This window comes from Leptospira sarikeiensis (assembly GCF_004769615.1).
In the GTDB taxonomy this organism is placed as follows: Bacteria; Spirochaetota; Leptospiria; order Leptospirales; family Leptospiraceae; genus Leptospira_B; species Leptospira_B sarikeiensis.
This window is the reverse complement of the sequence record NZ_RQGF01000007.1, coordinates 173,015-284,813: the sequence shown is the minus strand read 5'-3', so window position 1 is coordinate 284,813 and position 111,799 is coordinate 173,015. Positions and strand designations below refer to the sequence as shown.

Here is a 111,799-nt window from a genome sequence, read left to right as displayed (position 1 = left end):
AATGGAAATCCGCGATCTTAATTACTTCCGCATTTCATATGGAAAGATCTCTTTTAGTATTCTCAAATACTGGGATCAAGATCCATCCTTGGCCTACTGACTATAGGTCGAGAGTAAAAATCCTAACAATAGATGATTTTATTCCTTCTTCCCAGTATTTGAGAATACTAAAAGAGATCTTTCCATATGAAATGCGGAAGTAATTAAGATCGCGGATTTCCATTTGTTTTGGCGGAATAATTCTGCCGTTTTTTCCGCATTTTCCTTAGTGTTCCTACTTTCGTTCTCCAAATAGATCGCCTTTGTAGGAACTCCTAAGGACTGAAAGAATTGAGATGCAAAATCGGATTCTTTTCTAGTTTGGAAGAATAGATTTCCAGAGCCTCCGGTGAATACGATCCTAGGAGCTTTTTTCTTTTGGAATAATTGGACGGCATCTGTCATACGCTCTGCAGCAGATGTCAATTGAACCTGACTTTCATAGAGCGCTAAATTATCTACTGCTCCACCGAGTACTAAAATTGCGTCCGCATTCTCCAAGGTTTCCATACGGACAGGCGGATGTTTTTCTTCCAAACCTCTAACGATCCATTGTGAAAAACTGTCGGTAGAGGCAATCCAGATCACCAATGTAGGAACTAAGATCCAGATCCTATGTTTGAACTTAGGGAGTTTAAAACTAAAAATTACAAGAGCAAGCAAGGACGCAGGTAACGGAAATAGGAAGGCTCCGGCAAGTTTGGATGCGGCAAAAAAAATCGTATCCATCTTCTATTCTAGAAGGTTTCCACCTGCAGCCCAATTCTCTCTCGAAACTTCGTCGATCACGATATAGGTGGATGCAGGAGGTTTTCCCGCGACCTTAGTCAAAGTTTCGGTGAATTCTTTTGCGATTTGCTGCTTTTGTTCCTTAGTGAGAGGTCCGGCCACTTTTAGATTGATATAAGGCATATTTCCTCTTTTTGCCTGATTTTATTGCCTCAATAGTTTATTTCGAACGAGGATTACGCAACGGATTTTTTTCGAAAAACGGCAGGTTCGTTCAAGCCTGGATACCGATTTGGTATATACTGTATTTGAAATTGTGAGGAGTTTTATCCATGAAATTCGCTAAGGAAATGGCATTCTATTCAGCGTACCACCAAGAAAAAAGAAACGTGTGGATCCACGTGTTAGGAGTTCCTACCATCACCTTCACCCTGTTTTTAGTACTCAATAGATTAGAGTTAGTCAACGTATTCGGATATACCGTAACGGCAGCTACTGTGTTTGGGATCGCAGTACTTGCATATTATTTCACCTTGGACTTTATTTTTGCCGCTGCAACTACCGTTGTATTTGGTTCTTTAATGTTCTTGGCTCAGTACATTACTCTTTCTCTCACAGCGACTACTGCTTGGACTATTTTTGCGATAGCACAGCTGGTCGGTTGGGGAGCTCAATTCTACGGACATTTTATTTTCGAAAAAAGCCGTCCTGCTTTATTCGATAACCTGTTCCAAGCGGTAGTCTCCGCTCCGATCTTTGTGATCGCGGATGTTTTCTTCGAATTGGGACTTAGAAAGGATGTGCAAGAAGCTGTTAAAAAAGAATTAGCTTCCCAAGGAAAATTGAAAAATTTCAGCACTGCTCATTAACATTCTCTCTATGCTTCGGCAAACGCCTGCGTTTCAGCAGGCGTATTTCTTTCCAAAAATATTCAAAAATCCTTAAACACAAAAATGAACGGTTACGTTCGTGTTCGCTCCCAAAAAACGAGAAGGTTGTACTCCGAACATTCTTTTGAAAGTCCTGCTCAAATGGGCTTGGTCCGCGAAGCCTGCGGCATGAGAAGCTTCCGTCAGATTTCCGCCTTCTCTTAAAAGTTTTGCTGCTTCATGAAGTCTCAACCAGAGTTGGAATTGCCTTACCGGAAGGCCCATCTGCAATTTAAATACATGCATAAACCTTGTTTCGGAGAATCCCGCCTCTTTCGCCAACTCCGGAACAGATATGGATCCAGGAAGAGCGGACTTCATACGATTCGTTGCGGCTAAGATCCTAGGGTCTAAAGAAACTCTTGCAGGTTTTTCTGTACCTACTGCAGCAAGAATATCTTCGAAAAGTTCTTTTGCAGTATGGCAATTTACTTTTTCTTTAAATAGAGACTTACACCTTGAGAGAACCGGTTCTAAACTTTCGAATGGGATCTCTGAGATCCCTTTTCTTCCGAACCTTGCGGAAATGGAAGCGTAGTCTATTCCGTATGGGTCTATCTGTAGAACGATAAGATCAGAATCTTCTGCAGATAGAGTATGATAAGTGTTCGGGGCGAGAACAACCGCTTGGAATTCCAACACGTTGCCTGACTCTTCTATTACTTTAAACTTAGAAGTTAAGGATATAAGAATGGAAACGGCATAGTGAGAATGAGGATCTGTGGTCAGTCCTTTTTGAGCTAAGAATACTCTGGCTCCAAAATAGAATAATGTCCCGGTTTGAGATTCTTCCATTTCCGATTACCGGATTATAATTTTCGAACGATTCTTTCCAGGGTTTTTTCAGGCACTTCGAATGGAAAAAAATGAGATACATCATCCCATAACTCTAAAGTGGAGTTGGAATTCCCACGAATGATCCTTTTGGCGGCTGAAGGGGAGCATACTTCATATTTTTTGGGGATCGTGATGTGGGTCTCCGTTTTTATACGGCCATATTGGATCAGACTTTTGAAACTTACCGAATTAAAAATTTTTGCCTCTAATTCCGGAGGACAACATAATACCCATTGTTCTCCTTCTTTTTTGAAACAGGATCTTAAATAATCTTCAAAAGTTTCCTCAGCCCAATTGGAGAACGTAGGAGTTTTACGATAAGCTTTTCTTACGATATTCAGATCTTTGAATTCTTTTCTTCTTTTGATTGCCCCTTTTGCCAAAGGATTTCCAAATGTTATGGAAAGAAAAAGATACGGAAGATTTAAGATAACCGGATCCATTGCAAAAATTTTCTTAAAAGCTTGAGGACGTGAATAAGAAGCTAAAAGAGTACTCGCTCCTCCTAAAGAATGACCGACTCCTACTATATTTTGCAGACGTTCGGTATCGATGAGCGCAAGTATTTGGTCCCTAAAAAAATACCAATTCTTCCAATCTAAACTTGCTTGAGATTCTCCATGACCACAGAAATCCAAAGCAAGCACTCGGTATTTGTCTGAAAGTTTTCGAACTAAGTAGGAATAACAACCAGCGGAGAAGCCGTTTGCGTGAGCGATCAGGATCGGATCTTTATTCGTATCGCCTGAATCTATATAAGAGAGACGGATCCCTTGGAAGTTAAATGTTTTTCTATCCATTCAAGATTTGACCTTGCTATTTCTTTCCCTTTACTTTGGATGGACAGGAATTCGGAGTTTCGACCGAACCCCAAAAGAGGGATAATACACTCTTCCTACGGGGAGATTACAAGAAAACAATAATCGGACTTTGAGAGAGATAGATGAAAACAACTGTGGTGATCATTTTTGTAGTCGCATTATTCTTTAACGCATTAGCGAATATTTTGATTAAGGCGAGTTCTTTGGGAGATAAGACAAACTCCACACCAGGGATCGAAGGTTTGATCAAAACATTTTTGCATCCGGTGTTTTTTGCAGGACTTGTTTCTTTTGGGATCGCGTTACTCGGATATAGATGGGTATTAGGGAACGGATTGAAATTATCTTTAGCATATCCACTCTTTACTTCTGCAGGATTTATCATCGTGCTTGTTGCGTCCGCGATCTTTTTTAAAGAAGAATTGAATTGGACTCAGTGGACTGGGATTGGGCTTATACTTGCAGGTGTATGGTTGACTTCAGCAGAAATGTTCACCTGATAACATTCTTCTCGTTTTCAATTTTCAAAATTTAAAAATAAAAAACTTTTTATAAAGATACAAATCCTTCCTTACGCCGGAAAACCTCCGGCAAAAAACTTCATTTCAGCCGTCTAAATACATAGAGGATAAGCGAAAAAACTCCGTACCGATCCAAGCTTAAAGTCCTAAAACTTTAAAGGAAGGTGAGAGTTTTATGAGAACCTCCTTATCTTTATTCTGTTTATTTTTATCCTTCGCGTATTGCCAAACATCCGATCAAATTCGTCCTGTGCCAGATACTCCGATCGGATATTATGAAGGAGATCCACTTCCTCCCAAAACAGCATATCTTACTTTCGATGATGGGCCTTCGGATTGGACCTCGGATGTTTTAGATGTTCTGAAAAAAGAGAATGTACGAGCGACTTTCTTTGTTTGTGCAGCATGGCTTCCAAAAACAAACAGAAGGGAAAATAGTTTTAAGAAATATAGAAATACTTTGATCCGAATGAAAGAAGAAGGACATATCATCGGGAATCATACATTCGGCCATAGAAACTTCGAACAAATGTCCAGAGCGAAGATAGAGAACCAATTAGAAGAGAATGAGAAATTATATAAGAAGGAATTAGGAGAATATTCTGGAAATCTAACATGGATCCGTCCCCCTTTCGGTTCTCCTTTTATTAGAACTCGAAGTGAAACTTCCAAGAAAAGAGTAGGGGAAGCGCTTCAGGGAAAAGGTTTGGTATTTATGTGGACGAAGGAATTCGATTCTACGGATTCCAAGGAATGGGTAAGAGGAGAATGGTATGAGAAAGGGCCAAGGATCGATCCGGAAAATCAAAGTTTCAGAAGAAAAATGGATCGGATCTATAACTCCTTGGTCTCGAAAACGGAAGGTCAGGGGATCGTGATATTATTTCATGATACTCATCCTACTACGAAAGAAGTGTTACCATTTATTATAGAAAAATTAAAAGAAGAAGGTTATACTTTCGCTACTGCGGAAGATTATACTAAGTGGCGTTGGGGAAAAACGAGTGAAGAGTTGTTCGAAGAAGGAATCGATTGAACACTGTTTTTCAGATCAAAAAAAACTTTTCTTCTCTGCCTTCGAAACTAAACAGGTCCGAAGTTTATCATTAGGGAAGTTATAAAAATGAACAAAGGTCCACTTGCAGGAGTTAAGGTAGTAGATTTAAGCTTATTACTTCCTGGTCCTTTATGCTCCATGTATTTAGGAGATATGGGCGCAGAGGTGATCAAGATAGAGAACCCGAGAGCAATGGACGCCACAAGGGTGATGTTCAAGAAGGCAAACGGAGCTCCATCTTTGTATCTAATGTTGAACAGAAATAAAAAAGCGATCACACTCAATCTTAAAAGAGAAAAATCAAAAGAGATCTTATTCAAATTATTAGAAGACGCAGACATTTTGTTGGAAGGTTTTCGACCGGACGGGCTTTCCAAAATGGGACTCGGCTATGACGATCTAAAGGAAAAATTCCCGAAACTCATTTACTGTGGTATTTACGGTTATGGTGATTCTGGAGCATATAGAGATTTTGCGGGACATGATCTGAACTATCTATCTCTTTCGGGAGTTCTGGACCAAACTGGAAAAAATCCTCAGGCTCCTGGTTTCCAATTGGCGGACATCGGGGGAGGAACGTTAACCGCTCTTTCTTCTATTTTGGCTGCGTTATATTATCGCGAAAAAACGGGTAAAGGACAAAAGATCGCTATTTCCATGATGGAGGCATCCTTACAATTTATATCTCTTTACGGAGGGATCTATTCTGCGACAGGAAAAAGTCCGGAAGGTGGAAATGAATTATTATCCGGGAAACTTCCGAATTATTCTACATACAAAACCAAAGAAGGACGTTGGGTAGCATTGGGAGCCTTAGAAGAAATGTTTTTTAAAACATTCCTTCGACAATCCGGACTCGATTCTCATTTGGAAAAAGTGCCGATCGCAGAAACTCATTTTGCAGAATGGAAAAAGATCTTAACAGAATACTTTGCATCAAAGACCTATGCAGACTTGGAGCCTATATTTCAAAATCCTGATTCCTGTCTTACACCTGTCAAAACTATGGACGAGGTTTCCAAGGATCCAGTGATGAGAGAGAAGGGGCTGATCCTGGATCGAACTCATAAACAATACGGAGATTATATCCAATTCGGATCCCCTTTTCCATTTTCGGAAAGTAAGGTGACTTATAGAATGGACCCTCCCGATCATGGAGAGCATAATCTGGAGATCTTGAAATCATTGGGCTACTCCGAATCGGAAATAGAAGAGTTAAAAAAAGATAAAGTGATTTAATTCAATTTTTTGGCGGCTCGCAAGACAAGTCTTGCGACCGCGCTGCTACGGGCTACGCTCCGCTTCGGTCTTTCAGACTTCCCCTTCGCATCGCTGCCGCGAGGAAGTTCCTTTCTATTCGAATGACCTACTTCAGGTTGGGGCTTTTTAAGAAGTTCTTTCCATTAATAATCTTTCTTTAATATCCTTATATGCGTCTTTGATCAAAACTTTTAAAGCTGAATCATCGATTGAAATGTCTGGCTTAATTTTTACATGTCTCATATATTTTCCTTTTCCCTCTAAAAGATGTTTTGGATCTTTTAAGGAGGCGCCATGAAAGAATCCGATACTTACATGAGCCTGGAAAATTCCTACATACGCAAACGGCGCATCTTCTATGCAAACTGTTGCAAGTTCATCATGAATGAGTTCTAATACATCCGGACCGGATTTGCGTAGAATAGAAAACCATTCCTGGGCAATATTTCCTAACTCACGAGAAACTTCGGAGAACCATATATCGATCTTAGGTTCGGTTTTAACTGCTCCAGTAAATCTTAATAGAGGATAGGCCATAGTAATTTCGTAGATCTTGATAGAATACTATCTGCTTCTGGCAACTCCTTCCTTCTAACCCGGAACGCAAATTCATTTGTAGGAGCTCCTACAAGAGGATGGCGATGAAAAAGGAATTGAAAAATTTGCGATTTTATTGTATGAGAAAATTTTCCCGCCTCCCACCCCCCACCCTGAAAGGGATCTAGGGTGGGGATCTGCCTTTCTGAAAATTTTTAAATAGGAATGATATGAGTAGTTTTTAAGGACCGACTTGTTTGGCATTCTGCCACCGGTTCGGAATCTCGTTTTCTAGAGGCGCTCGATTGGGTAGGGATCTGCCTTTCGGGATTCGAAGGAATGGAATTTCCGTTTTCAATGATCGAATGAAATACTTTTGTAAGAATGGTTTTCAAAATCATTATTTGACCTAGGAATCCCTACTCGGAGAAAAAAGTTTTGGACCTAATTTAAGGCATGTCGGTCTATTCTCTTGTGAAACCGAAACAATTCTTATACCTTTTTCTTCCTTTCCTTCTCCTTGGGGCTTGTGCCGTAACTTCTAAACGATCTACCCCAATAACACAAGGAAATCCTACCGAATTTGAAACTTTGGATCTTTCCGAGAAAGGGCCGATCCGTTTTCAGAAAATCCTGGCAGCTGATTGGGTTGCAGAACGAAACGGATTGATCCATCTAAAGGACCCGAAAGCAGTAGCTGCGAATTTGGAACCTGGAAAAGAGCCGATCCAAATTTATTTTTATGTGATCGATCATCCAAAATTTGGAAGATATATCATTGATACCGGAATGTCTTCTGGTTTCCGCAAACCTCAAGAAGAATGGCCTGTCCCTGGATTTATTTCTTCTCGAATGAATGGGGATAAGTTGAAAACGAAAATTACGATCCAAGAGTGGCTGGCTAAAGATCCCAAAAAAGTAGAAGGTGCATTTCTTACTCATATGCATATGGATCATATCTTCGGGAGTTTGGACCTTCCTGCAGGAACTCCTCTGATTACTGGCCCGGGAGAATCTGCCGATTCTCGCTTCATTCATCTTTTTGTGCAATCCGCGACAGATCGGATTTTAGGTGAGAACATCTCTTTATCAGAATTAAAATTCGATACCAAAGATGGAAAGACGACTCGCATCTTGGACTACTTTGGAGATAAATCCTTCTATGTAATATATGTGCCTGGGCATACTGCAGGAAGTCTTGCATTCTTGATTAAGTCGACTAATGGATCTCAGTTGGTATTAGGGGATACCTGCCATACGAAATGGGGTTGGGAAAATCAAGTTCCTCCTGGGGAATACACAAAGGATCGAGAAGCAAATATAGAAAGTTTAAATTATCTCAAGCAGATCTCCTTGAAATTTCCTAAGATCCAAGTTCACCCCGGGCACCAAAGTATTGGTGATAAATAAAAAGAATTATAAAAAAGTTATATATTCTTAAATTTGTTCAAGAAGAACGATCTCGGAATACAAATTCATTTGTGGGAATTCCTACATGGATCTAAACGGAAGTTTTCTCTTGAATAAAATCGGAAATTGTGATACGAGATTTTCTGCAAACGAAATGAGTACCACCAACCGGCCGGCCCCCACCCCTGCGCAGCGACCCTTCGAGCGACCCATAGGAACTGAGAAGCCCGAAGGGTTGCTGAATGTAATGAAGCAAAATCTATAATAGACACGATCAGACTAAATGAAACAAAATAGGAAGCGAGCAGGCGACTGCATGGCAAGTCGTTGATCTTTAGATCAGCCGAGTTGGCCAATTGAATTGGCACTCTCTTTTTGATCGAAAATGTGTACCACCACACCGGCCCCCACCCTATGTGGGCGGGGAATATCTTTGCATAAAGCAAAAGTTTCCTAGGGCAACGAGAGCTTTTAATCTTATAGCAAGTTACAGAGAAGAAGATTGAAACTATTTCAATCTCTCGAGCACACCTTTACGTTTAACTATATTTTTATAATCCCATTGGATCTTTTTGGCCTTACTTACCCAGCGTTTTAGATCCTTCTTATTGATTTGATCTGTGCTAGTATAACGAACTTCGGCGGCTTTGAAGGATCCTTCCGGTTCCAATCCTTCTTCATCGAAAGATTGTCCGCTCCAAAATAATAATCGAATGCAAGTTTTAAGTTTGCTATAGCCTACTATTGGATTTCCTTCCAAAAACCATACCGGATGGCCATGCCAGATTTTATTTTCTGCATCCGGGAGATGAGAACTAATTTCCGATGCAAGTACTTCACAGATAAGTTTTTCTTCTTTGGTTTGTGAAGAATTGTATTTCTTAGTATCTTTATTCATAAGGGTGAATGGGCAGTAATGGAACATCTTCTTTTCGAGATGTAAAGAAGTTTTGGAATTTAGATTCCGTTGTAGGAATTCCTACATTGTTAAAAGACAGAAATTGTGCTGGATCAAAAGCTGAAAATATGCTAAGTCGAGTTTTGTGACCGTAAGGTACCGCCCTTTGAGCGACCCATAGGGAGTGAGAAAACGACCAGCCGCGCTGAGTCGCAACAAGGTACCACCGCACCGGCCCCCACCCAAAATTTGTATTTATTAAAGTGCAGCGTGTTAATTCTAAATTTTGCCTTCCTTCGGTCGGCAACCTTTCAGGAATCTCGCTTCCTACGGGTCGCTCGATTGGGCGGGGATTACTCTCCTCAATTTTCCTTTGGAACGGGGAATCCGAATTCCGCAATATAGGACTATACAGAGTCGGCAACCTTTCAGGAATCTTGCTTCCCACAGGTCGTTTGATTGGGTGGGTAGAATTTCGATCTATATAGGAGCTCTCATTGCTTTAGCAAAAGATCTTCTTAATCTTTCGCGCCTTAGCGTGAAAAAACTTTCGGAATAAATTTCGAATCTAGTACCGCGACAGCGATGCGCAGATCTTTAGTCCGGGCAAAGCCCGGATGAGCGATAGCGAAATCGAAGCAGCGCGGTCCGAACGAAGTGAGGAGTCGCCCATATCTTTCTTGTTTCTCCTCCTTTTCGGAAAAATTCGCTTATTCAATTTATTTCTGGAAAGTTTTCTCTAATAGTTAGTAACAGAACGAACGTTCTGTTTTTTATATGCATTTGAATCGCCAAAATGAGCTAAAATAACTAGAATTCCAGGAATTCTGTCCCATTAGGGATAAAATGAACGTTTATTCTTCGATGTTTTTCTTGATGGAATCGACCCTGGCGAAAAATTAGGATTAGAAACTCTCGCAAGAAGGGCAAAAATGTATCAGGAACTGACTGAGCAGCAAATCGAGATTAGGGACACGATTCGTGCTTTCGTTAAGAAAGAAATCACCCATGAAGTTGCTATCCACTGGGACGAAGAAAACAAACATCCAGAAGAACTTATCAATAGAATGAGAACCGAGCTAGGAGTCAATGGACTCACTATCCCCGAAGAATACGGTGGATGGGGACTTGGTTCTGTAGAGCAGTGTTTAGTAACTGAGGAGCTTTCCAGAGGATGCCTCGGGATCAGCCTTTGTTTCGGTTACACCGGTTTAGGGATCCTTCCTATCATGAAAGGTGCGAGCCATGAACAAAAGAAAAAATGGCTTCAACCGGTTATCGACGGAGAATACGGAGTTTCTTTCTGTCTTTCTGAGCCTGGTGCAGGTTCCGACGTTCCTGGTATGAGCACTACTGCAGTTAAAAAAGGCGACAAATGGGTCATCAACGGAACCAAACAATGGATTACCGGTGGTGGTAGCGCAGGAGCTTATACCGTTTTTGCTTACACTGATAAAGGCCGTGGAACTCGTGGAGTTTCCTGCTTCTACGTAAAACGTGATACCCCAGGTTTGATCGTTGGTAAAAAAGAAGATAAACTCGGAATTCGTGCATCTGACACTCGTCAGATCATCTTCGAAGATTGTGCAGTTGAAGAAGCTACTATGATCGGAAAAGAAAACCTCGGATTCATTTACGCTCTTCAAACTCTGAACGCTTCTCGTCCATACGTTGCAGCGATGGGAGTGGGTGTTGCTCAAGCTGCTTTAGATCACGCTTCTAAATATGCTCGCCAAAGAGAGCAGTTCGGATCCAAGATCTCCAGCTTCCAAGCGGTTCAACACATGCTTGCTGATATGTCTATCGGTGTGGAAACAGCTCGTCAGATCTGTTATCTTTCTGCTCGTATGTCCGATGCTGAAGATCCTCGTTTACCTAAATATTCTGCGATCGCTAAAGCTTATTGCTCTGAAACAGCAATGAAAGCTGCTACTGATGCGGTTCAGATCTTCGGTGGATACGGATACACTAAAGAATATCCTGTAGAAAAACTTATGAGAGATGCAAAAATCCTTTGTATCTTCGAAGGAACCACTCAGATCCAAAAGAACGAGATCGCTGCTTACGTTATTCGTGAGGCGGCTTCCGCAAAATAATTTCCTTTTTTCTAAATTAGGAAATTCTACTAAAAGGCGTCGATTCCGGCGCCTTTTTTATTTCTGCTTACTCTTACAATGTTGGAACTCCTACAAAATGATTTGGGCGGCCCCTCGCATTCCTTAGGGATTGCTCGGGTCGGGCTACGCTTCGCTTCGGTTTCTTCGAAACTTCCCCTTCGTATCCCTACCGCAGTACTAGATCGGAGATTTATTATAGAAGACTTTTTCACGCTAAGACGCAAAAGATTAAGAAGGTCTCATTTTTTAAAGTAATGATCTTCTTTTCCTTAGCGGCTTTGCGTGAACTATAATATAGGTAGGAGCCTACTATAAATATTATTTAAAATTGATGTTTGCGAAATTGTGAAGAAGAACCTAACCGTGAAAAGGGCCTTAAAAACTTACAAAAGTTTCTTTCCATATTTATCAAAATAGAACTCCGATTTACAGGCAAGGCAGAAATATTTCCCATACTTTTTAACATTTTTAGGAGTGTTACATGAAGGGCAGATAACGGTCAATGAACTTGAACTAGATTGACGAATTCTTTCTTCGTGCCGATCTAAAAAACCCAATTTTAAGAATATGTATCCGAATAGCATTCCGACCAAAAAGCCTGAGATATGTGCAGTGAAAGCGATTCCCAATCCATTCAGTAAATACAACTCTAGCGCCGACATCATAAGTTGAATACCGAACCAAAGTAGTAAACTAATCGATGCGGGGATCTCTTCAATAGAAGCCCATTTAATGTAAAACGATGTTTTTACATTCGGGAAAAGTACGTAATACATACCTAAAATTCCGGATATAGCTCCTGATGCACCTACGACAGGGTGATCGGAATTTAAATGTATTAACATATAGAGCAGATTAGCTATTACTCCTAAAACAATAAAAATGATGAGATATAATGCATGTCCGGCTACATCTTCAACATTGTCACCGAATATGTATAAGTATAACATGTTCACTATATAATGAACAATACTTGAATGGGTAAAGATACTCGCGATTACACTCAGGCTGATCTCTTGAGATGGGACAAATGCTAGATCAATAACATTTCCGAAACCCAGTATAAGTCCCATCGTTATGATTAATAATACGGTAACGATCGGAAAACGATGTCTGTAATTCGCATTCTCAGTTATGAGCATTCAAGAAATTTCCAATAGTCGGATTTAATCGATACTATCGAGCGATTTGATAAAATCTGCCAACTAAATTTATTCTCTTAGAAAGCATTGTTCGTAGAAAGAGGTGTTTTATGCTACTTCAGCATTGCTGAATACGGATTCCACGTTCCAAAGGAAAATTGAGCAGAGTAGTCCCCGCCATTTTTGGGTGGGGGCCGGTTGGTGGTACCTTCGCAGGGTTCGTTTCGCGTAACACAGATCGGATCTTTAAGCAACTAAAATTTTAGAAAGAGTTTGTAGGAGCTCCTACAAACTTTTATGTTCTATTCTTAGATTGACTAAATTTGAATTTTATGATAGTTCGAAGTCAGCTTTCCCACGGGCCACTCCCCCCAATCCCAATGAAGGGTGGGGGCGGATTTTAATTCACGTAGGAGCTCCAACATAAAAACAAATCTTGTACTAAAACTTCAAAATGCGAATTATCTGTAAGAAGGCAATTTGCCTTTCACTGCCTCTTTTAACTTCTTAGAAGCAACACCATAATAAGAAACTATTAACATATCCTTAAATAAAGAAGGATCTACCTTTTTCATTTCGACGCAGGTCCATCCTTGTTGTCCCCATTTATTATCAATCGGGTAAGCGGAACCTTTGGAAGCTGATGTGAAAAAATCCTGATCATCTTGATTGAATTTCAGAACTACTTTTTTTTCTTCTGCGTCAACCGTCGCAAATATCTTGTTTTTGATCCGAAAGGAAGTTTTTTCGAAATGAGGTTCTTCCTTTGCTTCAGGAAGAGATAAAGCTAGTTTTCTTACCTTCTCAATGGATATCATAAGTTAAGATAGTTTTGTAAAGAAGTTGGGGCAAAGTTCAATTCAAATTTTTTTCTTAGCCCGGATCCTACTTAGGGAAACAGGAGTAATCCCTAAATAAGAAGCGATATGATATTGAGGAACAAGCTCTTCTATATCCGGCCTTGTCTTAAGAAGTAATTCATATCTTTCTTCTGCACTTAAAGCTAAGAGTTCATATTCTCTTTTCGCTTTTTTTAAGAATAAATTCTCAGCGAAAATCCTACCCAATCTTTCCCATGCAATATCTTGAGAAAATAACTCCCTGAATTCGGAGAATTTTGCCACTGCAAGTTCACAGTCTGTGATTGCTCTAATATTACAGGTGGAAGGTTGTTCTGAAAGTAGATCAAAGTAAGATCCAGTAAAGTCTCCTGGAAAATTGAAACTTTTGATGTATTCGTTTCCTTGGTCAGTGAGATAGTATTCTCTCAATACACCGGAAAATACGAATGCAAATTCTGAAGCTTTAGCTCCTTGTTTCACTAAGAAATCTCCATATTCCAATTTACGGAAGGTATATAATTTTTCCGATTTTTCCCAGATTTCCTTTGGTATTGGAGAGATTCGATTCACGGTTTCGTAAATTTTTTTCCAGGTAAGAGTTTTCTGTTCCATGTAGATTTCCGTTTACGAGTTCTCTAAAGAAAGATCGCAGACGGAAATTTTACAAATCTAATTATTCTGAAAAAACTAAAAACGTCCTAGAGTGAATCCAAGAAAGGCAGGGTAACTTTCAGGAATTCCTTAGGATTTTCCGCAAAAGGAACATGGCCCGTTTTTAAAAGACTCAAACGAGAGCCTTGTATTTTTTCATGAAGCCTAGTCGCTAACTTTGGATCGATCACAGGATCGTATTCTCCCCAAATGATCAATGTAGGTGATTTTATTTTGGAGACTTGTTCTCGTAGATCATGTCTTTCATCTAAAAAACTTCTCCAAATGGCTGCATTTACTTCTTTAGCTTCTTCAATATTCTCCCTTTCTCTAATTCTAGAAAGAATGGATTCTGTGTATTTATTACGGATCTTGATGTATTGATTCGGAAAAAAATTCCAGACAAGACTTGTGAACCAAACTTTTCCTTTTAGGCTGGAGAAACTTTTAGTTAGCCAATCCGGATCATTTAAACCACCTGAGTCTACGATCACAAGGCCTTTCACCAATTCCGGTTTTTTAAGTGCCAGATTTAAAGAAGCGAATCCTCCCAATGAATTTCCGATAAATACTGCTCCTTCCGGTGACAACGATTGAACTAGGTCCGGAAGAATTTCCGCATATTCAACTGCGGAAGCGGAAGATGTGGGCTGGGGATTGTCTGAAAGCCCGTGGCCAGGCCAATCGATAGAAATCACTTTATATTTTTCTGATAAAGTTGGGATTATGGATTCATAGTCGTAATGATCATGACCTGCGGAATGGAGTAGGAAGATCGGTTTGCCTTTCCCTTCTACCCAATATGCGATCTTTCCGATTTTAGAAGGAAAAAATCCCGTTGGTTTCTTTAGGGCCGGCGTAGGCGTTTCTAATACTGTTTCCATTTTCTCACTCCCGTTACATTGCAATAGATACAAGCCGAATACAAGGCAGGTAAAATAGTATGCTGTTTTCATGGTTAGATCTTCTTATGAAAAAGAAGATCAGTCAAGAAACGAAGAGTTTAAGAAGCGAGAAAGGGATTATCCTATGTTAATCCGTTTTTATCTTGATTGCCCATTTTACTAATTTAACAACAGGGTTGATCCATTTGGAGAGCCCCTTTTGATAAGTTTGCGGAAAAAGAAGAAATGTTTCTACTGGGAAGATCAATCCTTTGTTTATTAGATCGTCTTTATTCTCGAAACTTTTGAGTTTGTCCGGATTTAATATACTATAGATCCGTGCGATCCGGTCTTCATCGATCAAAAAACTTTGCAGGTATGCAGGCTGATCTTTATGATAACCGATCAATGTTTCACTTCCATTGACCATTCCAAAATAGAAATCCAAACTATATTTGAAGCGATTATTACTGGTCCGATGGAAGAAATGAGAAACCCTTTCTTTTCCTATAATAGGAATTCTTGCTGCGTTTACTTTTCCTCCACCGTCTGACCAAAGTATGATCTCCTCTTTTAAAAAAGGAACTAATAGATCCGGATTTCCTTTGGAAGAAGCTAATAGAAAATCTCTGAAGATCTTTCTTCTCTTTTCGGAAGGGGCTTCATATCTTTTGCGATCGGATTTTAAGGCTTCTTTGGCACGTTTTAGGATTTGTCTGCAATTTTCCTGATTTTTACCTACTACCTTGGAAACGGAATCGTAATCCATCTCGAATGTTTCCCTGAGTAAAAATACGGCTCTTTCAATCGGATTCAGTTTTTCTAATAGATGTAAAAATGCGAGATCCAGTGTTTCTGAGTCGGGCTGCTCGTATACAGGTTCCGGAGCCATAGGCTCCGGTAACCATGGACCTATATAGGTCTCTCTTTTTCTTTTCGCCTTTCTGAGCGAATCTATGGAAAGTCTCGCGGCAACAGTCGATAAAAACGCTTTAGGAGACTTGATCTTTTCTTCTTTGGATCTTTCCCATCTAAGAAAAGTTTCCTGAACGATATCTTCCGCTTCCGTTACGCTTCCGGTCATCTTATAAGCGATCCCGAAGACCAAACCTTTATGTTCTATAAAATGATCTAGTCTTTCTTGGGTGCTCATTTTTCTGCCGTTACTAATCTTTCGTTTTGTTTAACTAAAAGTTTCTCTTTAGGTTGAGGAATCGAATAAAAATCGAAATACTTTTCGGCCTTAAAGGAGAAGACCGTGAATTTGCAGATAAGCTCTTTCACAATTGCTCCCAATCTTCGAGTCCAAAATTTCTCCTTAGGACTATCATCATAGTTTAAGAATTGGAATAGTCCTTCTTTTCTTCCTAAACTTACACAACGTCCTACGTATGCTAATTGGAAAGGTTTTTGTCCTATCGCGGATTTTTTCCCTAATAAGTTGGAGATCCTTTCTCCCAGATAAATTCCCATTGGAAGCGCAGTCGCACAGGCCATTCTTAAATAGGAATATTCTTCTCCGGAAACTTTTATCCCGTCACCGGCACCTATAATATTGGAATATTCAGGAACTTGCATGTATTCATTTAGATATATCTGTCCGATCTTATTGGATCCTAATCCTGAATTTTTTCCCAGATCGGAAGCGACTAAGCCCGCGGAAATGACACAATAATCATGAGGGACTTGAGTTCCGCTAGAAGTTTTGATCTTATCTTCTAACAGAAGTTCGCCTCTCTCTCCTTCGATCAGGTTTACTTTTAGATTTTTCAGCACTTCTTTCATATAAAGAACTGCGTTTGAAGAGAAATTTTTTCCGATCTTATCCGAATCCAAAAGTGTTATTTGTGCAGATGGATAGTTTTCAGCAAGTTCTGTTGCCACTTCTATTCCGGAAAGTCCTCCGCCTAATACGGTAACTTTTGCATCGGGGTGGTTGGCTAATTCCTTTCTTAAACGTTCCGAATCTTGGAAACTCGCGACCGAGAAATAATTGATCCCTTTTGTTCCTGGATCTCCTGCTCTCATTCCTGCAGTATAACCCAGGTAATCGTATTCGAAATATGTTCCATCATTTAAGAGCACTTTATTATCTTGTGGAAATATTTTTTCCACTCTTTGGATGATAAGACTTACCTTTGGATTCAATAAATTTCTGATCTGGAAATTTTTTCCATTGGTCCCTGCAATTACTTGGTGGTTTCTTATCTTTTCTCTAAAGATCGGTTCCGCAGTGATCAGAGTAATTTCTACTTCTGAATTTTTACGGGACAATCTATTTGCAGCCGCGATTCCCGCGTAACCGCCTCCGATAATCAATACTTTCTTCTTTGACATAGTTGCCTCCGGTTCTGAAAACAAGACGAAGTTGCTATCTTGCTTGTGACAAAGTATTGGATTTTCTTTGAGAAACTGTCTCAAGGAGCCTTTGGAAAGATTTTGATTAGGAGATTGACAGAGGTATTATTTCACCTATCCTGGGCACGAAACCTCATGAAGCGTATTTTTTTTCTTCTACTTATGATACTTTCTATCTTAGGATTGATTGTATGTAAGGAAAAGAAGCCGATCCCCGAGTTGGAAAAATTCGTAGTTAAGAACGTAATCCATCCAAGCAATAATCCTTATAATCAAGAGAAAGTAGAGTTAGGTAAAACCTTATACTTCGACTCCAGGCTTTCAATAAACCAAGACGTAAATTGTGCGACTTGTCACAATTCTCCTTCCATCGCAGATGGTTTTCCTAGAACTAAAATCCATAATCCTGCTCCTTCACTCACGAACGTTGCTCTATACAAGGATGTGTTCAAAGATCCGGAGGCGAGTGAACTAGAAGATATAGTGAAAGAAAAAGTACATGCTAAGCTGATGTTCCAACATGAAGCAAAATTAGCTCAGAGATTGGCGGCTATCCAAGGTTACAAAGAACTTTTCGAAAAAGCTTTCGGAACTCCTGAGATCACAGGAGAAAGGATCGTACTCGCTCTATCCACTTTTCAAAGAACGATCGTAAGTAAAAATTCAAATTTCGATCGTTTTGTTATGGGAGAAGAAACCGCTCTAACTCCTGCACAGATCCGTGGTTGGGATGTTTTTCAGAACAAAGCAAAATGTATCCAGTGTCACCAAGGGCCTAATTTTTCGGATTCCGAATTACATACTACGGGACTTGCAGGCATAAAAGATAAGGTCAGAACTCCTACATTAAGAGATGTGACCAAAAAGAAAACATTCATGCATAACGGGATTTTCGGATCTATCGAAGATACAGTGAACCATTTTGCGGAAGGTGGGCATTCAAAAGCGGTGCATGATCCTATGTTAAGACCTGCTGAATTGTCCGAGCAGGATAAGAAAGATTTGATCGAATTTCTGAAAGCGTTAGAAGGGGAACCGATCCAATTGGAAATCCCCTCTATTCCAAAAGCTTAATATTAATTATTTTGTTGGGAAGTTTGTCTGGCTTTTTCTATTTCGTTCTTGATGATGGTGTCCACGATCTGGTCCACATTCACTCCGAACTTTTCGAAGACAGAGTTTCTCGCTAATTCGTAGCGGATGATATCCACATTAAAATTGATCCTTGCTTGAGCGACTTGTAACTCGGCTTGGATCAGACCATCCAAAGCAGATTTTACTAAAACTGCCGTAAATCGTCCCTGGTTAAAACGAGCTTGAACACCTTTATAAAATTTATCAGCTTCTTCTCTGCGAGTACTTGCCGTTTCTAAAAGATCTTTTCCAGCAACGATGGAATAATAGCGATTATCCAATTCTTCCTTGATAAGAGTTCTAAGTTCGGTCTCTTGTTTTGCCAAAAGATCCACTTTAAGTTTTGCATCTCTAATATCCGTTTGGATCCCGCTATCGAATAGAGGATAAGAGAAGGCAAAGTTCAGGGTTTTTTCCGGAAAACGGAAGGATTGCATACCTGTTTCCGGATTCACGTAATTTGTCTGAGGATTTAGGAATGTTTGGCCTCTGGTAGAGTAACTTCCTGTAACCTTTAGAGAAGGTCTATCTTCTGCATTTTTGATCTTTAATTCCAGTTCTGCGATCTGTCTTTGGCGGATCAAATTTTTCAGGTCGATCCTATGATCTAAAGCATATTGATAATCTTTTGTAGGATCTATATCGTTCGGGATGGTTTCCTTAAGATCAGTAATTCCTGAAATTTTAGAACTAGGATCTACATTTAAAACGCGGATTAAATTTCTTTCCGCTTCCGCTCTTGCAAGCCTAGCTCTTTCTAAATTATTTTCAGTTTGAGTAAGAGCACTATTCCACTGATTGACTTCGAAACCTTCTGAAAGTCCTAAGTTCCGTTTTCTAATAGTAAGATCTCGGATATTACGAGTATTCTTCTCTAATTTATCAAAAGTTTCTACCTGGGAATCGTAAACGCTTAGGCTCCAATAATCCACCAGAGTTTTTACAACAAGCTGAGCGAGAATATTGACTAGTTCGTCGCGACGAACAACAGCATTTTGTTTTAAAACCTTCTGCCGGTCCTTCTCAGTTTCTCCGAACGCATACTTTAATAATTCCTGACTTAAGGTAAGGGTCAATGCATCTGTGTATTGAGGAGGGGCAGCAAGATAAGCACCTACGGAACCGAGCCTACTTGCAGCTGCTTGTGTCTCAAATGCATCCGCGTCAAATCGAGTATGGCTGAGTTCTAAACTAAAATAGGTCTGGGTCTCGAATTGTTTTTGGATCCCAACGCTAACTCTATCGTTAGAGATCTTTGTTCCGGAGATAACGTTATTATTATTCAGAGGAAGATTAGTTTTTGTTTTCGAAAAACCGCCGACCAGCGTCCATGCATATTGAGATAGATTTTTTAGCTCGGCCGTATCCGCTTTTACGAATTCCATTCCTGCGTTCCGAACAGTGATATTATTCGCTAGGACATAATTGACCGCTTCTTTCAAACTAAGTTTAAGAATTTTAGGTCGGTTCTGGACGCTTGGGTCAAGTTCTTGTGCGAATAGCAAAGAAGGAAAACCGAAAGCGCCGATGAGCAACAGTCGCAGATAAAATTTCCTTAACGAAGGAATACTTGCAGGCCTAGGCATAATGGCGGTGATCTTCCTACGGAGCATGGTTTTTGGTTCGGAAGAATTTGCCAAATCGAAAAATCTAAAGTAAAAGTCTAATAGAGCGGAAATCGATGAAAACTCCAGATAAAAAATTGAACCGACTAGCGTCCGAAAAAAGTCCGTATCTACTGCAACATTCTGCAAATCCTGTGGATTGGTTTCCCTGGTCTCAGGAAGCCTTTGAGAAGGCAAAATCCGAGAACAAAATGATTTTTTTATCCATAGGATACGCCACTTGTCATTGGTGTCACGTAATGGAGAAGGAATCGTTTGAGAATGAAACCACTGCCGAGGTCTTAAATAGAGATTACGTTTCCATCAAAGTGGACCGAGAAGAGAGGCCGGATGTGGATCGGATCTATATGGATGCGTTACATGCCATGGGACAGCAGGGAGGTTGGCCCTTGAATATGTTCCTAACGCCTGAAGGGAAACCGATTACCGGCGGGACTTATTTTCCTCCGGTCCCTAAATACGGGCGAAAAAGTTTTACGGATGTATTGGGGATCATAAGCGGTTTATGGAAGGAGAAAAAGGAAGAATTACTCGAAGCTTCCGAAGATCTAACCAAACATTTGAAAGAATCCGAGGAAACAAAAGCAAACTCGGCGAACTCCGAAACTTTATTACCTAACTCTGCGGTTTTCGAGAACGGATATCTATTGTACGATCGATTTTACGATCCTGAATATGCAGGTTTTAAATCCAATTCCGTGAATAAGTTCCCGCCTAGTATGGGGCTTAGTTTTTTATTACGTTATTATAAATCTACCGGAGAGCCCAAAGCATTGGAGATGGTAGAAGAAACATTGATCGCCATGAAAAAGGGCGGGATCTACGATCAAGTGGGTGGTGGACTCTGCAGATACTCCACGGATCATCATTGGCTCGTTCCTCATTTCGAAAAAATGTTATACGATAATTCTCTTTTCTTGGAAGCTCTTGTGGAATGTTACCAAGCAGTGGGAGAAGAGAAATACAAGGACGCAGCTTACGATGTGATCGAATATCTTCATAGAGATATGAAATTATCCGGAGGAGGGATCGCAAGTGCGGAAGACGCAGACTCAGAAGGAGTAGAAGGCCTTTTTTATCTTTGGACTAAAGAAGAAATTAGAGAAGTTTGTGGAGCGGATTCTTCCTTATTGGAAGAATTTTGGAATGTCACAGAGCATGGGAACTTCGAAGAAAAAAATATACTTCATGAATCTTTTAGAATGAACTTTTCTAGATTGCACGGTTTAGAAGGCGCCGAGTTAGAAGAGATCATTTCCAGAAATAAGAAAAAACTTTTAGAAAGACGTTCTCACAGGATCAGGCCGCTTCGGGATGACAAGGTTCTATTCTCCTGGAATTGTCTGTATATAAAAGCATTAACCAAGGCAGCAATGGCTTTCGGAGACGGGGAACTTTTAAAAGAAGCAGAGGAAACCTATAAATTTCTGGAAAAAAATCTGATCCGAGAGGACGGAAGGCTTTTGAGAAGATACAGGGAAGGGGAGGCAAGATTCTTAGCGTATAGCACTGATTATGCGGAGTTTGTCCTTGCTTCTTTAAGTCTCTTTCAAGCGGGAAAAGGGTTTAGATATCTTGAAAATGCGATCCGATATACGGAAGAAGCGATCCGACTTTTCAGAAGTAATTCCGGAGCATTTTTTGATTCCGGAACGGATGCAGAAATTTTACTTAGAAAAACAGTAGATGGTTATGATGGAGTGGAGCCTTCCGCAAATAGTTCCTTTGCGACTGCATTTGTGCTGCTTTCTAAATTAGGTGTGGATCCTGAAAAATATCTTCAGTACGCGGATTCCATCTTTTCCTATTTTAAACAGGAATTAGAAACTTATCCAATGAATTATCCATACATGCTTTCCGCATTATGGCTTCGTAAATCTCCGGGAAGAGAACTTGCAGTCGTATATTCTTCTCAAGAAGAATTATTTCCGATTTGGAAAGGAGTTGGTTCCATATTCTTACCTGAGACCGTACTCGTCTGGGCAACAGATAAAGAGGCGGAAGAAAATGGGGAAAAATTTACTCTATTAAAAAATCGTGATTCAGGTGGGGCAGTAAAAGCCTATGTATGTGAAGGATTTCACTGCGAATTGCCTGTGGATAATTGGGAGAATCTCAGGGAAAAATTGGTATAAGATCAGGAAAGTTCTATTCTTTCCGCATCTCTCCAAAGCCTGTCCAGATTATAATACTCCCTTTTTTCAGGGGTCATGATATGGACTATAAATTCGCCGTAGTCAAGTAATGTCCAACCGGAAGAAGCGGAAGTTCCGGTTTTGTCCGTTTCCTTATGAGGTAATTTAAAACTTTTTAATGCTTTTTTGATCTCTCTTGCTACAGCATTTGCTTGGACCGCTGAGTTTACTGTGCAAATCAAAAAGAAACTCAAATAAGAATGTACTGATTCTAAATTCAGGATCGCGATCTCTTCGCATTTTTTATCCTGCATGATCTTATGGACTGTTTTTAGGATTTCCATCGTGTTCTCTGGATTGTTTTTAGGGGAAGGGCTCATATTTATTTTTTTGGCTCGATATCGGAACCGAGTAGAACGGTAGAGTCCAGTCCCAGATCCTTTCTTAATACATGATATACTTTTGTTTTTTCTAAAATAGAAGAAATTTTATCTGCGACCGCAGTATTTCCGGAACGATCTAAGATAATCGTCTTTTTTATATCTTTGGTCCAAGCGTTGTCTACGGAAAGGACTTTGATCCTTTTATCCGCCAGAGTAGTTCTTACGTCTTTTGCAAGACCTGCAACATCAGTTCCATTTAGGACTTCGGTTCTTGCATATTCTCCATCGGTGAAAATTTCAGCGGATACGTCTTTATGAAATTTTCGTAATGCAACTGAGGCTCTTGCCGGATCTGCAGTCAGGAATAATTTTCTTGTTTTAGGATCTAAGGAAGGTTCTCCCGGAAGTTCTGTAATCCCGAATGCGAGTCTATGAGAAGTTGCGAATTTTAATAATGTATAAAAATCTTCTTTGGAAAAATCGGAATCTATGAGTCCGTAAACTACTTCCGACCAAAAAGAATTCAGAAGTTCTTTGTTCTCATATAAAGTTTCGTATATCGATAGAACGGCACTTTCCTGTCTGCTGATCCGATCCAAATAATCCAAAGTTTCCTTCTTATCCATATAAGAAATATAATCGTAAGCATCCTGTCCCGAATAAGAATACATACCCGGCGCTCTTACATAAGAAGGAGAAATTCGATTGGTGCGATTATCGGTATATAAGGTGACTCCACCCAATAGGTCCACGATCCGAATAAAAGAAGAAGCGTTTATCTTTACCGTATAATTTGGCTTAGAACCTAGAATATCCTGAACTGCGTCTTTCACTGCAGAAGTAGCTTTAGATTTGATCTGCTCTAAACTATCTTCAGGATCTTCAAACGTGGTGATTGGATGAAAGAAGAATAACCCGACTCTTTCTTGGGATGGGAAGAGTGTAGCTAAAAATCCGAATTCATACGTATCATCATTGCCTACTGCATGAAATAATATATGGATCGGTTTTCCAGAACTGATCTTTTCGTCCAGACCGGTTCTTCTGAAATTTCGGAATACAAAAAACAATAATGCTAAAAATAGAAAGCCTGCGGCGATCCATAAAGGGAAAAGATTGAAAGGTCGAACCGGTTTGTTAGGACTCAAATCAAAGCCTCGAATCCCATTCAGAGGGAAAAATTAACTCTGTCAATTGGATATTTTCCCTAAGGCGAAATGATACATCGCAATCGTTCTTTTATGGATTTCCTTTTGGTGATCCAAAAGGTCTTGGAGGGTATGTTTTGCTTTGTTCAATACGGCTAAATACAGATTCTCTCTGGCGTTCTTTCTCCACTCTTTGTATTCTGTTTGCCTTTCCGCATATTCAGAACCTAAAAAATCGGAGGCGTACAGAATACATTCCAATAGATTCAGATCTTCCCCGCCAAGAGTATGATGTTTCACTGCACCCAGGACTAGATCGTTTTTAAGATCATACTCTGTTTGCAGATAATATGCTGCGGATCTGGAATGCCAGGCTGCTTCCGGAAGTTTAGAAGACTCGGTATCACCTAGTTTCTCAAAAAGATCCAAATGGAATTCTTTTGTTTTCTGTTTTGTAATATCGTGAACGATCCCGGCCAAATACGCCTCTTCCGTTTGGGAAGGAGAATAGATTCCCGCGAGTTCCTTTGCTATTTCAGCTACTCGAATGCTATGTTCCCAACGGGTCTTGGTGATCTCTTCCGGAACTATTTTATAAAAGTATTGGATCTGTTCTTGTATTTGGTTTGGAATCATCTGAGTATAAATAAATAGCCTTCAAGCGTAGGATCTATTTTTAAGTATGATCTTCCATACTTCTTCGGACAATGCAATCGGTTTCCTTTGATCCGAGATGGATCCTGAAAGTGTTTCTCTCAGATCGGTAGAAGCTGCCTCGACGATCCGATTGTTTAAGAAGAATATTTTGTTCCTATATTCTTTCAGATCCGGATTCTCTGGGATAGAATTGGAGAACCTTTTAAATACTAGAAGAGAATGTATTTTGTTTAAAATATTTTCCCAATTTTTCCATTTATGGAATTCTGAATAATTATCTTCTCCTATGAGTAAGGAAAGTTTTGCATTCGGTGTAGATCGTAAAAGTTCCAAGACGGTTTCTTCCGTATAACTTGGCCTTTCTCTACGGATCTCCCAGTCCCAGATCCTGGTTTTAGGAAATCCTTCGAACTGTACTTTTACTAGAGTTAGGATCTCTTCCGAACTTGTTTTTTTATTTTGTTTCCATGGAGAAACATGATTTGGAACGATCAGAAGTTCATTTGCTTCCGGAAAATTTTCCCAGAAACTTCGAACGATCTCAGCGTGCCCTAAATGAGGAGGATCGAAACTCCCTCCGAAGACTCCGATTATACCGGAAGAATTCATGAAAAGAAGGTCCTTTATCCTCGGACCTGTCCTTCTCCTTCCGCATAAGTTGTAGTAGTGGTAAGATGTACGAGTCCCATAGGTCCTCTTACATGCAGTTTTCCTGTAGAAATTCCCACTTCCGCTCCGAGTCCGAATTCTCCTCCGTCATGAAAACGAGTGGAGATATTTACAAAGATTGCAGCAGAATCCAAGGAGCCTGCAAAATAATTCGCGGCACTCACGTCTTCCGTTACGATTGCTTCCGTATGACCGGAACTTGTGACTTCTATAAACTGGATCGCTTCTTGGATCGTATCAACTGTTTTAACTGAAAATCTTAGATCTAAAAATTCTTCTAGATAATCTTCTTCTTTAACAGGTTGGCCTTTCGGAAAGATCGACAAAGAGCGAGGATCCAAAAGAAGTTGTACACCTTTAGAAGCGAGCCCCTCTAAGAGTTCCTTTGTATAAGGATATTCAGAATGTATAATTAAGTTTTCTGCAGCATTACAAACTCCAGGTCTTTGGACTTTGGAGTTTACTGCGATCGGTAAGACTTTTTTAGGATCTGCTTCTTTATCTATATAAAGATTCACAACTCCCTTATCGTGTTTTACTACAGGGATCAAAGAATTTTCCGAAACAAAACGAATGAGTCCTTCTCCACCTCTTGGAACTACTATGTCGATATAGGAAGTTTGTTTTAAGAAAGGGATCATATATTCTCTTTCCGTTCTATCCACAAAGGTGACCGCATTCGGAGAAAGTCCTTCTTCAACCAAACAGTCTTGAAAAATTTTTGCGAGTATCGTATTGGAATGGATCGCTTCAGATCCTCCGCGCAAGATACATGCATTCCCGGATTTAAAAGAAAGAGCTCCTACATCTATAGTAACATTCGGTCTTGATTCGTAGATTACCATCACTACGCCTAGAGGAACTCTTTTAGTATTTAATCTCACTCCGTTTGGAAGAGTCACACCTCTTACGGTTTCTCCCACAGGATCAGGCAATGCTTTGATCTCCAAAACTGCGTTTGCAAGATTTTGGATCCTTTTATCATCCAAGGTTAATCTATCTAGTAAAGCGGAAGAAAGCCCTTTGGATTTTCCAGCTTCCAGATCTTTCGCATTCTCCTTTAAGATTTCGGATTTTCTGGAAATCAAAGAAGAGGCGAGCTTTTCCAAAACTTTATTCTTTTTGGAAGTATTTATAAATCGGATTTGTCTATAAGCGTCCTTTGCAGATTTACAAAGTTCGTCCACATAAATGGATTCGGCGGATCTTTGGATCATTCCTGGCCTCCGTTACGTTTGGCTCGGAGGATGGCTTTGATCTCTTCCTCCGTAAAATTTTTCTTTTTGCCGTTCGAGACTACTAATGTCCCGAGTGTATTGGTTTCGATAAAACTACGCACGCAATTTTTTACATTCCCGTCGATGATACCGCAAGGAATTCCGGCCTCACTCGAGATAGAAGCAGCCTTCAGTTTGGTATACATTCCACCGGTGCCTGGACCGCTCGGGCCCCCCGCTTGAGAAAGTTCCGAACTTCCTACTTCTTCCAAGAAAGGAATAAGTTTCCCGTCTTTTAGAAAACCGTCCACTCCGGTCAATATGATGAGAAGATCCGCCTCTACGATTAGACTTACGATCGCGGAAAGAACGTCGTTATCCCCAAATTTTACTTCTTCTGTAGCGACAGAGTCATTCTCATTTACGATAGGAAGGATTCCCCAATCCAGTAACTGGCCGAATGTGTTTTTCAGATTTTTGAAACCTTCCGGATTTTCCAGATCCAATACTCCGAAAAGGATCTGAGCGATCGGAAGATTTACTTTAGAAAAGAAACTATCGTATAAGTTCACCAGGCGATTTTGGCCCATGGCAGCCAGAGCTTGCTTTTCCGGAAGAGATTCTCCGGCCTCTGTCGGGCTTGAAAGTGTAGCTAAAAGTTTTCTTCCTCTGGCGATCGCTCCTGAGGAGACTAGGATCACTTGTTTTCCAAGATCCCTGAGATAACGTATGTCCGAAACCAGGCTGAAAAGAAAATCATTCACTTCCTCTTCTGAGCCTGAAAGTCTTGCGGAACCGATCTTAATTACTATTTTATTGGATGTTTTGATTCTCTCGTTCAGATCATTTCTATTCATCTGAATTTTCCCGGTGTTCTTCTTCGTTAAAATGTAATTCTTCCAATTCTTTTTGAAAGAATGTGGAATCCATTACGGAAAGTAATTCTTCTAAGTTAAGTTCTTCCTGGGCTGAAATGGGGATCACTCTTCCCAAAGAAGAAACTGACTTGAGTACTTCTTCCGTAAAACTCTGGTCTTCCCAGATATCTATTTTATTTAAAACGATCAGATGCGGTCGGTTGAGAAGTTCCGGATTATAAGATCTCAATTCTGATTGAAGCATTTTGAAATCCTCCTTAATGTCCAGAGCTGCTGCATCAAAAACGTATAATATACCTTTTACCCTTTCTATATGTCTTAAGAAAGAAAGTCCTAGACCTATTCCTTTGCTCGCGCCTTCTATAATTCCGGGAATATCCGCCATGGTATAACGGTAAATATCACCCTTTCTTTTTACTACGCCAAGGTTCGGAGAAAGAGTAGTGAAAGCGTATCCTGCGATCTTAGGATGTGCTTCCGTAATTTTGGAAAGTAGGGTAGACTTACCTGCGTTAGGAAGTCCTACAATTCCTACATCCGCCAGAAGTTTTAGGCTTAGGCGTAGATGTTTATATTCTCCATCTTCTCCTGGTTGAGAAAATTTAGGGGTTTGGTGAGTAGAAGATTTGAAATGGGTATTCCCTTTTCCTCCTCTTCCTCCTTTTACAACTTGGAATTCACCGTCATCTTTTACGAAATCGTAAAGTAGTTCGCCACTTTCTTCGTCAAAGACTTGGGTTCCGAGAGGAACAAAAAGGATTAGATCTTCTCCCTTTTTGCCGGATCTTTCGTTACCTTCTCCAGGAAATCCATCCTGGGCTCTAAATCTTCTCTTAGTAAGATAACGATCTAGGGTAACCATAGAAAGGTTCGCACGGATAATGATATTGCCGCCGATCCCTCCGTCACCACCATCAGGCCCACCGAATTCCACATACTTCTCTCTTCTGAAATGCATGGATCCGGCTCCACCATGTCCGGCGGTAACTTCGATCAGTACTTCATCTAAAAACTTTTCCATGTTGAATTAGAGCCCTAAAATAAAAAAAGAAAGGCTTAGGGGAAAAAATCCCCGGAAGGCCTTTCTTTTCCACGCACTAAATCTGAGATCTAATGCTTATTTCGGGTAAACGGAAACTTGAACTTTAGTTTTGGAAACTTGTTCAAATTTAACGTGACCTTCAACAAGAGAGTAGAGTGTGTGATCTTTTCCCACACCTACGTTCTTTCCTGGGTTCAATCTAGTTCCTCTTTGACGAACGAGAATATTACCTGCAAGAACGAGTTCTCCACCGAAACGTTTTACACCAAGACGTTTGGATTGGGAATCGCGTCCGTTTTTGGATGAACCGCCACCTTTCTTATGTGCCATGTTTATTCTCCTATGAGTTCAATTTCTGAAGGATATTGTTCCTTCAAGTTTTCCAATCCGTCTCTTATCAGTTTAAAACCGTTCAGGACTTTTGGATCGGTTGTTTTTTCGGAACGGATCTGAAAATCCAGAAGCCCGTCCCCAATCACCGCCTCTTCTGCCAAACCTTCTTTACTTAAATGAAGATAAAGAGTTTGGATAAGTACCCCGACAGCGGCGCAGAGAAGATTTTGCCCTTTGGATCCGTGCATCTTGGAAGCATGCCCGGAAGATTCCAAACCGAGAATTTCTTCTCCTTTTCGGAGTATCTTAATCCGGATCAAACTGCCGAAAGAGAAACTACCTTAACTTTCTGAAGTTTTTGTCTATGTCCCCAGGTTCTCTGAGAGTTTTTACGTTTTTTGTAAACGTATCCTCTTACTTTCTCCCCTTTCACGTCTTCCAATACTTTCAGGGAGACTTTTGCGGATTTTAGTTCTGGAGATCCGATATGTACCTTATTATTTTCGGCAAAAAGAAGAACCTTAGCATCGAAGGTTTCACCGGCATTTTTTCCGGTTTTTTCAGTCAGGAATTCAAGATCCTGAGTGACTTTGAATTGTCGGTTGCCGACAGAGATGATCGCGAACATCGTATTACTGGCCTAGTTTTCTCGAGTTTTGACCAGCTTTGACTGGTCAGGGCGGGTGTCAAGGGTTTTGAGGTGGTTTTGGGCGGGGAAGAGCCTATCCTTTCTTTTGCCATATGGAAAATTGAGCCGGGCCATTTCTCCGGAAAAGTCATTCCAAAGCGATTTTTTTTGAATCAGTTTTTTCAAACCCGGACCCGTGTATGCAGGAGGTTGTCCTTGACCAACCATTATGCTTACCCCTATAATTTTCAAATGCCCCCTGTTACTCTGGAAGTTCATCCCCGTTTCCATCAACTACGGGTGGATCTCGATTCTTACAAGAACCTCGAAGACGATGGTTTTCGTTACGATATGGTAGACGGTGTTCTTTACGTGGCGCCTTCTCCTTTCTATCGGCACAATTCCATCCAAGGTGATTTTATATTCTCTCTTCGGACTTTTCTAAGAAACGATCCTTCTATCCGGATCATTTCCGACGTAGACGTTTTCTTTCCGGACGGAGAAGATGTTTTGAGGCCGGATGTCTCTCTTCTACTTTCTGAAAACCCTGCTAAAACGGAAAAATGGATAGAAGGAATTCCGGATCTGATCGCGGAGATCCATTCTCCTTCCACAAAAAAATCAGATCTGGGAAGAAAGGCAGAACGTTATCTAAGACTCGGTGTAAAAGAATACTGGCTTTTGGATCCCGATCTCTCTACGGTCCAGGTCTGGGAAAACTCGAAGGGCCGGTGGATCAAACATAAAGATGGGAAAAGCCGTTTATTCTTAGGTTTCTCATTTCGATTCGAAAAATAGAACCGAACGATTTTACTTACTTTAGTTTTTCTTAAATTTTGAAGTTTTGGGATCGGAGTATTTTTATTTTTTCGAAATAGAATTTCGTTTTTAAGTCTTGCTCTGATTTCCAGAACTCTGTTCTGTTAGTCTATACTATTATGAGATACCTCATCGCTAAAAAAAAGGATCTGGGAGACGGATTTTCTGTCAGACGGGTCCTTCCACAGATAGAAGCTAGATCGGTTGGGCCATTCGTATTTGTTGATCATATGGGACCTTTCCCGATCAAAACCGGAACAGAACTTGTAGTTCGTCCTCATCCACATATAGGACTTGCGACAGTAACTTATTTATATGATGGAGTCATCACTCATAGGGATAGTATCGGAAAGGTAGAAGATATCCGCCCGTTCGAAGTGAATTGGATGACCGCAGGTTCCGGGATCGTTCATAGCGAAAGATCCAAGTTGGATCCTGAATTTACTTTTTTAGAAGGGATCCAAGTTTGGGTGGCCTTGCCGAAAGAATTCGAAGAAACTTCTCCAGAATTTTTTCATCATGAAAGAGAAGCATTGCCTACAGTAAGCGGAGGCGGATGGGAACTTAGATTAATTGCAGGAAGCTTCATGGGAGAAGTTTCTCCGGTTAAAGTATATTCTCCTTTATTCTATGCTGACTTAGAAGTAGAGGCCGGAGCGGAAGTGGAACTTCCAGTGCCTTCCGAACAAGAAGCGGGCATTTATGTTGCCAGAGGAAAAGCAGACGCAGAAGGTAAAATTATCTCCGTAGGTGATATGGCTATCTATCCTAAAGGTGGTGCTGTCAAATTCAGAGCGGAAGAAACCTCCAGGATCGTTCTCTTGGGAGGAACTCCTTTATCAACTCCAAGGCATATGTATTGGAATTTTGTATCCAGTTCTTTGGAAAGGATAGAGCAGGCAAAGATAGATTGGAAAGAGGATCGTTTTGCACATGTCCCGGGAGAGACAGAGAGGATCCCATTACCTGAACATTAAGATAGCTTAAGATCCAAAAGTTCACATACGTATTGAAAAAACCATGAGAAAGTTACTTTAGGTCATTGAACGTTCTTCGAGCTAAATAAATTCTACTAATTTTTGGGTCGACTTAATGGGAATTTATTAGTGCTTTGAAAGGTCCAATAAGTAGAGCGAGAAGAGGTGTTGTATTCTGGCCCGGAAAGTGACATGATGATACTTATACTTATGTCCAGATTTGGGAATGCTCTTCCCTCCCGTAACGTATCAATCTGTCTCATTGATAAAAAAATACCTTGATTCGGATCTAGATTTATTCGATACTAATCCTGAGGGCCAATTTCGTAAAAAATTTACGAAATAATGAGTCTAATTGACGTATCAAATGATTATTAATTTTACAGTTAAAAATTTTAGGTCCATTAAAAATGAGCAAACTCTCAGCTTATATGAACCTAAAGGGTTGAAAACCGTTGTTCCTACTTCGTACACGGGTGGAGAAATTCCATTACTAAAAACTACACTTATCTTTGGACCAAACGCATCAGGGAAAAGTAATATATTAAAAGCATTGTCTATGCTTTCTTACTTTGTTCGTATTTCCGATCGATTGCAGTTGGACGAAATTATACCTTTATATGAGCCATTCCGTTTAGATATAAAAACAAGAACTGAACCTGTTGAATTCGGAATCGAATTCATAACAGATAATACTAGATACGAATATTACACGCAATTTTACGAAAAAGAAATATTGCGTGAAACATTACACCTTTATTCAGAACATAATAAGCGGGCTCTTTTATTTGATCGAATGAAATCTACCATAAAATATGGAACTTCTTTAAAAGGAGAAAAGAAAGTTATAGAAAATAGTTTATTAAAGAATAATCTATTTCTCTCTAGAGCCGCAAATTCAAATTTTGAACAACTTTTCCCAGTGTATCGATTTTTGACACAACAATTAGGATTTGAAATGGAGATTATGCCGAAGGATGATTTCTATCCAAACAATACAACTAGAGGCTTTAATAAGGGAGATGAGAAGTTTGAAAAAGCTGTGTTAGGATTTCTTAATGCAGCTGATTTAAATATCGAGAGAATTAAAATAGAAATTGATGAATCATTTTTAGAAGAGTTTCAATCTAATAAAAAAATTCCAGACAATATACGATTAAGGCTTATTCATGATATGGCAGGTCGTCCCAAAATAGGGCATCCTATATTATTGGAGAATAAATTTCATGATTTAGTTTATTTCGATTTATTTAAGGATGAATCAAGTGGGACGAAAAAAATGTATGATTTGGCGGGCCGAATATTGCAAACTTTAAAGAAAGGTTCTGTTTTAATACTGGATGAATTTGATGGTGGCTTGCATCATGAATTATCTAGATATATTGTCAGATTATTCAGTGACAAAAAATCTAACCCATTAGGAGCGCAATTAATCGCAGCCACTCATGACACTAAGCTAATGGAAGAGTTAACTCGGCCGCAAATCTGGTTTACTCAAAAAAAATACACAGGCGAATCTGAATTATTTTGTTTAGATGAATTTGATAAAGACAAGATTAGGAAAGATGGGCCTTTTGTGAAATGGTATTTTGAAGGTCGTTTCGATGCTTTGCCAAACATAGATTATAAAAAATTTATCGATACACTAGATTAAACTATGTCGAAGGGTAGGAGAAAGCCAGGTGCCCGACAAGTAAAGAAAAGGGTATTTATTGTATGCGAAGGGTCTAAAGATAAATCGGAGTACGCCTATATTTCAAACTTAATAAAAGAAAGCAAAATGGCAGAACGTTTCGTTGAAATTTCTCTCATAAATACAAAGCAAAATACTGCAAAGGAGCTTGTAAAGAGTGTAAATGACGTAAGGGATTTAAACGGATTACCCGATGATGAAGCTTGGGCCGTCTTCGATAGAGATGGGTATACAAAGCATCCGGAAGCCTTCGATTATGCGAGGCGCATGAATGTTGCAATAGCGTTTTCCTCTATTGCATTTGAAATGTGGATTCTCTTGCACTTTGCAGATCAAGCAATATCGTTTGAGAAGTGTGATGATGTAATTAGATATATAAAAAATAAGCATAAATACGTTTATGACAAAAGCAATGCTCAGACTTTCTATCAATTGCAGAATCAATTGGAAACAGCAATTAAAAATGCCACAAAGCTACATAGAGAAGCTTTAAAAAATTATCCAAAAGGAACACCGTTTTATGAAATGAATCCGTATACGGACTTTCATTTATTAGTTGAAAGGATTTTAAATGGATTTCAAGAAGTTTGACCTATTATTGGAGAAGATTTAATGTTATAAATCGTTTAACTTCTTTAGCTTTAGAAACAATTTTTTAAATTACGTAATATCTGGCATGTCTTTGATCATTAGAAAAGCAACAATTGATTGCCTTTGATATTTTTCTTTGAATCAGATTATTGATTTTTCTTTTTCCATCTGCAACTTTTTCATAATGATAATTTGTCGGACTCTTTCGTATATAAAGCTAACTAAACAAAATAGTCCCTCTAACAATGTGACTCCTATAGTCGTGATGAATAGCTGAAAGATGGGGATTAGGCAGAAAGGTTAAGATCATTATCTTTTTCTTCCTTGAATTCACCTAAACATGCCAGTAATTCTAAATAATTTCAGATTTTTATAGAATGCTTCCTATCGATCTAACTTATCAGCCGTCCATTCCTAAATAATATAAGCGGAAATAATACAAACGCGATATCGTTATTCCTTGTTTGTATGCCAGTTTTTCCTAGGATCGTTTAAAACCGGCTATTAATAGCCTTTAAACGGCTTATTTTAACTCCTTTGAAAAGAATTTCCTAAAATTCCACCTTGTCACCCTGGCCCTTACGTAAATTTTGGTCATAGCATGGAAATCCGCAATATAGCCATTATCGCACACGTTGACCACGGTAAAACAACCCTTCTGGACGGTATCTTACGCCAAACCGGCGCAGTTACTGCAAAAGAAGACGGGGAAAGGATCATGGATAGTAATGATCTCGAAAAAGAAAAAGGGATCACGATCAAGGCCAAGAACACAGCAGTTGTTTATAAAGGCACTCGTATCAATGTGGTGGATACCCCAGGTCACGCGGACTTCGGAGGGGAAGTGGAAAGGGTTCTTTCTACAGCAGATTCATGCTTACTACTAGTGGATGCTTTCGATGGACCTATGCCTCAAACGAGATTCGTATTGGGTAAGTCCCTTCAACTAGGACATAGACCTATATTAGTGATCAATAAAATCGATAGAGATGGTGCTCGCCCTGACGCGGTCGTAGACATGGTTTTCGATTTGTTTAGCGATTTAGGTGCAACCAACGAGCAATTGGATTTTCCAATCGTTTATGCATCTGCAAAACAAGGTTGGGCAGTCAGCAAATTAGAAGACTCTCCCGGCACCAATTTAGATCCGCTTTTAGATACCGTACTTTCACATGTTCCTCCGGTAAAAGCCAATATTGACGCTGCTTTACAATTCCAGGTAACTTCTTTGGATTATAATGATTATGTAGGTCGTATCGCGATCGGTAAAATTTATAACGGAAAGCTACAACGTGGGATGAGCGTGATCCAGCTCTCTCCTAAAACAAATGGAAGAGATGAGACCCAAGTTTTAAAGGTCACTAAATTATACAATTTCGAAGGTTTAAAACGTAACGAGATAGAAGAGGCAGAAGCCGGAGATATCGTTGCGATCGCAGGACTTCCTGATGTATTCATCGGGGACACTGTATGTGAACCTGGAAAACCGGCTGCTATGCCAGCGATCGAAGTGGAAGAGCCTACTGTTTCCATGTATTTTATGGTAAACAATTCACCGTTTGCAAGCAAAGAGGGGAAATTCGTAACCACCAGAAATATTCGTGAACGTTTGGACAGAGAATTGGAAACCAACGTAGCAATGCGTTTGGAAGAAACGGAAGATAAAGATCGTTTCAAAGTATTAGGCCGAGGAGAATTGCATCTTTCGGTTCTTATCGAAACTATGAGAAGAGAAGGTTTCGAATTACAAGTCTCTCGTCCTGAAGTAATTATAAAGAAGGGAGAGAACGGAGAAAAACTCGAACCGTATGAGTATCTCGTAATGGACCTTCCTGACCAATTTACCGGAAGTATCATCTCCGAGTTGAATCGTAGAAAGGGAGAGCTACAGTTGATGGATGCTCACCCGTCCGGAATGACAAGAGTAGAATTCGTAATTCCTACAAGAGGGATCATCGGTTTCAGAGGATACTTCGTGACCGAGACCAAGGGAGAAGGAGTGGCATCCAGCCGCTTCCTAAGATTCGATCTTTATAAGGGAGAAATCCCTGGAAGAAAGAACGGGGCTTTGATCTCTATGGACCAAGGAGAGACTACAGGTTACGCTCTTTGGAAAATCCAAGAGAGGGGAGAACTTTTAATCGATCCTCAAACTGCTGTGTATCCGGGAATGATCATCGGTATCCATTCCAGAGACAACGATTTGGAAGTGAATCCTGTAAAAGAGAAAAAACTGACAAACGTAAGGTCCTCCGGTGCGGACGAGGCGATCCGTTTAGTTCCACCTCGCAAATTCAGCTTGGAGCAAAACATTGAATTCTTGGATGACGACGAACTTTTGGAAGTAACTCCTCAGAGTTTACGTCTTCGTAAGAAACATTTAGATGCCAACATGAGAAAGCGCGCCGGAAAATAAGATTTTCTGAGATATTCTCATTTGTATAAGAGGCCCGCTTCGCGGGCCTTTTTTATTTTATAAACCAAATAAAGCTAAAGCCAGATGTCTGAATTCTGATCAATTCCAGTTATTTTAATAAAGGCAAGTAAATGGGGATCGGTAGAAAAACAGAAATGGAAATCGTTGCGAAGTGGAAATTTAGTAAGAATTACCTAGAGCTCTATTGGCTTGATTGGATAAATTATAGAAGTAAGCAGAGAAAGAATGTGAACCGCTATAGTTTAGCTAGTATATTTCTCGGGATCGGTATTTCTGCTGCATTTATGATAAAAGGTTTTAGCCACTCACTTTTGGGATTATTGCTGATCGTGAGTGGGATTGTATCCTTTGTCTGGCATTATTGGGACAAATATAATTGGTTCAGATTTTTGATCCAAGAGAGTGATTTCGATTCTGAGAATATTATTACTTTCTCAGAAGAAAATCTAAAGATCCAAGGCAAACATTCTAACGGAGAGATAAATTGGTCAGGTATAAAAGACCTGGTATTAGCTAAATATGGTCTCTTTTTAGTTTTATCAAAGGGGATTTCGATCTATATACCAAAGGGTGCGTTGAGCGAAGATATGCTCCAGGTTCAGGAATTATACAAGAAGGCTAAACTACAGAGCGAAACGGATTAAATGGCCCCGTTTTTGCACAGTAGATCAATGAGGAAATTATGTTAAGAGCAATTATGCTATTGTTGTTCGTTTTTAGCTCATGCGTGAGCCAGACAGTGAACGATGACGATCGAAAGATATTAATCACTGTGAATGATTTTAAAGAATACGATCTGATATTTCCGGGCAATTATAAGAAATACGAAAAGTATAATAAATACATATCCTTAGATGGAACCTCCACAATCGAATACGAATATGAATATAGCCCGGCCGATGAAAAATCCGATATAACTTTCATATCCCAGAGAGTCGAATATCATCTGAAAAAATCAGATCAATTGGTAAGCGATAAATTTGGCGGATTTGTAGTGAAATCCATTTTAAAATCTTACGGGGTTTCAATGAAAGAACCGTCTGGCATGTTTAAAAATAGACAAGATACAAAAGTATTCTCTCTAACGAGCGAAGGTTATGATGTAGGGAATATGCTGGTAGTTAGCTTCGACAGAATGACATTCTCTTATACATTGGTTGGGCAACATATTAAAGATCCAGAAGTATGGTCGGACATATTCGCTGAGAAAGTAGATCTTGCTACAAAATACAAAGCGAGTTTTTATAAGATCGATTATAATAAATAGAAGTGCCTATTATATCTTGTTCCATTTGTCCCGTAATCCATTGAAAGAGCCTGGGTTTTTCGTTTCTCTAACGTATTTTTAGCCTTTCTGTATCGATCGTTACAATAATTTTTGAATCCAAACATATTAGAAAATTAGAATATTCTCTAATTTTGTTTTTAATTGAACGATCGATTTAATATTATTTTTTCATTTTCACTTATAATTCTCTTATTTTCGCAATTGACAAATTAACGCTGTTCTATACTTCCCTTTGTGAACTTCAGTTCAGAAAAAGCTGGACGAAAGTTCAAATAACAAACGTTTGAAATTATTTAAAATAATAAATCGTTTGTTATAAATAAAAAGAACTCCTTCCGAAAAGCCAAAGCCCAGGGAAGAGAGATCCGTAGAGAGAATAGTTTAAAAGAAGAGGGTTAAGGAGAATGTTAAAAAGAGCAAAGTTATTGGCAGCTGGGGTTCTATTCCTAGCAGCGGGAGCAGTGAGCGCGTCTGGAGGAGGTTCTTCTAGCAAACCTTTAGCCGGATCTTATCCGATCGTATTAACACATGGTATTTTCGGTTGGGGTAAATCCACTGGAATCGTAGATTATTGGGGCGGAAACGCAGCATATCTACAATCCCAAGGAGCCACTGTTCTTACTCCTACTGTAACGGCTACAAATTCTTCCGCAGCAAGAGCAGCTCAATTGAAAACAGCAATCCAAGTAGCTATGGCAGCTAATAATTACACCGGAAAAGTTCATATTCTTGGACACTCTCAAGGTGGATTGGATGCAAGATACCTGGTTTCGAATCTTAGTTTCGCAAGCAAGGTAGCAACTCTTACTACAATCAATACTCCTCATAAAGGAAGTCCGGTTGCAAGCGTGATCGAGGCAGTAATCCCAAGTTGGGCGCTTCCTTATGTTGGAACAGTCGTAAATACATTAGTAGGTGTTGTTTACGGACAATCTAGCCAAAACGCTGTTGCGGCTCTGAAATTGTTAACTGTAAGTGGTGCGACTTCATTTAATGCAAGCACTCCGAATGCTTCGGGGGTTAAGTATTATTCTTACGGATCTTATATGATCGGGAATGATCTTATCCAACACCCTGCTATGGGACTTCTTGCGCCTATTTGTTCCATTGGAGCACCTTTCTATGGAATGAGTGTATGGAATGACGGAGTTGTTCCTGATGATTCTCAAAGATGGGGAACCTGGAAAGGTGGACCTTCTTACGGAGTACTTACCACAGGTGTGGACCACTTAGAAGCAACCAATGCATTATACCTGGGACAAGCTTGGTATGATACAAACGGTTATTTCTTAAAAATGGCTTCTAACGCAAAAGCTAATCAATAAAAAGAAGCAAGTTTCGAACTCGTAAAATAGGAATCGCGCCTCCTTTTGGAGGCGTTTTTTTTATTCCTATATAATAAGTATACTTACTAAAAAATGCTTGATTAATAAGCTCACTTATTATATAGAGTTTTTGTATGATAGTAAGTGTGCTTATTATCGGAGGAAACTATGTGGAAGTATGAATATACAACTCTCGTTCATGGATTGGACGCTGGAACATTATGGGAGGCAAGATCCGATATTAAAAATTGGTCCAAATGGGATTCGGATATAGAATGGACCAAGGTAGAAGGAAAGATCTCCGTTGGGACTGAATTCATTCTCAAGCCGAAAGGAGGTTTTACTTGCAAGGCAGTTGTTACAGAATCTGAAAAACCTTCCGTATTCGGGGATGTAACTTTTCTTCCCGGGGCAAAAATGAAATTTCTTCATTCTTTTTATCCAATGAAAGAAGGGACTGAGATCAAAGTCGAACTCAGTATCTCCGGCCCTTTGGGTTTTTTATGGAAAAAGATCATAGGAGAAGAACAAGCCAAAGGAATGGAAAAAGAGATCAGTAGGTTTGCCGAATTGGTACGAGAAGAAGTAAGATGAATCGATATTGGATCGTAGTCGCGTCCAAAGAACATTCTGCCCTTGGGATGTCCCAAGGGATTGTTCAGGCATGCCATGGTAAAAAGGCTCCATTGGCGAGAATGAAAAAAGGAGATTGGGTTTTAGTTTATTCTTCCAAAAAAAAATTTGGGGAAAAAGCTCCGTATAGAAAATTCACTTCGATCGGACAGATTGAAGATGATTCCGTTTATTCTTTCCAAATGAGTCCCGATTTCTGTCCTTTCAGAAGGAACGTTACATATTATCCAACGGAAGAAGCCGATATTTTGCCTTTGGTGAATTCTTTGGATTTTATCAAAAATAAAAAGTCCTGGGGTTTTCCGTTTCGTTTCGGATTTTTGGAAATAGGGCCGAAAGATTTCGGGCTGATCTCTGAAAGGATGGGTTTGAGTGTCGAAGGAAAAAGTATTTAGATACGATAAATCGGAAGATAGTCCGGGGTTCTTATTATGGCAGGTCACGAATTTATGGCAGAGAGAGATTCGTAAGGTGCTGGAGCCCTTGGATCTTACACACGCCCAATTCGTTCTCTTGGCGGTTACTCATTGGTTGGAACTCCACGAAGAAGAGACCACTCAGATTAAAATTGCAGAGAGGGCAAAAACGGACCCGATGACTACCTCTACTGTTCTTAGGACATTGGAGTCCAAAAAACTAGTTAAGAGGGTTTCTCATTCTACGGACACTCGAGCAAAACTTGTTCAGTCAACGTCCGAAGGGCAGAAGATCTTAAAACAAGCCGTCAAAGTTGTGGAGGATTTTGACGAAGAGTTCTTTTCCGTTTTAGGTACTAAGAAGAAAGAGATGATTTCAGGTTTGAGGATGCTTTCCCGAAAATAATCCGGGAAAGCATTTTATATTTCTATTATTCTTTGTTTTTCAGTTTTTCCAGTTCTTGGATCAATTCTTCTTTAGATACGTTCGGGTCCTGTTTTAATCTTCGGATCAATTCTTCTGCACTTTCTTTTTGAGATATGGTCTTACTATCCACGATCCCATCTAAAGTAACCGGGGTAAGAGGTGAAATTGCGGGTGGTGTAAGGCCCGGTTTAGTTTTATTCAATTCAACTACTGCAAGATGTTCGAAAACTTCTACAACCTGACCCGGATAGTCTCCTATCTTTACAGGCGTTCCTGAAACGAGTCCATCCGTAGTACTAAAAAATACCAAAAAGTTTTGTTTTCCTTCCGTTTGAGGAAATGATTCAGGACCTAAAGAATATAATACGGTTCCTGCTACCTCATTATCTATAGTTCTTTTGAGTTTTCCTACATTTAAGGCGATCCTACCGAATAAAGGATTACCTACTCTTCTATAAACTTCTCCATTAGAAAATACGATCGAGTTTTTATCTGAGGAAAATTCCGCCGATTTTCCGGATCCTTCTCCTAATAGTTTGCCGAAATCTTTTACCTTGATGAAAGGTCCAAAAGATCTAACATCCCAATTCTTAGGATCCGGAGTGTTTTTGCCGTTATAATTCCTGTGGAATTCTTTGGTGATGGTCTCGAAAAATAAGATCTCTCGATCGCTTGTTTGTAGTTTGCCTGATTTTATTTTTAACTCTTCTCTATTATCGCTTAAGCTGAATTGTAAACGAGTAAACATTTTACTGAAGAATTCCATTTCTCCTTTGGCTGTCCTTCGGATCCATATGGTTTGTATTTTTATATTCCCTTTGTTTGCCCATTCTTTGGATTTTTCGTTCACGTATAATCCGGCTAATTCGGGTATAGCAGGTGTGGGCTTTCCTTTTAAACTATCTCCACAATTTAAAAAGGAGTGAGTTAAGAAGAGTAAGAGTGCGGTTATTTTGAAACTGTTTCGAAACATTTGAATTACGTTAGCTTTCTAGTGATAAGGGTAAAGAAAAAAAGAAGATCCTTATTCTCTTGACAAAGCCTTTGTTTTCGTAGATCAATGAGATCGACCAAAAACGATGGACCCCGAACCGACTTTTTTTAGATCCAAAATTTTCGCGTTCTTCTTTTTCTGTATCTTTTCCATTTCCTGCACTTTTCCTTCTTCCCCTACAGCAAAAAAAGGAGTCTTGGATCTAACCCAATGGGATTATCGAACTCATCCGGTTTTGAATCTTCAAGGGGACTGGTCTTATTTTTCGAATACTTTCGACGATGTTTCCGAAGCCGGTAAGGAGATCGAATTTCGTAAAATTCCGGGAGTATGGCAGGGTAGTGGGTTCGCTCTCATCAAACTGAAAATACTTTTACCTAAAGAATATAAACGTTTAGCGATTTATTCTAAACATCAGGCCACAACTTTTGAGATACTCATAAATGGAGTTTCTGTTGGTAGTTCCGGCAAACCGGGAACTTCCTATGAGACAAGCATTCCGGATAATCGACCTGTATATTTCGAGTGGGAACAAACTTCGGAAGAAGCTGAGATCTGTTTCAAAATTTCTAATTTTCATCATAGGCTTACCGGGATCTGGTTTGATATTCGATTCGGCGATGCCGACTCACTCTCAAGGGAGATATTAATCCTTAGAGATTGGGATCTTTTTTTATCCGGCCTTTTCTTTATGGCTACCGTTTATCATCTGGGGCTCTTTTTCTTAAGAAGACAGGACCGGACTCCTTTGGTATTCGCATTATTTTGTTTTTCCTTATTTCTTCGTTTATTCGCGACTGAGGAAAAATTAATTCAGTTCTATTTTCCTTGGATCGATTATTCGCTTTCAATGAGATTGGAGTATTTGACCTTATATGCGGCGATGCCCCTAGGGCTTCATTTTCTCAGACATTCTTTTCCTTCCTACTTTCCTAGGAAGTGGATGTTCGTTTTCTATCTGATCTCTTTTATATTTTCTTTAAGTGTTCTTCTTCCGTTTCCTCTCGCTTCCAATCCGATCCCTTATTTCCAAGTGATTTTTTTAGGTTCGGTAGTGTTTGCTCTTTTTGTTACTTTCAGAGCGGTTTCTAATGGAGAGCAGTATTCTATTCCGATAGGTTTTGCGATTTCCGCTTTGATCATTGCAGGGATTTTCGATCTTCTTGCGGCGAAGCAAATCATCTTTGCTCGTTTTATTATTCCGATAGGTCTTTGTATCGCGATCCTCACTCAAACATTTATTCTTTCTTCTAGATACAGGGATCTATATCGAGAAAAAGAAAAACTATCGGATCGTTTACAACGTTTGAACGAAACATATAGTAGATTCGTTCCGATCAGTTTTTTGGAATTTTTAGGAAAAGAAAAATTAGAGGATATGAGGCCTGGGGACCAGATTAAAAAGGAAATGACCATCCTTTTTGCGGATATTCGGTCCTTTACGGAAATTTCCGAAAGTTTGGATTCTAAGGAAAGTTTTGAATTATTAAATTCTTATATATCCGAAATGGAACCTTTGATCCTTTCGAATAAGGGTTTTGTGGATAAATATTTCGGAGATGCTATCATGGCTTTATTTCCCGAAAGTTCCGATAATGCGGTGGCGGCAGCGATCTCTATGCAGAAACGATTATTGGAATACAATCAGAAAAGAATGGATTCCGGGAATAGGGCAATTCGTGTCGGGATAGGGATCCATACCGGTTCTTTGATGATGGGACTCGTTGGTTCCGGAGATCGTATGGAGAGTACAGTTATCTCGGACGCAGTTCATTTAGCTTCTAAATTGGAAGCTTTAAATAAATATTACGGCTCGAATATACTAATCAGTGAAGACACTCATCGAAAGTTAAATTCTCCTGATCTTTTTTTGATCCGCTCTTTGGACAAATTAAGGTTTAGGGGAAAATCTCGGATCCAAACCATTTATGAGATCGCGGATCATTTAACACTTACCGAAAGAGAAGTATTCCAAAAATCTAAAGTAAATTTTGAGAGGGGAGTGGAGTTATTCCATTCCGGAAAATATTTGGATTCAGGAGAATCATTTAGAGAATCCTTAAGGATCTATCCTGGGGACCGGGCCGCGAACTTATACTTAAAACGTTGTACGGAGCATATTTATTCGGCTACGACTAAGGTGCAGCCAGGCCCGGATCTGGCATAATTTGTAGGAGATTATTCTCCGTTCAAAAATAAGGTCTCTTCTGCATCTTCTTGTTCTTCCGAAGTCGAATCCAAAGATTTGCGCACTTTTGCTCCTAGTTTACGAATATTCTCCGCGCGCCCGAGTAAGTTCCCTCTTCCGGATTTTAATTTTCCGATAACTGCATCGTAATTGTCTTTAGACTTATCGATGGATTTTCCTAAAGCTTCCAAGGCGGTTACGATCTCTACGATCTTATCGTACATTTTACCGGATTCTTCTGCGATCTGTTCCGAGTTCTTATTTTGTTTTTCTTTTCTCCAAAGATTGGCGACCATTTTCAGAGACACCATCAAGGTGGAAGGAGTTACGATCAGAATATTTTTTGCGTATGCTTCTTCCAAAAATTTTGGATCCGTACGAACTGCTTCGTAATAAGAAGGTTCCACAGGTAGGAACATCAATACGAAATCCAAAGATTCGATCCCGTATAAGGACTGATAATTTTTTTTGTAAAGGTCGGACACATGTTCGTATAAACTTTTTAAATGTTTTTGTAAAGCGGCCTTACGAACGTCTTCAGTTTCTGCGGAGGCATATTCCACATATGCGGTCAAGGAAACCTTGGAATCGATCACGATGGATTTTCCGGAAGGAAGTTTGACGACTATATCCGGTCTGAGTCTTCCTTCTTCAGTTTGTACGGATTCTTGAGCGGTGTATTCTCTTCCCTTAACTAAACCGCTATTTTGTAATATATTTTCTAGGATACCTTCTCCCCAATCCCCTTGGGTTTTAGAATTTCCTTTCAGAGCGGATGCCAGGCTTTTAGCGTCTTCTGAAAGTGTTTTATTCATTTCTAATAGATTGTTGATCTGCGCCTTTAAATTTGCGGTATCATCTTTTTGTTCTTTGTGAGAGATTTCCACTTTCACTCCGAACTTCTCTATTTCGTCCTTGAACGGTTTGAGTAGATCATTCAATTTTTCTTGGGTTTGTAGATTGAACTTTTGGGAATTATCCAATAATGCTTGGTTGGCTGCATGTTTGAATTTCTCATCCAATTTGGACATGAGATCTTCGAATTCTTTTTTTTGATTTTCCAATCTTTCTTTTAGAAGATCGGATTCTTTTTTCATCGCCTGGTAATAGCCGATTGCCTTCTCCATCTTCTCTGATCCTTCTTTCGTTTCTTTTTCGAGTTGAAGGATCCTTTCTTTAGATCTTTGTTCGGAGGTGAGAAGTCCTGCTCTTTCTAATTTGAGCTTTTCATGCTCGTTCGGATTGATCCCCGATTCTTTAGAATAGAGAGCTTTAGCGATGAAGAAGGCTAGGCCAAAACCTATAAGAAGACCGGTCAGTAAAACAATTGCGAATTCCATTTTTTCTCCTTTTTGGAACCTGGTACAATTCCGGAAATTCATTTCCAGGGTAGAATTCCCATTTTATAAGGACCCCGGACAAATTTCGGATAAGATTGAGAAAATTTAGAATTCGTTAAGAATTATCGTTTTTTAACGTTTTCCTTTTTTGCGAGGAGGTCCGCCTGAACCAGAGCCAGAACTTTTTCTTCCGCCACCACTACCACCGCTGCCGCCACGATGGAATTGATTAGAGTTTCGGTTTTTATCCTTATGATCTCGTTTTCCTTTCTGTTTGGATTTTCCACCAAAACGTCTGTCACGGTCATTACGAGAAGAACCTTCTTTTTCTCTGAAACCTCTTTGATCTTGATCGAAACGAGCTCCGGAATCGAATTTTTCAGACTTATCTGCGAGAGCTAATTTGAAAAGTGCTGCTGCTAAACGTTCTGCAGAAACTCCTTCTGAAGTGAGCTTCTTTACAAGTTTGGAATATTCGGAAACATCCCCTTCTTCTGCGACTTCTTTAACTATATGAGAATATTCCAAAAATTTCTTTTCTGTAAGTTCTGAAATATCAGGGACTTTTCCAAGTTCCATTTCGAATTCGTGGTCTTCTCTGATCTTGCGTAATGTTTTGAAGTCTTTATTAGAAACAAAACTGAGCGCGAGCCCTTTTCTTCCAGCTCTTCCTGTTCTACCGATACGGTGCACATAGTCTTCAGAATCTCTAGGAATATCGTAATTGACTACAGCTTCTACATCGCTTACATCAATTCCTCTTCCCGCTACGTCAGTCGCTACAAGAACTGTAACAAGCCCGGAACGGAATCCGGACATCACCTTGTTCCTTTGGTTTTGGGAAAGATCTCCGTGTAATCCTTCGGAGAATATTCCTTTGGATTTTAAAAATTCCACTGTTTCGTCCACTCTGACTTTAGTATTACAAAATACTAATGAAGCTTTTGGGGTATGAAACTCTAACAGACGGATTAATGCTTCAGGCTTAAGGCCTTCTCTCATTTCAAAATAGATTTGCTGGATCTTAGGTCTGTCCGCTTTTCCACCTGTGACATCTACGATCTTAGGAGAATCTTGGAATTTTTTAGTAATTCCCATCACCTTTGCGGAAAGAGTAGCGGAGAATAGAATTGTCTGTCTTTCTTCGGGAACTTTTGCGAGGATGATTTCCATATCCTCTAAAAATCCCATGTCCAACATTTCGTCTGCTTCGTCCAGGATGACCATTTTGATCCCGCCTAGAAGTAAGGTCTTTCTGTCCATGTGATCCATTGTCCTTCCAGGAGTTCCGACGATCACTTGAGGTTTTCTTTTTAATGCCTTAAATTGTTTGGTGATATCATCTCCACCATAGATTGCAGCTACTTCGAAATCTTCTTTATATTTTCCTAATTTTCTATATTCTTCTGCGACTTGGACTACCAATTCTCTGGTAGGGCAGAGTACTAATACTTGTGGAGACTGTTCTCCTTCTTCTAATATTTCTAAACTTGGAATTGCGAATGCAGCTGTTTTACCGGTTCCGGTACGGGAATGACCAATTACGTCTCTTCCGGAAAGAATGAGTGGAATAGCTTCGGATTGAATGGAAGAAGGTTCCGTAAATCCAAGATCGGATACTGCGTTTAAGACATCCTCGGATAGTCCGAGTTCATGGAATGTTTTTTTGGTTTTCAAAGATTGCTCCCGGGATAACTTATACGCTAGTTTGCGTAAGCTCCCACGATTTTGCCTTATGGGCCGAGAGCTTGGATCTTTATAAATATGTCCTGAAAGGAAGGGAAAGATTTTGGCTCAGGTATCGTTTCTTCCATGAATTCAAAGCCTTGTCTCCGGCATAGCATTAAAGGTTAATTATTCCTTTCCTATCTTCATATATTTGGTTCTTAACTTATCCGGGAATTTTTCCACTGCGTATCTAAGCATTGTTCTAGGCATTGATGAAGCATGTTTGTCCAAAAAATCAGTTTCCGGTTTTAAACTTCTATTTCCGATCTCTCTTAACATCCAGCCTACCGCCTTATGTATCAGGTCTTCCTTATCCTTAAGTAGTATTTCCGAAATTTTGAGTGCATCCTTAAAGTCCTGTTTTCGGATGAATGCATATGTGGAGATGATGGAGATCCTTCTTTCCCAAAGATTTTCGGACTTTGCAAGTTTATACAAGATATCTCTTTTTTTATCCAAAAGATAATCACCGATCATTTCTCTGGAGCTTAGATCTACAATGTCCCAATTGTTCACGTATTTTAGATTTTTTAAATAGAATTGATGTAGTTTGTTGCGATCTTCCTCCGGAGTTTTTTGGAAAGTTTCGCATAAGATAAAAAAGCCGAGTAATCTTTCTTCGTGATACTTGGACTTTACAATTTTCTGAAGTTCGGGGAGTGGAAGTCCTTTGTATTTTTTGGAGATTTTACGTAGAGGTGGGACTTTGACTCCTAAAAATAGATCTCCTTCTCCATATTCTCCTTTTCTAGTTTTGAAAAATCGAGAAAGTATTTCTACTTTCGCAGGATCCGCTTCCTTTCGAACATCTTTGATCACATCTTCTGCCTTGGAATATTCTCCCGGCAGATTTTGTTTTTTCATCTTGGAAGAAGAGATGGAAATTTTCTGGGACTTGGACATGGGACAAAATTTCGATTTAGATCTGTCCTCAGGCAAGCATTATAGATATTGAAAAATATCAAATAAAAATCCAGGTTTTGGGCTTGCCAGCCATATGCTCCTACAAATCCTAATTTTTAGGAAAGATCCGTCTTTGTATGAAACATAAACCTCTTCATAATATATATAGTAAGGATATTCTAAGAAAAAAGATCGAATCGGAGAGTTTCGAAAGGACCACGATCTCTTTTTATAAGTATGTGATCATCCAAGAACCGTTAATTTTACGGAACGAATTATATAGAGAATGGGAAGAACTTGGAGTATTAGGTAGGATCTATCTTGCAAAAGAAGGGATCAATGCTCAGTTGTCCGTTCCGGAATTCAATTATCAGAAATTCAGGGATTCAGTGGATTCTAAAAAAGAATTCAAGAATGTTCCTTTTAAGATCGCTGTGGAGCAAAACGGTCATTCTTTCCTGAAGCTGGATATTCGTGTTCGGAATAAGATAGTCGCCGATGGACTCGCCGACGAAAGTTTCGATGTTACCAATGTGGGAACACATTTAAACGCAGAAGAGTTCAATCTTAAATTGGAATCTTCCGAGACAATACTCGTGGATGTGCGAAATCATTATGAATCGGAGATCGGCCATTTCGAAGGAGCGATCCTTCCCCAATCGGACACTTTCAGAGAAGAGTTGCCCTTAATCTTAGATATGCTCCAGGACAAAAAGGATAAGGAAATCGTAATGTATTGCACCGGAGGGATCCGCTGCGAGAAAGCTTCCGCTTATCTGAAACATCACGGATTCCAAAATGTATTCCAATTGCATGGGGGCATTATTTCCTACGCTTCCGAGATAAAAGAGAAAGGCCTCGAATCCAAGTTTAAGGGAAAAAATTTCGTATTCGATGGAAGACTCCAAGAAACGATCGGAGAGGAAATTTTAAGTGAATGCCATCAATGCGGGGAAAGATCCGCGAGGCATATCAATTGTGCAAACCCAGCTTGCCATATTCTATTCATTCAATGCGAATCTTGTGCAGAAAAATTTCAGGATTGTTGCTCTGTAGAATGCCAAGAGATCGCTGCTTTACCCGTTTCAGAACAGAAAAAATTAAGAAAAGGTAAAGCTGCTTCCAATCAGCATTTCTCAAAAGCCAGGATCCGCCCAAAGGTTTTCGAACTGTATCGGGATAAATGATCCTAATTCGTTTTCAATTTTCTCTGAAAAATGAAATTTCTTGTAATTATTTAAGTTACAAGTAGTCTAAAAAGTATAATTTTGCCGATTGAGGTAGAATATCATATGAGAAATCTTGTTATAGCTATTTTGGCAGTTTCCTTTCTTTTTAATTGTAATTCTTTTTCTAAAGAAGAGAAGAATAGAAAACTTGTATTGGATTTTTATAAACTGGCTCTAGTCGATCATAAACATCGAGAAGCTGCAGAATTATATTTAAGTGAGGATTATAAACAACATAATCCTCATGCTGCCACCGGAAGAAAGGCGTTCATAGATGTATTTGATGAGTTTTTTAAAATTCTTCCTAACTCAAGTTTCGAAATTAAAAGAAGTCTGGCGGATGGAGATTTGGTTGCAGTCCATGTTTATATGAAACCGGATCCTACGCATAAAGGTCATGCAGTCGTAGATATTTTTAGGGTAGAAGGGGACAAGGTCGTAGAACATTGGGACGTAATCCAAGAGATCCCTGAAAATCCTAAGAACGAAAACACAATGTTTTAATTAGATGAAATTGGACCGGAAAAAATTCTTACTTGGTACTGCCGGGGTTTTATTCGGTTCAACAGCGATATACAAATTCTTTCAAAATAGAAAGGGAGAAGATCAAATGCAGAAATTACCGGTATTTTTCGTAGGACATGGAAGCCCGATGAACGCGTTGGGACCGAATCCTCTTGCGGATTCATGGGCGGAATCAACGAAAGATTTTCCGGAGCCAAAGGCGATCTTAAGTATTTCTGCACATTGGTTCACAAAGGGAACGTATGTTACCGCAATGGATCCTCCTCCGACCATTCATGATTTTTATGGGTTCCCTCAAGAGTTATTCGATATACAATATCCTGCTCCCGGCGATCCGAAACTTGCGGAAGAACTTTCTAAATTAAAAGAGACCAATGTGATCCAAGATCATTCCTGGGGACTGGATCATGGAACTTGGAGTGTCCTTCGGAATATGTATCCAAAGGGAAATATTCCTGTGATCCAGTTGAGCTTAGATGCAACTAAGCCCGGAGAATGGCATTACGAATTTGCAAAATCCTTATCTAAATTAAGAGAGCAAGGTGTATTGATCCTTGGAAGTGGAGATATGGTCCATAATCTCCGTGTGTATGATTGGAGAAACCAGGATAAGGCTCACGATTGGGCGATTGAGGCAAATGAGATCTTCAAGGATCTAATCCAAAAAAGAGATTGGAAAAGTCTTTCTAATTATCAAAACCTAGGAGCTGCGGTACAGTTGGCGATCCCGACGCCAGAGCATTATTTTCCTATGTTATACGCTCTTGCTCTCGCGGAAAAGGACGAAGAGATCCGTTTTTATAACGATATCATTCAAAGCTCTGTGTCTTTGACTAGCATGAAGATCGGCTAAGTATTATTTTGTTTTGAGAAATTCGATCGCATCTTCTAAACGGTCGTCTCCCCAAAATAATTCTCCGTTTGCTATGAAGCTCGGGGCCCCGAAGATCTCTAAAGATCTGGCCTCATCCGTATTCGATCTGAGTTTGTTTTTATTCTCTTCCGATTCTGAAATGTTTAGTATATTTTCAGGATCTTGGTTTAAGGATCTGAGAATATCGGAAAGTACTGATCTATCTGAAATATCAAGTTTGGAATAGAATTCCGCTTTAAAAGTTTCTAATATAAAGGACTGGATCCAATTTTGATCCAGATTTGCGATCGTGATCCTGGCGGCTTTTAATCCGTTTTGAGGAAAAATATCCGGCTTAGAAAAAGGGAGTCCGTATTTTTTAGTTCTTCTTTCTAAATCTTTCCACATGTATTTCCCTTTAGCAGGAAATAGGTTGAAAGGGGAATCGGACATTCCTTGGTCTTTAAAAATCGGTCCAAGAAGAAAAGGTTTCCATTCGATCCGAATATTTTCTTTTTTGCATACGGATTCGATCCTGCCTGCAGATAAATAGGAATAGGTGCTGGCAAATTCGAACCAAAAAGAAAGAGTCAGTTGCTTTTCTTCTTTCATTTGTCGATTTGGATTTAGGCTTCCTTATCTCTTCCCCATACTGCTGCCAAAAGTAAACCGCTAATCAAATGCCATACTCCCCACCAAGCTGCGATCAGAGCCATGGAACCGATCCCTTGGAAAAAAGTAAAAATAAGGATCAAGCCTAAACCTGAGTTTTGTAGTCCTGTTTCCAAAGAGATCGTTTTACGTTCTTTATGAGCAAGTCCGGCAATCCAAGCGGCAAAATATCCTACTGCTAGTGCTGAACCGTTATGTAGGAGGACCAACCAAAATAAGACCGTTCCGAAATCCACGAACGATTTCCAATTTCCTGCAAATGCGATTAATATAAAGATCCCGAGTAAGATCGTAGATCCGAGTCTCATCGGTTTTTTTAGATTCGCTGCTACTTTCGGTAAATAACGATTTGTCAAAGCTCCTAATATTAATGGTAGGACCAATATTAGAAAAATAGAAAGGAATACGTCTGCAGGGTTGAGGCTGATCTCTTTCAATCGATCCGCGGCAGGTGTATATAGTTTTCCCCAAAAGAAAAAGTTAAACGGAGTAAAGAACCAAGCGAGGACCGTCGTAGTTGCCGTTAGGGAAATGGAAAGAGGAACGTTCCCTTTTGCCAAAAGACTGATAAAATTGGACATATTTCCGCCAGGGCAGGCCGCAACGAGTATCATTCCCAAGGCAAGTCCTGGATGGGGCTTTAATATATAAAGTAGCCCGACTGTGATTGCAGGTAATAATATTAATTGAGAGAATAAACCTACGAATGCGGCTTTGGGCTGCTTCCGCAAGTTGGTAAAGTCGGAGATCGTTAATTCTAGGGAAACCCCATACATGATCAGACCGAGGCAAATATTTAATACGAAAAGGCCCGCAGGACTGAAATTCAATCTAACTAAATCGTAATCTGGCATTCGTTTTCCCAGGCAAAAGACGAACTCGATTGCCGTTTAATATTTTATAATTTTGTAAAATATTTTTTAGTCGGTCCAGGTAACCAAAATTTCCCTGGGTCCAGAAAATGGTAATCTTCCGTGGGAAACTGAATAATTGTCTATCAAAAGAATATCTCCCTTTTGCCAAGGAAAGATGGATAGATGTTTCCAGAAAGTGTCACTTACTTTACTCATTTCTGAAACGCTGATCACAGAATCGTCCCCGAAGATTACATTCGTGTCTTGGTCCTTAGGCTCTACCAACTTTTTCTTTAGGAAAGTGAGAAGGTATAATACTCCTGCAAGGATCAGACTTCTGAGGGTTCCTTGTTCTTTTAGGATTTTTGCATATTCTAATCTTGCGGCGTCCGTATGGAACACTTGGCTATGATTATGCCATGCCTTTGTTTTTGCGACGGGGTGCTGCCTGACTGCTACTTGTTTATTCGTAAGTTTGAGTCCATCTTCGGGCATCCATTCAACTTGGAACCTTTGCTTCGCAGCGATCTTTTCTACGTCCTTTTTATTTTTACTGGAGAACATCTCGTCCCAACGTTTTGTTTTCCATAAATTATATCGGGAAGCATTTGGTCCGTCGTATTTACGGATGTATTTCACTCCCTTAGATTCAAATTTTTTTAATAAACTTGGATCCATGTCTTCGTAAATTTTTCTGAGATCCGCTATTGGAGTTTCTCCGTGGACTTTTGGTGCTACTGCACAGAAAAACATAAGTTTTCGAGGAGGTTTATCTAAAAAGCTCATCTCTGCATGTTGCATGATCGGATAATGGGGAGGAAGTTCGCTTGCAGTATGAACGAATTGAGTGACTTTATTTCTAGGAGAAGTCCCTAAATAATCTGTTTTTAAATTTTTATCCAAACTTAAGGCAACATCTTCGAAGTCTTGAGCGGAACTAACGTTAAATCCTCTGAATAAGATCGCTCCGTATTCCAATAAGTCGGACTCGACCGATTTTTTATTTTTGTTTACCCATGCCGGTAAAAATCCGTCTTCTAATGCGCTTGTATCACCGGGTCCGTAGATCCTGGGTAATTCTTTTCCCGGGAAAAAAGATTTTTCTACCCGGCCTATACCTTTCGGCTTAGTTTTGTTAGGGGAAACTTTCTTTAATCCGGATTTTCCTGACCGAGAAATCGTGTTTGTTTTCATAAGAAGTTCTCCCAACAAAGATAGAAAACTTTTATAAAACCGTACTAGGGAAAGGCAAGTCTTTTAGTCTTTCAGGAATAAAGACCTGCATTTTCCGGTAGGATCTACTACGTCAATCTTTCGACCGATTGTCTATTTTAGTGAACGATAGAATTTCTTATCTTTCGATACGTTCGTCATTCTGAAAGATTAGCTGTTTGAAAACTATACTGTAGGAATTCCTACAAATCCGTCTTGATTGGAAAAGTAACTCGAAAATATATACGATATGAGTTCCATAACGATTCGTTCCGAAGATCCCAAAGTGGAGATGGCATGGTTTTGCGATCTTTGCAACGGAGATTACGAGTATCTGGGAGTCCCAGATCCGAAATTAAGATCGAGCTTTGAACATTGTGCTGAGATCATTCGACTCGCAGATGATCTCGGATTTCAAAATATTCTTCTTCCTTCTTCCTATCAAGTAGGTCAGGACACATTGACCTTTGCTGCTGCGGCTTCTCAACTTACTAAAAATATTTCTCTTCTGACTGCTATCCGTTGTGGAGAGATCCATCCTCCAATGCTCGCAAGGACACTTTCCACATTGGATCATATGTTAAAGGGAAGATTGAACATTAATATTATCTCTTCCGATCTTCCCGGAACAGTGAGAGATTCCAAAGAAAGATATAAGATCTCCAAAGAGGTGATCGAAATTTTGAGGCAGGCCTGGACAAAGGATGAGATAGATTTCCAAGGTGAATTTTATAAGATCAAATTAAGTTCGGATCCTTCCAAGTCTTATCAAGTGAACGGTGGACCTCTTTTATATTTCGGAGGAATTTCCGAAGACGCAAGACAACTTTGCGCCGAATACTGTGATGTTTTTTTAATGTGGCCTGAAACCGAAGAGAGACTTTCGGACACGATGGCGGATTTAAGTAAACGTGCTCACGCGGTAGGAAGAAAGATAGATTTTGGTCTAAGGATCCATGTAATCGTAAGAGATACTGAAGAAGAAGCAAAAGAAGCCGCTAGTAGATTATTATCCAAATTGGATATCCAGAAAGCGGAGGAGCTCAAACATCGAGCACTAGATTCTAATTCTGCCGGAGTGAAAAGACAGGATGAACTACGTAAGAATGCGGGCTCGGATCTATTCATAGAACCTAATATATGGTCCGGTATAGGCCTTGCTCGATCCGGTTGCGGTTCTGCGATCGTAGGAACACCCGAGCAAGTATTAGAAAAAATTCATAGATATATTAAGATGGGGATCAGAGCATTCATTCTTTCCGGTTATCCGTTGATCGACGAGTGCAAAATATTCGCAGAAAAGGTGCTTCCTCAAATCCAAACCGTGTCTCTTCCAAAGGCTCAAGGTAGGATCCCGAATTTCGAACCAGTGACTCCATTGACTACAGGAGAAAGAAAATGAGCCTTATTTCCTTATCTTCCAAAGGGCCTTCGGTTTCTAGGTTAGTTTACGGATGTTGGAGATTACATTCTGACCCGAAGGGAGACGGACCCCAGAGGATTTTGGAAAAGATAGAAGTCTGTCTGGAATCCGGGATCTCTTCTTTCGATCATGCGGATATATACGGGGATTATGGGAATGAAGAGAAATTTGGTGCCTCTTTAAAGTTAAATCCAAGTCTGAAGGATAAGATCCAGATCGTAACAAAGACCGGGATACAGCTTCCTGGGCCGAACCGCCCGGGAGTTTCCTTGAAACATTATGATACGAGTCGCGATTATATTATTAGTTCTGCCGAAGCTTCATTAAAAAAATTAAATATAGATAAGATAGACCTTCTTTTGATCCATAGGCCTGACCCGTTCATAAATGCGGATGAGGTCGCAGAGGCTTTTCAAAAACTGCGGAAGGACGGGAAAGTTTTACATTTCGGAGTTTCGAATTTTACACCATCTCAATTTTCTCTTTTACAATCCAGATTGGATTTTCCCTTAGTAACCAACCAAGTCGAATTCCATCCATTATTAACGGATCCTTTAATAAATGGGGTTTTCGATCAGGCTCAAGAGCTTAGATTCAAGCCGATGATCTGGTCTCCTACTGCAGGCGGAAGTATCTTCCAACCGAAAACGGAACAAGAAAACGTTTTATATAAAACTTTAGAAGTCCTTGCAGAGAAGAAGAATACGACTATAGATGCAGTATTATTTTCCTGGTATTTCTCTCATCCCGCACATTTGGTCCCGGTTTTAGGGACGAATGAACCGGATCGTATCAGATCTGCGACAAAGGCATTGCAGATCCAATTAGAGAGAGAGGAATGGTTTCGTATTTTGGAAGCAGGAACGGGCAAAAGTGTCCCGTAATACAAAAAAATGACCATATAAGAAAATTCTAATTAGAATATAATACTTATATTTATACTGCGCGTTCGATATCAAAACGGAGAATCTAAAATGAAAATCGAACAAAGCAGAAAGGGGCTTCCTCTTTTGATAGGGATCTTATGGTTTCTATTCAATTGTAACGGGGAAAAGGCGATCAACGCGGAAAGTTTATTGGGTTTGGTGGATAAATCGGGCCAAACGAAAGATAATTCAAACTATTCGGAATTCGCAGTGATTGATACTGTAAATGGGACCGGGACATTCTCTTTACTCACCTATAATGTAGCCGGACTCTTGGAGCCATTCTCTAGCTCGAATCCGAGTGAAAACACGCCGTATATGGGACCCTTAATGACCCCATTCGATCTAATCCAAGTCCAGGAAGATTTTAATTATCATGCAAGTTTGTATGCGAACGATTTGCATCCCTATAGATCGGCTACGAGCGGAGGAATGGGGATCGGAGACGGTTTGAATACATTGTCTTACTTTCCATTTTCGGATTTCCAGAGAGTGGATTGGACTGCTTGTAATGGAACAGATTGTCTGACTCCTAAAGGATTTACTTTAGCAAGGCATAAGGTCGCACCTGGGGTATTTTTGGATGTTTACAATTTACATACGAATGCAAGCACGGAAGAGGCGGATTTAGCAGCTAGAAGATCTAATATATTACAAATATTGAATTTTATAGATTCCAATTCTGCAGGGAATGCAGTAATCGTAATGGGGGATACGAATACAAGATATACTAGATCTGGAGATAATATCCGAGAATTTATAAATCGCGGATTTGCCGACGTCTGGATACAATTGATTCGAGGCGGATCTTATCCTACTCAAGGAGCCGATGCTTTGATGGACTGCGAAGGCCATAGGACAAGTGCTGGTTGTGAGGTAGTCGATAAAATATTCTACCGTGGAAATTCCTATATTTCCTTATCCCCTAGTTCTTATTTGATAGAAGATACGAGATTTGTTCATCCTGTGACTGGGCTTCCTCTCTCGGACCATTATGCTGTCTCTTCTACATTCAATTATTCTCTTTTGCAGAATCTACTGTATAGTGACGCATTCGGTGGTCCACATGGGACTGCATTCAATGATGCGAACTCTTTATCATCTACTCCATCTGCGTCTAAATTAAGTTTAAGATCCGGATCCAGAGTGGATGCAGTTTCGTTGCAATTAACGAATGGAACAGTATTAAGCCATGGTGGAACAGGGGGAAGTCCGCAAACTTTGAACCTAACGAATGGAGAATACTTAGACCAAGTAAAACTTTGCAGTGGGGTAAAAAATAATCATACTCGGATCTTTTATGCTCAATTTCGAACAAGTTTAGGAAGATTTCTAACTGGAGGATCTACAACTTCTAGCTGTGTTACGTATTCGGCACCCGTTGGTTGGGGGATCGTAGGGTTTCATGGAAGAAGTGGAGACGAAATAGATAAGTTAGGTGTGATTTTTGCGCCGGTCCCTTAAATGGGGCTGAAAGTATTTTGGCCAAACATTCGATAAAAAACGAAGGAATAAAAAGCGATCCGGTTGTTTCTATTAGAAAGTTTCCTAACTATGTCTGAGGTAATTAGCTCGGCGTATAGAATTTCTAGGAGAAATGAATGTTTCGCTTTCTAATTTCAATCTTAATCGTTTCCGTTCTTTTCGTTTGTAAGGCCGAAAATTCGGAAAAAGTTTCCTCTGCCCAAGGAGAGGCGAGTAGAACTCAATCTGCGCCTATGCCTTCCAGCACCATGGATGATCTGAAAGACGTTGTTTCGGAAAAAAAGGTATCCGCTAAGGCAGGGGAAAGGGAAGAGGCGGAGGACCAACTCAAAACTTTTGCTTCTCCCAAAATCGGCAATCTGAAGATCGGAAGGCTTTTAGAATATAAGGTAAACTTAACATTCGAGACCGAAAATTTTATAGCGGCCCGCAAATCCCTTTTGGAGCTTTCTGCTAAATACGGATTTGTGCAGAATGAAAGTTTACAGAACTACGGAGACGATTCCGGACCGAATATGACAGCGGTCATTCATGTAAAATCTTCGGATCTGTACCAGGTTTTGATGGAATTGGAAAAACTAGGAAATTTAAAATCGGAGAATATAGAAGTAGAGGATCATACAGAAAACTTTACTCTTGAACAAATACATTCCAGAAGAGAGAAGATCAGGATCGCAAGAAGGACTGAACTCTCCACAAGATCCACTCCGAAATCGGCTGCCGAGATCGAGGAATTACTCGGTCAATCGGAAGACTCTGCTGACTCGGCAGAATTCGAAAAATGGAAAATTTTAGATCGGGTTACTTGGGCAAAGATCAGTATCCATATGTACGGTCCACAAAAGCCTAAAACTGTGGAAGTCCCTAATTTTGGAGAAGCGTTTATAGATCTAATCAGCCTTGTTTTGAAACTTTTGCTTTCTTTAGTTTATATAATTCCGCTTGGTATCGCATTAGCCGGCGTCTTGTATCTGTTGAAATACGCAAAAAATAAATGGTTCAAGTAATTTAAGAAAATATAAAATATAACCAAATGGTCGTAGAGGCAAGTGCCCCTGCGGCCCAGATATCATTTCTGAAAAAATTCCTGAGCCTATACTTGTTCGGGAATTTTTGTACCTTCCAAACTGAAATACCTAAGAAGAACAATAAAGTAAAACCGAAGCTGGACCAGCCACAGGTCCATGGACTTACATTAAATAAAACTCTAAGTATTATTATATATGTTACGCCGACAGCATAAAGAATACCGAGTAACGCAATTTTTCGATCGATCTTTACGGAAAAACCGATAGAAGATCCTGTTTCTTTTTTGGAAAATACAAGAGTAAGTAAAATTTGAGATAGTATTCCAAAAACAGATACAATGAATACCCTATGTAAAAAATTGAATTTTTCTCCGAAGATTGTTCTTAATATAGGAAATTCGGAAGATAGCCAAGTATATATGGAAGGTAAGGATAAAGATAGGATTGGACAGAGTAAGATCACGATCCAGGCGGCCTTCGGATCGGACTTTTTCCAAAATACTCCCACTAAAAATACGGAGAGTAGACCTAAAGTGAAGTGAGCACTTTGTCCTGAGATCTCTAAAAAGAAATTTCCTTTGGAGTTCGGGGTGTATGTGAATAATGCCAACAGAATGGTAAGTGCGGAGAAGAAGAGTAGAAATTTTCTACCCACCTGAACTGCTTCTTCTTCGGATTCTTGTTCTCCTAAAAACCTTTTTCCGATTTCTGTTTTTTTGATCCTGGAATAAAAGTCCACGGTGAATAATGTGGAAGCAGAGTTTAACATAGAGTCCACTGAAGAAAAGATTGCTCCGAGTAATCCTGCGAGGATCAGCCCGCCGAAACCATAACCGCTTGGAACTACGATCGATACTAATCTGGAAAATGCTTCGTCAGGATCTACGGAAAGAGTGGACTGACTTTGACTCCATAGGTGATATGCCGCGACTCCTGTTAGCACAGTGAAAAAAGGAATGGTTAAACTTAAAAAACCGTCTCCTAAGATCCCGACTCTCGCTTCTCTAAGACTTTTGGCACCCAAGGTCCTTTGGACCACATATTGATTGGTTCCCCAATAGAATATATGCAGAAAAAATAATCCACTCAATGCTCCGGTCCAAGGAAGTGAAGAATGATCGCTTGCTAAGAATAAATTCATCCTTTGATCGGATACGGAAGCTAATCTTTCCTTCGCCCATAAACCTTCCCATCCTCCTACTAATGGATGCTGGATGGTGAGATATGCGAGTAGTACCCCGGCTGCGAGTATTAGGATCGATTGGATTACGTCTGTATAAACGACTGCCTTTAGACCGCCGAACCAAGTGTAGGCGGTAGAAATGATGCCGAGGAGTAATACTCCTTCTACATAACCGATACCTTCCCAGCCTAAGTCCTTCCAAAAAGGAAGAAGGGATCTGGATCCGATATATAATCCTGCCGCAAGTTGGATTGCGATCAGTACTAAGAGTATTCCGGAATATAGAAGTTGGGAAGATTCTCCATAACGATTTCCTAAAAATTGGGAGAGTGTGAAAATTTTTTTCCTTCTATATAGAGGTAAAAATACATAAGAAAGAAGTAATAAAGCCGGGATCGCTCCCCACATATAATTACTTTGAGCGAAACCGACCGAATATCCTATCCCCAACATTCCTACGATATGATTTGCGGAAACGTTCGTGCCGAAAAGAGAACCTGCGACTCCCCACCAAGGAAGAGATCGCCCTCCTAGGAAATAATCGTCTTTTGAATTCTCTTTTTTTCCTACGTAGAAACCTACTCCTAAGACGAGGCCCAGAGTTGATAAGAATATGATCGCGTCAATGTAGTTAAACACTTATAAAATCTCGGTTACCACCTTTCAGATACATTTGCTCTTACGCAAGTCTTCCTACATTCTTAGGCATTCTAAAAATGATAAAACCGGATCAAAAACATCGTCTAATATTTAGGGAAGAAATGAACGCCCGTACCTAAATTATTTTGTTTTCGGGAGAACCATGAATTTTAGCCTAGAAGAAAACCACCTGGGGAAAGAGATGCCGAGTTTGGAAGAGGCTCAGAAGGAAATTATCGCCGAGTTTTCGGAAGCAGCCGACTGGGAAGAAAGATACCAGATGCTGATCGAGATCGGAGACGAACTTCCTGTGCTCTCTCCCGAACTAAAAACAGAAGATAGATTGGTTCCAGGTTGTCAGTCCAGGGTCTGGGTCGTTCCGGAAGATAAAGACGGAAAATTATATATCCAAGCGGACAGCGATTCCGCGATCACTAAGGGTATGATTGCTCTTTTACTTAGAGTTTTTTCCGGAAGAAGTCGAGAAGAGATCAAGTCCGCTTCCTTGGAATTTTTGAAAGAGATCGGTCTGGACAAACATCTTTCTATGAGCCGTAGGAACGGATTGTATTCTATGGTGAATAAAATTAGAAGTTTCTAATATTAACCTATATAAGGTTCGTTAGATATCTCGTTCGGATTTTTTCTCTTTGCCGGAAAATGTTTAGTAAGCTCTTCTGTTAATTCTTTTATCCCGGTTAATATTGCTTCTTTAGGCTTACCGGATCTGAATCCTTCTCCTATTATTTCGGAAATAGAATTTAACTTTTCCTGGCCTATTCTTTTATAAATACCTTTATCCGCCAATGTAACGATCTTCTTTTCGGATAAAAGCAAATAGATCAGTATTCCAGTTTTTTCTTCGGTATTCCATACTTTTAGAAACGAGAACATCTCCAAAGCTCTGGAGCTTGCTGTTTTTCCGTTTATTAACTGAAATAGAGGGATTTTAGTTTCTATACTTACTTTAATTTCTCCTCTATGGGATTTTTCAGAACTTCCCACGGCAGAAGTAATTTCTTTAAGATCTTTTGTACTAAAATATTTTCTTAATAAAGTAAAACCTGATAAAGGCCCATCTCCTATTCGAAGAAGGTCTAAGACAGAGGCTATCAAATTCTGTAGAAGTCTTTTGATCATGGAATTCTTATGTGTCATATAGATCACCAATCCGAAGAGGATCCGCCTCCGCCGAAATCTCCTCCGCCCCCACTGAAGGAATCGCTGGAAGAGGAGGAACTCCAGTCCGAACTTCCCGAACTATAAGAACTCCAAGTACTTCCAGAGGACCATCCACTACTTCCTCCTCCCGAGCCTGGGTTTTTTGCGGAGATATAGATGATACATAGAAGTATAAAGAAGATCACCAAAAGAGGGAGCATTAATTCGAAACTAAAACCTAAGAATCCTCCTGCCAAATATCCGAAATAAGTGGCGAGTCCAGCTTGGAGTAAGCTAAATAGTTTTTTGAATAGAATACCGACTGCTATCCCAATTATAACTAATGCACCTATAAAAAAACCGAAGCTATCGTCCGAAGCGTCAGGGCTATGCTCATAGCTTGTAGAATTAGGCTCCGGTAAAATTTCTCCGTCTATCAATCCAAGGATTTTATCGATCCCTTGATCTACCCCTTCGTAAAATTTACCTTCTTTGAATAAGGGCCTAATGTATTCTAACTGGATCCTCTTGCTTGTCGCGTCCGGAATAGTACCCTCTAATCCTCTTCCTATTTCGAAGCGCATTTTTCGATCTTCTTTTGCGACAAGAAATATGACCCCGTCTCCGACTCCTTTTCTTCCGATCTTCCATTCGTCTGCGAGTCGTATGGAATACTGCTCGATTGTCTCTTCTCCCGTTGTGGGAATAACTACTAGGACTACTTGGCTTCCTTTTCTTTTTTCGAAACTTTTCAGTTTTTCTTCTAGGCTGGAAACTTCTTCTTCGCTCAATGTAGAAGTTAGGTCGGTAACTCTATGTTCCAATCTAGGGATCTGGATTTGTTCTCCAAAGATCCCGAAGGAAAAGAATAATAAGGAAAAAAAGAAAAGCCCTTTCATAAGAATTGTAGGAAAAAATTTAGAATTGGACCTGAGGTGGTTTGGAGATCTCTTTCTCGTTTTCCACGCTGAAATTCGGCTTCACATCGTATCCGAAAATTTTTGCAGTGATCACATTTGGAAATGTCCTGACAGTGATATTGTATTCTTGAACAGAAGTGATATATCTGTTTCTTGCAACTGCGATCCTATTCTCGGTTCCTTCCAATTGGGCTTGAAGGCCGATAAAACTTTTATCCGATTTTAGGTCCGGATATTTCTCCACAACTACCATTAACCTGGATAAGGCGGAGGTCATTTGCCCTTGCGCCTGATTGAATTTTGCGAATAATTCAGGGTTGTTTAATACTTCGGGAGTTGCTTGGACGGAACCCACGCTTGCTCTAGCCTTAGTGACCTCGATCAGAACTTCTTTTTCTTGAGCTGCGTATCCTTTGACAGTATTGACCAAATTCGGGATAAGATCCGCTCTTCTTTGGTACATATTGATCACTTCGGACCAAGCTGCCTTAACCTGCTCGTCTTGAACTTGGATGCTATTATAACCGCAGGAATTCGTGAAAAATAAGGTAAAACTTAAGGTTCCTATGACTAAACCTTTACGAGTTCCTAAAAAATTGCCTTGGGACATTCCTACCTCCGGAGTCTATGCGGAAGTTTTGACGAAAAATATCCCTTGGCAACCGGATTTTTTCTAAGATCATCTACTCTTTATGCCGCCTCTTTTGGAAAATTCTCGTGTTTTTCCAGTGCTCTTTTGCGGATCTCTTCTATAAGCTTGTCCGCGAGCATTTCGGCTAAAGCGGAGATTTTTTCTTGGTTGATCGAGTTTCTATAGTCGGTTTTCATTGGCGCCTCCTTGGCTTTCCTGAAGATAAAAATACAGGATGCCCCGGACAAATTCGGCGGGCAGAAAATAAAAAAACCGGGGAAATTCCCCGACTTCCCCAACCGATAAAATAGAAAACGGCAAGGGCCGCCTGGTACGAATGGAATTGGATATTAAGACCCGACTCGAGGAAATCGATAAGGTAGACGGATACTTTCGCAAGTCCCCCGAGGGGATCTGGTGTTATGAATTGGATTCCGCCTTGGACACTACTCTTCCTATCGAGGAGCAGGCCAGGCTAATCTATGAAAATGCCAGACTGACCCATTGTAATGACACGATGGCCAGGATCTACGGCTATCATAGGGCAGAAGAGATCAAAGGCCTGCTCTTAAAGGAAATCCTTGGCCCGACTAACAAGATGAATGTGTTCGGGATCTACGAGTTTATTCGATCCGGTTATAAAACACATGATAGCGAATCGGAAGAGATCGATAGAAAAGGAAAACGTAAATATTTCCTAAGCACAGCCCTTGGCGTAGTCGAGAACGGTTTTCTTCTCAGAGCATGGGGAGTTCAAAAAGATGTAACTTCTGCGAGAGCCGCTGAGTTCAGACTGAAACGTACGTTTGCGTTAGAAGGCCTTCTTACTAAATTATCCAGATATTTTTTAAGCGCAGAACCTGGAAACACTACCGAGGCGGTGAACTACGCTCTCGGGGAACTTGGCAAATTCTGTGGAGCGGATCGTGCATTTTTATTCTTATATACTCACGCGGGTCTAACTATTTCCAACACGAATGAATGGTGTGCTGATGGTGTGGAGCATCGGATCCATCTTCTTCAAAATCTTCCCATAGAAACTTTTCCGAGATCGGATTACGAGATCATTCGAAATCGAGGTCATATAGTTTACGACTCTATGGAAAATTTGCCTTCTTCACATTCTACTTTGAAAAATTTGTTAGAAAGAAGAGGGACAAATTCTTTGGTAGTAGTGGGACTTTCTTCTAGGGACGAAGAGCTCGGCTTTATTGGATTCGATTCAGTTCGTAGGAAAAAACTTTGGACCGAAGAAGATATTTATGTATTGAGGCTCGTAGGAGATCTGATCGTTCTCGCTTTTGATAGACAGAAAAGAGAATCTGATCTGAACGATTTTTACGAGAGAATGAATCACGATTTGGAACTTGCTCGTTTGACACAAAGATCTTTGGTGTCTCGAGAATTTCCAAGCTCTCCTTTTTTCAAAATGGATAGTTACTTTAGGCCTTTTGAAAAAGTAGGAGGGGATATCATCACATATATCCAACATGAGAACGGTGTGATGGACATTCTATTCGGAGATGTTTCCGGACATGGGATCTCTTCTGCAATGGTCTCGGGTATGGCGGTTCTTTCTTTTCGTCATCATGCGAAGGCCGGGCTTTCTCCTGCAGAAGGGATCCAACAATTCGTAAAAGATCTAAAACCTATGGTCGTGGAGCATCATATCGCTGCTGTTTGGGCAAGGTTTTTTCCTTTAGAGAAAAAACTCGTATATTCTTATGCGGGCCATCCTCCGATCGTTCTTTTTCGAGGTGAAGAGAAGATTGAATTGAAAGGTATGAATCTTCCTCTTCTCATCTTCGATTCCATAGAATATTTTAACGAATCTATTAAATTAGAAAAAGATGATAGGATCGTATTCTATTCCGACGGTATGTATGAAGTGTTCAATGCGGAAGGTAGAATATTAGATCTTCCCGGATTTCAGGATATTTTGCTTCAACATAAAGAGCTAATCAATCTGGATGAATATCTGGATCAGGTGGTTTCAGAAGTGTTCCAATTCTCCGAAGGAGTTTTCGGGGATGATATGGCGATGTTGGTAATCGATATTAAGGGTTGAGATCTGAACAGAAGACCCAGAATTTTTCGTGAGCGGGTAAAGTTTACCTTCAATCGCTGCGGTCGGAGATCTTTTTGTGATCGGGGCTTTTGTTTTGAAGAAGGTGCCCCCCGCCCTCATAGGGTGGGGGCTGGTGCGGTGGTACACATGTCCAATGAAATGCAGTGTGTCGATTCAATTGGCCGACTCGGTTGATCTGACGATCACCGACTTGCTACGCAGTCGTCTGCTCGCTCTCTATGGGTCGCTGTGCAGGGGTGGAGGGGAGTGGCTCGTGGGAGAGCACGATTTTCCTTTATCAGAAAAATCTAAAATCTTCAAGCGAAAATCTCGGATCAGAATTTGTAGGAACTGCCATAATTCACAGGCTCTTTACAAGTCTTTGACTATAAAAGAATATCAGCTTTGTTATCTTAAAAAGGAAGATCCTAATTCTACGATCCTCCTTTCTCTACAAAATCTTTATTCTAAAACTTTTTTCTTCCTACCTAATAAGAAAACTCCGGAGAGAACGATAATTGTCCCGGCTAGGTTTTCCCAGGTGATGATCTCTCCTAATAGCACTGCAGCTAAAAATAAAGTAAACACCGGACCGACACTTCCTGCAATCGATGCCTTATTTGATCCGATCCTTTGGATACCTGCTGTGGTTAAGAATGCAGGTAATACTGTTGTTAAAAATCCAAGTGCAAACCCGTATGCATAAACTTGCCATGGCTGATGTATTAAGATTTCATAATTTTTTGTGCAGAAAAAATGGATTAACACGAAAATTCCCGACCAAATCATCAGAAGTGCGGTAAATTTTCTGGATCCTAGTTTGGGGATCATTTGCCCGCTACCGATCAAATAGATCGCATAAGCTAACGCAGAAAGAAATACTAAAATAGCTCCGATCAATGCCGACTTTCCTTGTGCTTCGGCGTCCGGTAAAAAAGCGAGTAAGATCCCGGAATAGGTCAATGCTACGGAGTAAATTTCGATCTTATGCACCTTCTTCTTTAAGAATACGGAGCCAAGAAGTAACACTAACGCAGGAAATGTAAATAGTACGAGCCTTTCCATGGACGCAGAAAGATATTCTAGGCCCCAGAAATCGAAAAAACTCGCCAAATAATATCCCATGAAAGCGAGGAATACAACAATCCCATAATCTTTCTTATCAATCGGTTGTCCGGACTGATTGTTAGATTCTTTGTATAATACATATGCGAAGAATGGAATCGCGAAGATCATTCTGAGTGCAAGAGTGGTTACAGAGTCTATTCCGAATTTATAAACTAGTTTTACGAGTACTCCCTTGGAGGAAAAAAGAACGGTTCCTGCAAGTGCGTAAAAATATCCTAAGGTTTCTTCGCTTAACCTGGAAGGAGATCTCTCTTCGGAAGTTTGGCTCATTCTTCCAGGTTTTAGAAACGCTTTCTCGTTTAAAGTAGGAATTCCAAAAAAGGTTTAACGTCCCAGAAAGAAATAATTTAGCTCTCTGCGGGAAGTTATAAAACCCGATTTTGGGTGAGTAACAGGAAAGAATGAATCTCCTGCAATATCTGCAGTCGTTTTTAATTTTTGGATCTGTCCGTAACATTCTGAAAGGTAGAAAGAATGACCGCAGCCTAATAGATGGTATCCTTCATGTACGATCGTATTGGAAGCTCCTCCCGTGATCAAATGGCCTAAGGAAGCGGTATGCGCGAGTACGAACCCTCTACTTCCGGTAGGACTATCTACTGCGCCTAAAACTTCGAAAGTTGGGATCAAAAATAAGGCGAGAATATAGGAAGCAAATTCGTATGCAATGTCAGAGGCTTTAAATCCTGCAAGAGCAAGGATCCGATCACAACCTTCCGGCAATTCTGCAGAATAAAGTTCCTCCATGATCGCCCTACCTGTCCAGCCCGGGCGTTTCCAATCCTTTACTTGGGAAACTTTTGCCTGTAAATTGTATAAGACTAACTCTTCATTCCATGAGTCGAAAAGGTAATTCATTCTTTCGGGAGAAACATTTTCATCTTTCCAGACGCAGATCCGAATGGTTTTCATTTTTCCGTATTCGAAGGATTCCCTTACGGATTCTCTATGAAATCCCACGGTAGTACAAGATGCTAAGAGTAGAAGAACGCAGAAACGAATATGTCGCATGTTTACAATTCTCGAAATCTTGGAAAAACTCCTTGGAAAAGCAAGGACTTTCGATCGATACTTATAGAAAGAGAATAAGGAGTTTTCGACTTCATGAAATCAACAAAGGTCCAGAAACCGATCACTCCGTTTAGATTATTATTTTTGATCCCTCTTATACTATTCGTTGCCACTTCCTTTTTAGGGGAATTTCTCCGGCTATACCGTTTATCGGAAGAAAGAAGTATATATTCCAGTAAGTCTCCGATAGACCAACTTGTGGATGATTTTAATATGGAGAGAATGTTCCATAAATACGGATATGATTTTAGAACTAGGATGGATGACGAAGAAAGATCTTTTACCGGAACTCTTGAAGACAATCCTTTAGAAAGAAGTATTCCTAAATTCTTTTTCGTACTTACAATATTAGGTTATCCTCTATTTGCCTGTTTTCAATTTCTAAAAGAAGTTTTCGGACGATCCAAATCTTAATTGTATGAATTCGACAAAGGCTAAAACGAAAAAAAGGCAAAAGGTCTCCCAAAAACCTGTATCTAAGAAAAAGACAGGTTCACCTATGTTCCTACTTTTAGTAGGGATCCCTTTCTGTTTCTTTTTAATAAGCGCGATGCTCGGAAGTGTGATGAAGATAGATCGTGTAAATTCCGAGTCAGCTTTTGAGAATAGATTAAATCCGATAGAGAAAGCTTGGAGAGGATTAAAACTCAAGGTATATGCTTATGAGTATGGTTCCGATTATAGGAATAAGATCCCTGAAAACGAAGGTAGAGCCTTGGGTTTGATCAGAGAATCCGTTCTAGAGTCCTTACTTCCTAGATATCTTTTCCTCTTTCTGGCAATAGCAGTTCCATTTTACTTTTTTGTAAGGTTGTTTAAGGAAGGATCAAAGAAGAATACCCAGTGGCCGGTAGTTTCTTCCGGAAGACAAATGAAGAAAGTAGCCTTAACTTCTTCAAAAAAATTCACTAAGTAATAAAATAGGTTTGATTACGTTATTAGTTCGTATTGAACATGTCGTATGCTACCAAGTAGACGATATATGAATTTTTATAAATTACTTACCCTATTTAGTGTATCCTTTTTACTATTACAAGATTGTACTCTCGATAAAAGGATCGAATTTGCCGGAGAGGATAAATTAGGCCTCGAAGCAGGAAGTAAACCTTGCGAGGAACTCCAACATTATAATCGCTGGTTTGGGTTATACGGTCTTTGGAGACTCCCCGGTTCTAGGGATAAGGAACTAACTAAGAAAGAAGGAAAAGTTTACTTCGCTGAACATGGAGTAAATTGGTGGCAAGGTAGTTTAAACCTGGTTACCGGATTTTTTAGCTCTATCGTTTTCTATCGAGTTACAATAACCGAATGCGACCTTGGAACTAGATTTGTTCATAGAGACCAATACGAGCAGTTTTTCGAAGAGGAAAAGGCAAGGGCTCACTCCGAATTTTTTTCCAAAACAGAAAGAGAGTTAGAAGACGCTTTACGCAAGTATTTGGATAAAACAAGCCCAGCGGAACATGCCGGAAAGAATTACAGCATGATCATTCTTAGAACTGGAAAAACTACGGAAGCAAGAGTAGTGGGCCAGGACGTGGATTCTCTCAAATTAGAGACAGACGACGCAAACGGTCAAAAACACGAATTTTCTCTTCTGAAAAAAGAAGTGTATAAGGTGATCTTTGCAACTAAGATCATCAAAGTAAAAGAAACTCCTAAAGAACCTACCAAAGAGACCGGCAAAGAAAAACATTAATTTTCTTTCGATTGCATCCCTTGTTCGAGGGATGCATCCTCTGCGAATTTATCAATTAATTTCCATATTCTGAAATCCGGCTTGTTTCGGATTGTCGTTCTTATATAGTAAAAGGCTGATCGCTCGGAAAATCCTATGAAACATAACTCTTCTTTCGATCTAATTTATAAATTCATAATATTCCTTATGGTCGTTTCGAATTTGAATTGTGGGCTTGCCTTAGGATACCAATCCGAGCAGGAGGCAAAGGCGGCTTCCGACAATAAGGGCTCAAATTCTGTTTTGGCCCTTTTGGGATTGATAGGTAGTACCTCTTCGGGGGGATTGCTCAGTTTTTCGCCTTCCCCCTTGGTATATTCAGTGGCTGGCGGCGGTAAAGCTTCCTACGATATAACGGTAAATTATTGGCCAGGATCCGGAGAAGGTGAATTGCGATTCAAAGCCGACTGGAGCGGATCCATGTCTTGTACCCCGCACGAGGGCGTATTTGCAGTCTCTCATGACGATATCTACCCTTTAACTTTTCAAAATGTTGATTTCAGTTGTGGTATTACCGGAACGGGACAGATCTCCCATTTGGTCGATGTCGGAACTACCGGGGTCGACCTCCCGAGTGTGGATACAAATGTAGGTGCCTTGTCGGTAACTACAACTCCTTGATCGCTTTGGTTCTAACAATATAATAAAATATTAATATTTTTATATCCCTCGAATGGGGGATATCCGGAAATTCTTCAAGGACTTGAAACCTGCTTGCTCGAATTCTTCACTGCTGATAATATTAGGTCTGTAAGTGAATTTGAGGGTTATACCTTTGAAACGTTTTGATCCGATGTTTTTTATATATAAAGTATTCATAATATTTATTTCCGTTTTGATCTTGAATTGCGGTCTTGCTTTAGGATACCAATCCGAACAAGAGGCAAGGGCTGCTTCTAATCAAAATAGTAACGATTCTATTCTATTGGCAGCATTGGGTATTAGCCCAGGCGGTGCCGGTGGAGGCAGTAGTTTAGCAATACTTGGGTTTACTCCGAGCACTCTCAATTTTAGTGCATCATCCGGAAAGGGATTATATACTATCGTCCTCGCGTCGTGGCCGGGTGGGGTGGGCGGTACTGTTGTCGGAGGTTTAGGTGCACAGGCAGCACCCGGTGGTGAAAGCGATTTTACTTTTGGGATACAATGGACTGGAAGTTCTGAATGTTTAGCTCCAGAAAGTACATTTCCGGTTGCTAGTGATGATACCTTTCCATTGTCTATAGGTGGGGGAGGGATTAGCTTTTCTTGTAGCACAAAGACGAGCGGTTTGTTGAAGCATGTGGTAATTTCTTCCAACGGAGATGCTTTACCTGTGGGCACAGATATAGGCGATCTACAAATACACGTACAATAAACGTTTATCTAGAAATCCCGAAACAAACCGCCATCATATCTCCCTGATCGAATTTTTTAACCGCCCAATCCGCAAATTTCTTAGAAGTTTTGTAGAAGATCCCGGAACCCTTTTTAGCAGTGAGACCACTTCCGTAAGAGATATGACCTAATGGAATATAACCCAATTCATTTCCCAAGGAAATAATCCCTGGTAAACTATAGTAATAAAGATGTTCCGGAACATTCAGATATCTCCATTTAGGTCCTAGATATTTTGCGAGAACTCCGTATCTACAGGTAGAAAGGATCATTCTTCCACCTGGCTTTAAGTGTTTTAAAATTTTCTGAAGTGTTTCTTTGGGATGATGTAAATGTTCAATACTTGCCCATAAGGTGACCAGATCGAATTTTTCTTTTCCATCCGGATCCCAAGTCAAAAAATCTTTTTGTTCCACATCCAATCCTAATTTTTCCTTAGCGAATTGTACAGGGCCGCTTGCGATATCTAAACCTTTGGTCTTCCAATTTTTTCCTTTTAGATAATCCAAAAAATAACCAGCAGCACAACCGACGTCTAACGCGGATTTTTCGGAACCTAATAGTCTTTCCCAATCTGGAAAACCTAGGTCTTGCAGATTTAAATTAAATACTCTTGCGATCTCTTTTTTAGTTTCTTCAGAATAATAATTATCGTAACCCCTGTCGGTCCTTTGGGTGAAATAAGAGTCCTCATAATATTTAGAAACTTCTTCAATACTTGGCTGAGGATTCACTTGGACCAATTTGCAATGTTTACATTCTACGATTTGGAAAACTTCTCCCTTCGGGCTTGCTTTTGAAAATAAGGGCTTAAATTCGGAATTAGAACAAGTATTGCAGGGAATTGATTGCATAGTATTAGGATCGGTGGTTTTACAATATTTCGGACATAAATTGCCTGATGAGATTTTAAAATTTCATTCTATTTTGGGTATTTCTTTCATATAGATCAACTTATGAGAAGGGCATGGAAAATTAAACATTTAGGGTATATCTGAATCCTCTAGTGATTCTTAAAGTCCTTACAATTTAATGATTGCTCCAATTGATTTCATCTGTTAATAAATTATGTATGAACAGATATATACAGATAGTTGTTCTTCTAGTTTGTTTATCATGCGTAAATTGTGGCTTGGTGTTAACAGGAACGGATGCGGGAAGAGAATTTGCAGGGCTTTCCGAAGAAGATAAGACAACGGTAAATGATGCTATACTTGCCATAGTCTCTGGCGGAGCAGGGGGAGGATCGAGTGGATTTTTGCAGTTCAATCCGAATCCCCTGGTTATAACTATATTCGCTTATCAGGATTATAATGTTTCTATACGATCTTCGATCCCTTCCGGATGGTCAAATAATGCGGAGTCTGTCTTAAGTATAAATTTAGTACCCAAAGATTGCCCATCTATCAGTGACGATATTTCACTTTTTACAGGATTTTCCGGAAGTAACGGATATGCTGCTCAGGATGTGACAATGCGGTTTACCGATAATAGTCCTTCAACCTGTACGATCCAGCATCTGGTAAGTAGTTCTACTCCTGATATTGATCTTCCTACAGGTTTTAATCTTGGTACACTTTCGGTGACTATTCAATAAATGTAAAAACCGCTTTGCGGGGGATAGGGTTTGGAAAATCCTTCCCACTATGTATAGAATTTTCGCCTTCTCCTCCTTTTTGGGGATTTTCCTATTTGTTTCTCAGTGCCAACCGATCCAATCCGTGGAACCTGAGACGATCAAGATCAAAGCTGTCGGAGATCTTGTTATGGGAACTAATTATCCGGAGAACAAACTTCCTTCGGATCCTAAAAACACTTTATTTTCCCAAGTGGAACCTAGTTTAAGAGGAGCGGATATACTATTTGCGAATTTTGAAAGTACTCTTACTGATTATCCTCACTGCGCGAAAAATATAAATCGTCCTCTGATCTTCGCATTCAGGACTCCTCCTTCTTATGCAAAAATTTTAAAAGATGTGGGCTTCGATATAGTATCCATCGCAAACAATCACAGTTTGGATTTTCACCAGCAAGGATTCGATGATACCGGAAAAAATCTTTCCGAAGCAGGCGTTCGATACACCGGAAAAAAAGGTGCGATAACTTATATGAATGTAAAAGGGATCTCGGTCGCTTGGATCGGATTCAGCCATATGCAAAGTGCTCATAATCATGTGAACGAGATAGAAGAAGGTGTGGCTCTTGTAAAAGAAGCGAAGAAAAAAGCACAGCTTGTATTCATTTCAGTTCATGGAGGCGCAGAAGGTGGACCTGCATTACATGTTAAAAATGAACAGGAAAGATTTTATGGAGAATACCGTGGAAACCTGGTCGCACTCTCTCATTCATTGATAGACGCAGGGGCCGATCTATTTATAGGGCATGGTCCTCATTTGCCTAGAGCATTCGAGTTGTATAAGGGGAAATTGATCGCGTACTCATTAGGGAACTTTTTAGGATACAGAGTATTTTCTACCAAAGGATACGGCGGTTATTCATTGGTATTGGAAGCGGATCTGGACAAACAAGGAAATTTCATCAAAGGAAAGATCCATCCTCTTCAACTGAGCCAGAATGGAATTCCTGCGCCGGACCCGGATGCAAAAACGACTGAGTTGATCCAATCCTTGACTAAGTCTGATTTCCCGAATAAAGGACCTAAAATCCAGTCAGATGGAAGTTTTCATCCTTAATCCGTATTTTAGAATATTCTAAAATAAAAAACCCGCCATTCTTTCGAACTAGGCGGGTTTTTTTGTGCTTACGAATTTATGCTGGAATTATTGAGTTTTTCCGGCAGGCTCCAATGCTCCGGCAGGAGCTTTGAAATTGATCTCATAAATATCATAATGAGAATCTCTCCATCCTGTTACATAAGCTACGGAAACTCCTAAGTAATATCTGATCCCGTATTTTAGAGTAGTAGTCGCGAAAGTAGCGATCTCTTCGTCGGTAACAGAGAAAGGATGGACCTTATTTCTGGTTTCGTCCAGATATAGGCCTTCCCAAGTTCCTACCATAGTTCCCTTATATTCTAAACTTAGAATACGTCCAGTGACGGAGAAATTTCTTTTTCCACCGGATTTAGTTTTGCTAACGATCTTGTCTGGCAAACCTTTTGGAAGAGACTTCTCTTGCACTTGGACTCCGATCACTTCATAGTCCGAAGACAATGCAAGAGGCTCCAATCTATGGATCCTGTATTGGACTAAAATTTCTTGGTTTAGGCTTTTGCTTAAAAAATTGACCACGTCTGCATTTTCAGGACGAACACTGAACTCGATCTTCTGTTTTGCAGGAACGTAACACTCGTCCTTCATTTCATCACAGGCTTCCTAATCGTTTATAGTATAAACTTCTAAAAGACCTTCATAGGATTCGAAAATGATCCCTCTACTTTCGAATTGGATCAATTTTGCAACTGTCCAACCTTCCGAATAAGTTCCGGCTGCGGAGAGGGATGAGGTTGTTAAAAGAAAAATCCCTAATAAGAGAAATTTTACGGATGGAATTCGTTTCATTCGAGTTCGGCACTCCCTGTATAATAAGGTCGACCCAGATACACCCTAAGGGTCGCGGATTCGTGAATCCTTTCCGGTTTTTATCTTACATCAAGAAAATATTTTTCCTAAGATCGAAAATGTCCATGTAGGAACTCCTACGAAAAGAGCGTATTTTAGGAGATATTTTTGGCCGCCTCCTTGCGAGCGTCCTGCTCTCAAGGACCGGGCTGCTCCGGGCTCGGGCGGTCGCCCTCGTCACTTCGTGACTAAAGCCCTTCGCATCCCTGGCGGGTTTTTGAGATTGCTCCTCCGGTCCCTGCTAAGAACCTTGTCTTGCAAGTAGATCTGAAAAGGGAATCCGGTGAAATTCCGGAGCTGTACCCGCAGCTGTAAACGTCGTATCGACCGGAAAAAACCACTGTTTTCAAACGGGAAGGTTCCATGAGTCGGGCGTGAGTCAGAAAACCTATCCGATCTACTTTCAATTCTTTGGCTTTCGGGAGTTAAGGCCTCATGCAAAAGTTTTCAAAATATTTCCGAATAAAGAAGATACTCTATTTAGGGTTTCTACTCATCTCGGCCCCCGTATTCACTCAGGAACCGGAGAAAAAAGAAACTTCTCCCTTAAAGGTAGTAGGGAAAACGAGTTCAGGGACTCAGCCTGAAAATTTTAGGAAAAATCCTACAGGGTTCCAAACTTCCATAGATCTAGATCAATACAATGCACGTTATACGAATCTTCCCGATGTTTTGGAAAGGGAAGCAGGAATCAGGATCCGTAGATACGGAGGATTGGGATCTTATTCCACACTTTCCTTAAGAGGAACAAACCCGAACCAAACTAGGATCTTCATAGACGGAGTCCCGTTCAATAACTCTCAAGGTGGAGAGGTGAATCTTGCGGATCTACCTTTCGATAATTTACAAAGTGTCGAAGTGTATAGGAGCGGTGCTCCAGTAGGATTTTCAGGTTCTGCGATCGGAGGAAGTGTAAATCTTGTCACAAGACAAGGAGGAGGCCCTCCTAAAACCCGTGTAAACATTGGTGTAGGAAGTTTTAATACCGGTAAAGGAAGTATAACGCATACCGGGACATACGGTGGGATCGGAGCTAGTCTTTTCCTTTTGGGAGAAAAATCGGATCAAAACTTCTCCTATTTGAATAATCACGGAACTGTATTGGTAAATCCTCTGGACGATACCATAGATAAAAGAAGGAACGCACAATACGAAAGAACCTCCGGAATGATCGGCTTAAGCGGGGACATCGGAAATACTAAGATCAAATTTTGGAATGATCTGAACTATAGATATCATGGGATCCCGGGGCCTGCAAGTAACCAAACTTTAAAAGTCCATAGAAGATATCTTAGAAATACTTCTTCCATCGGAACGGATACAAAAGGTCTATTTGACGGTTTGTTAAGAATAGAAACAAGAGCCTTCACTTCATTTACGAATGATGATTTGTTCGATCCTAAATCTGAATTTTCAAAGGGAACTCCGAATTCAACTGCCAACATGAAACAATCCGGAGTTCAACTGACTCCTACGCTTTATCTATTAGAATATTATCAAATTTTGAAATTTCATGCGGGAATAGAAAGGGAAACTTTTGAAAGATCCAGAAGCACTCCCGAAAATATAGATCTAAAATTCGAACCTGGAAAAACCAGGACCTACACAACATTTCAAGTAGAGGATGAATTCCGTTTTCTGGATGGAAGACTTGTTTTTACTCCCGGAGTTTCCTGGGATTCTTATAGGGATAAATTTCAAACGGATGAGCCTTGGTATAGAAAAGAGGATCCTCTTGCTTCTTCCGTAAAGACCACACAATTCTCAAATCCTAAAACAGGACTTTTGTGGAGATTTTGGGAAAAAGAAAATTATTCTTTAGAGTTTAAATCGAATATCGCAAGGCAATATCGTATCCCGAGCTTTTTGGAATTATTCGGAGAGATCGGAACGATTATAGCAAACGATTCTTTAAAACCTGAAAGAAGCGAGAACGCAGACGCAGGTTTTACAGGTAAATATAAGGATGGAGAATTCAAATCCAGTCTTACGATCTCTTATTTTAGAAAAAGGATCAAGGATATGATCTTATTCATTCCGAATTCCCAATTCACCTTAAGGCCTGAAAATATAGATTCTGCAAAAATAGACGGTGCGGAGATCTCTCATAAGACAGAATATAAAGGTTGGAAATTCCTATTGGAGTATACATATCAGGAGGCGATCAATACTTCTTCTGCTCCATATTTAAATGGAAAATATCTCCCTTTACGTCCTAAACATGAAATTTCAGGAACGATCGCTTATAAAGGAAAGTTCTGGGAACTTGGCTTCGAAGGAGTGTATGTAGGCGCGGTATTCAAGGATAGAACGAACGAATACGTAAATTATCAACCTGCTCGCCAGATTTGGAATGCATACTTAACTTTAGTGTTATATTCTTCTCCGGAAGAAGAGGACAAGACCAAGAAGGAAGAAAAAACTCCTAAGGAATTATTATTGAGTATAGATCTCCGAAATATGGGAGATAAACGAGTGGAAGATATTGTAGGATATCCTCTGCCTGGCCGAAATTGGTTTGTTACTTTGAGTGGGAAGTTCTGAAAATGAAGGCCAAGTTTTTATATTACCTTGTATTCTTCCTCTTCTCCTTTCAGTTTTGCGGAGATATAGAAAGACCTCCCTTATACACATTATTTCTAACTCCGAACCTTTCGAATAATATAGGCGTTGTAACCACAGATTTTGGAGGTGGAGGAAGGTTTAAGGTACTAAACCCAGAACTTCTAATTTCTTATCCCGGATTAACTCCAATCCATTCGGATGCAGTCGCAAGGTTTGGAAATGATCGTGTTTACGTATTGAATAGGCTCAATCGGGACAGTGTTCAGGTTTTGGATCCGAATTTCGGATTTCAAACAACTGCAGAATGGTCCATGGGAGCGGCAACAAATCCTGCAGACATCGCGATCGTAGGTCCTAATAAGGCATATGTATCACTTTACGGTTCTAGAATATTAAGGATCATTCATCCATTGACAGGAGCGAATCTAGGTCAGATCGATCTGGGAGGATATTCTGAACCGAGCCCTATTCCGGACAATTTACCTGAGATGTCCGGAATGCAAATTGTAGGAACAAGCCTATTCGTTGTTCTACAAAGATTGGATCGAAACGATGCGTCCGGTTATTTCCCACCTGGTCCCTGGGGATCCCTACTTTTGGAAATAGATACGATTACGGATACGGTTCAGTCCGTTTATACATTTCCGGTCCCGAATCCTATCGGGAAACCGCAACTTTTGGATCTTTTTGGAGAATCCCATCTGGTATTCGCAGCTGCAAACAGATTGGGTTTTTTAAGCCAGATCGATGGCGGGGTAGTAGCATTTCGACTTTCAACCCGGACTTTTCGCTCCGGTTTCCTATATTCGGAAAATGCGGCGGGGGGAGATATTTTGGGTGTGCAGATCAAGAACGAACAATTGGGTTTTGCAAGCGTATTGGATGCGAGTTTTAATAAAACATTACAAGTATTTAATCCAAGCAACGGGCAAAGACTAAACACACTTCTTTTTATTCCTTCTTCCTCGGATGCGAGTCTCTCTACGATCCTACTCGGGGACGACGAGATCCTATATGTTTCGAATACTCAGTTCTCTCAGCCCGGGGTAAGTATGTTCGATACTCGAAACGGAAATAGGCTCATGACTCCCGCCCCGGTCTCTGTGGATTTGCAACCGTATGATTTGATACAACTCAAGTAGTGTTTAGGGTCGGACCGGTTTAGAACAAATTCGAATTCTTTGGGATGAAATATTTGTAACTGTAATCTATCTTTTTGCCGTTATTTTTGTTTTCCTTTTAGAATTCCAAGGCTTGGTTCGAAACCGGATTGACAAAGTCCGAAAAAAATGGATCATCCTTCGTTGTTTTTCGGAGGGCCTATTCCTTTGAGTTCCGATATCTTCCAAATGATCGCCGCCGGTCATAAACCCCAGGTCCTATACGCGCTCCGAGAAAATCCGGGTTTGGCTTCTAAACAAAATCCGGAAGGGATTACTCCGGTCTTATTCGCTCTGTATTACGGAAAAGAAGACATCGTAAATTCTTACATTGCGCTTGGAATTCCGCTCAACCTATTCGAGGCCGCTGCCTTGGGAGAAGAGGGTAGAGTAAGAGAACTTGTGGAACCAAATCCCGGCATAGCACATTCTTATAGTTCCGATGGATGGACACCTTTACATCTCGCCTCCCATTTTGGGAGACTTTCTATCATCAAATATTTGATAGAAAAGGGAGCGGACATACACGCTCAATCAAAAAGTAAATTATCAATCGGTAATACAGCATTACATTCTGCAGTGGCTTCTTGGAGAGCGGATGCGGTTGCACTTTTATTGGAGAATGGAGCAGATCCGAATTTTACTCAGGACGGAGGATTTTCTCCCTTACATATAGCTGCTTCTCGCCAAGGAAGTGAGGAGATCGTTTCATTATTATTGCAGAAGGGAGCAAATCCGGATCTGAAAACAGAAGATGGAAAAACCGCAAGAGAGATCGCCGCAGAAAGAGGAGTCGCCTTTAGCGCTTGATCTTGAATAAGATACAGATCAGTAAAAGGATCTGTATTCCAAATAAACTCGAAAACCAAAAGGTATGTTTCTCCTGAGAGTTTTCTATTCTTTGGCTTTCCAATTCGGATCTTACATTTTTAAGTTCTTCTTTTAATCCGTTCAAACTTTCCAATAGTTCTTCTTGTTTCGGATACATGATTGAAGTAGTCGATTGTAAGGATCTAGGTCTAAATCCGTTTTTAAGTTCGGAGAGTTCCTTTTGGATATTCTCATTCAAAGGCCATTTCTCATAAGCCTTTTGGAAAAATTCCTTTGCGAGTTTTAAATTTCCTTTTTGTTTTTCTTCTCTTCCTCTTCCGATCCAAGCTTTTGTGAGAATGAACTCCGCTTTAGGATTGGAAGGGTCATGTTCTAAGACCGAATTTGCTAAAATTTCAGCCTCTTCATATTTACCAATTTCTAATAGGATCTCTCCTTCTTTCATCCAAGAATTTTCAGTTATTTCTTCGGAGATGAGATAAAAGGGTGAGATTAAAATTATAAAAAGGTTGAAGAGTAAAAATACTTTTAAGGATTTATTCTTCATCTGTCGATCCGGATCGCTTTATGAGCATATCTTCTTCTTGGCATAGGTTGTGGATGAGTAACCCAAGCTGAACCTAAAGGATTTCCAGAATCCAAGCTATACACGGTGTCTTCCGGAATATTGATGGAAGAAGCTCCTCCAAACGTGAAAATTTTTCTCATTTCATAAGACATCTGAGAAGCAGGATAATAGAGGGATGTAGGAAGACTTGGTCCTAAAGAAAAACTAGAAGATCCCAATTGATAAAACTCCGTTCTATTTGTAGGAAGAATGGATGTGGGAGGAAGAAATACATTACCTGAACCTGTCGAGCCTCCGATCACTGCAAAAAATACTCCGTCTCCAGGAAACGGATCTTTAGGAGAAGGAAGGATACAAACTCCAGCAGCGCCATGTTTGGATTCTCCTAAGCTAGGTTCTCCAAAAGAAGTAGTCGTGTTTGCAGAAGCTACAAAACCATCTGTGCTAGTATTCGCACTTCCTGTATTATAGGTCCTTCCGCCGGTATAAAAAATAACACCGTTGATCGCACAACCGGACATATCTACTCTGCTAAAAATAGTAGATGCAGAGGAAAAAGAGATCCATTGTCCGGAAACACCTATCTCAGGATAGAACTTTAGAATTGTATTAAATACTGGACCATTCGTCATATCCGTAGAATTGGATCCGGAGAGAATATAGATCTCATCTCCAATCGATCCTATCACAGCAGCTATGGATCCAGTCGGAAGAGAAGACTTCGTTTCCCAAATATTTAAATAAGGATCATATACTTCTACTTTGGAAGAAGAAACATAAACTCCTCCGACGACCTCCATTCCTCCGATCACATAGATCTTACTTTTATGATGTACGATAGAAGAAAAAATTCGAGGTGTAGGAATACTCGTAATCGAAGGATACCAAGTATCCGTAACAGGATCAAAAAGATCCACTTCTCGGATCGGCTCCCCGGTATTTCCGATCCCTCCTAAGATCCAAATCCCTCTTGTTTTAGGAGGATCGTTAGAGATCCAGGTGCGGAACTCCAACATTTTTCCTTCTTCGAGTTTTTGGGAGCCGCAGGTCAAGATCACTCTATAGGATGTGTCTGCTTTTAGATGATCCCATTCTAAAAAATGAGTTTTAGAAGAATTTAAACTAGGGAGTATACCTGTTTCCGTATACAAAGATCCTTTTGAAGGCAGAGAACAATTCCAAGATAGAATTGCAGAATTCGGACCTAATTTTACTACAAAAGCGAATTCTGCTTTGGAGGATTCTTCTCCCAAAATGTTAGAAAGGCCGGTATCTCCACAATTTATGATCGTTAGGAAGAATATTATAAAAATAAGATGTATTCTTTTCATATTGCAAACCCCCAGGAAAATTTGACCCCGGATCTGCATAGACTGGATTCTCCATCCAAACTACATTGAGAACGGACTCCCAGACGGATCTCAGATCTTGTATTTGTCTTCCAAGACCAGCCGAATTCTAAAATTAGATCCGGAGTAAGTGCGGAAGTTTTTTCGTCTTCATAGGTTCTTGTGATGCTACTCGCACCCGCTCCAAGGATCCAATACGGAGAAGAAGAATTTCCATAATTTCTTCCCAGATAGAAAGATTGGCTCCATAAACTGATGTTTCCATGATTTCCTTTACCTCCTGAAAGTTCTGAAGAAAAACCATAGAACCAAAGTTTAGAATCCGTATCTTTTTCTACAAAACCTCCTCCTCCATAAGTGATCGGAAAAGAATGGCTCCATGCTCCCCAAGAGTATGAGCCTATACCGTAAATCCCGATCCTCCAATTTGAGGAAGAGCCTGATATAAATAGATATTGTTCTGGGATCTGAGGAGGTTCAGAAAAAGTTTCTTCAAAATTCTGAGATAGGATCTTATTTTTTTCTATTTCTGCAAAACCTAGTTCTGTTTTCAGAACCAGTTTGTTTTCTTTTTTCTCGATCAGGATCCCTTTTAACACGGTCCCGTCCGTTAGCTTCCATTCAGAATACCGATAAGAAGAATCCGCTCCTTTTTTACGGGGATCAAGTCTTTGTATTTCAGATCTGGGGATCTTATACTTCTTCTCTTTCCATTGAACGATTATATGGGACGGTTCTTCCGTGATTACTTCTGAAATAAATGCATCCCCGTTCTTGAGCAAAATTTCGAAAGAGAGTAGAGGGATAGGAAGAAGTAAGATCCAGAAAATCGAGACTACAGTTGTTTTAGGCATAGAGAAATTTCATTTTTCGGTTTCGATCCTGACTATGGTCTGTCCAAAACCTTGTATATGCAAGGGTTGTGACTTGTTTGGCTAAAAAGAAAGAAAATTATTCAGAGTTTGAATAAAATATCCCAAATTAGTATATTCTAAAAATTGTATGTCTTTGATTTTATTTATTAAACTTTGTGAAATGGACGATTTGAAGCGGAATCTGGATTCCATTTTCAGTTCTAACGATATTTGTACATTCTGATCTTGAAAATACAAAATCAAAATGAAAAACTTATGTTAAATAATATCCCAAAATAGGATATTTATGTTTGACATGGGGATTTTTGAGAGCGTTAGTGCTCTTACATATAGAAATCGCCTCAGGTGAATCGCTCACAGCTCGGCTAATTCCTGTTTCTGAACTCAATTCGGAAATTTAACCAAAGGATTTGGCAGGCTAATGTTTAGGACCGGAAAATATTATGTAATTCTTATTCTTTTCAGCGTTTTCACTCTGATCGCCTGGAATCCGTTACGACCCGTTTATTCTTTCTTTGCTAGTTTCTTTGGAATTGGAACAGAGATCCCTTTGCCTTTCCCGGATATTTCTGTAAATCCTTCCGGTAAGGCTGGATTTTCACTTTCGATCCAAGTCCCTCCTGGAGCAGGCGATCTTGTTCCAGGGATTGGAATTCAATATTCAGGTGGATATTCCGGAATTTTAGGAAAAGGTTGGGGGCTTGCAGGCTTTCCTCAGATTTCAAAAAATCCTAATTTAGGAGTTCATTTCGGTACAACTGATGGTTATGGCTCCAGTCAGTTTGGAGAAATGATTTCCGACTCCAACGGAAATTACAAATTTAAGTTCGAAAGTTTTTCTAAGATCCAATTTAATTCCAATGTATGGTCGATCCGTGATAAGAACGGGATCGTATACGAGTACGGTAAAAATTTTAGCTCCGGTGCAAATTCCAGATTAGATTCAGACGGGAATCCGATCTCATTTTATTTAGATCGTGTCAGAGATAGAGTCGGGAACGGTTATGATATAGAATACGATCATGAAACGTTAACTTCTCCGGAACCATTGCCTAAAGAGATACGTTATGCAAGAGGAAATGCTCGGATCGTATTTATCTATAAAGATCGTTCGATAGGATTTGGGGAGAAAATATTCTCACTAACTTCTTCTCTTTCTCGCAAAAAACTTTTAGAAAGTGTGGAAGTTTATGCAAAAGACTCTTCCGGTTCTGAAAATCTGGTCGAGAATTATGAATTCGAATATGAACCTGTCGACGGAGATTTTTTACTTACCTCATTTCATAGAAAGAATTATAAGCCACTCGTCTTCTCTTATACAAAACGTACGAATCAAGTTCAATACGTTCAATCTAATGGAAAAACATTCCAAAATTCTTATAGAGCTTCCGATCCGAGTGTAAAAGCCGCCTGCGATAATACTGCTGCGATCTGCGCTTGTACTGCTGATTGGGGCTGTATTGTTGCGAGCCATTATCTTGCTCCTAGTCTTTGTAAGGCTGGGATAGAAAATTATCAGGATATTTGTACGAACGGAGTGGAGATGAGTTTTTCAACTCCTGCAGATTTGGACGGAGATGGCAGTCCTGAAATGGTTCGGATCCTAGGTGGAATGGACCAACAGAGATTTTCTGTAGCTAAGTTAAATACTTGGGACACGAATTCTGCCGATCCGATCTCTGTAAACGGACTATCCAAAGGAAATCCGATCGGAGTAACTACTCAAGGAAAGATCCTTCCCGGAGATTTTAATGGGGATGGGAAAACAGACTTTCTAGTTTTGAAATACGAAGGCGCGAAAGCAGTCGTCTATTACGGTCCGGATCTGGAATCGGAAGAATATTCCAATGTGATCGCAGAAAATTTAGATCAAACGAAACAATTCCATTTTTTAGCGGATGTGAACGGAGACGGAAAGACGGATCTTTTGCAGGCAAAAACTTCTACAAAAATACAAATCTTTCTTTCTACAGGTTCCGGATTCCAAAAATCACAACTTCTAAATATTACAAATCCTGGAAATACATTCCAAGGATTTGTGGACATGGATCGGAACGGTATCCCGGATCTTTTAAGGATCAATACGACTGATGATCCTAGACTCATCCTTACATTTTATGAATATAAGAACGGGAATTTAGTAGAGTTGGAAGAGACCGAGATCTCTAGATCCAGTTTTGGAAATAATGGAGACCAATTCATATCGGATATCAATGGAGATGGTTATCCCGATTTTGCTTTTTATGCTGAATCAGGAAACCAGGGAATGATCCATTATTATCCTTTTGATGGTAGAAAGTTCAGAACAAACGGTGCAAGTCCATTCCAATCCGTTCAAGTAAATGGAGCGAATGCGAGTAAGGCAAAACAATCTTCTTCCGGAAGTTCTTCTCCCTATATGGAAATCGATCTAAGTGGAGACGGGATCAAGGATAAGGTCAGTTATGATCCTTCAGATACTTCCAATTCTTTCTTCACAATTGAGATCTATAATCCGGCACAATCCACCTATCTACCTGGATTTAAATTATACTGGGACCAAGATTTAACTAGGGACCTAAACGGGGATGGAATGCCGGATATTCTAAGGGCAAATACGATCGCAGTTGAAGAGCCGGATAATGAAGACGAAGATCAATTTCCTCAGGTGACCATCACTCGAAATTTTTCAGTTACCATTACGAACATTACATATTATGAAATTCCTATAGATCTGGATAATTATCTTCCGAGCACAAGTTCGAGTGGGACAGCCACGGATAATTCTTATTTTAATTGGAGAAATAGAAAGGAACTCGTGGATCTGAACGGAGATGGAAAGGCTGATTTTTTACGTTACGATCCTTCTAATTCTAAACTGATCTTATCTTATGCGAAAGTGGACTCGAACGGGAATATTACTTATTCTTTAGATGGAGATGAGTCTTTAACTACGGGGGGATATTTGATCCCATTAGATATTAATGGGGACGGAAAGCCTGAACTTCTTGGAATGAACGGTGAAAAGAAGGCGATGCGTTATCCTGTGCCTAGTTCTATTCCGTTTGTAAATACATACGCGTATCGACAATTTCCATACGAATCGAATCTAGAATTACATTTATTAAGATTTAAGTCGGAGCTTCCTTCCGGATTGATTACGGAGATCAAGAACGGTTCTTATGTTTCGAGTGGAGATGCAAGTGTTCAGGTAGAATACTCTCTTTCCAAGGATCATCCGAGCGCAAACGGACTTTCTTCTTATGATCCTACAAAGCCGGAAATTTTTCCTGTATTAATCCCAGATTTCCTGGCAGTAAAACTTACTCAAAAAGCTGGGAATACGATCTTGGGAGAGAATACGTACCAGTATTTTAATTCTAGATTTTATAGAGGAGGATTCAGAAATTCTGGTTATTTAGGATTCGAAAAGATCATTCAAAGAGAAACTTTTACGGATTCTGTTTCAGAAACAAGGTATGATCTTCCATTTTTAGAAGCTGCAGGAGTTCCTACATCCCAAACGAAATATGTGAATGGGATCAAGATCTCAGAAACATATAAAACTTTCGTAAAATCACTTTCCATGAATGGAGGGATCCTTGTTCAAGAAGGGGATTCGTTAGATAATCTATATCAAAGAGGGGAATTATCCCAGTCTTCTACAGTTTCCAAAACGTACGATCCCTATGGAAATACTCTTACAAAGAATACAAGTATTAACGGAATTATCGCTACAGAAAAGATCTCCTATATAAACGACTGGAACGAAGGAATTCTAGGAAAACCTACAACGATCCAGGTGCTGAAGAATGGAGAACTAATCTCCAATAAGAAATTAGAATATTCCAATTCTCAAATTATTTCAGTAAACGAAGAGTTAAGTCCAGGTGTATGGAAGACTGAGTCCATTCTTTCCTATGACACGTTCGGAAATCCTACCCAGGTAAAAGAGTCTAACGGGAATTTGATCTCCATCGAATACGATCCGATCGTAAATAAATTCCCGATCAAAATGACGAATTCTCTAGGGCAAACAACTTACAAGGCCTATGATTTTTCAAATGGATTGGAATTGTCCACCACCGATGAAAACGGAGGAATTTCTAGAACGGAATACGATTCACAGGGAAGGGCAGTCAAAAGTTATCTGTCAGGAGAGGTCGATTGGTCTGAAAAAATCGAATATGAAAATGTAGGCGATCTAGAGAATCAGCTTGTCCGAAAAATCTTTCGTCGAAGTAATGGTGAGACTTGGCAGGAAGATTTGAGTAATAATATTACTAAGATCTCAAAAAGAAGAAGCAGCCTGGTTAACGGGTATGTTTTGGTAGAAGAAACCCACCAGAATATAAAGGGCCAAACGGTCCGTAAGATCGACCCATATTTAGAAGGTTCTAATCCATTTTCTTGGACTGATTTTACTTACGATCCGGAAGGAAGGCAGACCCGTAGCGAGAAAAATGACGGGACTGTTATCGAGTCCAGTATCGATGGACTGATTTCAAAAACAAGGGAACTTCTCAATGGAAATCTAATAAAGGAAATTATTGAGGAGAAGAATGATCTAGGCCAGGTAGTCGCAGTCACCCAGCAAGGAAAAACGATCCGCTATACCTATGATACTGCAGGTAAGATCTCTGAGATCAGAAATCCGGAAAACGGAACTACCTATATTGAAACGGATTTTGCAGGTAGAAAGAAGAGGGTAGTTCATCCGGATTCTGGAGAGATCCAATACGAGTATGATCCGAACTCAGGAAAATTAACGAAACAAATCTACCAGAACGGAACATCAGTCAGATATTCCTACGATTCTTTAGGAAGAGTAACTCAAGTCAAAGGAGAATCCCCGAGCACAGGAGCAGTTTATTACACATATGAATATGATGATCCTGAAAAAGAGAACGGGGTCGGAAGACTTACCAAAGTTACGGATCAATTGGGGACAACTGAATTTGATTATGATCTACGAGGGAACCAAACCAGGATCCGTAAAAAGTTAACGGAAGAAGATCTCCAATTCATTATAGAAAAGAAATACAATCTTCAAAACCAGATAGAAGAGATCGTTTATCCGGATGGAAGTATTGCAAAAAATTTATATTCTCCAGCGGGGTTTCTTTCTGCGATTACATTAACTCCCGCCGATGGAAGCGGTTCGGATTTTCCGATCGTTCAATACAATGGTCCCCTCTTAGAGGATGGAGAGATCAAGATCCAAAGAGTATTGGGGAACGGGGTCAGGACGGATGTATATTATGATCTTATCAAGAAAAGACCGACTCGTTTCGTATCCGTAAAAGATTCGGAAGTTTATCAAAGTATAGAATATGATTACGATCAATTCGGGAATTATCTCTCGATCGCAGATAAGAAAAACCCTACAAGAACTCAAAATTTCGCTTACGATTCTATTAATCGATTAGTATCCGCTTCCGGAGTATATGGAACGGAAGAATATAAATATTCCGATTCGGGTAAACTTCTCCAAAAAGGAAATCAGAATTATTCTTACGAAAATCCTTCTCATAAGAATGCAGTCACTCGAGTTCAGGGACAAAATTTATCTTACGAATATTCTTATGATGGATCCGGGAATATCATATCTCGTAACGGAGAAGAGTTTGTATACGATCCATTCCAGAAATTAAAAGAGATCCACACGGAAGATCAGGAGACGATCCGGTTCGATTATGATTTCTCCGGAACTAGAATTAGAAAAACTAAATCCAGCGATTCCAGTAAGACCATCAGTTTAGGAGGTTTGTATGAGATCGTACTATCTTCCGGAAAATCTCCACAACATACATTATATTTTAGAGGAAACTCTGGAGATTTAGTAGCTCAATGGACCCGAACGGATGCAGTGTTAGCAGATTATATTCCTGGAGTTTCCTCCTCGAAAGATGGAATGCAACTGGCTTGGAATACTCTTTCTTGGACTGTTAAGGACGATCTGATCCGAGGGGCGAAATATTTCTTCTTAGCTCCCGGAGTGAATTTAGGATTTTTGTATATAACGATTTTCTTAGGTTTAGGATTCGGACTATTATCTTATTCGGAAGGACTTTGGAGAAGCGTTCTAAAATTCACTACTCCGATCCTGATCATTTCCTTTTCAAATTGTTCCATATTAGTGCCTGGTGGAAATGGAAATCCACCTTGGTTACTTCCTCCTCAAATCGATCCAAATACTCCTACAGTAGATTCGCCTTATGAACCTGGAGGTCCGGGATCCGGAGCGGGACTTCCTGTAGGAGGATTTTTATTCCTACATCCGGACCATCTTGGATCTATCACGATGGCGACAGATGGAAATGGAAACCGGATCGCGGGTGGAGAACAGGGAGGAGCTTCACATATTTCTTATAAACCGTATGGAGAGATCCAAAGAACAGACTCTTCCGGACCGGATATATTCCGTTATAAATACAACGGGCAAGAAGAAGATAAGGAAACAGGACTCTATTATTTCAAAGCAAGATACTACGATCCAGTCGTAGGAAGATTTTTGCAGGCAGATTCTGTTATGGATTCGAGCCGACCTATGGGGATGGACTTGTACATGTATACGGAAGGAAATCCGGTCCGCTATACAGATCCAAGTGGGAATAGCATCTTAAGTAGCTTTTTAGAACAAAATGGCTTAGGATTCTTAAATTTTAGCATTTCGTTAAGTACATTCTTTAGCAACGCATTCTATATAAGTTCTCAACGATGGAGTGATGCAGGCCCAGGAATAGCAGCGGCGGTAGCGTTTCCTGTATTTGCTGCAAGCGCTGCTTTAGGATTGTCTGCAGCAGCAGGCATAGGAGGAGCTACAGGTCTTGGGCTTGCAGTTGGGGCAGCAATGGCCGCATCGGCCTCAGTATCTGTCGGAGTAATTAACTTAATTGCACTTGGGCTTTCGGCAACTTCTCTCGCCGGAATGGGAGCCTCAACTGTTTTAGGAACTGCAGCCTTTGGAATTGCTGCAGCTGGAGCAGCGGTCGGAGCTGTAGGTATATGTGCAGTTTCCTTGGCTGCAACGATCTCGACAGTAGCAGCGGCGACTGGTATTGGAGCGGCTTTACTATCTAGTCTGATTGCTTCTTCTACCTTTATTGTATCTGTGGCAACTGCTGTTGCAGCACTTGCGATCGCAGCCGTACTATTTGTCGGGGCTTTGATCATAGCGATGACTGCCTTTCTGATCGTGTTAACGATGATCCCGATTTTACTTGCGACATCACTTGGTGTAGCGGTAGGAGTCGGAGGATTTGTTCTCTCTCCACTGACCCTCCAAGCTTATATTGCGGGCGGATATTCTAAATCAAGTTTTAATAATATTCAATGGAATGAAAAAGATGCGAGGTCTTCTGCTTGTTACGCAGTAGCCGGGCAGATCGGTGCTGTGGGTGCATATATCGGATTCTACGGTTTGCCTTCTATCGGAATCCCATCCATATCTCAACTGCTCAGTGAAGACGCGTTGTATTGGATTGGGATGGCAGGAACTACAAAGAGTGCTTTAACGGGAGATTGGCGAAGTATTGTCCTCGATACTGTATCATATTATACCGGCATTAAATATCTAAGCACGATCTATACAGCTGGAAGAACAACTCGAGAAACTTGCGGGGGTACTTTGTAAGATGCGCAGCTTACTTACTAATCAGAAGCGCGTTTCTCTTGGATGCCTTTTGATTTATACTTTTTTGAATAGTTTATCCTGTGGTCCGATAGGCCCCAATTACAATTACTGGGATATAGAAAGTTTTGATAGTACTTATATGAGATTCAACTTTCCAGATTTAGGACCTGAGTCTCGATATTTCCCGCCAGGCATTTTTGTAACCGAGAGAGACAAGAAAACTTATTATCTCACGGCATTTTTAGAAAATGATTGGTTACCAAATCGAAACCTATTGCCCGACGCATGGTATTGGAAAAAATTTTATTCAAATTGGGACGATTTGCCGCCAATTATTCAATCCAGTCCTAAGTTTAATTTTATTAGCGGGTGTGAATATTACGTACCCGCTCCTGTCGGAAAATTCTATTACTCTTTGTTTAGCTTTAATCGAAATCATGCAAATGTAGGTGGGGGTAGAATAAGCAAGGCTATTGACCTTCAGCCCGGGCAATCCGTTCGGATTCACTTTCGAATTCCCGAAAGCATAGGGGAGGGTAAGGTCGATCTTAAGAAATATATCGGATACCAGGATGGTGATCAAATCTTATTTTCTATAGAGCCAACTCCTTTGCACATGGATAAGCCTGGATGCGAATTTGTAAAATAGATATTACATCAAGAAATTTGAATAATTTAAACAAAGGAAATAAAATGAAACAACTTTATATAATTCTACTATTGATATCCTCTATTGGGAATTGTATCGCAGTAGATACCTTAGGACTGACTGACACATACAAAGGTGACGTAGCTAAGAAAAAACTTTTAGATGCTGCAAGAACCGCCGACTTCGTAATGGCCACCGCTGCTTTTACAGAACAAGGTTTTACAAGTCCCAAGTTGGAACAATATATAATTGCAGACGTAATTATTGCCTCCTTAATAGATGAAGGTGTCTTTGGCATTGATGAATCTAAATATTATAAAAAGAAAGATGTAGATGATTGCGCACAAGTGATCCAATTCGGCGGTTTGATCATTGGAGATGATTCATTCACTACATTTGCAAGCAATCGAACTTGCCGCTTAAGCCCGAATGAGCAGCTCATTGATAAGAATATAGGCAAAAGTTCGAATAGGTGATAATTGGAAATTTTTGAAAAAATGAAGTGTCGTGTGTCTTTGTTTTCAGTGATTTGAGTATAATCTCATTAGAAATGGAGAATTCCAGATGAATAACGCTTCATTTATATTGACGATCCGGATTTTTGTAATAGGGATCTTGCTTTTTATTTCTAACGACTGCACAGTTTCAGTTGTTCGAAGGCCTGAAAATTTCGTAGCCGATAAAGAACAATATCCTCATGAGGTGGCGATTTTAATTCCGAAAGCCGTAAGAGAATACAATTACCCTACTAATATGACAACAGCCTTCAATATTGGAGAGGCCCTGGAGCAATCGATGAAACTTAGAGCAAAAACTCAATTCGAAAACGCTGTCATTATAGATTCTCTTTTTCAAAAACATCCAGATATTAAAACTATAGCAGTTAAGATCAATGACGTTCAATATGAATTTCATCCTGATAAGGCAACAGGACTTTTAAGTTATACTATATTTCAAATATTCTTGACTCTGGAATTCTATGAAGGTCAAACTTTAGTAAAAACAGTGAAAGTGGATTCTGGAAGAGTTGAGAAAGGGGTTCCTTTTTTCTTAATTCCGGAATACGCAGCTGCAGAATCAATTTCCAATGGAATAACTTTAACAGTAGATAAGGGATTTGAAAAATTACTATCCGATCAGTCTGTGCAAAGGTTGATTAATCCAGATTTAAATCCATCCACTTACAATTCTATGCTTTGATCGTTTTGTTCCCTAACAACTCATGATCTTCCTGCATAACAGTCGAAACATTCATGATCCCACCTTGAAAAAGAAGCCCTAAGTAGTCGGATAATTTTCTAAGATCAAAATCTGAAGATTGAGCGAGTAAAACCATTGCTTCGAAACCTGCAGCAACCATCATCACGGAAGTAATATGGATCGGATGAGCGGGAAAACCACCTGCTTTTACCATTCTATCTAAGTCTCGGTCCAATTCTTCCAAGATATGGGTCATAGATCCGCCTTGGAATAAATATCCACGGATGATGTCCCTGTTCCTTGCGATCAGATCCAGATGGATCCGGTCTTGCATCATGACTTGAAAAACAGTAAAATACGCATCGCTTAAAAAAGCCAAAGGAGTATCAGCTTTCGCTCTGGCGTCTCTGATACCTGTCCGGATCCCTTCCGCCAATTCATCAGCGATATCCTGCATTACGGATTCTTTATCTTTATAATAATTATAGAATGTACCTTGTGCGAGACCGCTTTCACGAATAATTTCTCTAGTAGAGCAGGCTTCGAAGCCTACAGTTGCGAAAACTCTACTGGCAGCTGCTAAAATTGCATTTCTGTTCCTTGTTTTATTGTCCTGTCTTCTGGACCCGGAAGATTCGAATTTCATTTGGAGTATTGAACTGCCTTAAGCGAATTTATTTTTTTTAATATAGTTTTTGCAGCATAGTATCCGCACATTCCGTGAACTCCCCCTCCCGGAGGTGTGGAAGCGGAACAAAGGAAAATATGAGGATTTGGAGTAGTATAAGGATTTATTTTTGCGATCGGTCTTAAAAATGCCTGAGGAAGATCTGCAGCTCCTCCAGTGATCGCTCCTCCGATATAATTTAAATTATACTTATAAAAATCGGAGGTATTCATGGAATGTTTTGCTAAGATCCGGTCTTTAAAACCCGGAGCGAATCTTTCGATCTGGTTTTCCAAAATTTCAGTTAAATCTTTGGTGGATCTGGAGGGAACATGGCAATACGCATAGCCTGTATGTTTTCCTTTCGGAGCTCTTGTTGGATCAAATTGGCTTTGTTGGACCACCAACATATAAGGTTTGTCAGAATGTTTACCTTTCCAAACATCCGATTCCGATCTTGAGATCTCTGCAAGAGTTCCTCCCACATGAACTGTAGAAGCTTCTAAACAACGAGGATCTTTCCAAGGGATAGGGCCATCCAATGCCCAATCCATTTTGAATACACCAGGACCGTAATTATAGGAAGAAATCCTGTTAATATAAGAAGAAGATAATGTATTTCCTGCGACCGAACCTAATTGATCCGGGCTTGTATCGAATACGATCGCTCTAACTTTAGGTAATTGAGATAAGTTCGATACTTTATAATTTGTTTTTATTTTCACTCCGAGTGTTTTTAAATAAGATTCCATTGATTTTGCGATCATCTGGGATCCGCCTTTTACCACTGGCCAGGATCTTACATGCCCTGTGAGAGAGAATAAAAGTCCAAGTGCTCCGCTTAATAATTTTTCCAAAGGAAAGATAGAATGTCCTGCACAACCCGCGAATAATGCTTTTGCTCTTTCTTCCTTAAAATAGGAGTTTGCGATCGATTTTGCGGGTCTTAAACCGAGTAGTCCGAATCTCGCTAAAAGGAAAGGGTGATCCGGGATCCCAAGAGGAGCTAACGCGTCTTTTAGCAATCCTTCCGGATTTTTTAGAAAAGGGGAGAGTAGTTTTATATAAGACTTTTTATCTTTCCCTAAATTTTCTGCAGTTTCTTCCAAAGAGAGTTTGAGCAAAACAGCCGCTTCTCCATCTAATGGATGGGCAACGGAAGCTTCCGGTTCTATCCATTCCAATCCATGTTCTTTTAATGGAAGTGTTTTTAAATAAGGAGATAAAATTCCCATAGGATGGGCGGCAGAACAAACATCATGCAGAAAACCCGGAAGAGTTAATTCCTTTGTTCTTAAGCCGCCTCCTATAGTATCCGAGGCTTCTAATACGATCACCGAGAGTCCGGAATTTGCCAGAACGGAGGCTGCTGCGAGTCCGTTCGGCCCGGATCCTATGATACAAACATCATATTCTTCGGAATCAAATCCCATTATTTAGTCGGCCAAGGTTGGAGTTCCTTCAGATCGTCCACTTTTATATGTCCGTCTTCAATGAGTCCTTTTTCAGCGTCATGAATTCTATAATGGATCGTTTCTTTTCCTAAAGGTTGTCCTTCTACGAAGATACAACGTAATTCTTCGTCCTTAAACCCACATTGAGCTTGAACGGATCTGAGTAGTTGTTCGCTATGAAGATGTCCTTCTCCGAAGTTCCATCCTACGATCATTCCTGCGATCAATTCACCTTCTACCCATTCGTAGTTCTCGAAGTTCTTAACAGCCTTTGGAACGATCTTCTGGAATGCTTTTCCATGTAAGTGCATAAGTCTGAATGCCATTACCTTACTTACAAGACCTACGGAAACTTTTCTTTCGTAGAACATATCCAACTGATCGTATAACCAACCGGAAGTTTTAGTAAGTTTCTGTAGTTTTTTATAACTGTCGTCCTTGAACATCCATACGCTTACCGCCCAGTTCCCTGCGTAATAACGCATTGCGAAAAGGAAAGATACCCAATCCGGTCTGATATTCCCGATGATCGGAAGAGCGAATGAGAACACGAACAAGAAAGCCGCAACAGGAATTGATTCCAGTTCGAAAGGAGTGATATGAGAGTGAGCTCCAAACAAGAAGAAAGCAGAGTAGACCACTAAGAAATTCCATTCTATCGGAACTCCCATTGGGAAGTTACTAGTGATATAAGAATGTAGGAATACCATCATTCCGAGTCCCAAATACAAAATGGTTTGGGAACCAGTCATGATCGCAGTGAATAGAACGATAGGAGTTCCAAGTTCCAAAACGATCCCCATATTCGCCTTCGCAACTGCTGTATTAGAAGGACGTAAATCATCCGGATAATTCTTATACATCGCTTTGCGGAACCATGCGAACGGAGTGAAAGGACTATTACTCGCCATCACACAGACTACACTTGGGAAATGTGAATTTAATTTGGAGAATCCAGCAAACAACCAGATAGAAAGTTGAACGATCATCGCACCTGCGATCCAATTCTCGGCGAAAGCGAATACAACTAAGGTAACCCAATAATGTTCGGCCCTTGCCGCGAGAAAAACAGTTTTATCTAATATACCTGCAATGACTAAAGTTACTATGATCGGAAAAAACTGATCAAAACCGGGAGAAGGATGAATTAAAGCTAAAACACTGAAAGTCACAACAGCGGCATAGGAAACGACTTCCAATAGACCTCTTGTCTTTCCTCCTATGATAGGAGCTCCTTCAAACAAAGGCATCTTGGTAGTTTTAGGTCTTAAAAAATATAAGAAACCACCGATCGGAGGAAAGTATCTACCTGTTAAAGGGCCACTTCCGCAACCAAGACCTAATACTTCGAAAAGTAAACTCCACAAGATCGCCTTTTGAAAAGCGACAGGTACGAACCACCAAGAGATCGAATCCCAGGTCCCAAGCCCCGGAGTAAAAGAGCAGAAGTAGATCCAACCTGCGATATATAACCCGATCTTTAAAACATAAACGATATATGCTCCGAGAGGGGAGCCGTAACCTTGCACTGCCCAAGCTTGGCAGGACAAACGAGCCCTTTCTGCGAACGACATCTTCGCCCAGGCTAGGGCGTCATAGGGGGGAGCTTTCGGTAGGAACATCTTTCTCTCCAAATTTCTCTGTTTCGAAGCTGTGATATACTAAAGTCGAAAGAAATGTCAAGAAAAAATGACTAATTGGTCACGTTCATAGAATGCGTTTTAGAGCCAAAGGGAGGGGGTTTGAGATTATATTCTTGGACTTTTGCCGCGCCCTCGTTTCACTCGGGCCAGGCTCTACGCTTCAATCAGCGAAGCACCATCACATTTCTTTAATTCATAATTCTTTCTATTTGGAATGGTGCGTCGCCGGATTTCCGCTGCGATCCTTCGCGGATCGTGGATGGAAGTTGTTTTTGTATATTTTGAGATTATTCTAACGAGTTTTGTAATATTTGGATTAAAATCTTTGTATTGACATTAGGCACACGTCTAATGTCGTAGATGGGTGATCTTTGATTGGGATAATCATAAAAACGAAGCTATAAAGGCCGAAAGAAATATTAGTTTCGAAAGGGTAGTTGTTGAAATTGAATCTGGATCAGTTTTAGATATTTTAAAACATCCGAATGTGAAAAAGTATCCAAATCAAATCATAATAATTGTGGAAATTGATAATTATGCTTGGGTGGTTCCAGCGATTGAAAGTAACGATACGTTTTTCTTTAAAACTGCTTATCCATCCAGAAAATTTACTAGCATATATCTGCCGGAGGCAAATTTATGAAATATAAACTTAGCCGTGAAGAGAAAGATTTGGAATCTTCAATCGAGCGAAATGAATGGAAATCGGTTGATAATAAAGCTCAATATTTAAAAAAATTTAAATCTGCGGCCAAAAATACTCTATTAAAAGATAAGAGAATGAATATCAGAATAGCTGGTAAAGATATTCAATTATTAAAAACCAAAGCATTAGAAATTGGTATTCCATATCAGACTTTAGTTTCAAGTATATTACATCAGTATGTAACTGGTAAATTAATAGAACGGTAACTTACGCGCACGCCGCGTCTAACTGTTCGTTCTAATGCTCCGAGTCGAGATCGCTTTGCAGTTCTCACTTCGAGTCAAATGTATTTGAATGTTTGTGATCTAATCTATCCAGAGTGACGGATATTATTTATCAATTCGTCGATTTCCGATCTCCTTTCTTTCAGAATGGATAATGCCTTTTTAATCGTTTCTGTGCGTTCCTTGCTCGGAACTCCAAAAATCGAAAGTCCAATTTCTAATACTGTAGATATTACGTTTTGATATGTTTGAGATTCAGTTACGCTAATTTCTTCAATATTTGCCTGGAGCATTCCTCGAAAGGATCTGGTTCTAATTAGAAATTCCTCATTAGTAAATCCTGGATTGTAGGTTTTGAATAAAATTGAATTTCGTATAGCCCCCTTTACATCTATCATATGCGAAATTCCTTCCGTTCGATAAGCGATTGTGTAAGTCTCTGCGATCATTTTTTCCTGATAGCATAATTGGAGCTGGAGCCCGATCTCTAATGCAAATATCAAGGCCGGAGAATTGGATTTGGCCCAGCTTTCTGCTAAAGTCACTGCCTCCTCAAAAACGTCTTCAGATATCGCTAATAATATCTCGTCCTTACTTTTATAAAAATGATATAAGGTCCCGGTTGTTATTTTTGCCCTCGATATAATCGCTCTCGTGGTTGTTTTTTCGTAACCTTGCGAAACGAAAAGTTTACGAGCAGTTTCCAATATTTTTTTCCGCACTGCTGCTGACTGCTGCTCTCGTTTCATTCGCCCTAACCTTTAACTACACCATAAATAGATCAATTTTTCAAATTTCAAGAAAAATTGGATCGTGATCTAAAATGGAGGTTGACATTTTTTATTAAATTAGATCATGATCTAATTTTTGGAAGGCGTTGGTATATGATCGAAAAAATACATTTAATGGCAAATGAAGTGAAGATAGCCGGGGATCTATATTTACCTGAAGGGAATCGGGAAAAGATTCCGGCTGTTATTATGGCGCCTGGTTTTGGAGGAGTAAAGGAAATGTTGATTCCCCATTACGCAAAGGTTTTATTAAAAAAGAACATCGCAACTCTTGCGATCGATTATCCGAATTTTGGCGAAAGCGAAGGAAATCCAAGGCAACATATAGATATCAAATCTCATCATACTTCTTACTATTCTGCATTAGATTATCTGAGTTCAGACTCTCGTTTTGATCCAAAACGTTTAGGAATTTGGGGAAGTAGTCTTTCGGGAGGTCATTCATTAGTAGTGGCAGCGACGGATCATCGGGTAAAAAGTATTTTTGCAATTATTCCGTATATATCTCCACCACTCCAGGCGGTTCCGGCTCTTGCTGGAAAAGTTTTTCTAGATTTATTCTTACGTAAAATCGGATCCAAGGGAGGCGTCTTACCTATCGCCGGAAGACCGGGCGAAATAGCGGCTATGAATACTGATGGAGCCTGGGAATGGATGTTGGAAATGACATCGGATGCTCCTACTTTTAAAAACTACGTAACTCTAGCTTCGTTACTACAAATGACTTTTTATCGGACTAGTTCTTATGCTAAAAAAATTCAGAAACCTTTAAAGGTCATATTGGCAATGGAAGATTCGATAACCCCTGCTAAACTAGTGAAGAATGCCATCAAAGGCATCCCTAATGTTGTGATTGAAGAATATCCGGAAACTCATTTTGAATTATTCCGGGAACATTTAAATACCACTATTGAATCTACTGCATTATGGTTTTCCGAAACTCTTTGAGGGAAGAAGCACCCCGAAGGAGTCGGTGACCGAGTATAACGAGGTCAAACGAGTGGGCCGATTAAATTGCGAGGATGATTTAAACCGAATGAAACGTTTTAATCGCAGGAGTGCACCTACCGGGACTCGCCCCGACGCAGTCTCCCATCCTGGTCGACTAAGCTCTGGGGCGTCTTTTGCACTCGCTTCGCCATCCCTGGCTCGCGGCGCATTTGCGACGCTCTTTGTCTCTGTTGATTTGGATGCAGCTTGTTTGATTTAAGATTTGGCTTCGTTTTACTCAGCCACCCTTCGGGTTTTTCGCTTCCTATGGGTCGCTCAAAAGGATCGCTGCAAATGCTTTCGTGCAAAAGCTTCGAGTCCAAATTGAATTGATTGTTTGGAATTTTGCACCTACCGGGACTCGCCCCGACGCAGTCTCCCATCCTGGTCGACTAAGCTCTGGGGCGTCTTTTGCACTCGCTTCGCCATCCCTGGCTCGCGGCGCATTTGCGACGCTCTCTATGGATCGCTGCAAATGCTTTCGTGCAAAAGCTTCGAGTCCCGTGATAGAATTGGGAGAATGAATAAAATTGAACGAAGATTTGTAATTACAGGACTGCATTTACACTGCACCTACCGGGACTCGAACCCGGACCCCAGGCTCCGGAGGCCTGTACTCTATCCGTTGAGCTATAGGTGCTTGTGTTGTTGAGTTTTTGTGGCTTGCGTCCGTAGTCAATCTGATTCCGCGAGGGAGACTTTCACGTATTTGTCAAAAGATCGTAGAAGGTTTTTGAATTACTTTTTTTCTTCCTTTTTCAATTTGCCCTTAGGCGGCTTTCTTTGTTCTTTTTTCGTTTCATTCTTCTCTTTTTGTTTTTGGTCCCGATCTGTATTTTTTCGGAAGAGAAAGTCGCCATCGATCTGAACGAATCCAAACGTCTTTCCAAACAAGAACTTGCGGAAAAAAGAAGCGGTTGGTATGCAACAGGTCTTCCTGTGTTTTCGGAAGATCCGGTTAGAGGCCAAGGTTACGGGGCCAGAGGTTTTTTATACCAGAACGGTCAGAAATCGGATCCTTACTTCGAATTCCAACCTTACAAATATAGATTCGGGGCCCAGGCGTATAAGACTACCAAGGGCGCGGATTATTATGAATTCACTTTCGATAGTCCTTTTCTTTGGGACACTGCGTATCGTTTGAAAACGAGTGTGTCGTATAGCACAAATAAAAATTCTCAGTATTTCGGTATCGGAACAGGAACGTTACGCGAAATTCAATATAGAGATAGAAATCAACCGAATGGAGAACTTCGGAACGGCGGATCCTTTTCCGATCTGGAAGATGCACTTTCTTATCGCAGACCTTCTTCTTCCGGTTCTATTTATCCGTATGAGAGCGATCGTCTTTATAATACGTACGAGTTCCGTTCTGCTACCGCGACTTTTTCAGTGGATAAAACTTTCTGGGGAGCTTTTCGTTGGATCGTCGCGCCGGAGTTTTCTCAAAATGTAATTCGAACTTATGATTATCCAAAGAACAGAATAGCGACGAATGGTGACTATTATTCTGTCGCGAGTGATCCAGCAACAGGCTGGGGTTCTTCTTATCCGAACGGTACTTCTAAACTTACCCAGGATTATCAAGCAGGTCTCATCAACGGATATCATGGAGGAAATGTTAATTATATCCATGTAGGGATCGCGTATGATACAAGAGACTTCGAACCGGATCCTGATTCGGGTGTTCTACTCGAGATGAATTATTCCTCTTCTTCCAAACGTGCCGGTTCTGATTTCGAATTTGAAAAGTTTTTTACTCAGGGAAAATTTTTCTATATGCCTTTCCCGAAACTTTTCGAAGAACTCGTGGTTGCAGGTAGGGCAGGTCTTCATTATTCAAAGGGAGAAGTTCCTTTTTCCGAATATCGTTATATGTGGTCGATCGATGGTCCTATCAATGGTCTTGGCGGTTTACAAACCTTAAGAGGATATAGACAGGAAAGATTTATCGCTCCTATGATCGGTTTCGGGAATTTAGAAATTCGTTGGAGATTCGGGGCCTTCAAATTTTGGGATCAATTGGTTACTTTAAGCCTTGTTCCTTTTTACGATTTCGGAAGAGTTTGGGACGGTTACCACGATATCAGCACCCAAGGTTATAAGTTTTCCTATGGGACAGGGCTTAGGATCATTTGGAACCAGGCAACTGTGATCCTGATCGATTACGCTAAATCTAGGGAAGATTCCCAGTTATTCATCGATATAGGCCAGATTTTCTAAGCTTTTTTAGATTTAGAAATTTGCTGTTCAGAATGGAACATTTGTAAACATTTGAGTTCGGCCGAATAAAAAAATAAAAATCGGCTTTAGAACGAACAAAGAGAGTCAAGATGAAAATTCAATCGTTTGTCGGACTGGTTTTAATTCTGTCCCTATTTCCCTTTGCAGTTTCTTCCTTCTCCGCAGAAGAAGAAACAAAACTGATCGAAAAAGCTTTAGTGGAAAGTTTATCCACTCCTGAGCAAAAAGAGATCGTAGGAAAATATTTAGCCAATCTTTCTAAAAAGAAAAGGGACGAGGCGATCCATTTAAGAGAATTAGCTTCTTCAGAACCAAAAGGTCATTCACGCAAAAAAAAGCTGATCGAACTTGCGATCCAACTAGAAAAGGAAGCTTCTATCCATGAGGAAACGTTAAAGAATCTACAGAAATTTTCTGTTCAATAACGGATCTTTTCCAGCACCAATTTTGGAAGTTCTTCCGGAGAAAGTTTTGCATTCAATCTGATTGTGTTCTCCGGGAGGATTTCTTCATAAGCGTTCTTGATCTTTTTTAAGGCGCTGATCGTCTCGAATCTATCCTTGGTCGTATCTCTTCCTTTCAATCTTGCCAAGGCGTCTTCCGGTTCTATCTCTAAATAAAAAATCAATTCAGGTTCTGGAAATCCTCTGTCTAAATTCTTCTGCAGGATCTCCTTCGCAGAAAAATTTTCTCCGGACTGATAGGCCGCGGTGGAATACATGTATCGATCGAGTAATACGATCTTTTTTTCTGAAAGAGAAGGAAGAATATTTTTTTGTAGAGAAACTTCTCTGTCGGATAAAAACGCTTCTATTTGCTTTTCCGGAGTAAGTTCGATCTCTCCGCTTAAAAATTTTCTAAGATAAAGCCCGGATTCGTAACGAGTCGGTTCCGCAAAACAAATTGCTGGAACATGTTTGGAACTTAGAAGGTCTAAGACCCGGACGGTGAGGGAACTTTTCCCACTTCCGTCTAAACCTTCAAAAACGTAAAATCCCGGTGTATGCGCCATGCTTTAAAGTTGGAAAGCCACTTGACATGAGTGGTTTTGCTTCGAATGCTGAAAGCTCATCTACCGGAATCCCATTCCCGAGGACAGGAATCCATGAAAAAAACCGACAGATTCAAAAATTTCCTGGTGATAGGCATATCCGTTATGGCCGGAGTGATTCTCTCGCCGATTTTATATTGCGGAACCGGAAGCGACAGTACTCTCTTCTTAAACGCCAAATCAGATAGAGAGCCGAGTGCTTCCGCCAAAGCAGCCGTCTCCATTCAAAAAGCATTCGAAGAAGTTTATGAAAACGTTTCTCCGAGTGTGGTGCTCATTGCTACCGAAGGAACAGTAAACGTTCCTCAATACAACGATCCATTCCAAGAATTTTTTTACGGACCTCAAGGTAGAGTTCGGAACCAAAAAAGAAAAGTAAGCGGACTAGGTTCCGGTTTTATCCTGAATAAAGAAGGATATATTCTTACAAACGATCACGTAGTCCGTAATTTCGATAAATTTAAAGTAGTTTTTAAGAATGTAAAAGAACCTGTTTCCGCGAAGTTGATCGGCACGGATCCTATGATTGACGTCGCCCTTCTCAAAGTAGAAGCGAATCAGGATCTTCAACCGATAGAGATCGGAGATTCTTCCGTAGTTAAAGTGGGAGATTGGGCGATCGCGATCGGAGCTCCTTTCGGATTGGAACAATCCATGACTGTGGGAGTGATCTCTAAAGTAGGAAGAGGCGGGATCGATAATTCAGGAGTTCATTATATCCAAACGGATGCAGCGATCAACCAAGGAAATTCAGGCGGACCACTTCTAGACATCAACGGTAGAGTTGTAGGGATCAATCGTATGATCGTTTCTCCTAGCGGTGGTTCTATCGGTTTAGGTTTTGCGATCCCGATCAACGAAGCAAAAGCGGTCGTGGACGAGTTAAAATCCGGAGGCAAAGTAAAACGTGCAAGACTAGGCGTTGCCTTGGATGATCTCACGGAAGAAACCGCTAAGGAACTTAAACTTACTTCTCCAGAGGGAGCATTCGTTCGCCAGGTGCAGAACGGTAGCGCTGCCGCAGAAGCAGGCATCGACGTAGAAGACGTCATCTTAGAGATCGACGGAACTAAAATTAAAAACGCAAACGACGTAGTAAGTAAGATCAGAGCCTCTAAAGTAGGACAAAGGGTCTCAGTCGTAATTTACCGAAAGGGCCAGGTCCTAAAAATTTCGGTGAAGCTCGCGGAGTGAAATAATCTTTTGGCAGGACATACTTTAAATCCGGAGGATAAATTCGACGATGAGATCTCTCTTCGCCCCTCCTTATTCTCCGAGTTTATCGGACAAAAAGAGATCCTGTCCAACCTAGGTGTTTTCGTAGAAGCCGCAAAAAAAAGAGGGCAGGCCCTGGATCATGTGCTTTTATCCGGGCCTCCCGGTTTAGGAAAAACCACGTTAGCTGGTATTATTTCCCAGGAATTGGGCACTCGCATCGTAGTTACTTCCGCTCCTGTTTTGACAAGAGGTGCAGATCTCGCAAAACTTCTCACTGATCTAGAAGAGAGAGATATATTATTTATAGATGAGATCCATTCTTTAGGGAGAAAGGTAGAAGAGATCCTTTATCCTGCGATGGAAAATTTCATGATCGATCTTCTCGTGGGAGAGGGGATCACTGCTCAGACCATCCAAATCAAACTCAAACCATTTACTCTCATCGGAGCCACTACAAGAAGTGGTCTGATCTCAGATCCTTTGAAGAGTAGATTCGGGATCCATTTCAGATTGGAATATTATGATGATTCCGAAATGAAAGATATCGTTTTGAGATCTTCTAAAATTTTGGGATATGAGATCGATCAAGACGCAGCCTTCGAGATAGGCAGACGCTCCAGAAAAACTCCAAGGATCGCAAACCATCTTCTCAAAAGAGTGCGTGACTTTGCAGAAGTAAAAGGGGAGAAAAAGATCCAAATTCCGGCCTGCGAAGAGGCATTTTCCCGTTTGGGTATAGATGAATTGGGCCTGGATCGTATGGATCGGCAAATTCTGGAGTGTATGATCGACAGATACAAGGGCGGACCGGTTGGATTAAAGCCGATCGCCGCTGTGATCGGAGAGGAAGAGCGCACCCTGGAAGATCATTATGAATCTTATATGGTAAGAGTTGGCTTGATCAATAGAACCTCCTCCGGTAGAGTTGCCACAGAGAAGGCCTATAAGCTGATGGATCGGATCCCTCCCGCTTTCGGCAAAAGAATTGAAGAAGATGCGGCTCCCGGCCTTTTTTAAAAACGATATAGATAAAACCGGAGATTTAGGAGAAGATGATCGTCGTCTTCTTTTCGCCGCATTTTTCGTATTCGCATTCGCTTCCTTCCTAGTTGCTCACTTATTCACCCGCAATATCCTATTTAAAATATTGGGAGAAGATCCCCTAGTTCAGGTAAAAGAGAGAGCAGAACGGGAAAAAATTTACGAAGTACTTTTAGAACAAGAGTTCGTAGATAAAAGGATCAAAGACGAATACAAGGCTCTATCTAACGTAGAGTCTGCAGGTTCCGGTGGGATCACTAAAAAAGAAGGATTTCATACGAGTTCCCCATTTCGCGAATTCGTAATGGGAAATATTCTCCGAAATCCTTCCAAGGCAAGCCCTCAAAATTCCCAAAAGAAAACTGAAGAAGAAAAAGTTTACGAAGTCGCTATCTTAAAACAGGATCCGGTGGAATTCACCAATCCGAACGAACAGACTCCGGAGCAAACCCAAAGCACCGGAAGAATGACAAAGATCCCGTTCAATTATCGTTTCCAACAGGACCTATTGTTCAGATGGGACGGAAGTAATTCTTTGACGGTTCCTACCAAAAAACTGGTAGGTTACGAATATTTCAAAAGAATGCTTCGCCAAATTGAGCAGAGCTTTTCTCCTCCAGGTGGTGGAAATTACGGATATCGAGACGGAGCCGGAACAGTGATCCGAGAAGCGATCGAGCCTGGAGAAGCAAAAGTGCAGTTCTTATTGAACGACGCAGGGCAAGTGATCGATACTAAGCTCGTATCTTCTCAAGGACAGGCGTTAGTGGACCAATCCTGCGTGGATTCTATCCGAGGGCAAAATTTCGGAAGAGTCCCTGAAGAAGTAAAAGCACAGGGAATGATCTACGGGATCACTTTTATCTTTCCTAGAATTTATAGAAGATAAAGAATTTATAATATTCTATCAAACCGCTTCTAATTTTAGATTTAGCTCTTTTCTTAAAGATTCGAATTTTTCGTTCGGAAGTATCCCTTCTCCATTTAAAGATAATTCAGGTCGGATAGAAGTCACAAAATACATATCCACTTCCCCCTTTCCTTTTGCTTGTACCTTTCCTCTGGACTCGCAAACGAAAAATTCCTTCACCTCTTCATATGTAGTACCCGAGATATTTACATATCCCGGTTTACCGGAAGATTCCATTCTGCTCGCAAGATTGACCGCGTCTCCCCAAACATCGTATGCAAATTTGTTGGAGCCGATCACTCCTGAAGTAACAGGGCCTGTATGAATTCCTACTCTTAACTCCCAGAAAGGAAGTCCCATTTCTGATTTAGATTTTTCTATTCTATTCATGAAACGTTGGAATTCTAGTCCTGCCAAACAATTATCGATTGCGTGAGTTTGGTTGGTATTCGGAATACCTCCTGCGCACATGTAGGAGTCTCCGATCGTTTTTAATTTTTCAAGACCCAAACGAGAAACGACCGAATCAAATTCGGAAAAACAATTATGCAGATCTTCCACCAGGTCCTTCGGTAACATTTCTGCGGCGATCTTAGTGAAACCTACAAAGTCAGTGAAAAGAATAGTCGCGGATTTATAATATACAGGGGTCACGGAACCTTTTACTTTTAATTCTTCTGCGACAGGTTTAGGTAGAATATTCAATAATAGTAAATCCGTTCGATCTCTTTCTTCTGCGAGTTCTTTGGTTCTTTCTACTACCTTCTTCTCCAGATTGACCGATAATTCTTCGCTCGTATTAAATGCGGTTGCGATCCTTCTGCCCAACAAAGCCGCATCTGCAAATGTCAATAAGAATAGGCCCGCAGGAGTTAGATATCCGGGGCCAATATGGAATTGATAGAAAATAAAATCATTCAGAACGGCCGCATAGAATATTCCTAAGCCGAGTAACATCAGTTTTGCGCCCTGTAAACCTTTGAATATCGCTATGGTCAACATGATCATACCGTATATTCCCCCGAATACGATCAATGCTTGGTAATAAGGAAGTGTGTAACTAAAAAGCGCAGGGGGAAGCACTATAATTGAAAGGCATGGGGGAATGGATAATGATAAAATGACGATCATAGATGTCTTTCTGAACTGGGCAGGATATAAAGTTCTCATAAACATCGCCATGAATGGAACTCCTAAATAAAAGGAGAGATATTCTACTCTTATAAAAATATTCCAAGGAACATTCCTGAACACTTCTCCTATAAATCTTTCTCCGCTGGTAAGCACTCTGGAAGTGATGGCAAGACAGGTAAGAGAGAACCATAGGATCTCCATTTCTTTTTTACGAAATAAAAATAGGCCCATATGATATAAGCCCATGATGAGTAATGCACCTGCCAAAAATGCGCTAGTCATCCTGTTCCGATCTCTTGCTGCGAAAATTTTAGCAGAGTCTCCAAGTAGGATCGGCATTTGAAAACCGCCATTCCTATGATAGTGATTCGAAATATACATCACTAGATCCACTTGTTTGGAGTAAGGAACTGAACTAGTTTGCGCTAAATATTCGGGACGTTCCTCTTCCGGAGAAGGTCCTGGATTTCCATTGTATGCGACTAATTTCCCATTCCAGTATAAGGAATACGCAGAACCTTGACCGTCATCAATTCGTATAGCAAGATCGGGAGTGTTTTCAGGAAGATATAGTCTTAAATGATAGGTGATATATCCTATTGCCGGTAAAGGTTCTCCCTTTAAAATATGACCATTCCATACGCCTGGAACCGGGATAAATCCGCTCGGATCGGAAACAAGATCATCTTGGAAATCTTTTGCTGGAATGAGTTCCTTCCAATAGTATCTCCAGTCCCCATTTAGTTCTACTGTTCCATCCTTTTCAAAATCCCAGGTGCTGAGATCTAAGGTTCCATTTTCTGCCTTAGGTCTTTCCTTTCCTTTTGCTTGAGCACAGGAAAAAAATAAAAAACAAGTAAGAATCCCTAAAATAAAAAAACGAGTTAGGCGGCGTGAATCACTCATAATGCGTAGATCAATAGGTGAGAAAAAAGGGATTCCAGCGAGCATTTTTTGTGATCCGGTCGGTTCTTCTGAAATTATTTCATAGAAGAATTTAAGCATCGCTCGTTCGAGTAGCGTAGTAAGTTTGGGGTGTACATAGCTCCAAGATTGAAGCGGAGCAAAGATTCCTTTGAATTTTTACAAAAAACTGGACATTAGCGACTGGTCATCTTCGGATTTAAGAGTATGCAATTATCAGCTGCAGAATTCAAAACCAATTGTTTGAACTTGATAGATAGGATCCAAGAAACTCAGGAAGAAGTATCTATAACAAAACATGGAAAAATTATCGCGAAGCTTGTTACTATAAAGAATAAAACAAGTGCTAAGTTATTCGGTCATCTGAAAGGGCGGATCCAAGAGAATGAAGATATCGTTCCAGACTTGGATTTAAATTGGAATGAGGACCTTAAAACAGATCCTTGATCGCCTGCCAAAGTTTGGCGTATTCCTTTTTCCTTTCATCCTTATCTTTGAGTTTTAATAAGGTTTTCTGGAATCCGTTGGTTCCTGTGATCTTAACCCGATTTTCGTTCAATACTTCCACTTCATAAAACACTTCGTCTACTTTGTAGGAGAAGTTCAGAGTGCTTGTAGATTTCATCGGATATTCTTTGTCTTCTAAGATCGCTTTTCCGTTCCGAAAATCCAAATATACGCATTGTGTATTTTTAAGCATCGGCTCGCAGAATTTCCCCGCAGGAGGAGGGACAGGTTTTACTCCGCATCCTAAAAACAAGAGTAAGAGAATGGAAAATAAATATTTCATCGGATCAATCCTCTATAGGAAGTTTTGTCTTCAAGGTTTGGTTTTTGGAAATGATCTCTTTTGCAAGAGCTATCACTTCTTCTTTTCTATCTCCAGCAGTCGGATAGTATTCTTCCAAGAGTAGGATCGCTTTCGGAGAAAGGTTTTGGTAATAGAATATCCTTGCTTCCAGGATCTTGGAACTTCCGGTGAGAAAGTCTTCGTTAATATTTTTGACCCTTCTCAAATAATTTAAGGAAGATACGTATTGGCCTGCTCTAAATTCGGATAATGCGATCAGAAAATCGGATTCTCTCGCAGAAAGAAGGAGTGACCCCGAAATATCCTGTTGGGAAAGGATCTTTTTTAGGAATTCGGTATTTCCGGACAAGGAACTTCCCACTAAGCAGGTCCATGCATATCCTGCTTTTAATTCCGAACTTAGTTTTTCAGGCTCAATAGAGATTAGAAGTTTATTCAATGCGGAACGACTTAATTTCTGGCGAATAGATTCACCGAATGCGATCAAATAACGATTATCAGTCGATTCTAAAAATTCAGGATCGACCGCTTGTGCGCGAAGAGCCTGTCTATAGGAATCTTCTACAAGAGGTAGATAAGAACTGTCTTGCTCTAAAAATTCTTCGAAACCGGTATATGCAATTTTGGAAAGAGTAACAGAATCAAAACGGAAACCTAATAACAGAAATTCGTAATATCCCGAAAGAGCGGCATAATGGTAGGAGATCCCTTCTTTAGGATTGGAACTTAGAAAATCTTTTGCAGTGGATTTGAATTCTTTGATCTCTCCTTCTTTCGGGTCTCCTTTTACGATCCCTTCTTGGAGTATTTTTCTCTCCTTTTCAAGAAGAACACGTCTATCTCCCGCAAACAAGTTCTTGATATCCTGTCGGAAAAAAAAGGCGATCCCTGCGAGCGCGAGTAGTAGCAGGAAAAAAATCAAGGGCTTATAATTCGCTTTTTTTCTATAACTTCTGTGGTTGGCCTGGTAGAGCATGTATCTGACAGATTCTCAAAAAAGCCCGGACCTTTCACTTATTTTTTGGGTTTCGAATGCTTACTCCGGCTTGACTCTGGGAGCTGCCTTGGATTCCGTGTAAATATGCCTTATAATTACGATTTTGACGAGGATTACGAAACGGACGGCGACGAGGATTATCTCGACGAGGACGCTGTCACTTTTGTTTGCGAGGATTGTGATCATCGTTGGGAAGATGACGCAGAAGGATCCTATGACGGTCCCGAAAATCATATCTGCTCCATGTGCGGTTCTTCAAGCGTAATCGAACTCTAATCTTTTTGCGGCCCTATACTTTTATAAAAAGTTTTTCTAGGGCCGTTATCCTCATTTTTATTTTCCATATTTTTCCTTTCGATCGGATCTCGGCCGTAGATTTCGATCAAGTATATGAATATTATAAAAAAGGAAATTACGATATTTTAGTCAGGGTCTCCAGGCCGGCTCTCAGATCCGGAGAATTTGACTACAAGATCCTTCTATTATATGTGGCTTCTGAAGCGAGTTTGGAAGAGATTGATAAGACCTTGCTCAGTATTTACGGTAGATCGAAGGAACAACCCGCGATCTTTTATAATTCTGTTTTTTTATTTTTAGAACGGGCCCTAGTTTTGGAAGCTTATGAATCAGGCGCAAGATGGGGAAAAATTTTCATGAGTAAGGGCGAATCTTCGGTCCGTTATTCCGAAGGGGTTTACACTTACGCTTGTATATTGTATTCTTCTCAGGAATACGAAGCTGCAAATTCCGTCCTGGATAAGATTAAGTCTGTTCCGAGTGATTCCAAATTGGGGAAAAGGATCCGGATTTTGGAAATGAATTTGGATAAGAAAAAAGAGGAAAAATGAAACCTGGAAAAAAAACAAAAGGTCTTCGTATCCAAACGGGAGAATTAAAAGGTAGATTGATCCCTTCTCCAGTGAGCCCGGAAGGTAAGAGTAACTTCACTCCCGCGATCATTAAAAAATCCTTATTCGATATTATCGAGTCATTACAATTACAAGGTCGTTTACAGCTGGAAGATTCCGCATTTATAGATCTTTTTGCAGGTTCCGGTCAAATGGGAATAGAATCCCTAAGTAGGGGTTTCGCAAGAGCGGTTTTTCTGGAACTCGCCTGGGACAGATTCGAAAGCCTGAAAGGTGTTCTGGATAAATTAGGAAAACCTCATTTAGTTCTGAGAAAGGATGCTTTTCGTTTTTATTCCGGATTCGATATTACCGAAAAAACAAAAGTGTATTTTATGGATCCTCCTTATTCTTTTTGGGAAAAGAAAACTGCAAAATTGAAAAACGTTGTGGAAGAGATCATACAAAACGAGCCTGGAGTTGCTGCGATCATAGTCCAGTCTCCTACTCCTTTGGATTGGGAAGGTTTTACTCCTCGTTCCTTCGGTAGGAACTGTTTAAATGTACGAGTTCTGGTCTAATTTTAAAAAATACATTCGGTCCGGAGTTTCATCCGGAAATCCGTGGATCCATTCCGGGATTTTTGTATTCTTTCTTACTCTACTCTGTTTGATCACGAATACTTCTTTGCATGTTATGGGAGTGGATATCAGTGAGTTTATCTCATTGTTTTATGGTCTCATTCCTCTTTTACTAAAAGATTTGAGCGGAGTGATCTTTTCTTCCTTTTCCTTCTTTATCGGGATCGCTATCATTTTTTTAGGTCCGGGATTTTCCGAATGGAAGAAAGGGAAACAGATTAAAATACTTAATATTTATTTAATATTATTTTCGGTGTTGTTTTTGCTCTTTTGCGGATCGGTTGCCTATTACCCGCAGGTGTATGGAGAGTTTTTCTATTACAGACATTCTTGGGCATTAGGATTATTGTATTTGATCACGGATCATTTTTCTCCGTTTGTTTTTACGTCGATCCTATTTGTTTTTCTATCCATTCAAGTTTTTCGGACCGGTTTTTCATATTGGAAATCAAATTCTTACGAGTCTTTGATAAGATATTCAGTTTTTATTATTCTATTTTACTTATTTCATCTTTACGGGTCAGCATGGGGAATTTTAAGTGTTTCCGTTTTTTATTCCCTGGATCTCTCCATTTCTCGTTCCAAAAAAGATTTGGCATGGATTATTTTTCTGATCTTAGGATTTGGATTTTCTTTTTTTGTAACAGATGTATTTTCTCATTCTTCTTCCGGTGAAAGCAGAGCTGAAAATTTTGAAATTTCTTCCAAGACAAATGTGCTGATCCTATCTGCGGATAGCGTAAGGCAGGACCAGTTAGGTTTTGTAAGAGGAGAAAAAAACAAAACTCCGAATATAGATGGTTTGGCAGAAGAGTCTGTCGTATTTTGGGACCATCACACTACGATTCCTAGAACATTTCCTTCCTGGGCGGATTTTCTCACGGGAAGATATTCTTTTGAACATGGGATCCAAGATATGTTCCCGGATAAGGCGGATCGCTCCAAACTCGGAGTCTCCATTCCGACTGTTCCAAGTGTTTTAGGAAAATATTATAGAACTTCCGTGGTGTCCTCGTTTGCAGGGGATATTTTTCCAAGAGCGAATTGGGGATTCCAAAATGTGTATGCTCCGAACTTTAATGCGGAAACGTTGACCCAACAAAGGACCATAGAGTCTCAGGTGTTTTTTCTTCCAGTCTTGACCGGAGCTTTTTTCGGAGGAGGAGAATATCTTTCTTCTATCCGCTCTTTGCCGAGTTTAGGAGATGATTCCCGCATACTTCCGGATCTATTTTCCTTATTTGAAAAAAAGGATAAACCATTCTTCATTCTATTCTTCTCTTCAGTGACTCATTTTCCTTATAGCCCTCCTTATCCTTTTTATAAAAATACTGACCCAAATTATTACGGACCTTCTAAATATTTCCGTTTTGTGGATCCTAGTAATTCGGATAAACCGGATAAGAGAGAAGAAGAACAGATACGATCCGTTTATTCTGCTTCTCTTACCGCATTTGATTCCGGGGTCGGAAAAATTCTGGAAGAATTGAAAAAATCGGGCCAGTATGACGAGACACTTATCGTTTTGACTTCCGACCATGGGGAGTCCTTATTCGAAGAGGACCATAGTCATGGGCATGGAGAACATTTAAGAGGGGAAGCAGTCACCAAGATCCCTTTGCTCATCAAATATCCAAGGTCTTTTGAAAGAAAACAGATCCGGAATTTTTATGGTGTCACGAGCTCTTTGGATCTTTTTCCTACGATTCTTTCCGCTTTGGAAATTTCTCCCAAACCCTCCTTTTCTTTGAAAGGGAAGGATCTAACTAGGCTTCCTAAAACGGAACTGTGGAATGAGGATAGATCCGTATATTCAGAGACTGGGATTTGGTTCTCAGATCGGGGAGATCATTTTTTCCAAAAGGATCGGATCCGATATCCGAATATTTTAGAATTACATACCATCGACTCGAACGATGACAATAGCGTGACCGTTTCTGATCCGTATGCAAAGGAAACCGTTCTTTTTTCTAAACATAGAATGCTCCAAACCAGGACCAAAAAACTGATCTACGTTCCTAGTCCCAAAGGAGTCGAGTATTTCTGCTACGACAGGGTCAAAGACCCTTGGAACGTAAAACCTCTACCAATTTCATCCTGCGGGGACCTGAAACAGAAGTTGGAACTCCTACTACTTGGATCCGGGAAATGGAAGAAGGCAGGAGATTATTTTCTGCCAAAATCGGAAGACTAAATGTTGGCTTTTTACTTTCTGATCCGGAAAGACTTGAAGTACAGGCCAGAATAAAAATCCTGGAAATAATATGCCCAAAAGGGAAGATCTCCGCTCCGTTCTTATCTTAGGATCCGGGCCGATCGTTATCGGCCAAGCCTGCGAATTCGACTATTCCGGAACTCAGGCCGCTAAGGCCCTCCGAGAAAAAGGGATCCGGGTAATCCTTCTAAATTCCAACCCTGCAACGATCATGACTGATCCTGATCTCGCAGATGCCACTTACGTGGAACCTCTAACAGTTGCAGTTGTCCAAAAGATCTTAGAAAAAGAAAAACCAAACGCAATCCTTCCCACTGTGGGAGGTCAAACCGCATTAAACCTTGCGCTTGCATGCCATAATGCAGGAATATTAGAAAAATATAATGTAGAGCTTATTGGAGCTAAGATCGAAGCCATTAAAAAGGCGGAAGACAGAGAACTTTTCAAAAGAGCAATGGAGAAGATCGGGGTAAAAGTCCCTCGTTCCGGCCTCGTAACAAATCTGAAAGAAGCCGCAGAGATCAAGGCCGAGATCGGTCTTCCTTTGATCGTAAGACCTGCATTCACTCTGGGCGGGACCGGAGGTGGGATCGCTTATGACGAGGAAACTTTCGACGAAGTAGTCGGCAAAGGCCTTAAGGCTTCTCCTATCAGCCAAGTATTATTAGAACAATCCGTTTTGGGTTGGAAAGAATTCGAGTTAGAGGTAATGAGAGATCTCGCGGATAACGTGGTGATCATTTGTTCCATCGAAAATATAGATCCGATGGGAGTTCATACCGGGGATTCTATAACTGTTGCTCCTCAACAAACTCTTTCCGATAAAGAATACCAAAATCTTAGGGATATGTCCATCAAGATCATCCGAGAGATCGGAGTGGAAACAGGTGGATCCAATATCCAGTTCGCAGTGAACCCGGCAGACGGAGATGTGATCGTTATCGAGATGAACCCTCGTGTTTCTAGATCTTCTGCACTTGCATCTAAAGCAACTGGGTTCCCGATCGCAAAGATCGCAGCATTATTATCCATCGGATATTCTCTGGATGAGATCAAAAACGATATTACTCGTGTAACTCCGGCTTCTTTCGAACCTTCTATCGATTATGTTGTTACTAAGATCCCTAGATTCGCATTCGAAAAATTCCCTGGTACCGATGATACATTAGGAGTACAGATGAAAGCCGTGGGAGAAGCCATGGCGATCGGAAGGACTTTTAAAGAAAGTTTCCAAAAGGCAATGCGTTCCTTGGAGATCGATCGTTTCGGATTCGGTTCAGACGGGAACTTCGCAGAACTTGTAGAATTTCATTCTTTATCCGCACCACAAAGGAAAGAGAGGATCGATTCCTTCTTAAGAAGACCGAACGATAAACGTATCTTCTATGTGAAAAAAGCATTAGAAGAAGGTTATAGTGTAGAAGAGATCCACGACCTTTGTAAAATTGATCCTTGGTTTTTATATCAATTCGAAGATCTTCAAAATCTGGAGAAAGAATTCTCGGAAAAAGGGAATACAATCTTAGGGAAGCTGAAAAGAGCAGGGTTCTCTAATAGACAATTAGCATATCTTGCTAAAAAATCCGACGTGGATAAGATACTCTCTTCTTCCCAAACCCCTGATAAGAAAAAGGCGGAGATAGGAGCAATCCTCAAAAAAGAGGAGAAAACTCTCGAATCTGCATTAGAATCTTCTAAAATAGATCCGATCTATAAAAGGATCGATACCTGCGCAGGCGAATTCGAGGCTTACACCCCGTATTTCTATTCTTCTTATGATGAAGAGGATGAGACAAACGTAACTTCCAAAAAATCAGTGATCATCCTGGGCGGCGGTCCGAATCGTATCGGCCAAGGGATCGAGTTCGATTATTGTTGCTGTCATGCTTCTTTCGCGCTCCAGGATTTGGATGTTGAATCTATTATGGTCAATTCCAATCCGGAAACCGTATCCACGGATTATGATACTTCGGACAGATTATACTTCGAACCTTTGACTCTGGAAGACGTGATCCAGATCTATAAGAAGGAAAAACCTGCTGGAGTGATCATCCAGTTCGGGGGCCAAACTCCTTTAAAACTGGCAAAAGATCTGGAGAGTAGAGGAGTTCCAATTCTCGGAACGAGTCCCGAC

General features: G+C 40.2%; 107 protein-coding genes, 1 tRNA gene, 1 pseudogene and 1 riboswitch (1 of these 110 only partly in view). Of the genes and pseudogenes, 58 read left to right on the top strand and 51 right to left on the bottom strand.

The window, feature by feature from the left end:
- The first annotated feature begins 38 nt into the window (after nucleotides 1–38).
- Entirely contained in the window at nucleotides 39–203 is a 165-nt protein-coding gene (locus tag EHQ64_RS02375; protein WP_246048517.1) for a hypothetical protein, read from the top strand.
- Here EHQ64_RS02375 and EHQ64_RS02370 read toward each other — a convergent pair.
- Together EHQ64_RS02370 and EHQ64_RS02365 are read right to left on the bottom strand one after the other, a co-directional pair.
- The gene (locus EHQ64_RS02370) at nucleotides 139–768 is read right to left on the bottom strand and encodes a YdcF family protein (RefSeq protein ID WP_246048511.1); all 630 of its coding nucleotides are present in this window, start codon (nucleotides 766–768) and stop codon (nucleotides 139–141) included. The genes EHQ64_RS02375 and EHQ64_RS02370 overlap by 65 nt on opposite strands.
- A gap of 3 nt (nucleotides 769–771) precedes the next feature.
- On the bottom strand, nucleotides 772–951 hold the full coding sequence (locus tag EHQ64_RS02365) for a tautomerase family protein (RefSeq protein WP_135647903.1): 180 nt from the start codon (nucleotides 949–951) through the stop codon (nucleotides 772–774).
- A 149-nt stretch (nucleotides 952–1,100) separates the two neighbouring features.
- Here EHQ64_RS02365 and EHQ64_RS02360 point away from each other — a divergent pair, with 149 nt between their 5' ends.
- A complete protein-coding gene (locus EHQ64_RS02360; RefSeq protein ID WP_135647902.1) occupies nucleotides 1,101–1,637 on the top strand; it encodes an Mpo1 family 2-hydroxy fatty acid dioxygenase in 537 nt (178 codons plus the stop codon).
- 72 nt (nucleotides 1,638–1,709) lie between these two features.
- Here the strand turns inward: EHQ64_RS02360 and EHQ64_RS02355 are convergent, their stop codons facing one another.
- Entirely contained in the window at nucleotides 1,710–2,492 is a 783-nt protein-coding gene (locus tag EHQ64_RS02355; RefSeq protein ID WP_135647901.1) for an AraC family transcriptional regulator, read from the bottom strand.
- Nucleotides 2,493–2,506: 14 nt separating this feature from the next.
- Nucleotides 2,507–3,334: an alpha/beta fold hydrolase gene (locus EHQ64_RS02350; RefSeq protein ID WP_135647900.1), complete on the bottom strand. Its 828-nt coding sequence runs from the start codon at nucleotides 3,332–3,334 to the stop codon at nucleotides 2,507–2,509.
- Between the two features lie 143 nt (nucleotides 3,335–3,477).
- On the opposite strand from EHQ64_RS02350, the gene EHQ64_RS02345 reads away from it, so the two are divergent.
- From EHQ64_RS02345 to EHQ64_RS02335, 3 genes are all read left to right on the top strand, one after another.
- Nucleotides 3,478–3,855 carry an SMR family transporter gene (locus tag EHQ64_RS02345; protein WP_135647899.1) on the top strand — a complete coding sequence of 126 codons (378 nt, stop codon included), beginning with the start codon at nucleotides 3,478–3,480 and terminating at the stop codon, nucleotides 3,853–3,855.
- Nucleotides 3,856–4,051: 196 nt separating this feature from the next.
- A complete protein-coding gene (locus tag EHQ64_RS02340; RefSeq protein WP_135647898.1) occupies nucleotides 4,052–4,912 on the top strand; it encodes a polysaccharide deacetylase family protein in 861 nt (286 codons plus the stop codon).
- Nucleotides 4,913–4,999: 87 nt separating this feature from the next.
- Nucleotides 5,000–6,172: a CaiB/BaiF CoA transferase family protein gene (locus EHQ64_RS02335; protein ID WP_135647897.1), complete on the top strand. Its 1,173-nt coding sequence runs from the start codon at nucleotides 5,000–5,002 to the stop codon at nucleotides 6,170–6,172.
- Between the two features lie 147 nt (nucleotides 6,173–6,319).
- On the opposite strand, the gene EHQ64_RS02330 is transcribed toward EHQ64_RS02335, so the two are convergent.
- The gene (locus EHQ64_RS02330; protein WP_135647896.1) at nucleotides 6,320–6,730 is read right to left on the bottom strand and encodes a DUF1801 domain-containing protein; all 411 of its coding nucleotides are present in this window, start codon (nucleotides 6,728–6,730) and stop codon (nucleotides 6,320–6,322) included.
- A 456-nt stretch (nucleotides 6,731–7,186) separates the two neighbouring features.
- On the opposite strand from EHQ64_RS02330, the gene EHQ64_RS02325 reads away from it, so the two are divergent.
- Complete coding sequence (locus tag EHQ64_RS02325; RefSeq protein WP_167882337.1) at nucleotides 7,187–8,140, top strand: MBL fold metallo-hydrolase; 954 nt, start codon at nucleotides 7,187–7,189, stop codon at nucleotides 8,138–8,140.
- A gap of 508 nt (nucleotides 8,141–8,648) precedes the next feature.
- On the opposite strand, the gene EHQ64_RS02320 is transcribed toward EHQ64_RS02325, so the two are convergent.
- Nucleotides 8,649–9,065 carry a DUF1801 domain-containing protein gene (locus tag EHQ64_RS02320; RefSeq protein WP_246048510.1) on the bottom strand — a complete coding sequence of 139 codons (417 nt, stop codon included), beginning with the start codon at nucleotides 9,063–9,065 and terminating at the stop codon, nucleotides 8,649–8,651.
- Between the two features lie 905 nt (nucleotides 9,066–9,970).
- Here EHQ64_RS02320 and EHQ64_RS02315 point away from each other — a divergent pair.
- Entirely contained in the window at nucleotides 9,971–11,134 is a 1,164-nt protein-coding gene (locus EHQ64_RS02315; RefSeq protein WP_100710386.1) for an acyl-CoA dehydrogenase family protein, read from the top strand.
- Between the two features lie 404 nt (nucleotides 11,135–11,538).
- Here EHQ64_RS02315 and EHQ64_RS02310 read toward each other — a convergent pair whose 3' ends face one another.
- The 6 genes from EHQ64_RS02310 to EHQ64_RS02285 form a co-directional block, all read right to left on the bottom strand.
- A complete protein-coding gene (locus EHQ64_RS02310) occupies nucleotides 11,539–12,297 on the bottom strand; it encodes a rhomboid family intramembrane serine protease (protein ID WP_135647895.1) in 759 nt (252 codons plus the stop codon).
- Nucleotides 12,298–12,758: 461 nt separating this feature from the next.
- Nucleotides 12,759–13,115: an MmcQ/YjbR family DNA-binding protein gene (locus tag EHQ64_RS02305; RefSeq protein WP_135647894.1), complete on the bottom strand. Its 357-nt coding sequence runs from the start codon at nucleotides 13,113–13,115 to the stop codon at nucleotides 12,759–12,761.
- A gap of 42 nt (nucleotides 13,116–13,157) precedes the next feature.
- Complete coding sequence (locus tag EHQ64_RS02300) at nucleotides 13,158–13,751, bottom strand: Crp/Fnr family transcriptional regulator (RefSeq protein ID WP_135647893.1); 594 nt, start codon at nucleotides 13,749–13,751, stop codon at nucleotides 13,158–13,160.
- Between the two features lie 86 nt (nucleotides 13,752–13,837).
- Complete coding sequence (locus EHQ64_RS02295) at nucleotides 13,838–14,674, bottom strand: alpha/beta fold hydrolase (protein WP_135647910.1); 837 nt, start codon at nucleotides 14,672–14,674, stop codon at nucleotides 13,838–13,840.
- Nucleotides 14,675–14,822: 148 nt separating this feature from the next.
- Nucleotides 14,823–15,827 (bottom strand): RNA polymerase sigma factor SigJ, encoded by a 1,005-nt coding sequence (sigJ, locus tag EHQ64_RS02290; protein WP_135647892.1) that lies wholly within the window; start codon nucleotides 15,825–15,827, stop codon nucleotides 14,823–14,825.
- Nucleotides 15,824–17,011: an NAD(P)/FAD-dependent oxidoreductase gene (locus EHQ64_RS02285; RefSeq protein WP_135647891.1), complete on the bottom strand. Its 1,188-nt coding sequence runs from the start codon at nucleotides 17,009–17,011 to the stop codon at nucleotides 15,824–15,826. Before EHQ64_RS02285 ends, sigJ begins: the two co-directional genes overlap by 4 nt.
- Before the next feature lie 156 nt (nucleotides 17,012–17,167).
- Here EHQ64_RS02285 and EHQ64_RS02280 point away from each other — a divergent pair, with 156 nt between their 5' ends.
- Nucleotides 17,168–18,106, top strand: coding sequence for a cytochrome-c peroxidase (locus EHQ64_RS02280; protein WP_135647890.1), 939 nt, complete (start codon nucleotides 17,168–17,170; stop codon nucleotides 18,104–18,106).
- 2 nt (nucleotides 18,107–18,108) lie between these two features.
- On the opposite strand, the gene EHQ64_RS02275 is transcribed toward EHQ64_RS02280, so the two are convergent.
- Nucleotides 18,109–19,752 (bottom strand): TolC family protein, encoded by a 1,644-nt coding sequence (locus EHQ64_RS02275; RefSeq protein WP_135647889.1) that lies wholly within the window; start codon nucleotides 19,750–19,752, stop codon nucleotides 18,109–18,111.
- A gap of 95 nt (nucleotides 19,753–19,847) precedes the next feature.
- Between EHQ64_RS02275 and EHQ64_RS02270 the strand changes: the two genes are divergently transcribed.
- A complete protein-coding gene (locus EHQ64_RS02270; RefSeq protein ID WP_135647888.1) occupies nucleotides 19,848–21,926 on the top strand; it encodes a thioredoxin domain-containing protein in 2,079 nt (692 codons plus the stop codon).
- 2 nt (nucleotides 21,927–21,928) lie between these two features.
- On the opposite strand, the gene rsfS is transcribed toward EHQ64_RS02270, so the two are convergent.
- The 10 genes from rsfS to rplU all read right to left on the bottom strand — a co-directional run bounded on the left by rsfS (nucleotide 21,929) and on the right by rplU (nucleotide 28,881).
- Complete coding sequence (gene rsfS, locus EHQ64_RS02265; protein ID WP_135647887.1) at nucleotides 21,929–22,306, bottom strand: ribosome silencing factor; 378 nt, start codon at nucleotides 22,304–22,306, stop codon at nucleotides 21,929–21,931.
- A 2-nt stretch (nucleotides 22,307–22,308) separates the two neighbouring features.
- The gene (locus tag EHQ64_RS02260; RefSeq protein WP_135647886.1) at nucleotides 22,309–23,457 is read right to left on the bottom strand and encodes an LCP family protein; all 1,149 of its coding nucleotides are present in this window, start codon (nucleotides 23,455–23,457) and stop codon (nucleotides 22,309–22,311) included.
- A gap of 42 nt (nucleotides 23,458–23,499) precedes the next feature.
- A complete protein-coding gene (yqeK, locus tag EHQ64_RS02255) occupies nucleotides 23,500–24,093 on the bottom strand; it encodes a bis(5'-nucleosyl)-tetraphosphatase (symmetrical) YqeK (protein ID WP_135647885.1) in 594 nt (197 codons plus the stop codon).
- A gap of 21 nt (nucleotides 24,094–24,114) precedes the next feature.
- Entirely contained in the window at nucleotides 24,115–24,723 is a 609-nt protein-coding gene (gene nadD / locus EHQ64_RS02250; protein ID WP_135647884.1) for a nicotinate (nicotinamide) nucleotide adenylyltransferase, read from the bottom strand.
- 14 nt (nucleotides 24,724–24,737) lie between these two features.
- Nucleotides 24,738–26,000 carry a glutamate-5-semialdehyde dehydrogenase gene (locus EHQ64_RS02245; protein WP_135647883.1) on the bottom strand — a complete coding sequence of 421 codons (1,263 nt, stop codon included), beginning with the start codon at nucleotides 25,998–26,000 and terminating at the stop codon, nucleotides 24,738–24,740.
- Entirely contained in the window at nucleotides 25,997–26,857 is an 861-nt protein-coding gene (proB, locus tag EHQ64_RS02240) for a glutamate 5-kinase (RefSeq protein ID WP_135647882.1), read from the bottom strand. Before proB ends, EHQ64_RS02245 begins: the two co-directional genes overlap by 4 nt.
- Nucleotides 26,850–27,899 (bottom strand): GTPase ObgE, encoded by a 1,050-nt coding sequence (obgE, locus tag EHQ64_RS02235; protein WP_135647881.1) that lies wholly within the window; start codon nucleotides 27,897–27,899, stop codon nucleotides 26,850–26,852. Before obgE ends, proB begins: the two co-directional genes overlap by 8 nt.
- Before the next feature lie 96 nt (nucleotides 27,900–27,995).
- A complete protein-coding gene (gene rpmA / locus EHQ64_RS02230) occupies nucleotides 27,996–28,250 on the bottom strand; it encodes a 50S ribosomal protein L27 (protein WP_100723040.1) in 255 nt (84 codons plus the stop codon).
- 2 nt (nucleotides 28,251–28,252) lie between these two features.
- Nucleotides 28,253–28,573: a ribosomal-processing cysteine protease Prp gene (locus EHQ64_RS02225; protein WP_135647880.1), complete on the bottom strand. Its 321-nt coding sequence runs from the start codon at nucleotides 28,571–28,573 to the stop codon at nucleotides 28,253–28,255.
- Nucleotides 28,570–28,881: a 50S ribosomal protein L21 gene (gene rplU, locus EHQ64_RS02220; RefSeq protein ID WP_135647879.1), complete on the bottom strand. Its 312-nt coding sequence runs from the start codon at nucleotides 28,879–28,881 to the stop codon at nucleotides 28,570–28,572. Before rplU ends, EHQ64_RS02225 begins: the two co-directional genes overlap by 4 nt.
- Before the next feature lie 216 nt (nucleotides 28,882–29,097).
- Between rplU and EHQ64_RS02215 the strand changes: the two genes are divergently transcribed.
- The 11 genes from EHQ64_RS02215 to EHQ64_RS02165 all read left to right on the top strand — a co-directional run bounded on the left by EHQ64_RS02215 (nucleotide 29,098) and on the right by EHQ64_RS02165 (nucleotide 39,466).
- Entirely contained in the window at nucleotides 29,098–29,679 is a 582-nt protein-coding gene (locus tag EHQ64_RS02215; protein WP_135647878.1) for a Uma2 family endonuclease, read from the top strand.
- Nucleotides 29,680–29,819: 140 nt separating this feature from the next.
- Nucleotides 29,820–30,677 carry a pirin family protein gene (locus EHQ64_RS02210; protein ID WP_135647877.1) on the top strand — a complete coding sequence of 286 codons (858 nt, stop codon included), beginning with the start codon at nucleotides 29,820–29,822 and terminating at the stop codon, nucleotides 30,675–30,677.
- A gap of 367 nt (nucleotides 30,678–31,044) precedes the next feature.
- Nucleotides 31,045–32,331 (top strand): AAA family ATPase, encoded by a 1,287-nt coding sequence (locus tag EHQ64_RS02205; RefSeq protein ID WP_135647876.1) that lies wholly within the window; start codon nucleotides 31,045–31,047, stop codon nucleotides 32,329–32,331.
- A 3-nt stretch (nucleotides 32,332–32,334) separates the two neighbouring features.
- A complete protein-coding gene (locus EHQ64_RS02200; protein WP_135647875.1) occupies nucleotides 32,335–32,961 on the top strand; it encodes an RloB family protein in 627 nt (208 codons plus the stop codon).
- 601 nt (nucleotides 32,962–33,562) lie between these two features.
- Nucleotides 33,563–35,377: a translational GTPase TypA gene (gene typA / locus EHQ64_RS02195; RefSeq protein WP_135647874.1), complete on the top strand. Its 1,815-nt coding sequence runs from the start codon at nucleotides 33,563–33,565 to the stop codon at nucleotides 35,375–35,377.
- A gap of 248 nt (nucleotides 35,378–35,625) precedes the next feature.
- Nucleotides 35,626–36,042 (top strand): YcxB family protein, encoded by a 417-nt coding sequence (locus EHQ64_RS02190; protein ID WP_167882336.1) that lies wholly within the window; start codon nucleotides 35,626–35,628, stop codon nucleotides 36,040–36,042.
- Nucleotides 36,043–36,080: 38 nt separating this feature from the next.
- Nucleotides 36,081–36,665 carry a hypothetical protein gene (locus EHQ64_RS02185; protein ID WP_167882335.1) on the top strand — a complete coding sequence of 195 codons (585 nt, stop codon included), beginning with the start codon at nucleotides 36,081–36,083 and terminating at the stop codon, nucleotides 36,663–36,665.
- A gap of 425 nt (nucleotides 36,666–37,090) precedes the next feature.
- Nucleotides 37,091–38,011, top strand: coding sequence for an esterase/lipase family protein (locus EHQ64_RS02180; RefSeq protein ID WP_135647871.1), 921 nt, complete (start codon nucleotides 37,091–37,093; stop codon nucleotides 38,009–38,011).
- Nucleotides 38,012–38,179: 168 nt separating this feature from the next.
- The gene (locus EHQ64_RS02175; RefSeq protein WP_135647870.1) at nucleotides 38,180–38,605 is read left to right on the top strand and encodes an SRPBCC family protein; all 426 of its coding nucleotides are present in this window, start codon (nucleotides 38,180–38,182) and stop codon (nucleotides 38,603–38,605) included.
- Nucleotides 38,602–39,039, top strand: coding sequence for an EVE domain-containing protein (locus EHQ64_RS02170; RefSeq protein ID WP_135647869.1), 438 nt, complete (start codon nucleotides 38,602–38,604; stop codon nucleotides 39,037–39,039). The genes EHQ64_RS02175 and EHQ64_RS02170 overlap by 4 nt, the downstream gene beginning before the upstream one ends.
- Entirely contained in the window at nucleotides 39,017–39,466 is a 450-nt protein-coding gene (locus EHQ64_RS02165; protein WP_135647868.1) for a MarR family winged helix-turn-helix transcriptional regulator, read from the top strand. Before EHQ64_RS02170 ends, EHQ64_RS02165 begins: the two co-directional genes overlap by 23 nt.
- A gap of 25 nt (nucleotides 39,467–39,491) precedes the next feature.
- Here the strand turns inward: EHQ64_RS02165 and EHQ64_RS02160 are convergent, their stop codons facing one another.
- Nucleotides 39,492–40,460 carry an LIC12353 family lipoprotein gene (locus EHQ64_RS02160; protein WP_135647867.1) on the bottom strand — a complete coding sequence of 323 codons (969 nt, stop codon included), beginning with the start codon at nucleotides 40,458–40,460 and terminating at the stop codon, nucleotides 39,492–39,494.
- A gap of 106 nt (nucleotides 40,461–40,566) precedes the next feature.
- On the opposite strand from EHQ64_RS02160, the gene EHQ64_RS02155 reads away from it, so the two are divergent.
- The gene (locus EHQ64_RS02155; protein ID WP_135647866.1) at nucleotides 40,567–42,648 is read left to right on the top strand and encodes an adenylate/guanylate cyclase domain-containing protein; all 2,082 of its coding nucleotides are present in this window, start codon (nucleotides 40,567–40,569) and stop codon (nucleotides 42,646–42,648) included.
- A gap of 11 nt (nucleotides 42,649–42,659) precedes the next feature.
- On the opposite strand, the gene EHQ64_RS02150 is transcribed toward EHQ64_RS02155, so the two are convergent.
- The 3 genes from EHQ64_RS02150 to EHQ64_RS02140 form a co-directional block, all read right to left on the bottom strand.
- On the bottom strand, nucleotides 42,660–44,009 hold the full coding sequence (locus EHQ64_RS02150; protein WP_135647865.1) for a DNA recombination protein RmuC: 1,350 nt from the start codon (nucleotides 44,007–44,009) through the stop codon (nucleotides 42,660–42,662).
- 132 nt (nucleotides 44,010–44,141) lie between these two features.
- Nucleotides 44,142–45,686, bottom strand: a complete 1,545-nt coding sequence (locus EHQ64_RS02145; RefSeq protein ID WP_135647864.1) for a DEAD/DEAH box helicase — start codon at nucleotides 45,684–45,686, stop codon at nucleotides 44,142–44,144.
- Between the two features lie 177 nt (nucleotides 45,687–45,863).
- On the bottom strand, nucleotides 45,864–46,640 hold the full coding sequence (locus EHQ64_RS02140; RefSeq protein WP_135647863.1) for a DNA alkylation repair protein: 777 nt from the start codon (nucleotides 46,638–46,640) through the stop codon (nucleotides 45,864–45,866).
- A gap of 137 nt (nucleotides 46,641–46,777) precedes the next feature.
- Here EHQ64_RS02140 and trhO point away from each other — a divergent pair, with 137 nt between their 5' ends.
- From trhO to ygiD, 3 genes are all read left to right on the top strand, one after another.
- On the top strand, nucleotides 46,778–47,827 hold the full coding sequence (gene trhO / locus EHQ64_RS02135) for an oxygen-dependent tRNA uridine(34) hydroxylase TrhO (protein ID WP_135647862.1): 1,050 nt from the start codon (nucleotides 46,778–46,780) through the stop codon (nucleotides 47,825–47,827).
- A 105-nt stretch (nucleotides 47,828–47,932) separates the two neighbouring features.
- The gene (locus EHQ64_RS02130) at nucleotides 47,933–48,373 is read left to right on the top strand and encodes a nuclear transport factor 2 family protein (protein ID WP_135647861.1); all 441 of its coding nucleotides are present in this window, start codon (nucleotides 47,933–47,935) and stop codon (nucleotides 48,371–48,373) included.
- Nucleotides 48,374–48,377: 4 nt separating this feature from the next.
- Entirely contained in the window at nucleotides 48,378–49,247 is an 870-nt protein-coding gene (gene ygiD, locus EHQ64_RS02125; RefSeq protein ID WP_135647860.1) for a 4,5-DOPA-extradiol-dioxygenase, read from the top strand.
- 3 nt (nucleotides 49,248–49,250) lie between these two features.
- Here ygiD and EHQ64_RS02120 read toward each other — a convergent pair whose 3' ends face one another.
- The 3 genes from EHQ64_RS02120 to EHQ64_RS02110 form a co-directional block, all read right to left on the bottom strand.
- Nucleotides 49,251–49,859, bottom strand: coding sequence for a 2-hydroxychromene-2-carboxylate isomerase (locus EHQ64_RS02120; protein ID WP_135647859.1), 609 nt, complete (start codon nucleotides 49,857–49,859; stop codon nucleotides 49,251–49,253).
- Between the two features lie 14 nt (nucleotides 49,860–49,873).
- Nucleotides 49,874–50,773, bottom strand: coding sequence for a bile acid:sodium symporter family protein (locus tag EHQ64_RS02115; protein WP_135647858.1), 900 nt, complete (start codon nucleotides 50,771–50,773; stop codon nucleotides 49,874–49,876).
- 66 nt (nucleotides 50,774–50,839) lie between these two features.
- Complete coding sequence (locus tag EHQ64_RS02110) at nucleotides 50,840–51,967, bottom strand: TauD/TfdA family dioxygenase (RefSeq protein ID WP_135647857.1); 1,128 nt, start codon at nucleotides 51,965–51,967, stop codon at nucleotides 50,840–50,842.
- Between the two features lie 268 nt (nucleotides 51,968–52,235).
- Here EHQ64_RS02110 and EHQ64_RS02105 point away from each other — a divergent pair, with 268 nt between their 5' ends.
- The 4 genes from EHQ64_RS02105 to EHQ64_RS02090 all read left to right on the top strand — a co-directional run bounded on the left by EHQ64_RS02105 (nucleotide 52,236) and on the right by EHQ64_RS02090 (nucleotide 56,826).
- Nucleotides 52,236–53,387, top strand: a complete 1,152-nt coding sequence (locus EHQ64_RS02105) for an LLM class flavin-dependent oxidoreductase (protein WP_135647856.1) — start codon at nucleotides 52,236–52,238, stop codon at nucleotides 53,385–53,387.
- On the top strand, nucleotides 53,384–54,292 hold the full coding sequence (locus EHQ64_RS02100) for an aldo/keto reductase (RefSeq protein ID WP_135647855.1): 909 nt from the start codon (nucleotides 53,384–53,386) through the stop codon (nucleotides 54,290–54,292). Before EHQ64_RS02105 ends, EHQ64_RS02100 begins: the two co-directional genes overlap by 4 nt.
- A gap of 90 nt (nucleotides 54,293–54,382) precedes the next feature.
- The gene (locus EHQ64_RS02095) at nucleotides 54,383–55,798 is read left to right on the top strand and encodes a jacalin-like lectin (RefSeq protein WP_135647854.1); all 1,416 of its coding nucleotides are present in this window, start codon (nucleotides 54,383–54,385) and stop codon (nucleotides 55,796–55,798) included.
- A 137-nt stretch (nucleotides 55,799–55,935) separates the two neighbouring features.
- Nucleotides 55,936–56,826 carry a DUF4349 domain-containing protein gene (locus tag EHQ64_RS02090; RefSeq protein ID WP_135647853.1) on the top strand — a complete coding sequence of 297 codons (891 nt, stop codon included), beginning with the start codon at nucleotides 55,936–55,938 and terminating at the stop codon, nucleotides 56,824–56,826.
- 1 nt (nucleotide 56,827) lies between these two features.
- On the opposite strand, the gene EHQ64_RS02085 is transcribed toward EHQ64_RS02090, so the two are convergent.
- A complete protein-coding gene (locus tag EHQ64_RS02085; protein WP_135647852.1) occupies nucleotides 56,828–58,669 on the bottom strand; it encodes an SLC5 family protein in 1,842 nt (613 codons plus the stop codon).
- A 202-nt stretch (nucleotides 58,670–58,871) separates the two neighbouring features.
- On the opposite strand from EHQ64_RS02085, the gene EHQ64_RS02080 reads away from it, so the two are divergent.
- Nucleotides 58,872–59,270 (top strand): SufE family protein, encoded by a 399-nt coding sequence (locus tag EHQ64_RS02080; RefSeq protein ID WP_135647909.1) that lies wholly within the window; start codon nucleotides 58,872–58,874, stop codon nucleotides 59,268–59,270.
- A 2-nt stretch (nucleotides 59,271–59,272) separates the two neighbouring features.
- Here the strand turns inward: EHQ64_RS02080 and EHQ64_RS02075 are convergent, their stop codons facing one another.
- From EHQ64_RS02075 to EHQ64_RS20140, 4 genes are all read right to left on the bottom strand, one after another.
- On the bottom strand, nucleotides 59,273–59,827 hold the full coding sequence (locus EHQ64_RS02075; protein WP_135647851.1) for a TPM domain-containing protein: 555 nt from the start codon (nucleotides 59,825–59,827) through the stop codon (nucleotides 59,273–59,275).
- A gap of 5 nt (nucleotides 59,828–59,832) precedes the next feature.
- Nucleotides 59,833–60,729 (bottom strand): TPM domain-containing protein, encoded by an 897-nt coding sequence (locus EHQ64_RS02070; protein WP_135647850.1) that lies wholly within the window; start codon nucleotides 60,727–60,729, stop codon nucleotides 59,833–59,835.
- A 19-nt stretch (nucleotides 60,730–60,748) separates the two neighbouring features.
- Nucleotides 60,749–61,360: a LemA family protein gene (locus EHQ64_RS02065; RefSeq protein WP_135647849.1), complete on the bottom strand. Its 612-nt coding sequence runs from the start codon at nucleotides 61,358–61,360 to the stop codon at nucleotides 60,749–60,751.
- Between the two features lie 80 nt (nucleotides 61,361–61,440).
- Nucleotides 61,441–61,578 (bottom strand): hypothetical protein, encoded by a 138-nt coding sequence (locus tag EHQ64_RS20140; RefSeq protein WP_020771405.1) that lies wholly within the window; start codon nucleotides 61,576–61,578, stop codon nucleotides 61,441–61,443.
- A gap of 140 nt (nucleotides 61,579–61,718) precedes the next feature.
- Here EHQ64_RS20140 and EHQ64_RS02060 point away from each other — a divergent pair, with 140 nt between their 5' ends.
- Complete coding sequence (locus EHQ64_RS02060; RefSeq protein ID WP_135647848.1) at nucleotides 61,719–63,449, top strand: GAF domain-containing SpoIIE family protein phosphatase; 1,731 nt, start codon at nucleotides 61,719–61,721, stop codon at nucleotides 63,447–63,449.
- A gap of 462 nt (nucleotides 63,450–63,911) precedes the next feature.
- Here the strand turns inward: EHQ64_RS02060 and EHQ64_RS02055 are convergent, their stop codons facing one another.
- Nucleotides 63,912–64,847, bottom strand: coding sequence for a DMT family transporter (locus tag EHQ64_RS02055; protein WP_135647847.1), 936 nt, complete (start codon nucleotides 64,845–64,847; stop codon nucleotides 63,912–63,914).
- A 54-nt stretch (nucleotides 64,848–64,901) separates the two neighbouring features.
- The gene (locus EHQ64_RS02050) at nucleotides 64,902–65,588 is read right to left on the bottom strand and encodes a hypothetical protein (protein WP_135647846.1); all 687 of its coding nucleotides are present in this window, start codon (nucleotides 65,586–65,588) and stop codon (nucleotides 64,902–64,904) included.
- A 93-nt stretch (nucleotides 65,589–65,681) separates the two neighbouring features.
- On the opposite strand from EHQ64_RS02050, the gene EHQ64_RS02045 reads away from it, so the two are divergent.
- The 5 genes from EHQ64_RS02045 to EHQ64_RS02025 all read left to right on the top strand — a co-directional run bounded on the left by EHQ64_RS02045 (nucleotide 65,682) and on the right by EHQ64_RS02025 (nucleotide 68,743).
- Nucleotides 65,682–66,062, top strand: a complete 381-nt coding sequence (locus EHQ64_RS02045) for a hypothetical protein (protein ID WP_135647845.1) — start codon at nucleotides 65,682–65,684, stop codon at nucleotides 66,060–66,062.
- A 4-nt stretch (nucleotides 66,063–66,066) separates the two neighbouring features.
- Entirely contained in the window at nucleotides 66,067–66,564 is a 498-nt protein-coding gene (locus EHQ64_RS02040) for a hypothetical protein (RefSeq protein ID WP_135647844.1), read from the top strand.
- Nucleotides 66,565–66,630: 66 nt separating this feature from the next.
- Nucleotides 66,631–67,347 (top strand): LIC_13076 family protein, encoded by a 717-nt coding sequence (locus EHQ64_RS02035; protein ID WP_425460380.1) that lies wholly within the window; start codon nucleotides 66,631–66,633, stop codon nucleotides 67,345–67,347.
- Nucleotides 67,348–67,482: 135 nt separating this feature from the next.
- Complete coding sequence (locus EHQ64_RS02030) at nucleotides 67,483–68,007, top strand: hypothetical protein (protein WP_135647842.1); 525 nt, start codon at nucleotides 67,483–67,485, stop codon at nucleotides 68,005–68,007.
- A gap of 154 nt (nucleotides 68,008–68,161) precedes the next feature.
- Nucleotides 68,162–68,743 (top strand): hypothetical protein, encoded by a 582-nt coding sequence (locus EHQ64_RS02025; protein ID WP_135647841.1) that lies wholly within the window; start codon nucleotides 68,162–68,164, stop codon nucleotides 68,741–68,743.
- Between the two features lie 4 nt (nucleotides 68,744–68,747).
- Here EHQ64_RS02025 and EHQ64_RS02020 read toward each other — a convergent pair whose 3' ends face one another.
- The gene (locus EHQ64_RS02020) at nucleotides 68,748–69,617 is read right to left on the bottom strand and encodes a class I SAM-dependent methyltransferase (protein ID WP_135647840.1); all 870 of its coding nucleotides are present in this window, start codon (nucleotides 69,615–69,617) and stop codon (nucleotides 68,748–68,750) included.
- Between the two features lie 218 nt (nucleotides 69,618–69,835).
- On the opposite strand from EHQ64_RS02020, the gene EHQ64_RS02015 reads away from it, so the two are divergent.
- Nucleotides 69,836–70,360 (top strand): hypothetical protein, encoded by a 525-nt coding sequence (locus EHQ64_RS02015; protein WP_135647839.1) that lies wholly within the window; start codon nucleotides 69,836–69,838, stop codon nucleotides 70,358–70,360.
- A 49-nt stretch (nucleotides 70,361–70,409) separates the two neighbouring features.
- Nucleotides 70,410–71,456, top strand: coding sequence for a CapA family protein (locus tag EHQ64_RS02010; RefSeq protein ID WP_135647838.1), 1,047 nt, complete (start codon nucleotides 70,410–70,412; stop codon nucleotides 71,454–71,456).
- An 87-nt stretch (nucleotides 71,457–71,543) separates the two neighbouring features.
- Here EHQ64_RS02010 and lsa26 read toward each other — a convergent pair.
- Nucleotides 71,544–72,284, bottom strand: a pseudogene (gene lsa26 / locus EHQ64_RS02005) (surface adhesion protein Lsa26).
- Nucleotides 72,285–72,581: 297 nt separating this feature from the next.
- Nucleotides 72,582–72,749: riboswitch (cobalamin riboswitch) on the top strand.
- Nucleotides 72,750–72,779: 30 nt separating this feature from the next.
- Here lsa26 and EHQ64_RS02000 point away from each other — a divergent pair.
- From EHQ64_RS02000 to EHQ64_RS01990, 3 genes are all read left to right on the top strand, one after another.
- Nucleotides 72,780–74,888 carry a TonB-dependent receptor plug domain-containing protein gene (locus EHQ64_RS02000; RefSeq protein WP_135647837.1) on the top strand — a complete coding sequence of 703 codons (2,109 nt, stop codon included), beginning with the start codon at nucleotides 72,780–72,782 and terminating at the stop codon, nucleotides 74,886–74,888.
- A gap of 2 nt (nucleotides 74,889–74,890) precedes the next feature.
- Nucleotides 74,891–76,051, top strand: coding sequence for a YncE family protein (locus EHQ64_RS01995; protein ID WP_135647836.1), 1,161 nt, complete (start codon nucleotides 74,891–74,893; stop codon nucleotides 76,049–76,051).
- Nucleotides 76,052–76,198: 147 nt separating this feature from the next.
- Nucleotides 76,199–76,879: an ankyrin repeat domain-containing protein gene (locus tag EHQ64_RS01990; RefSeq protein ID WP_135647835.1), complete on the top strand. Its 681-nt coding sequence runs from the start codon at nucleotides 76,199–76,201 to the stop codon at nucleotides 76,877–76,879.
- Here EHQ64_RS01990 and EHQ64_RS01985 read toward each other — a convergent pair.
- The 3 genes from EHQ64_RS01985 to EHQ64_RS01975 are packed head-to-tail and all read right to left on the bottom strand — an operon-like array spanning nucleotide 76,869 to nucleotide 79,671.
- On the bottom strand, nucleotides 76,869–77,447 hold the full coding sequence (locus tag EHQ64_RS01985) for a tetratricopeptide repeat protein (protein ID WP_135647834.1): 579 nt from the start codon (nucleotides 77,445–77,447) through the stop codon (nucleotides 76,869–76,871). The genes EHQ64_RS01990 and EHQ64_RS01985 overlap by 11 nt on opposite strands.
- Entirely contained in the window at nucleotides 77,444–78,799 is a 1,356-nt protein-coding gene (locus EHQ64_RS01980) for a Kelch repeat-containing protein (protein ID WP_135647833.1), read from the bottom strand. The genes EHQ64_RS01985 and EHQ64_RS01980 overlap by 4 nt, the downstream gene beginning before the upstream one ends.
- Entirely contained in the window at nucleotides 78,796–79,671 is an 876-nt protein-coding gene (locus tag EHQ64_RS01975) for an LA_3334 family protein (RefSeq protein ID WP_135647832.1), read from the bottom strand. Before EHQ64_RS01975 ends, EHQ64_RS01980 begins: the two co-directional genes overlap by 4 nt.
- Nucleotides 79,672–80,113: 442 nt before the next feature.
- Here EHQ64_RS01975 and EHQ64_RS01970 point away from each other — a divergent pair, with 442 nt between their 5' ends.
- The 4 genes from EHQ64_RS01970 (at nucleotide 80,114) to EHQ64_RS01955 (ending at nucleotide 89,156) form a co-directional block, all read left to right on the top strand.
- Complete coding sequence (locus tag EHQ64_RS01970) at nucleotides 80,114–87,307, top strand: RHS repeat-associated core domain-containing protein (protein WP_135647831.1); 7,194 nt, start codon at nucleotides 80,114–80,116, stop codon at nucleotides 87,305–87,307.
- A gap of 1 nt (nucleotide 87,308) precedes the next feature.
- Nucleotides 87,309–87,956, top strand: coding sequence for a hypothetical protein (locus EHQ64_RS01965; protein ID WP_135647830.1), 648 nt, complete (start codon nucleotides 87,309–87,311; stop codon nucleotides 87,954–87,956).
- A gap of 44 nt (nucleotides 87,957–88,000) precedes the next feature.
- Nucleotides 88,001–88,432 (top strand): TIGR04452 family lipoprotein, encoded by a 432-nt coding sequence (locus EHQ64_RS01960; RefSeq protein ID WP_135647829.1) that lies wholly within the window; start codon nucleotides 88,001–88,003, stop codon nucleotides 88,430–88,432.
- Between the two features lie 88 nt (nucleotides 88,433–88,520).
- A complete protein-coding gene (locus EHQ64_RS01955; protein ID WP_210410798.1) occupies nucleotides 88,521–89,156 on the top strand; it encodes a hypothetical protein in 636 nt (211 codons plus the stop codon).
- On the opposite strand, the gene EHQ64_RS01950 is transcribed toward EHQ64_RS01955, so the two are convergent.
- From EHQ64_RS01950 to EHQ64_RS01940, 3 genes are read right to left on the bottom strand one after another with little or no spacing between them, the layout of a single operon-like run.
- Entirely contained in the window at nucleotides 89,146–89,802 is a 657-nt protein-coding gene (locus tag EHQ64_RS01950) for a TetR/AcrR family transcriptional regulator (protein ID WP_135647827.1), read from the bottom strand. The genes EHQ64_RS01955 and EHQ64_RS01950 overlap by 11 nt on opposite strands.
- Nucleotides 89,799–91,256, bottom strand: coding sequence for a phytoene desaturase family protein (locus EHQ64_RS01945; RefSeq protein ID WP_135647826.1), 1,458 nt, complete (start codon nucleotides 91,254–91,256; stop codon nucleotides 89,799–89,801). The genes EHQ64_RS01950 and EHQ64_RS01945 overlap by 4 nt, the downstream gene beginning before the upstream one ends.
- Nucleotides 91,256–92,899 carry a DUF3556 domain-containing protein gene (locus EHQ64_RS01940; RefSeq protein WP_135647825.1) on the bottom strand — a complete coding sequence of 548 codons (1,644 nt, stop codon included), beginning with the start codon at nucleotides 92,897–92,899 and terminating at the stop codon, nucleotides 91,256–91,258. The genes EHQ64_RS01945 and EHQ64_RS01940 overlap by 1 nt, the downstream gene beginning before the upstream one ends.
- A 385-nt stretch (nucleotides 92,900–93,284) precedes the next feature.
- Here EHQ64_RS01940 and EHQ64_RS01935 point away from each other — a divergent pair, with 385 nt between their 5' ends.
- Nucleotides 93,285–93,563, top strand: coding sequence for a BrnT family toxin (locus EHQ64_RS01935; RefSeq protein ID WP_135647824.1), 279 nt, complete (start codon nucleotides 93,285–93,287; stop codon nucleotides 93,561–93,563).
- The gene (locus tag EHQ64_RS01930) at nucleotides 93,560–93,832 is read left to right on the top strand and encodes an antitoxin (RefSeq protein WP_135647823.1); all 273 of its coding nucleotides are present in this window, start codon (nucleotides 93,560–93,562) and stop codon (nucleotides 93,830–93,832) included. Before EHQ64_RS01935 ends, EHQ64_RS01930 begins: the two co-directional genes overlap by 4 nt.
- A gap of 104 nt (nucleotides 93,833–93,936) precedes the next feature.
- Here the strand turns inward: EHQ64_RS01930 and EHQ64_RS01925 are convergent, their stop codons facing one another.
- On the bottom strand, nucleotides 93,937–94,599 hold the full coding sequence (locus EHQ64_RS01925) for a TetR/AcrR family transcriptional regulator (RefSeq protein ID WP_135647822.1): 663 nt from the start codon (nucleotides 94,597–94,599) through the stop codon (nucleotides 93,937–93,939).
- A 135-nt stretch (nucleotides 94,600–94,734) separates the two neighbouring features.
- On the opposite strand from EHQ64_RS01925, the gene EHQ64_RS01920 reads away from it, so the two are divergent.
- Nucleotides 94,735–95,589: an alpha/beta hydrolase gene (locus EHQ64_RS01920; RefSeq protein ID WP_135647821.1), complete on the top strand. Its 855-nt coding sequence runs from the start codon at nucleotides 94,735–94,737 to the stop codon at nucleotides 95,587–95,589.
- Nucleotides 95,590–96,199: 610 nt separating this feature from the next.
- On the opposite strand, the gene EHQ64_RS01915 is transcribed toward EHQ64_RS01920, so the two are convergent.
- A tRNA-Arg gene (locus tag EHQ64_RS01915) sits at nucleotides 96,200–96,271 on the bottom strand.
- Between the two features lie 143 nt (nucleotides 96,272–96,414).
- On the opposite strand from EHQ64_RS01915, the gene omp85 reads away from it, so the two are divergent.
- Both omp85 and EHQ64_RS01905 read left to right on the top strand, forming a co-directional pair.
- Nucleotides 96,415–97,854 carry an Omp85 family outer membrane protein gene (gene omp85 / locus EHQ64_RS01910; RefSeq protein WP_135647820.1) on the top strand — a complete coding sequence of 480 codons (1,440 nt, stop codon included), beginning with the start codon at nucleotides 96,415–96,417 and terminating at the stop codon, nucleotides 97,852–97,854.
- A 110-nt stretch (nucleotides 97,855–97,964) separates the two neighbouring features.
- Nucleotides 97,965–98,300, top strand: coding sequence for an LIC10421/LIC12816 family protein (locus EHQ64_RS01905; RefSeq protein WP_135647819.1), 336 nt, complete (start codon nucleotides 97,965–97,967; stop codon nucleotides 98,298–98,300).
- On the opposite strand, the gene tmk is transcribed toward EHQ64_RS01905, so the two are convergent.
- Nucleotides 98,294–98,887 carry a dTMP kinase gene (gene tmk, locus EHQ64_RS01900; protein WP_135647818.1) on the bottom strand — a complete coding sequence of 198 codons (594 nt, stop codon included), beginning with the start codon at nucleotides 98,885–98,887 and terminating at the stop codon, nucleotides 98,294–98,296. The genes EHQ64_RS01905 and tmk overlap by 7 nt on opposite strands.
- Nucleotides 98,888–98,980: 93 nt before the next feature.
- On the opposite strand from tmk, the gene EHQ64_RS01895 reads away from it, so the two are divergent.
- From EHQ64_RS01895 to EHQ64_RS01885, 3 genes are read left to right on the top strand one after another with little or no spacing between them, the layout of a single operon-like run.
- A complete protein-coding gene (locus EHQ64_RS01895) occupies nucleotides 98,981–100,120 on the top strand; it encodes a S1C family serine protease (protein ID WP_167882334.1) in 1,140 nt (379 codons plus the stop codon).
- A gap of 9 nt (nucleotides 100,121–100,129) precedes the next feature.
- Nucleotides 100,130–101,161: a Holliday junction branch migration DNA helicase RuvB gene (gene ruvB, locus EHQ64_RS01890; protein WP_135647816.1), complete on the top strand. Its 1,032-nt coding sequence runs from the start codon at nucleotides 100,130–100,132 to the stop codon at nucleotides 101,159–101,161.
- 7 nt (nucleotides 101,162–101,168) lie between these two features.
- Nucleotides 101,169–102,074, top strand: coding sequence for an energy transducer TonB (locus EHQ64_RS01885; protein WP_425460384.1), 906 nt, complete (start codon nucleotides 101,169–101,171; stop codon nucleotides 102,072–102,074).
- 18 nt (nucleotides 102,075–102,092) lie between these two features.
- Here the strand turns inward: EHQ64_RS01885 and EHQ64_RS01880 are convergent, their stop codons facing one another.
- Nucleotides 102,093–104,135 (bottom strand): adenylate/guanylate cyclase domain-containing protein, encoded by a 2,043-nt coding sequence (locus EHQ64_RS01880; protein ID WP_135647814.1) that lies wholly within the window; start codon nucleotides 104,133–104,135, stop codon nucleotides 102,093–102,095.
- Between the two features lie 225 nt (nucleotides 104,136–104,360).
- On the opposite strand from EHQ64_RS01880, the gene EHQ64_RS01875 reads away from it, so the two are divergent.
- Nucleotides 104,361–104,600, top strand: coding sequence for a type II toxin-antitoxin system Phd/YefM family antitoxin (locus EHQ64_RS01875; RefSeq protein ID WP_135647813.1), 240 nt, complete (start codon nucleotides 104,361–104,363; stop codon nucleotides 104,598–104,600).
- Here the strand turns inward: EHQ64_RS01875 and EHQ64_RS01870 are convergent.
- Together EHQ64_RS01870 and EHQ64_RS01865 are read right to left on the bottom strand one after the other, a co-directional pair.
- Nucleotides 104,584–104,943: an LIC12806 family lipoprotein gene (locus EHQ64_RS01870; protein WP_135647812.1), complete on the bottom strand. Its 360-nt coding sequence runs from the start codon at nucleotides 104,941–104,943 to the stop codon at nucleotides 104,584–104,586. The two genes, EHQ64_RS01875 and EHQ64_RS01870, sit on opposite strands and share 17 nt — an antisense overlap.
- 4 nt (nucleotides 104,944–104,947) lie before the next feature.
- Complete coding sequence (locus EHQ64_RS01865) at nucleotides 104,948–105,940, bottom strand: hypothetical protein (RefSeq protein ID WP_135647811.1); 993 nt, start codon at nucleotides 105,938–105,940, stop codon at nucleotides 104,948–104,950.
- A 105-nt stretch (nucleotides 105,941–106,045) separates the two neighbouring features.
- Here EHQ64_RS01865 and EHQ64_RS01860 point away from each other — a divergent pair, with 105 nt between their 5' ends.
- The 5 genes from EHQ64_RS01860 to carB form a co-directional block, all read left to right on the top strand.
- Nucleotides 106,046–106,237, top strand: a complete 192-nt coding sequence (locus EHQ64_RS01860) for a hypothetical protein (RefSeq protein ID WP_135647810.1) — start codon at nucleotides 106,046–106,048, stop codon at nucleotides 106,235–106,237.
- A 5-nt stretch (nucleotides 106,238–106,242) separates the two neighbouring features.
- Nucleotides 106,243–106,809, top strand: coding sequence for a hypothetical protein (locus tag EHQ64_RS01855; RefSeq protein WP_135647809.1), 567 nt, complete (start codon nucleotides 106,243–106,245; stop codon nucleotides 106,807–106,809).
- Nucleotides 106,806–107,390 (top strand): RsmD family RNA methyltransferase, encoded by a 585-nt coding sequence (locus tag EHQ64_RS01850; protein ID WP_135647808.1) that lies wholly within the window; start codon nucleotides 106,806–106,808, stop codon nucleotides 107,388–107,390. The genes EHQ64_RS01855 and EHQ64_RS01850 overlap by 4 nt, the downstream gene beginning before the upstream one ends.
- Nucleotides 107,371–109,644: a sulfatase gene (locus tag EHQ64_RS01845; RefSeq protein ID WP_135647807.1), complete on the top strand. Its 2,274-nt coding sequence runs from the start codon at nucleotides 107,371–107,373 to the stop codon at nucleotides 109,642–109,644. The genes EHQ64_RS01850 and EHQ64_RS01845 overlap by 20 nt, the downstream gene beginning before the upstream one ends.
- A 70-nt stretch (nucleotides 109,645–109,714) precedes the next feature.
- Nucleotides 109,715–111,799: the 5' portion of a carbamoyl-phosphate synthase large subunit gene (gene carB, locus EHQ64_RS01840; RefSeq protein WP_135647806.1), read on the top strand. It continues 1,224 nt past the right edge of the window; 2,085 of the gene's 3,309 nt are visible here — the first part of the coding sequence; it begins with the start codon at nucleotides 109,715–109,717; its stop codon lies off the right edge, out of view.

Coding starts and splice junctions, on each gene's coding strand:
- EHQ64_RS02285 (WP_135647891.1), bottom strand. CDS start 17,011: ATGTCAAAGAAGAAAGTATTGATTATCGGAGGCGGTTACGCGGGAATC.
- EHQ64_RS02160 (WP_135647867.1), bottom strand. CDS start 40,460: ATGTTTCGAAACAGTTTCAAAATAACCGCACTCTTACTCTTCTTAACT.
- nadD (WP_135647884.1), bottom strand. CDS start 24,723: ATGAATTCTTCCGGTATAATCGGAGTCTTCGGAGGGAGTTTCGATCCT.
- EHQ64_RS01965 (WP_135647830.1), top strand. CDS start 87,309: ATGCGCAGCTTACTTACTAATCAGAAGCGCGTTTCTCTTGGATGCCTT.
- EHQ64_RS02120 (WP_135647859.1), bottom strand. CDS start 49,859: ATGAAAGAAGAAAAGCAACTGACTCTTTCTTTTTGGTTCGAATTTGCC.
- rsfS (WP_135647887.1), bottom strand. CDS start 22,306: ATGAGCCCTTCCCCTAAAAACAATCCAGAGAACACGATGGAAATCCTA.
- EHQ64_RS02320 (WP_246048510.1), bottom strand. CDS start 9,065: ATGTTCCATTACTGCCCATTCACCCTTATGAATAAAGATACTAAGAAA.
- EHQ64_RS01930 (WP_135647823.1), top strand. CDS start 93,560: ATGAAATATAAACTTAGCCGTGAAGAGAAAGATTTGGAATCTTCAATC.
- EHQ64_RS01865 (WP_135647811.1), bottom strand. CDS start 105,940: ATGCTCTACCAGGCCAACCACAGAAGTTATAGAAAAAAAGCGAATTAT.
- EHQ64_RS02280 (WP_135647890.1), top strand. CDS start 17,168: ATGAAGCGTATTTTTTTTCTTCTACTTATGATACTTTCTATCTTAGGA.
- EHQ64_RS01940 (WP_135647825.1), bottom strand. CDS start 92,899: ATGTTCCTACCGAAAGCTCCCCCCTATGACGCCCTAGCCTGGGCGAAG.
- EHQ64_RS01850 (WP_135647808.1), top strand. CDS start 106,806: ATGAAACCTGGAAAAAAAACAAAAGGTCTTCGTATCCAAACGGGAGAA.
- rplU (WP_135647879.1), bottom strand. CDS start 28,881: ATGTTCGCGATCATCTCTGTCGGCAACCGACAATTCAAAGTCACTCAG.
- EHQ64_RS02270 (WP_135647888.1), top strand. CDS start 19,848: ATGAAAACTCCAGATAAAAAATTGAACCGACTAGCGTCCGAAAAAAGT.
- EHQ64_RS02210 (WP_135647877.1), top strand. CDS start 29,820: ATGAGATACCTCATCGCTAAAAAAAAGGATCTGGGAGACGGATTTTCT.
- EHQ64_RS01880 (WP_135647814.1), bottom strand. CDS start 104,135: ATGAGTGATTCACGCCGCCTAACTCGTTTTTTTATTTTAGGGATTCTT.
- trhO (WP_135647862.1), top strand. CDS start 46,778: ATGAAACATAAACCTCTTCATAATATATATAGTAAGGATATTCTAAGA.
- sigJ (WP_135647892.1), bottom strand. CDS start 15,827: ATGAGCACCCAAGAAAGACTAGATCATTTTATAGAACATAAAGGTTTG.
- EHQ64_RS01860 (WP_135647810.1), top strand. CDS start 106,046: ATGCCTTATAATTACGATTTTGACGAGGATTACGAAACGGACGGCGAC.
- EHQ64_RS02130 (WP_135647861.1), top strand. CDS start 47,933: ATGAGAAATCTTGTTATAGCTATTTTGGCAGTTTCCTTTCTTTTTAAT.
- EHQ64_RS02205 (WP_135647876.1), top strand. CDS start 31,045: ATGATTATTAATTTTACAGTTAAAAATTTTAGGTCCATTAAAAATGAG.
- EHQ64_RS02115 (WP_135647858.1), bottom strand. CDS start 50,773: ATGCCAGATTACGATTTAGTTAGATTGAATTTCAGTCCTGCGGGCCTT.
- EHQ64_RS02030 (WP_135647842.1), top strand. CDS start 67,483: ATGAAACATAACTCTTCTTTCGATCTAATTTATAAATTCATAATATTC.
- EHQ64_RS02335 (WP_135647897.1), top strand. CDS start 5,000: ATGAACAAAGGTCCACTTGCAGGAGTTAAGGTAGTAGATTTAAGCTTA.
- tmk (WP_135647818.1), bottom strand. CDS start 98,887: ATGGCGCATACACCGGGATTTTACGTTTTTGAAGGTTTAGACGGAAGT.
- EHQ64_RS02070 (WP_135647850.1), bottom strand. CDS start 60,729: ATGAAAGGGCTTTTCTTTTTTTCCTTATTATTCTTTTCCTTCGGGATC.
- EHQ64_RS01870 (WP_135647812.1), bottom strand. CDS start 104,943: ATGAAATATTTATTTTCCATTCTCTTACTCTTGTTTTTAGGATGCGGA.
- EHQ64_RS02295 (WP_135647910.1), bottom strand. CDS start 14,674: ATGGAAACAGTATTAGAAACGCCTACGCCGGCCCTAAAGAAACCAACG.
- EHQ64_RS02370 (WP_246048511.1), bottom strand. CDS start 768: ATGGATACGATTTTTTTTGCCGCATCCAAACTTGCCGGAGCCTTCCTA.
- EHQ64_RS02350 (WP_135647900.1), bottom strand. CDS start 3,334: ATGGATAGAAAAACATTTAACTTCCAAGGGATCCGTCTCTCTTATATA.
- EHQ64_RS02060 (WP_135647848.1), top strand. CDS start 61,719: ATGGAATTGGATATTAAGACCCGACTCGAGGAAATCGATAAGGTAGAC.
- EHQ64_RS02180 (WP_135647871.1), top strand. CDS start 37,091: ATGTTAAAAAGAGCAAAGTTATTGGCAGCTGGGGTTCTATTCCTAGCA.
- typA (WP_135647874.1), top strand. CDS start 33,563: ATGGAAATCCGCAATATAGCCATTATCGCACACGTTGACCACGGTAAA.
- EHQ64_RS01845 (WP_135647807.1), top strand. CDS start 107,371: ATGTACGAGTTCTGGTCTAATTTTAAAAAATACATTCGGTCCGGAGTT.
- EHQ64_RS01920 (WP_135647821.1), top strand. CDS start 94,735: ATGATCGAAAAAATACATTTAATGGCAAATGAAGTGAAGATAGCCGGG.
- EHQ64_RS02300 (WP_135647893.1), bottom strand. CDS start 13,751: ATGGAACAGAAAACTCTTACCTGGAAAAAAATTTACGAAACCGTGAAT.
- EHQ64_RS02020 (WP_135647840.1), bottom strand. CDS start 69,617: ATGCAATCAATTCCCTGCAATACTTGTTCTAATTCCGAATTTAAGCCC.
- EHQ64_RS01975 (WP_135647832.1), bottom strand. CDS start 79,671: ATGCCTAAAACAACTGTAGTCTCGATTTTCTGGATCTTACTTCTTCCT.
- obgE (WP_135647881.1), bottom strand. CDS start 27,899: ATGGAAAAGTTTTTAGATGAAGTACTGATCGAAGTTACCGCCGGACAT.
- proB (WP_135647882.1), bottom strand. CDS start 26,857: ATGAATAGAAATGATCTGAACGAGAGAATCAAAACATCCAATAAAATA.
- EHQ64_RS02325 (WP_167882337.1), top strand. CDS start 7,187: ATGTCGGTCTATTCTCTTGTGAAACCGAAACAATTCTTATACCTTTTT.
- EHQ64_RS02245 (WP_135647883.1), bottom strand. CDS start 26,000: ATGATCCAAAGATCCGCCGAATCCATTTATGTGGACGAACTTTGTAAA.
- EHQ64_RS01985 (WP_135647834.1), bottom strand. CDS start 77,447: ATGAAGAATAAATCCTTAAAAGTATTTTTACTCTTCAACCTTTTTATA.
- EHQ64_RS02000 (WP_135647837.1), top strand. CDS start 72,780: ATGCAAAAGTTTTCAAAATATTTCCGAATAAAGAAGATACTCTATTTA.
- EHQ64_RS02105 (WP_135647856.1), top strand. CDS start 52,236: ATGAGTTCCATAACGATTCGTTCCGAAGATCCCAAAGTGGAGATGGCA.
- EHQ64_RS02150 (WP_135647865.1), bottom strand. CDS start 44,009: ATGGAATTCGCAATTGTTTTACTGACCGGTCTTCTTATAGGTTTTGGC.
- yqeK (WP_135647885.1), bottom strand. CDS start 24,093: ATGATTCCAAACCAAATACAAGAACAGATCCAATACTTTTATAAAATA.
- EHQ64_RS02045 (WP_135647845.1), top strand. CDS start 65,682: ATGAAATCAACAAAGGTCCAGAAACCGATCACTCCGTTTAGATTATTA.
- EHQ64_RS02155 (WP_135647866.1), top strand. CDS start 40,567: ATGGACCCCGAACCGACTTTTTTTAGATCCAAAATTTTCGCGTTCTTC.
- EHQ64_RS02175 (WP_135647870.1), top strand. CDS start 38,180: ATGTGGAAGTATGAATATACAACTCTCGTTCATGGATTGGACGCTGGA.
- EHQ64_RS02055 (WP_135647847.1), bottom strand. CDS start 64,847: ATGAGCCAAACTTCCGAAGAGAGATCTCCTTCCAGGTTAAGCGAAGAA.
- EHQ64_RS02355 (WP_135647901.1), bottom strand. CDS start 2,492: ATGGAAGAATCTCAAACCGGGACATTATTCTATTTTGGAGCCAGAGTA.
- EHQ64_RS01960 (WP_135647829.1), top strand. CDS start 88,001: ATGAAACAACTTTATATAATTCTACTATTGATATCCTCTATTGGGAAT.
- EHQ64_RS02080 (WP_135647909.1), top strand. CDS start 58,872: ATGCCGAGTTTGGAAGAGGCTCAGAAGGAAATTATCGCCGAGTTTTCG.
- EHQ64_RS01875 (WP_135647813.1), top strand. CDS start 104,361: ATGCAATTATCAGCTGCAGAATTCAAAACCAATTGTTTGAACTTGATA.
- EHQ64_RS02310 (WP_135647895.1), bottom strand. CDS start 12,297: ATGCTCATAACTGAGAATGCGAATTACAGACATCGTTTTCCGATCGTT.
- EHQ64_RS02050 (WP_135647846.1), bottom strand. CDS start 65,588: ATGCGACATATTCGTTTCTGCGTTCTTCTACTCTTAGCATCTTGTACT.
- EHQ64_RS02375 (WP_246048517.1), top strand. CDS start 39: ATGGAAAGATCTCTTTTAGTATTCTCAAATACTGGGATCAAGATCCAT.
- EHQ64_RS02090 (WP_135647853.1), top strand. CDS start 55,936: ATGTTTCGCTTTCTAATTTCAATCTTAATCGTTTCCGTTCTTTTCGTT.
- EHQ64_RS01995 (WP_135647836.1), top strand. CDS start 74,891: ATGAAGGCCAAGTTTTTATATTACCTTGTATTCTTCCTCTTCTCCTTT.
- EHQ64_RS01950 (WP_135647827.1), bottom strand. CDS start 89,802: ATGAAATTCGAATCTTCCGGGTCCAGAAGACAGGACAATAAAACAAGG.
- EHQ64_RS02110 (WP_135647857.1), bottom strand. CDS start 51,967: ATGAAAACAAACACGATTTCTCGGTCAGGAAAATCCGGATTAAAGAAA.
- EHQ64_RS02340 (WP_135647898.1), top strand. CDS start 4,052: ATGAGAACCTCCTTATCTTTATTCTGTTTATTTTTATCCTTCGCGTAT.
- EHQ64_RS02010 (WP_135647838.1), top strand. CDS start 70,410: ATGTATAGAATTTTCGCCTTCTCCTCCTTTTTGGGGATTTTCCTATTT.
- EHQ64_RS02330 (WP_135647896.1), bottom strand. CDS start 6,730: ATGGCCTATCCTCTATTAAGATTTACTGGAGCAGTTAAAACCGAACCT.
- rpmA (WP_100723040.1), bottom strand. CDS start 28,250: ATGGCACATAAGAAAGGTGGCGGTTCATCCAAAAACGGACGCGATTCC.
- EHQ64_RS02095 (WP_135647854.1), top strand. CDS start 54,383: ATGAAAATCGAACAAAGCAGAAAGGGGCTTCCTCTTTTGATAGGGATC.
- EHQ64_RS01990 (WP_135647835.1), top strand. CDS start 76,199: ATGGATCATCCTTCGTTGTTTTTCGGAGGGCCTATTCCTTTGAGTTCC.
- EHQ64_RS02315 (WP_100710386.1), top strand. CDS start 9,971: ATGTATCAGGAACTGACTGAGCAGCAAATCGAGATTAGGGACACGATT.
- EHQ64_RS02075 (WP_135647851.1), bottom strand. CDS start 59,827: ATGACACATAAGAATTCCATGATCAAAAGACTTCTACAGAATTTGATA.
- EHQ64_RS02305 (WP_135647894.1), bottom strand. CDS start 13,115: ATGATATCCATTGAGAAGGTAAGAAAACTAGCTTTATCTCTTCCTGAA.
- EHQ64_RS02040 (WP_135647844.1), top strand. CDS start 66,067: ATGAATTCGACAAAGGCTAAAACGAAAAAAAGGCAAAAGGTCTCCCAA.
- EHQ64_RS02365 (WP_135647903.1), bottom strand. CDS start 951: ATGCCTTATATCAATCTAAAAGTGGCCGGACCTCTCACTAAGGAACAA.
- EHQ64_RS20140 (WP_020771405.1), bottom strand. CDS start 61,578: ATGAAAACCGACTATAGAAACTCGATCAACCAAGAAAAAATCTCCGCT.
- EHQ64_RS02360 (WP_135647902.1), top strand. CDS start 1,101: ATGAAATTCGCTAAGGAAATGGCATTCTATTCAGCGTACCACCAAGAA.
- ygiD (WP_135647860.1), top strand. CDS start 48,378: ATGAAATTGGACCGGAAAAAATTCTTACTTGGTACTGCCGGGGTTTTA.
- EHQ64_RS01970 (WP_135647831.1), top strand. CDS start 80,114: ATGTTTAGGACCGGAAAATATTATGTAATTCTTATTCTTTTCAGCGTT.
- EHQ64_RS02015 (WP_135647839.1), top strand. CDS start 69,836: ATGAACAGATATATACAGATAGTTGTTCTTCTAGTTTGTTTATCATGC.
- EHQ64_RS02170 (WP_135647869.1), top strand. CDS start 38,602: ATGAATCGATATTGGATCGTAGTCGCGTCCAAAGAACATTCTGCCCTT.
- EHQ64_RS01895 (WP_167882334.1), top strand. CDS start 98,981: ATGAAAAAAACCGACAGATTCAAAAATTTCCTGGTGATAGGCATATCC.
- EHQ64_RS01905 (WP_135647819.1), top strand. CDS start 97,965: ATGAAAATTCAATCGTTTGTCGGACTGGTTTTAATTCTGTCCCTATTT.
- EHQ64_RS01955 (WP_210410798.1), top strand. CDS start 88,521: ATGAATAACGCTTCATTTATATTGACGATCCGGATTTTTGTAATAGGG.
- EHQ64_RS01945 (WP_135647826.1), bottom strand. CDS start 91,256: ATGGGATTTGATTCCGAAGAATATGATGTTTGTATCATAGGATCCGGG.
- EHQ64_RS02275 (WP_135647889.1), bottom strand. CDS start 19,752: ATGCCTAGGCCTGCAAGTATTCCTTCGTTAAGGAAATTTTATCTGCGA.
- EHQ64_RS02200 (WP_135647875.1), top strand. CDS start 32,335: ATGTCGAAGGGTAGGAGAAAGCCAGGTGCCCGACAAGTAAAGAAAAGG.
- EHQ64_RS02345 (WP_135647899.1), top strand. CDS start 3,478: ATGAAAACAACTGTGGTGATCATTTTTGTAGTCGCATTATTCTTTAAC.
- EHQ64_RS02140 (WP_135647863.1), bottom strand. CDS start 46,640: ATGTCCAAGTCCCAGAAAATTTCCATCTCTTCTTCCAAGATGAAAAAA.
- EHQ64_RS02035 (WP_425460380.1), top strand. CDS start 66,631: ATGAATTTTTATAAATTACTTACCCTATTTAGTGTATCCTTTTTACTA.
- EHQ64_RS02100 (WP_135647855.1), top strand. CDS start 53,384: ATGAGCCTTATTTCCTTATCTTCCAAAGGGCCTTCGGTTTCTAGGTTA.
- EHQ64_RS01925 (WP_135647822.1), bottom strand. CDS start 94,599: ATGAAACGAGAGCAGCAGTCAGCAGCAGTGCGGAAAAAAATATTGGAA.
- EHQ64_RS02185 (WP_167882335.1), top strand. CDS start 36,081: ATGTTAAGAGCAATTATGCTATTGTTGTTCGTTTTTAGCTCATGCGTG.
- EHQ64_RS02065 (WP_135647849.1), bottom strand. CDS start 61,360: ATGTCCCAAGGCAATTTTTTAGGAACTCGTAAAGGTTTAGTCATAGGA.
- EHQ64_RS01980 (WP_135647833.1), bottom strand. CDS start 78,799: ATGAAAAGAATACATCTTATTTTTATAATATTCTTCCTAACGATCATA.